Here is a 115,343-nt window from a genome sequence, read left to right on the forward strand (position 1 = left end):
TGTGCCGCACGTCTCGCTGACTGTCTGTCTTCAAATAAGCCAAATACGGTCGGACCACTTCCGCTCATCATAGCGTTCATGGCTCCGCCTTCTTTCATGACATTTTTGATCTGTTCAATGACCGGATAGACAGGAATCGTCACCTGCTCCAGTACATTTCCCATACACTCTGCCACCTTATGGATATTCTTTCTCGCAAGTCCGTTTAAAATACCATCGATATCCGGGTGTTCTGTAATTTCCAATGCATCCAGTTTTTCATAGACCATCTTCGTCGATACACTGATCGGTGGTTTTGCCAGCAGCACAAAACACTTTGGACAGGCCAAAAGAGGTGTCAGCTTCTCGCCGATTCCCTCTGCCAGAACTGTCCCACGCATCAGACAGTATGGTACATCTGCGCCAAGCTTTACCCCCCGTTCTTCAAGCTCAGTCATGCTAAGTCCCAGTCCGAACATCTTATTGATTCCAAAAAGAACTGCTGCCGCATCTGCGCTTCCGCCGGCCATACCTGCTGATACCGGAATTTTCTTGTCCATGGAAATGTGCACTCCTTCGGTAATGTTAAACTCATCGATCAGCATCTTTGCTGCCCGGCATGCAAGATTATTCTCATCTACCGGAAGATAAAAAAGATTCGTCTCTGCCTTTACTCCCGGCTGCTTTGTCTTCGTTATCACGATCTGATCATACAGATATACTGTCTGCATAACCATACGAACATCGTGATATCCGTTCTCCCTGCGACCAAGCACATCCAATCCAAGATTGATCTTTCCAAGTGCCTTTAATTCCATTTTATCCATAACTTTTTCTCCTCGTATCCAGCCCCGTCTTGTATACAATATACCTACAGTATACTGGCATTTTCCTTAAAAATCAATAGTTTGTCGCCACATTTCAACTGTTCCGACTCCATATGATTGATGTCCATGATCCCTTCCTTTGTCGTGCCGTAGTATTTCGCCAGATTCCACAGTTCATCGCCTTCTTTTACGATATATCCAATGATTCCCGGTCTTTGTTCCAACACTTTATAATCTATCTCTTTCTCTTCTACTGAATCTATGTTACGAAATGTCACTTTCCCACGAAGGAAACTCCGAAATGCCAGCACCGCCTTTACTTCTATCTCTCCATTTCCAAGGAGACTGATGCCAAGCTGTTCCAGAGACGGCATCATATCCAATGTCATATCCGCTTGGACTTCATTGCTTTCCAACAGCCAGGAAAATGGTATCATCCCCTGCCACAGAGCAAATGGTATCTGATCGTCCGGTCTGACATACATAAAACGGATATGGAGTACTCCTTCTATCTGAATACCTGTGTCTTGAACCGTCATCTGCTCGACTTGAATTCTCGCATCACTATAGCAGATCTGTAAAATGTCATCTTTAATCTCAGGCAGTGACAACCGCTCTGCGATTTTACATTTGGAATGATTCTGCATCAGAACATTTTCCACCTTGCACTGCGTATACGCTGGAACACAACATGTTTTCAGTGAATATAAATCGTCTAATATCTGTATCTTTTCCTCCGTGCACAAAAAGAACCGCATAGAAAGGGTTGCCTCAATGCCAAGCAGACGCATTTCTCCGTCCTCGTCCATAGCTGGCTCTAAAAGTGCATCTGTAAGAATCGGATAAATCTGATGGTACATACCTTCCTCTGCACCAAAGCACTCTACCTGTCCCTCATACGGAACATTTTCACAGATCCAGTCTGTCTTTCCATCCACTGATTCATAAAGACAAAACACAAGAAGTTCTCCCTGAAGTTTTAATGTATCTGCCTCCAGCCTTGTGTCCAGACGGCGGCTGAGTACTTCTTTCCACAAAATGTTTCCGATACTTTCTTTTGTTCCGGAGATTGTCAGCTGCTCTTTGATGCGGTATGTATCTTTTTTCACAGTGTGAAGAGTCAGGATCTGCTTCTCCTGGTATTTTGTATAAATCTGCTCCCCACTCTCAATCCCGGTCGTCACTTCTTCACTTACCTGACTGTCCGAACTCATGGTTACTTCCGCCATCGCTTTCACATTGATTTTCCGGGAATGGATCAGATTGACAGTCAGCTCTGTCTGCGCTGCTTTCAAAAATAACGTTTCTTCCAAAGTCTCGTCTACATAATACATTTCCTCAAAGGGAATTTTCCCTTCCAGAGAAGATAAGGTATTGTCACTGTTATCTGCAACATATAAAACTTGAAAAGCAAGCCGCCCGGTGATCCGGATATAATTCTCCACAAGCTTCAGGTCGATTTCCTCCATAACCGCATCGCTCTCTATAATCTCCCGGATATCAGCTTTCGTGTCTGGCACATTATAATCCTCATCTACATAGAACTGGTCCGTAAAAGTTTTCCCCTGTCGGTAAATATTCAGCATCTTTTTTTCACAATTCACACACATGTCCCCCTTATTGTTTGTTTTATTATAATGTTGTATCAAAAACCCCAACTATGGCTGGCACATTACTTTTACTCAAATATCACATCTTTCTCTCTATATTCTGTTTTCATCACCACATACGGATATGTCTTCTTTTCTTTTGTCTTCTCGCCCTTTGCCGGACCGAGAAGTGTTGTCTGGATTCTGATAGCATCTGATGTTTCGTAGCATGCGTTGACCTCTACACTGTACCCTGTTTTTTCTTTTTCTCCATACCCTCGCGCCATGTAAAGATACCCCTGATCTGCATAAGTCAGACGAAATGGGGTATCCCGCGCCTTTTCGATATCTTCTTTCAGTTCCTCTGGTACGTCTTCTGGTGCTACTACCGTAAATTCAATATCCTGTATCTTTTTTGTATCTTCCTTTTTAATACTGCACCCAGCCAGTGCCAGAATAAAAATCCCTGCAATTATGTAGAAATGTTTTCGATTCATGATGCTCTCTTTCTTCTTGAAAAACCTTTTATAACATCATACACACCAAGTCTAGGAAAAATTCCAAAATTGTTGTATACTTAATAAAATACCATGTCCAAGAATGCCTCGGCTTGACTTTGTATAAGCAGGCATTAAGTTTAAAAGTTCCTACTTTAACATGGTTTTAAAAGGAGATTACAAAAATATGATAAATAACGAACGCTTATCCGGCATTTTGCTTCACCCGACTTCTCTGCCTTCCCCTTACGGGATTGGGGATCTTGGAGATGAAGCATATGCCTTTATCGATTTTCTGGCACGGGCAGGTCAACATCTCTGGCAGGTACTGCCACTGACCCACACAGGTTTCGGAGACTCTCCGTACCAGAGTTTTTCTGCTTTTGCAGGTCAGCCTCTTCTCATTGATCCAAGACATTTGATCCGTCTTGGACTGATCGGTGGCTGGGAACTTACCGATTGCCCGATTGCAGACCCAAGTCACGTAGATTATGGACAGGTCATTCCGTGGAAGGAGAAAGTTCTGGCCCTTGCCTACAGCCGTTTTCCACAGAAACGCCATGAAATCCCAGGCATGGACCAGTCTTTCCAGGAATTTTATGAAAGCAACCGCTACTGGCTGGATGACTATGCTTTGTTTATGGCATGTAAGAAATTACACCATGGCGCTGACTGGCTCCACTGGCCGGATGAATACCGGTGTCCGACTTTGGAATTCAAAGCCGGCCTTTTTAAATCCATGCACGAAGATATAGAATACTATCGTTTCATTCAATTCTTATTCTTTGACGAGTGGAAACGAATCAAAAAATATGCAAATGACCACGGTATCCGCATCATCGGTGATATCCCGATTTTTGTATCTATGGACAGCGCCGATGTGTGGGCGAACCAGCATCTGTTCCAACTGGACTCCAAAGGGTATCCGACTCGCGTAGCCGGAGTACCGCCGGATTATTTTTCAGCCACCGGACAGTTATGGGGTAATCCATTGTACAACTGGGAAGCTCATGAGGCGGAACATTTTTCCTGGTGGATATCCCGTATCCGTGCACAGCTCCACAACCTGGATATTCTGCGTGTAGATCACTTCCGCGGATTTGAAGCTTTCTGGTCCATTCCTTACGGCGAACCGACCGCTGTGAATGGCGAATGGGTAAAGGCTCCGGGCCATGCATTATTTTCCGCAGTCCGTGATGCTTTTGAGGGAGACCTTCCAATTATTGCAGAAGATCTGGGCGTTATCACCCCGGAAGTGGAAGCTCTGCGAGATGAATTTGGATTCCCGGGCATGAAGGTTCTGCAGTTTGCATTTGACTCTCTGGATGAAGGAAGCTACCTGCCACACCGCTACACTTCTCCAGTATGCGTATGTTATACCGGAACTCATGATAACGACACGACTCGCAGCTGGTATCAGACACTGCGCCCGGAATGCCGCGACAAAGTACGCCGCTACACACACTGCAGCAATGATACACATTTCCCATTGGATCTTATTAGAACCGCACTTGCAAGTGTTGCTGCATATGCAATCTTTCCTCTTCAGGATGTTCTGTGTGTCGGTGCAGAAGGGCGCATGAACACACCAGGTATCGGCGCCGGGAACTGGAGCTGGCGATATCAGCAGTCCGCGCTCAAAGGCGAACTTGCCGATGAACTTCGTGGCATGACTATTTTATATGGAAGATATTAGTTGGAGGAACTTGACATATGTTACGATTTATACTCGTTGCAATATTTTTATTGTTATATTTTCTGCTCGGGATTCCTGTACTCGGAATTCTCTGGCTTATTGGCAAAGTGAATAAACGCTCAGCCGATCTCGCAGCACTACGTATCGTTCAATGGGGATTTAAAGTGATCCTGAAAATTTCCGGTGTCGAAGTGACCGTCATCGGAGAAGACCGTGTTCCTGATGAACCGGTTCTCTACGTGGGCAACCACAGAAGTTATTTTGACATTTTGCTGACTTATTCCCGCTGCAGGGATCTGACCGGATTCGTTGCCAAAAAGGAAATGTTAAATTACCCGTTCCTTCGCACCTGGATGAAACGGGTATACTGCCTGTTTTTGGATCGCGACAATATAAGAGAAGGTCTTAAAACCATCCTAACTGCGATCGATCAGGTGAAAAATGGAATTTCTGTTTTTATTTTCCCAGAAGGGACACGCAACAAAGGAGAAGAATTAAGTCTTCTTCCATTCCATGCCGGTTCCTTTAAAATTGCAGAAAAGAGCGGATGTCCGATCGTACCTGTTGCACTGAATAACACCATTAATATTTTTGAGGGACATTTGCCATATATCAGAAAAACACACGTTGTTTTGGAGTACTGCTCCCCTATATATATGAATGAAATGGAAAAAGAAGACCGCAAGAAAATCGATGTTCACTGCCAGAAGATCATAAAGGACACGATTGAGAAAAATCATACCCTTGTATAAAGGTACCATTATGATATATAATACACAAGATATCATGAAATGTACGATACGAAGCAATCCGTGGTATCATCAATTATGAAAACAAAGCTTACGATTCAGTCATGAAAGGAGCTCACTATGAACAAACAAGATTTAACACTGCTGACTGATTTATATGAACTGACAATGATGCAGGGTTATTATAAAAAAGGTCAACATGAGACGGTTGTATTCGATGTGTTTTACCGTCACAATCCCTGCGGCAATGGTTATTCCGTCTGCGCGGGACTTGACCAGGTCATTGACTATATTAAGAACCTGAATTTCACCTACGAAGATGTGGACTACTTACGAAGTCTTCACATTTTTGATGATGATTTTCTTCAGTATTTAAGTGGTTTTCACTTTACAGGAGATATCTATGCAATTCCGGAAGGAAGCGTAGTATTCCCAAAAGAACCACTGCTTAAGGTCATTGCTCCGATCATGGAAGCTCAGCTTGTCGAGACAACTATCCTGAATCTGATCAATCACCAGTCTCTCATCGCTACTAAGACTTCCCGTGTTGTCTATGCCGCCGACGGAGACGGAATCATGGAGTTCGGACTGCGCCGTGCACAGGGACCGGATGCCGGACTTTACGGAGCACGTGCCGCTATGATCGGCGGATGTGTCGGTACGTCAAATGTACTGGCAGGTCAGCTTTTTGATGTCCCTGTTATGGGAACTCACGCACATAGCTGGATCATGACATTCCCGGACGAATACACTGCATTTAAATATTATGCAGAGCTATATCCGGACAACTGTACACTTCTGGTAGACACTTATGACACATTAAAATCTGGCGTCCCAAATGCCATCCGTGTCTTCCAGGAATTTAAAGACGCAGGAAAACCATTAAAAAAATACGGAATCCGTCTGGACAGCGGAGACCTTGCATATCTTTCCAAAAAAGCACGTAAAATGTTAGATGAAGCCGGATTCCCGGACGCTTCCATCTGCGCTTCCAATGATCTTGACGAATATCTGCTCCATGATCTGAAGGCACAGGGTGCAGCAATCAACTCCTGGGGTGTTGGTACTCATCTGATCACGTCCAAAGACTGCCCGTCATTTGGCGGTGTATACAAATTGTCTGCAATCAAGAATGAAAACGGAGAATTTATCCCGAAGATCAAGATTTCTGAAAACACAGAAAAGATCACCAATCCAGGAAATAAGACAATCTACCGTATCTATGAAAAAGAGACCGGCAAGATCAAAGCTGATCTGATCTGCTTCGCTGATGAAACATTTGACGAAAGTCAGGATCTTCTTCTCTTTGACCCGCTGGAGACATGGAAGAAAACAAAGCTTACAGGCGGCACTTATGCCATGCGTGAAATGCTTGTTCCGATCTTCAAAAACGGAGAATGTATTTACACTTCCCCTTCTGTCACGGAGATTGCAGAATATTGTAAACAGGAAAAAGACTCCCTGTGGGACGAGACAAAACGTCTCTTCTATCCACACCGGGTTTATGTAGATTTATCCCAGAGATTATATGATGTAAAGAAAGCCTTACTCGATCAGGCACACAAACCAGAATAAAAGGAGAGCATTCATTATGAAAATTATAGTATTAGCAGGCGGCTTAAGTCCGGAGCGTGACGTCTCACTGACTTCCGGTGCCGGCATCTGCAAAACACTGTTGGAAAACGGACACCAGGCTTATCTTCTTGACCTGTACTTCGGTCTTGAAAATGCGCCTGCGAATCTGGAAGATGTATTTACTCTTCCGGGCGCAGGTCTTGAGATTGCAAAAAATATCAGCACAAAAGAACCTGACCTTGAAGCCCTTAAGAAATCTCGCCCGGATCAGTCCGACTGCATGTTTGGACCAAACGTCATTGAACTGTGCCGTATGGCAGACATTACATTTGTCGCTCTGCACGGCTCTGTCGGAGAAAACGGTAAACTTCAGGCTGCCTTTGATCTTCTTGGAATCAAATATACAGGCTGCAACTCTTTTGGCTGTGCCCTGTCTATGAACAAACTAGTAACAAAACAGATTTATAAAATGAGTGGTGTACCGACTCCTCGTGGAACACATCTGACAAAATACACAAAGGATCTTCCTTTATCTGAACTTGGATATTATCTCCCACTGGTCGTAAAACCATGTGAAAATGGTTCCAGTATCGGAGTTTACATCTGTCATACAGAAGAAGAATATAACAATGCAGTTCGTGAATCATTTGAAAAGAACCCGGATGAAGAACTGGTCATTGAGCCTTACATCAAAGGCCGTGAGTTTGCCAGTGCTGTCATTGCCGGAAAAGCACTCCCATTAGTTGAGATCATTCCGAAAGATGGTGTCTTCAACTATGAGAATAAATATCAGGCTGGCGGAGCACAGGAAATCTGTCCACCGGTATCTATTGATGAAGAAACTCAGCAGCGCATGATGCGTGCCGGAGAAGAAGCATTTGCCGCACTCCGTATGGATGTGTATGCACGTGCTGACTTTATCATTGATGACGAAGACGGCGAATTCTACAGTTTGGAAATGAATGCACTTCCAGGAATGACTGCCGCAAGTCTGCTTCCGAAGGCTGCAAAAGCCGCAGGCATCGAGTACAACGAATTATGCGAACGCATCATTGAAGAATCTATGAATGCGCGTTACAGATAAGAGGAAATCCATCATGAAAAACCTTACTTTAAGAAATATTACTAAGGCCTGCCACGGAGAGTACCGGGGGCCTGAAAATCTTTTGGACAAAGAAGTTGCCGGTGTTACAATTGACAGCCGGAAAGTTGAAAAAGACTATCTGTTCATTGCCATTGACGGTGAACGCGTCAACGCTCACAAATTCATTCCAGATACCATTAAAAAAGGCGCAATGTGCGTGATTTCCCATGAAGATCTTGGCGAGACAGATTTTCCATATATCCTGGTAGAGTCTACTGGCCAGGCACTTCTTGATACTGCAAAGCTTTATCGTGATTCTTTCGATATTAAGGTTGTCGGAATCACAGGAAGTGTCGGAAAGACAAGCACAAAGGAAATGATTGCTTCTGTACTGTCTCAGAAATACTGTGTACATAAAACACTTGGAAACTTCAACAATGAATGGGGGCTTCCAATTACAATTTTTGAAATGAATGAAAAGCATCAGGTCGCTGTTCTGGAAATGGGTGTCAACCACTTTGGTGAGATGCGTCGTCTTTCCAGCGTAGCAAGCCCGGATATCTGTGTGATCACGAATATCGGTATCGCACATTTGGAATTTTTCAAGACAAGAGAAGGGATTCTTCAGGAAAAATCTCAGATGATCCAGGATATGAAGACCGGTGGTTCTATTCTTCTGAACGGAGACGATGATCTGCTCCGTGATATGGGACCGGTCAAAGGCGTAGATCCTGAATTTTTCGGTCTTGGAAAGAACTGCCAGTTCTATGCAACTGACGTAGAATCACTTGGACTTCGCGGTTCTTCCTGTACGATTCATCTTCCGTCCGGCGAAAGCTTTGACTGCATCGTTCCACTTCCTGGTGCTCACATGGTACAAAACGCTCTTGCCGGAACTGCTGTCGGCTATCAACTTGGACTTACACCAGCAGAAATCAAAGCCGGAATTGAAGGACTGCCTTCAATCCCTGGAAGAAATAATATCATTCAAACAGATAAAATCATCATCTTAGATGACTGCTATAATGCAAATCCAATTTCCATGCAGGCTTCCTTAGATGTTCTGAATATGGCAATCGGACGAAAAGTCGCTGTTCTTGGCGACATGGGCGAACTGGGCGAGACCGGAAAAGAACTCCACTACGAAACCGGTGCACATGCAGGTGATATAGGCATCGACCTTGTATGCGGAATTGGCGAGCTTTCCAAAGAGCTTGTAGCCGGAGCTTCTGAACATGGCTGCGAGGCAAAATGGTTCCCTGCAAAAGCAGACTTTCTTGCAGAGATGAAACATCTGATTCAACCAGGTGACAATATCCTTGTGAAAGCTTCACATGGTATGCAGTTCCCTGAAATCGTAGATGAATTACAAAAATTTTAGGAGTATAAAACTATGAACTACCAGCTTCTGGCACTGGATCTGGATGGGACACTGACCAATTCCAGAAAAGAGATCACACCATCGACCAGAGATGCTCTGATCGACATTCAGAAAAACGGAAAAAAAGTTGTATTAGCCAGTGGACGTCCTTCTCAGGGCGTCCTTCCTCTGGCAGAGGAACTTCACCTTGGAGACTATGGAAGTTATATTCTCTCCTACAACGGTGGTCGTATCACAGACTGCCGATCCGGTGAGATCATTTACAGCAAATATCTTCCAAATGATGTTGCGGCTCCGCTTCTTGAAATCGTGAAAAAATATCCGGGGATTGACATTCTTGCCTACACCGATACCGAGCTGATTTCAGGTGGAGATACGAATGAATACAGCGAAAAAGAATCTTTCATCAATCATATGCCGATTACAAAAGTGGATGATTTCGTCTCTTACGTCACTAAAAATAATAACAATAAATTTCTGATTACCGGAGAACCGGAACTGATTCAGGAAGTAAAAGCTGAAGCTGAAAAACAATTTCACTCTTATCTGTCTATTTACTGCTCAGATCCGTTCTTTCTCGAAATTATGCCCCAGGGTATTGACAAAGCTCACTCCCTTACAAAGCTGCTCACCAGCATCGGACTTTCTACCGATGCCATGATCTGTTGTGGGGACGGATACAATGATATGACTATGATTGAGACTGCCGGACTTGGAGTTGCCATGGCAAATGCTCAGCCACTGGTGAAAGAATCTGCAGATTACATCACAAAATCCAACGATGAAGACGGTGTGTTACACGTAATCAATGAATTTATGAGATAGGAAAAGAGGTCACAAATGAGAGGTACTAATAAGTCTTGGTTTGCCAAGGGTATGCGGGACGCAATTCCCATTGCCCTTGGCTATCTTGCAGTTTCATTTACCCTTGGTATTGCTGCGAAAAATGCCGGGTTCACACCCTTTCAGGCATTTCTCGTAAGTTTTACTAATAATGCATCAGCCGGTGAATTTGCCGGATTTACGCTGATTGCCGCAGGTGGCGGCTATCTGGAGGTCGCGATTCTGATATTGATCACAAATGCCCGTTATCTTCTGATGTCTTGCGCATTAAGTCAGAAACTTCCACCAGACACACCGATGATCCAGCGTCTGCTTCTAAGTTATGATGTCACTGATGAGTTATTTGGAATCTCCGTGGCCGTACCGGGTAAATTGAATCCATACTATTCTTTTGGTGCATATACTGTAGCACTTCCCGGCTGGGCTTTCGGAACACTTTTTGGAACTTTGATGGGATCCATTCTACCGGCTAATATCGTCAGTGCATTAAGTGTCGGTCTTTACGGCATGTTCCTGGCAATCATTATCCCGCCTGCAAGAAAAAATAAGATTCTTGCGGGCGTTGTCTTGATTTCCATGGGAGCAAGCTTTGCATTTACAAAACTTCCAGTCGTCCACACACTTTCTACCGGAACAAGAACGATTCTGCTTACGATTCTCATTGCCGGAGGTGCTGCAATCCTGTTCCCAATCAATGAGGAGGAAGACGATACAAAAAGCACTGAATCTAGTGTATTAAATAACAATGAAAGGCAGGCAAGTCATGAGTCATAATATTTATATCTATATCCTGGTCATGGCCGGAGTATCTTATCTGATCCGTATGCTGCCTCTGACCTTGATTCGAAAAGAAATTAAAAATAAAACGATTCGGTCATTTCTATACTATGTACCATACGTCACACTGGCAGTGATGACCTTCCCGGCAATCCTGTCCGCGACCGGAAGTGTCTGGTCTGCATGGGCAGCTCTGATTGTTGCCACAGCACTTGCATGGTTTGGGAAAAGCCTGCTGCAAGTATCCGTATGCGCATGCATGGTGGTGTTCCTGTTAGAATTGTTTTTGTAAAATGGAAAAATTATATAAAATTAAAGCAGAAAAAATCCTGTCCTATGACACGGGTAAAATTCTATGTCTGCTGCGCCGCTTATCTATGTCTTTCTATGTAAACTCGCCTTACGGCTCAGACAGTACATAGAAAGACATGCTATGCTCGCAGACATGTCGAATTTTATCCTATCGTCATAGGACAAGACTTTTTCTGTTTTATTTTGCGATAAGTCTTTTATATTTTTCTCATATTTTTATTTTACATCTTGCACATACGTGTTTTGTTCGGAACGTTTTTCTGTATGTCTGTTGTCTATCTCTGGCTGGAATGCTTTGATGTCCTGTGCTACTTCTTTACTAAGTATGAGCATGCAGATCAGGTTCGGGATTGCCATGAGCGCATTTGCTATATCTGAAAAGCTCCATACAAGATTAAGTGTCTGTGTGAAGCCAAGTTCAAGAATGCTTTTTCTCCATGATATTCCCATCCGAGGATTGTAGAAAATGCAAATAATGTAATCCCGATTGTTACAAGCCAGCACTGTGATCACAATTCCAGTGATCCATGTCGGGATATGAAATGTTGCATGCAGTGCACCTGAAATAGAATTTCCCTGTGTCTTATTTCCAATACCAAATGAAGCAATCACTGCAAAGAGTGCAAACAACCATGCAAGAGCAGAACCTAATGTCTTATTCTTTATACAGCGTATATTGCATCATCTTGTGATTCTTCGCTCTTCCAATCATCGTCAATCCATATTCCTGTGCCAGTTTTACAGCTTCTGCCGTCGGAGTCTTTTTACTTGCCACAAGTGGAATTCCTGCCCGGATTACTTTTGTAATCATGTCAATCGGGAGCCGTCCGGTCGTAAATACTGCACATTCATGAAAATCATAATCCTGCATAAGTGCATAGCCAATCGCTTTGTCCAGTGCATTATGGCGTCCGATATCCTCACAGGAATACACAATCTTTCCCTTATATGCAAGAAAGCAACTGTGTGTTGACCATGTCGCCTCATGCAATGGCATATCCTGATGAAAGGCTTCGTCGAATGCATACATAAGTTCCAGACTAACTTCTACCGGCTCCAGATGCTGCAATTCTTTTTCCACTGCAAATCTACTATATATGGTCTTATTATCCGTACAACAAGTCGGCGTATCCATAACCTCTGCGCTCAGATTATCATTAACCAATCCACAATGTTCTGAACCAAGCTGTACTCTCGCCCTGGTTCCATGCTCACAGATATAAAGGTATTCCACTTCCTCTGATGAATGAATCATGCCTTCGCTGACCATTCGTCCCAGTACCAGCCCCGGCAAATCCTTCGGTGTACACACTAATTTCATCGTCAGCACATCATTAATATACACGTCCATACGATGCTCCGATAAAAGCATCTCTGACTTTTCTACAGCATTCCCGTCCGGATCAATATATAATCCTGTAACTGGATAAATCGCTTCTGCTTCCTCATATTGATTATTTATCTTCATACCACTTCGTCCTTTTCATACAACATATATTTGACACACACACATATCAGTGTTAATATACTTATATAAAAGGTACTGCCAATGGCGATTTACCTGATCATTGTAAATAAAAAATAACCGTATTAGTTTCTCAGGCTAACAGGCGGTTATTTTTTTGTGGTCTTATTGTTACATCCCATTGCATATCCAAGACCAAATGAGGTTAAGCAGAGACTAAGTACTGCAATCAAGTCAGCCATTGTTAGCATAAGTATGTTCTCCTTTCCATAATAGTTCATCGTCCGAATCATCTATGTAATCAGAGCTATAGACTCCCTGTAAAAAATAAACCGCCAGACACACCAGTGCTGACAGCACCTTACATTTATTGTATCAATTCTATGCTTTTCATGCAATACTTTTGTATATTTTTAAGATATATTATTTGTCTAAAAATAAACGAATCATTTTTTATATCTTTTCCAACGCCGCCATCGGTGTCTCTAGCTGTTCAAACTTCTCTTTTCGGATATCCAGTTCCGGCACCTCTTTGATGTACCACCGTGCCTGAAGCGCAGTCATTCCCATAATATCTGCCGCTTCCAGTTCATGGCTCCCGCCATCTCCGATGTACAAACATTCTCCGGCTCTCACTCCAAGCCCTTCCATACACTTTAGGAATATTTCCGGATCTGGCTTTTTCATTCCCAGTTCATAAGACAAACATGTCTCATCAAAATATGGAAATAACTGGCTTTCCCGGATCAATACCGCTTCCTCAGAATAACAGTTACTAATCAGTCCGATTTTAATCTTTTTTTCTTTTAATGCCTGAAGCATCGGAATAATTTCCGGGTGAAGATGACAAAAACAGTCTGCTTTTGCTACCTTTCTTCCAGAAATAATAGTCTGGAATGTCTCCTCGCTGTATTTTCCGGTCTGTCTCAATATCTGCTCAATTGTCTCTTCCAATGTCTGCTTTCCAATGGTCCGGTCATTCTCACTCGGAATCCAAAGTGCATCAAATAACACCGGATCTATACCGGCATCTGCTGCCATCTGCGCCCGGAAATATACCGGTCCGCCATACTGTGTAATCAAGGTCTCATACATATCAAAAATAACTGCTTTTATCATAAATATCTCCTTTTTAGTTAAATTACTCTCTCTTACCACCACCTTGCGAAGTAAGAAAATATAAAACCCGCCGGATACCAATTTTGTACTAATTGTAGCATTTTAGGATATTTTACAAGTCTAGCGACATAAAAATCCAACTGTTTGAGCTCTGCGAGTTTTTGGATTTTTATGTCAATAGGCGATGCAGTAAAATGTTCTAAAATCTACATAGTAAAAAATTGGTATCCAGCGGGTTCCATTATATTTCCTTACCCCGCAAGATGCAACATCTCAATAAGGAAAATCCAGCTCAGTCCATAGTAAGTCACAACTGCTACCAGGTCATTGATGGTCGTGATCAATGGTCCGGATGCTACAGCCGGATCAACATTAATTTTCTTAAAGAACAGCGGAATACATGTTCCGACTGCCCCGGAAATGACCATCGCAACTACAAGTGCTATTCCGATGCAGCCTGAAACTGCATAAGCGAACATAAAAGTCTTTCCTTTAAAGAGTGCAATATAAAGTCCGATTACAATAAATGACAATGTTCCCAGAATCAGACCGTTCGAAAATCCGATTGTCATTTCCTTCCATACTAATTCTGCCTTCTGTTTTCCGGTCAGGGACTCGTCCATCAGAACACGGATTGTTACGGCCAGTGACTGTGTTCCCACATTTCCTGCCATATCCAGGATCAGTGACTGGAAACACATAATAATCGTAAGCTGACTTACAACTGTCTCAAATACACCAACTACTGATGAAACAACCATGCCAAGTCCTAACAATACCAGCAGCCACGGAAGTCTCTTTTTCAGGCTCTCACGCAGAGGCTCTTTCAAATCTTCCTCCGCTGTCAGACCGGCAAACATTGCGTAGTCCTCTCCCATCTCGTCATCGACCAATTCTACGATGCTCTGAGATGTGATAACTCCAAGCAATTTGTTATCATTATCCAGTACCGGAATGGAATTCTCGGAATAATCTTTCAGCTTTTCAATACAATCATCTATCAGTTCATTTCCATATACATATGGGTATGATGTCACAATCAGATCTTCCAGACATGCATCCTGTCTTGCAATAATCAAATCTTTCAAATCTAATGCTCCGTAAAATGTGGAATCTTCTGTCACCATAAATATAGTAGAAATGTTATCGTTCTTTGCTGCCTGACCGATTAAGCTGCTCATTGCCTGCTTTACAGTCAGATTCTCACGGATCATGATGCAGTTAGTTGTCATCTTACTTCCGATTTCTTCCTCGTCAAATGAAGCAATGATTGCCATATCTTTTCTCGCCTCATCATCCATCAGCTCGATCAAAAGTACTTTTTTCTCCTTCGGTGTCATACGGAGAACATCTACAACGGCATCTGTCTCCATTCCTGAAAGAATACCCGCTGCCTTACGCACATCCATCTCATCCAGATACTCTGCTGCCTGTTTCTCATCAATATACTCGAAAATGTCTGAAAGCATATCCAGGTTCAGAATTCTGCAGACTTTCCGTCTCTCTGCTGCTGTCAGCTCGGAAAATACATCTGCCAGGTCATTTTCATGATAATCCTCCAGTTTGTTACGCATAACTCCCGGTGAAGTATTACCTCTGATGATAGCCAAGATTTCTGACTGATAATCCTGTGTTTTGTTTTCCATCTTGGGAAACCTCCTTATCCTGTTTTCTAATTTCCGCAAGAAGCACAAAAATTAAAACATCAAGAGACACTTTAGCTGTTGACATTAAAATCTTTATCCTTCTTGCATCTGTTTTTCACAGATCAGATAGCTGCATTTTTATGCATATGTTCGCTCATTGGAAAATAGGATAAGAAATGAATTGATAAATTCTATTTAGAAAAAACAGAACAGACTGTTACTCATATCTGATCCTATGTTCTTAGTTCGCCCATGACTATCGCAACTGTCCATTCTGTTCACCTGCCTTTTTTCTTAGAAATTTTGCTAATCATCCATTCCAGGCTCCATTTTGATTTCTGCCTGAAAATGAATCATTGTAGGAGTTCCTGATTACTCCTTCACACATTATAGTATTATCCCCCTGACATTTCAACCACCTTTTATTATTTTACAAGAATTTATCACTGCACAACGAAGTTATTTTCTCATACTGCTCTTCTGTAATTTTTTCTTAATTTTTGTCTGCAGTTTACTCTGCAATTTTTTCTTAATTATCCTCTTAGTTTTTCTCTTGACATTCTATTATATTGTCCATATAATGTTAAAAGTTAGGAAGCTAACAATTATTTTTTTGAGAATTGAGGTGAATTATGCAAGATACAAACAACAAAAATGCTCCTCTGGAACTGGGACGTCTGATCCACATTCTTTCCTGTAAGATGAAATGTCAAAATGACTGCTATACTATTTTAGAAGATAGTGATCTGACACCTGTCCAGCAACAGCTTTTAAAATTTATCTTATTAGAATCTGCTCACAAACCAATATTCCAGCGGGATATTGAGGAAGCATTCCAGATCCGGCGGTCTACTGTCACCGGTATTATTAAACTGATTGAGCAAAAGGGCTATATTACACGAACCAGTGTTGAAAGCGATGCAAGACTGAAGCAACTGGTTCCGACAGAAAAAGCTGAGGCTTTGCGTCCACATATTATAGAACATATCAAAAAGTGTGAGGCCGCTCTGTCCGCCGGTATTCCTGATGACAAGCTCCATGTTTGCCGGGAAGTTCTCTGTCAGATGCTTGATAATCTTGCAGCTTCAAAATGTAATTGTACTGACAATAAAAAGGAGGCATAATATGAATAAAACACTGTTAAGATCAGTACGGGAATATAAAAAGCAGTCTATTCTTGCTCCGCTTCTCGTTATTCTCGAAGTGCTGATGGAAGTTCTGATTCCACTCGAGATGGCAAAAATCATCGATGTAGGAATCGCAAATGGAGATATGTCCTACATTTTACAGCGCGGTCTGATTCTTGTAGTCATGGCTATGCTTGCCCTGTTCTTTGGTGTTCAGGCTGGTAACATGGCAGCAATCGCAGGTGCCGGATACGCCAGAAACCTGCGCCACGACATCTTTTATAAGGTACAGGATTTCTCTTTCAAAAACATTGACCATTTTTCTACTTCAGGACTAGTTACACGTATGACAACAGATATCACAAATATCCAGATGGCATACATGATGAGTATCCGTCTTCTTGCAAGAGCTCCATTTATGATTATCTTATCATGGATCATGACACTGCTCCTCAATAAGACAATTTCACTCTTATTCCTGATTGTAATCCCGCTTCTTGGAGGAACACTGATCTACATTGCCAAAAAAGCGCACCCACATTTTATCAAAGTATTCGACGAATACGATGTACTGAACAACTCTGTCCAGGAAAATGTGAATGCTTCCCGTGTAGTAAAAGCATTTGTCCGAGAGGATTATGAAATTGACAAGTTCCACGACATTTCCAAATATGTATACAACCTTTTCACAAAGGCTGAGAAAATTGTTGCCTGGAACTCACCGGTCATGCAGTTTACCATGTACTCAGTCGTTCTGATCATGGTTCTGATCGGAGGCAAGAGCATCATTGCCGGCACTATGGAGACAGGCGAACTTACAAGTGTCATCGTTTACGCACTACAGATTATCGGATCTCTGATGATGGTTACATTTGTATTCGTTATGATCATGATTGCAGAGGCATCTTCTGACCGTATCACTGAAGTCATGAATGAGATTCCGGAAATGCAAGATCAGCCTGATGCAGTGACAGAAGTTCCAAACGGAGACATTGTATTCGACCATGTAGACTTCAGCTACGCAGGCGAAGGCGGAAATTTATCTCTGAAAGACGTTAATCTTCATATTGAATCCGGACAGACTATCGGTATCATCGGTGGAACCGGAAGTGCAAAATCTTCCCTTGTCCAGCTCATCCCAAGACTTTACGATGTCACAAAAGGACATGTCAAAGTCGGCGGCATTGATGTTCGTGATTATAGCCTGGAATCCCTGCGCGACCAGGTATCCATGGTTCTTCAGAAAAATGTACTGTTCTCTGGAACCATTTATGAAAACATCCGCTGGGGTGATGAAACTGCAAGCGATGAAGAAGTCAAACGTGTATGTAAGCTTGCGCAGGCTGACGGATTCGTTCAGGAGTTCCCGAACGGTTACAATACAAAAATCGTCCAGGGAGGTAACAATGTATCCGGTGGGCAGAAGCAGCGTCTGTGTATCGCAAGGGCGCTCCTTAAGAAACCAAAGATCCTGATTCTGGATGACTCTACCAGTGCAGTAGATACAAAGACGGATGCCCTGATCCGGAAAGCATTCCGTGAGGAAATTCCGAACACCACCAAGATCATCATTGCGCAGCGCGTTTCTTCTATCGAAGATGCTGACCAGATCATCGTTCTGGATGGTGGACAGATCATGGGAATCGGAACATCTGAAGAATTATTAAAGACAAATGAAATTTACCGGGAAGTATATGAATCACAGGTAAAAGGAGGTGGCGACCATGAATAAGACAACAAAAAAACCAGGTAAAAGGCTAAGTGCTGAAAATATTGCTACTGGAAAACGTCTCCTCAAATATATTATGGACCTGTACAAGTACCGTTTTATCATGGTATTCATCTGCATCCTTTTAAGTGCTGTTGCATCCATTTCTGTATCTCTGTCCTTAAAATATTTGCTTGATGATTATATTATTCCACTAATTGGGCAAAAATCTCCGAATTATACAGAGCTTTATCGGGCACTGACCGTTTTGGGATGCATTTTCCTCGTAGGTGTGATTGCAACATTTACCTATACAAGAATGATGGTATACATTGGACAGGGCGTGTTAAAAAAAGTGCGCGACGATATGTTTGAGCACATGCAGACACTGCCAATCCGCTACTTTGACCAGAACACGAACGGATCTATCATGAGCCTTTACACGAACGATACTGATACATTAAGACAGATGATCAGCCAGGCTATCCCACAGGCACTGATGTCATTTTTCACTATCGTCGTAACATTTATCTCCATGCTCGTGCTAAGCCCGCTTCTTACCGTTCTTGCAGTGCTCATCATCGGGGTTCTGATCTCTGCAACAAAGGCTATCGGCGCAAACAGTGGAAAATATTTCATCCGTCAGCAGATGGCGCTGGCAGATGTGACTGGATTTATTGAAGAGCGTATGAACGGGCAGCGTGTCATCAAAGTCTTCAATCACGAAGAAATTTCAGAAAAAGAGTTCGACGAACTAAATGACGCATTGTTCGAGTGCGCTGCAAATGCAAACAAATATGCAAATATGATGGGACCGGTCATCGGAAACATCGGAAACCTCCAGTTCGTACTGACTGCAGTTCTCGGTGGACTTCTTTCAGTCACTGGTGTGGGCGGTATTACCATCGGTGTCATCGCTTCTTACCTGCAGTTTACAAAGAGCTTTACCCAGCCATTCATGCAGGTTGCACAGCAGTTCAATTCCATCGTCATGGCACTTGCAGGAGCAGAACGTATCTTTAAGCTCATTGACGAAGAACCGGAACAGGATACCGGTTCTGTCACACTGGTCAATGCAAAAAAAGATGAGAATGGAACGATTACTGAATGCACAGAACGTACCGGTATGTGGGCATGGAAAAAGCCTGCTGACGAAAATGGTACTGTGACTTATACTGAACTGACCGGAGATGTAAGATTCAAAGATGTGACATTTGGATACGATGAAGACAAAATTATTCTTCATGATATCAGCCTCTTTGCCAAACCTGGCCAGAAGCTGGCATTCGTAGGATCTACAGGCGCCGGCAAGACAACGATCACCAACCTGATCAATCGTTTCTACGACATTCAAAGCGGTGAGATCCTTTATGACGGCATCGACATTACAAAAATCAGAAAAGATGACTTGCGCCGTTCCCTCGGAATCGTTCTTCAGGATACACATTTGTTCACCGGAACGATCAAAGACAATATCCGTTACGGTAAACTGAATGCCACTGACGAAGAAATCTACAATGCTGCAAAACTTGCTCACGCGGACCAGTTCATCCAGATGCTGCCAAATGGTTACGATACATTACTAAGCGGTGACGGCGAGGAATTGTCCCAGGGACAAAGACAGCTTCTGTCTATTGCAAGAGCCGCTGTTGCCGATCCACCGGTACTGATTCTGGACGAGGCAACATCAAGTATTGATACCCGTACCGAGAGTATCGTACAGAAAGGTATGGACAATCTGATGAAGGGGCGTACCGTATTTGTTATCGCACACAGACTGTCCACAATTCGCAACAGTAACGCAATTATCGTCCTGGATCACGGTCGGATCATCGAACGCGGTGATCACGATGACCTGATTCAGCAAAAAGGAACCTATTATCAGCTTTATACCGGAAAATTGGAACTTTCCTAGGAAAAAATTGGTAATTTTGCACCGGAGGAATTTGTTAAAAATTTATTGATTTTGGAAATTAATAATGTATAATTAAATATGAATGGGGGAAATGTTCCAGCTATCGACCATTTCCCTTATTACATTTAAGAAAAGAGGTTTGGTTTAAGATGGCAGAAATCAATTTAAGCAAGTATGGTATTACTGGAACTACAGAAATCGTGTATAACCCTTCCTACGAGTTATTATTTGAGGAGGAGACAAAACCTGAACTTGAAGGTTACGAAAAAGGACAGGTCAGTGAGCTCGGTGCAGTAAATGTAATGACAGGCATCTATACAGGACGTTCTCCTAAAGACAAATTTATTGTTATGGACGAGAATTCAAAAGACACAGTATGGTGGACATCTGATGAGTACAAGAATGACAATCATCCAGCTTCTGAAGAGACATGGAACGCTGTAAAGGATCTTGCAATCAAAGAACTCTCCAACAAAAAGCTTTATGTTGTAGATGCATTCTGCGGTGCTAACAAAGATACCCGTATGGCAATTCGTTTTATCGTAGAAGTAGCTTGGCAGGCTCATTTCGTTACAAATATGTTCATTCAGCCAACTGAGGAGGAACTTAAAGATTTCGAGCCAGATTTCGTTGTATATAATGCTTCTAAAGCTAAAGTTGAAAACTACAAAGAGTTAGGCTTAAATTCAGAGACAGCTGTATTATTCAACATCACAAGCAAAGAGCAGGTTATCGTAAACACATGGTATGGCGGAGAGATGAAAAAAGGACTGTTCTCTATGATGAATTACTTCCTTCCACTGAAGGGCATCGCTGCTATGCACTGCTCAGCTAACACAGATAAGAATGGTGAGAACACAGCAATCTTCTTCGGACTTTCCGGAACAGGTAAGACAACACTTTCCACAGACCCGAAACGTCTTCTGATCGGTGACGATGAGCACGGTTGGGATGACAACGGAGTATTCAACTTCGAGGGTGGATGCTACGCTAAGGTTATCAACCTTGATAAAGAGTCTGAGCCAGATATCTACAATGCAATTAAGCGCAATGCTCTTCTTGAGAACGTAACACTTGACGCTGAAGGAAAGATTGATTTTGCTGATAAGAGCGTAACAGAGAACACTCGTGTTTCTTACCCGATTCAGCATATCGAGAACATTGTACGCCCGATTTCTTCTGCACCTGCAGCTAAGAACGTCATCTTCCTGTCAGCAGACGCATTCGGAGTACTTCCTCCAGTATCTGTACTGACACCAGAGCAGACACAGTACTACTTCCTGTCAGGATTTACAGCAAAACTTGCAGGAACAGAGCGTGGAATCACAGAGCCTACACCTACATTCTCAGCTTGCTTCGGACAGGCATTCTTAGAGCTGCATCCTACAAAATATGCAGAAGAGCTTGTTAAGAAGATGGAGAAGAGTGGAGCAAAGGCTTACCTTGTAAATACAGGATGGAATGGAACAGGAAAACGTATCTCCATCAAAGATACTCGTGGTATCATCGATGCAATCCTGAATGGAGATATCAAGAACGTTCCAACAAAGAAGATTCCTTACTTCAACTTTGAGGTTCCTACAGAGCTTACAGGTGTTGACACAGGAATCCTTGATCCTCGTGATACTTACGCTGACGCTTCCGAGTGGGAAGAGAAAGCAAAAGATCTTGCCGGAAGATTCATCAAGAACTTCGCAAAATACGAAGGAAACGAAGCTGGAAAAGCACTCGTATCCGCTGGACCACAGTTATAAAAATTATAAAGACAAACGTGCGCCACAAGGCGCACATACAAAGCTCCCGGGTTTTTACATCAACCCGGGAGCTTTTTCATTGTAAAATCTATTACTTAGTCTGTTTCAGTTTTGCAATTGACTTCTTCACGCACCACAGGCAGGTCGGAACACTGTAACAGCATGCTGCAATCCATGCTGCCTAATCCGCAAAACAGATTGCTGTGTAGCCAAATGTTCCTACAAATCCAAGGCTGACAACTGCTCTTGCGACCATCTCCGCAGCACCTGAAAAAAACGGTTCTTCCGGAATATCCAAGACCTTGTGCCACCATTCTTGTAACCGTCAGGATTCCAAGGCTCCAATAAAAAATTCCCATACAACTCAAATATTTTGCAGAAGCATCAAGCGCTCCAACAGCTTCAGCGGACTTTCCTTTACCATAGATGTCGTCATGGCCCTTTACCTCTGTCTGATATTTATTAGAGTATTATAGCACCATTTTTACACGTTTTCTATGTTCCATGTTTTATTCTCAATCATTATTCTCTTTCTTCTTTTCCTCTAACATATATTCGACCATCACTTCTCGAATATCGGAAGAACATCATGTCCCTTTTGGGCTTAATTCTTTGCATCTGTGCAAGGTGCAGGCTCCGGTCATTTTTCTGATATCATTTAACGTCTTTGCCCCTTGCTCCATTGCCTTTATAATCTGACCTTTTGTAACATTTGAACAGTAACAAATAATCTCTTCATTTTTCATATTCTATTCCTCTATGGCAAAATATTAATTTTTATTAATATTTTACCATAGAGAATTTTTAGTTTCAACTTATATCTGATGTTTTCCTACGTATTTTCTGGAATTCCAAAATCCTGCCCTGGCTTAGGAACTTAGTCCGTACAACTCTTATGCAAAAATCCTTGCAACATCTTCCACAATCTGCTCTTTTGTAAGATGGTTGTCTTTTAATACTTCTGTCACATCGTATCGATCCAGGAACTCTTTTTTCAGTCCGAAATTTAAAACTTTCATATGACTGTCACCATAGAATCTGGCAATCTTCTCACCAAAACCACCGTCCAGAATTCCGTCTTCCAATGTAATTACAACACTATGATCTTTCTTAAGATCTTCAAGCATTTCTTCATCCAGACCTGTAATGTAATACGGATTGATAACGGTTGCGTCTATTCCTGCTTTCTCTTTCATCAGATCCGCCACATCATTTCCTAATCCGTAAAATGTTCCAAGTCCGAGAATTGCAACCTTACTTCCTTTTCTCGTCATCTCATACTTGTTTAGAATACCGAAATCTTTTGTGACTTCTTTTCCGTCTGAAATCACCTCTCCACCGGGAAGCTTGATTGCAACCGGATGTTCTTTCTGCTCTATGCTCCAGTCCAGCATTGCCAGATATTCTTCTTTTGTTGTCGGCGCAAGATAGACAAGATTCGGAATATTTGCCATCATCGGGATATCCTGCAGTCCAAGATGTGTCACATCGCTCATTCCATAGACAGAACCACTGAACGTAACAATCGTTGCCGGGCTATTATCGATACATACATCCTGTGCAATCTGATCAAAGGTTCTCTGTACAAATGTGCTATACACACCATAGACCGGCTTTCCGCCATTTGCTGCGATTCCTGCTGCCAGTGCAACCGCTGTCTCCTCTGCAATTCCAACATCGACAAACTGCTGTCCTGCTTCTTTTCGCTTATCCTCTGTAAATCCCAGAACTGTCGGAGTTCCGGAAGTAATGGCAACAACTGCCGGATCTTCTTTCATCTTCTTCATGAGATAATTGCACGTCACATCTGAGTAGTCTTCTTCTTCCATCTCATACAGAGGCTTTCCAGTCTCGATATGAAATGGTCCGTTGAAATGCCACTGCTCTTTGTGTTGTTCTGCCGGCGCATAACCTTTTCCTTTTAATGTATTGATATGCACAACGACTGCTTTTTTACTGTCCTTCACACTCTCAAATGCCTGAATCAGCTCAGCCACATCATTTCCATGGTCCACATAGATATAATCTAAGCCCATGGCACAGAACAGATTACACTCGGCCTGTCCATTCGTCTCACGAAGCAGCTTCAGATTCTGATAGATACCTCCGTGGTTCTCAGCAATCGACATATCATTGTCATTGACTACAATAATCAGATTGCCGCCAAGCTCTGCCGCGTAATCCAGTCCTTCTAACGCCTCACCGCCGCTTAAAGAACCATCTCCGATTACCGCGATTACATTGCCATCTTCCCCATTGAGATCACGGGCTTTTGCAAGACCGCACGCCAGGCTCACAGATGTAGATGTATGTCCGACAGTAAAGAAATCATGCTCACTTTCATGCGGATTTGTATAACCGGACACATCGTCGTAATGCTCTTCATAGAGATATGCGTCTTTTCTTCCTGTCAGCATCTTATGTGGATAGCTCTGGTGTGACACATCAAATACAATTTTATCTTTCGGCGAATCAAACACATAATGAAGCGCGATTGTTGCCTCCACCATACCGAAATTCGGTCCGAAATGTCCGCCATGTTTACTTGCACGAATCAAAAGTGCATGGCGCATTTCCTCTGCAAGCTTTGGAAGTTCTGATACTTCTATCTTCTTCACATCCTCTGGTCCATTTATCTTTTCAATATACATCTTTACTTACACTCCTTTTCTTCCCAGGTTAAAACCCCTGTCTTCACAGCCTCTTCATACCTGGACACTTTATATTTCAAGCGTTCCATCGTTGCCTCAATCTGCTGTTTCTGTTCCTCTAAAATGTCATACTGTTCCTTTAGAAGCTGTCTTCTCGCCTCAAATGTAGAGTCTCCTATCTGGAATAATTTTACATATTCAATCAATGCTTCAATTGGAACTCCTGCACTTCGCATACAAACAGCATGCTCTACCCAGCCAAGATCCGATTCCTGATAGTTACGAATCCCACTTGCCGTTCTCGAAACTGGCGGGATTAAACCAATACGCTCATAATATCTAAGCGTATCTTGAGAAATCTTAAATTTCTCACTGACTTCTTTAATTGTCATACACAAAACACCTGCCTTCTACATGACATACTATAGCATCTGGAGTGAACTCCAAGTCAAGAAAAATATGCAAATTCAAGAATGCCTCGGTGTTCTAGATTTTTCTTAGAAAAAAGAATGTGCCAGGGCACATTCTTACGCTAAGTGCATTGCATAACGCCAATGACGCTGCGCAACGACTAAATTAAATAATATTCCAAAAACTCTTTTTCTTCTCTTCTATTGGCACAGGTTTCTTCTTACTGCGTACAATCTGCGCCCGCATACCTATGTTGGTAAACTCCTGGCAAAGTTTTACCGCCTGCTCTTTGTTAAGACCATCTTTTGCCGCAAATGGTGTCTGGGATAATTGGATTTTTCTACTAAAATCGTATTTTTTTGCAAGCTGCACAAAGTCACTGCGCTGTCCAAAATATTCCATCACTCGTCCCAGTACGATTATCTGTCTTGATGGGAACTTTGGAATGTCGCATTCTTCCGGCATCGACAGTATCTTATATTCTGCCTGATAATAATCCAGTGCTTCTTCAAAATATCCCGCACATTCCTCGTCCAGATTATCATAAAGTACCACCGGGACATTCGATACTATCCTGTCTGCATCCTCTTTTTCAATTCTTGTAAGAATCTGCAGATATCTTGATATTTCAATATTATGGTTATTGCAATTTATCAGTTGAAACTGATATGTTTTCATATGTGTCTCCTTAAAAAGCATAACTCATCTCATGCCATTCTTCATCGCCCCATACAGAAGCAGAGATACCTTCGTCTTTGTAGCCCATTTTTTTATACATTTCCACTTTCTGTTCAAGGCATGTCAGTTTCAGCATCTTACGTCCGTTTGCCTGCTCACGCTTTACGTACTGGTTCATGATTTCTCTCGCAAGACCCTGCCTGCGGTATTCTGGCCGGACATCCAGCCCCAGAAGGAAAATATTCTTTCCTTTCGGATTATGTACTGTTATATCTGTGAAAAACTCATCACGAAATGCTTCTTCATCCGTTGCCAGTCCATTTAAAAATCCTGCGATCGTCCCAGTCTCTTTGTCCACTGCAACAAGAAAAAGTTCCGGTGCATGTTCCACCCTTTCAAACATATCTTTTTTAGAACATACCTCATGTGGTGGAAAACAAATCTTCTCAATCTCTGCTACTTCCTCTGCTTCATTTGCCCTGACAGATCGAAATTCGAATCTGTCTAATACATTTGCCGCCATCTTTCTTTCCTCCCTATACTTTAATTACTGACACTATATGATGCGAAGGTAAAACCCCCAATTATAATAGCCGCTTCATCTTTCGTTAAAAATGCAGACCTTGTATCGTACCTGCTATGATCATCATACCTCCGGTCACAGCCAAAGCCAGGGCAAGTGCCAGCCAGATGAACTGTTGTTTGCGTTTTTCTTTTGGAAATAATTCTTTTGGATAACCTTCCCGCCCAAGATGTAACACATGATTGCCCAGATACAAAATTGCCAGTCCCACGCTGCCATCTATCATATAAATTCCCATAAACGCCGGTGAAAGCTGAGAAACCTGGCTGGTTGCTGTATCCATTACAAAGTTCCACATTCCACTTCCATTCATTCCAAGTGCTCTTGCCATCAGCTGCATCAAAAACTGCATCCCATAAAGCACCAGTACCGGAATGATATTATTGATTGCATGAAACATCACATTATAAAACATGTTGTTCGTCTCATAGACAAGATATCCGAGTACAATTCCAAGGAGAAATGTTGGGAAAAATCGTATGATACTTCCATGAAACAGACCAAACACTGCCGCTGTAACTAAAATTGGAATCCATTTTCCGTGTGTCTGATTCCAAATAGAATTAAAAAATACACCACGAAACACTGCTTCTTCACAGATTGCTGGTGCAATTCCAACAACTATAATTGCTACTATCATGGAGGAACTTGTGAACATACTGCTTAATCCGATTGATGTTTCAGTAACCATCTCCGGGGCAATATACATTTCAATCATGGTCACAACAGAAATTGCCTGACTCGCACCAAGGTAAATCAGTATCGTCCCCATGACCTCTGTAAGCTTTGGCTTATGAATCGGAAACACCGACCGGAATTTTCCACCAAACACTGCCACTGCTCCAACTGCTGTGCCCAGTAAAATCAATTCTCCGATCAAAGACCGTCCCATTCCTAACCATCGTGGCAGAAAGTCACTGAACACAAATACTTCCAGACCTGCCAGGATGATTACCAGTAATCCCTGCCAAAGTCTTAACTGCTTTTTCTCATTTTCCATATATTTCACCTTACCATCCAAGTCTGCTGTATTCTAGTCCTTCAACATGTCCGCATCAAATTTCTTTGGAAACGTTTGAATTTCTTCATGAATTCCAATGCTCTTCTCCATCCATATCATATTGTACCAGCGATGGAACTTGTATCCACATTTTTCAAATTCTCCTATCATACGATAGCCAAGATGTTCATGAAACTGTGCACTGTTCTTTGTCAGATACTCATCGTCTTCCTCGGGATATCCAATACATGCTTCCATATTTAAAATTCCCATTTCTTTCAGACAATGTTCCAATGCACTATGAAGTTTTTTTCCTATTCCCATACGTTTACAATTCTGATCTACATATATGGAGGTTTCCACCGCCCAGGCATAAGCTGCGCGCTCCTTAAATGGACTGACATATGCATACCCCACGATTTTTCCATCATGTTCTGCCACCAGATATGGATATTTTTCAAGTGTATGTGCAATTCTTTCACGAAATTCCTCTGGGGAGGGAACTTCATATTCAAATGTAATTGCAGTTTCCCTGACATATGGTGCATAAATCTCCAACAATTCTTCTGCATCCTCTAATGCCGCAACACGAATCACGATTTCTTTTTTTAATGTACTCATACTGTAATCTGACTCAATACCTCCCCGATCGGTGCGGCAATCGTAAGTTCTGCACGAACTGATTTTGCCGTATCGCTCTTATTGATCACGACAAGATGTTTTCCTCTAAAATAATCTACAAATCCAGCTGCCGGATAAACGACCAGAGATGTTCCCCCTATGATCAGTGTGTCTGCCTGGCTGATCGCACGGATACTCTTGTCAATCATATTTTCATCCAGACTTTCCTCATAAAGTACGACATCCGGCTTGATCACTCCTCCACACTCACAATGTGGAACTCCTTTGCTGTTCTTTACATATGCTGCATCGTAGAAATTTCCGCATTTTTGGCAGTAATTGCGATGAATGCTTCCATGGATCTCATATACATTCTTGCTTCCTGCTGCCTGATGAAGTCCGTCAATATTCTGTGTAATGATTGCTTTAAGTTTTCCTGCCTGCTCAAGTTCTGCCAGCTTTTTGTGCGCGGCATTCGGCTTCGCATCTAAAAACATCATCTTTTCTTTGTAAAATTCATAAAATCCTTCTGTATTGCGCATAAAGAAGGTATGACTGACGATCTGTTCCGGTGAATACTTATATTTCTGCTGATACAGGCCGTCCGCACTTCGAAAATCCGGAATATTGCTCTCTGTAGATACTCCTGCTCCTCCGAAAAAGACAATATTTTCACTGTCATCAATGATTTCCTGCAACTTTTCGATTTCTTTATTCACAAAATCATCTCCCTATTTTACATTTTCCATCCACTCAATGATCTGACCCAGATCCTCCAGACTGGCTGATGCATGTTCCAGTACCTCTTCCGGCACATCTACCATATCATGAATATAAATCGTTTCTCCACCGGCTGCGATTCCTGCCATGACTCCCGGTATACTATCTTCAACTACCAGACACTCCTTCGGATCACGTCCGATCTCTTTTGCTGCATTCCAGAAAATATCCGGTTTTGGTTTACTTGCTTTTTGCGTGTCTCCATAGATAAATGCTGCAAAATATTCCGCTATTCCTGACATTTGAAGAACTTTTTCTCCACGCGATTGTCTTGTAGAAGTTGCAACTGCTGCCGGAATCTTCTTTTCTTCCAAATAGGAAATGAGCTCCATAAGCCCCTTCTTTTTAGGAACTCCGTCCCGCGCAAGCATCTCCATAAAAATCTCATCTTTTCGCTGTCTTGCTTCTTCATAACGAAATTCTTTGCCAAATGTATCTTCAAATATTCCCCTGATAATCGCTGCCGTCTTTCCCCGGCATTGATTCAGAAGTTCTGTCGTAATGGAATACCCCATTTCTTCTCCGACTTGCTTCCACGCAATCGTATACAGCCTCTCTGTATCAAACAAAGTGCCATCCATGTCAAATATCACGCCTCGGATCATATTGTACGCCTCACTCTTCTATACGTTCTCTCATCGTCAGTCATTTTTTGTCTATTCTTTATCCATGCTGTCCGACGATTTTTCTTTGCTTTCTCTTGTATAATCGGTAAAGAATCCAGTCAGTGCGTCCAGCGTCTTTAACAGTACCGGGATCTCGCTCTCATCTAACTTGTCCACAATGGCCTGTGTCATCTGCTTATGATAATCTTCGTGATGATGATATGCATTTTCCCCTTTTTCCAGAAGACGCACATATACGACCCGTCGATCCTCTTTGCTGCGGAACCGGTCAACATACCCCTTTTTCACAAGACTATTCACAGCAGTTGTAAGTGATCCTACTGTAATATTCAGCTTCTTTGCAATGGTAGACATATTATTGCCCTCTCCAAGTCCGATTGCCTCTATGACGTGCATATCATTGTTGGTAATATCTTTAAATTCATCCGTAATAATTGCCTTACCTTCTACCTCCCAGATCTCATTAATCAGATTCACCAGGACATAGTTAATTGTTGCATATACATCACTCATTCGCACTGCTCCTTCATCCTTTACTTGCTTTTCATTATAGACGTTTTTTGTCAAAGAAGTCAACCTGCTCCTGCATTCCTTCTGAATTCTCTGACACTTGCATTTTACAGACAACTTTGCACTTATATATTTCAGATCCTGCTTACATCCGACGGAAGCGTTCATATCGGGAATCCACTAATTCTTGGATGTCTTTGTTTGTATATTCCTCCAGATACCCTTCGATATTTTTCTCCAGTTCATCTGCAATATTGCTCATCGTTTCTGCTGTAAAATGTTCTGGTTCTGCAAACACCTTCTCTACAATCCCCATTTCTTTTAAATCTGCTGCTGTCAGACGCATAACTTTTGCAGCCTGCGCAGCTTTCGTACTGTCCTTCCATAAAATGCTTGCAAAGCCTTCTGGTGAAAGAATGGAATAAATGGAATTCTCCAGCATCCATACCTGGTCTGAAACCGCCATTGCAAGTGCGCCGCCGCTTCCACCTTCTCCGATAACAATACTAAGTATCGGGGTCTTCAGCGCTGACATCTCATACAGATTTCTTGCAATCGCCTCTCCCTGGCCGCGCTCTTCTGCGGAAATTCCGCAAAATGCTCCCGGCGTATCTACGAAGCAAATGACCGGGCGGTGGAATTTTTCTGCCTGCTTCATAAGACGCAATGCCTTCCGGTAGCCTTCTGGTGACGGCATACCAAAATTGTGTCCGATATTCTCTTTTGTATTCTGTCCCTTCGCCTGGGCAATGACTGTCACTGCTCTTCCGTGAAAGGTTGCGATTCCTCCAACAATTGCCGGATCATCGGCAAAATACCGATCTCCATGCAGTTCTACAAAATCCTGGAACAAAGCTTGTATATAGTGACCTGCAACCGGGCGGTCATTTCTTCTGGAAATCTGTACACGATCCCAGGCTTCCAGAGTTTTTGATCTGGTTTTTCTATTTTGAAATTCTTTTGTTGCTTTTTCGACTTTTTCATTTCCAGTCTGATGCATTTTCAGGATTTTTCCCAGCGTCTGCCGCATCTTCTGGCGTTCTACAATCTGGTCTACAAATCCATGTTCTTTTAAGAACTCGGATCTTTGGAATCCTTTCGGAAGTTTCTGACCGATCGTCTGCTCAATGACACGAGGACCTGCAAATCCAATCAGTGCTCCCGGCTCTGCCAGTATGATATCTCCAAGCATAGCAAAACTTGCCGTCACGCCACCGGTTGTTGGATCTGTCAGCACCGTAATATAAAGAAGTCCAGCGTCGCTGTGACGTTTCAGTGCAGCGGATGTCTTTGCCATCTGCATCAAAGACACGATTCCTTCCTGCATTCTTGCTCCGCCAGAGCATGTAAAGATGATAACCGGAAGCTTTTCTTCTGTCGCACGTTCTACCATTCTTGTAATTTTCTCACCTACGACTTCTCCCATGCTCGCCATTAAAAAACGTCCGTCACAGACTCCAAGCGCTGTCTCAATTCCATGAATTGCAGCTTTTCCAGTCACCACTGCCTCATCTAATCCAGTTGTTTGTTTTAATGCTTCCACCTTTTCCGGATACCCTTTGTATCCAATCGGGTTCGTATTTTCAATTCCTCTGTCCCACTCTTCGAACGTATCCTCATCTGCAATTGACCGAATCCGCTCCGGTGCCGGCATGCGAAAATACCCATGACATTTCGGGCAAATATATCCGCCTGTTATAACGTCCTCTGTAATAATTGCTTTCTGACATTTGTTACATTTACACAGAAGTCCCTCCGGAACTTCCGGGCTTTGGTGTTTCCCACCGATATGCCCTTTTTTTCCGGAAGGACGTCTTGTTTTCTTAAACATATTATCTAACTTCATATGTCCACTCCTTATACTCTTTCACTCCACGGTTGTTGTATGCCTTAATGCTTTATAGTATCTATGAAATTCACATTAAATTCTCCGGATTGATATACCGGGTTATTTAATAATTCATAGAGATAATCCACATTCGTGTCGATGCCCTCAATAATAACCTCTCCAAGTGCGCTCTGCATTTTCTGGATTGCTTCATCCCGGTTCTTCGCCCAGACGATGAGCTTTGCAACCATGGAATCATAATATGGAGAAATGCTGCATCCACTGTAAATTGCGGAATCTACACGGATTCCTTTTCCTCCCGGCAAATGAAGATCTGTAATGGTTCCAGGTGACGGCCGGAATCCTTTTTCCGGATTTTCCGCATTGATCCGGCACTCAATGGCATGCCCATTGATTTCAATATCCTGTTGAGTAAATGACAGCTTCTGTCCATCTGCAATACGGATCTGTTCTTTGATCAAGTCAATTCCAGTCACCCACTCAGTCACCGGATGCTCCACCTGAATTCGGGTATTCATCTCCATAAAGTAAAAGGCATCATTGTTCTCTAAAAGAAATTCAATGGTTCCGGCATTGACATAGCCTGCGGCTTTCGCAGCTTTTACTGCTGCCTCTCCCATCTTCTTTCGAAGCTTTGAAGACAACGCCGCTGACGGAGCCTCCTCAATCATTTTCTGATGATTTCTCTGAATAGAGCAGTCACGTTCTCCGAGATGCACTACATTTCCATAGGAATCTGCCAGAATCTGAAATTCGATATGTCTCGGCTCCTCCATAAAATGTTCAATATACATGGTATCATCGCCAAACGCCATCTGGCTTTCCTTCTGTGCGGTCTGAAAGCTTTGCGTGAATTCTTCTTCGGAATATGCCACACGCATGCCTTTTCCACCTCCGCCGAGGGCAGCTTTTATAATAACCGGGTAACCGATTTCCCGTGCAAGCAAAAGTCCGGTATGCACCTCACAGACTGGCTCCTTACTTCCTGGAATGACCGGAACACCTGCTGCTTCCATCGTATTTCTTGCTTCCTGTTTATTGCCAAGCTTTGCAATGACATTTGCCGGCGGTCCGATAAAGGTAATTCCGCACTGCTCACACAGTTCTGCAAATTTACTGTTCTCTGACAAAAAGCCAAAACCCGGGTGAATGGCGTCTGCCCCACTCACCACCGTTGCACTGATAATATTCTCCATACTTAAATAACTCTGAGATGACGGTGCCGGTCCGATACAGACCGCTTCATCTGCAAGCTTTGTATGAAGGGCTTCTGCGTCTGCCTCTGAATATACTGCAACCGTCTCAATTCCCATTTCCCGGCACGCACGGATAATCCGAACTGCAATCTCACCACGGTTCGCAATCAAAATCTTCTTAATCACACAGATCACCTACCCTACTGCAAATGTCAGTACCGCGCTGACTACTTTTTTACCGTCCACTGTAGCGACAGCCTCTCCGACACCAATCGGTCCTTTTTTCCGGATAATTCTTGTTTCCAGACGAAGCTTGTCCCCCGGCACGACCTTTCCTTTGAATTTGCATTTATCAATTCCGCCAAAATATGCGACTTTTCCCTGATTCTCCGGCTCACTTAAAATCGCTACCGCACCTGCCTGTGCCAGCGCTTCCACGATCAGCACACCCGGCATGACCGGCTCCTGTGGAAAATGTCCGGCAAAGAACTCTTCCCGGTAGGAAACACATTTGTACGCCACTGCATACTCACCCGGCTCGTAATCTTCTACATAATCCAATAACAGAAACGGATGTCTGTGAGGTATGATTTCCTGAATCTGTTTAATATCCAAATGTTTCATGATAACCTCCTACGCAATTCTGAATAATGGCTGGCCGTACTCTACTGCCTGGCCATTCTTTACAAGAATCTCCGTGACTGTTCCATCAAAATCACTCTCGATTTCATTCATCAGCTTCATGGCCTCAATAATTGCAACCGACTGACCTTTTTTCACGGAATCGCCAACCTGAATAAATGGCTCTGCATCCTCTGCCGGAGCCGCGTAAAATGTTCCCACAAGCGGAGCTTTGACTACATTTCCAACAGGAGCCGCCTCAGATGTCCCAGTCTGTTTCTGTACGCCTTCTTCTAAATCTGTGGCTGCTTTAGAAGAAGCACCTGTAACTTTCACAGCTTCCGGTGTAACAGCCTGCACTGCCGCAGTCGTTCCCATCACCAGGTTCTCTTTCTTATTCAGCTGCAATTTTATACCATTTTCTTCATATTTAAATCCAGTCAGGTCTGACTCAGAGACTTTATCAATCAGTTTCATCAACTGTTCTACATCCATTTCCAGGTTCCCCCTTACGCTTCATACTTCTGAATTAAAATTGTTGCATTGTGTCCGCCAAATCCAAGTGAATTGCTCATGGCTGCCTTGATTTCTTTCTCTACCGGACTTCCAATTGCATAATTTAAGTCACATTCTTCATCGGCCTCTTTTGTTCCGACCGTCTGATGGATAAATCCATCTTCCATGCTTTTGACACAAGTAATAAATTCTACTCCGCCTGCTGCTCCAAGCAAGTGACCGATCATGGATTTCGTAGAGTTGATCACCACGTCTTTCGCTGCCTCGCCAAATGCTTTCTTAATGGCGCGTGTCTCGAACAGGTCATTGTGATGGGTACTTGTTCCATGGGCATTGATGTAATCTACCTGTGCCGGTGTAATCTGGGCCTCTTCCATGGCAAGCTCCATTGCCTTCGCTGCACCGCTTCCGTCTTCTGCCGGAGAAGTAATATGATAAGCATCCCCTGTACATCCGTAACCGGTCACTTCTGCGTAAATTTTTGCCCCACGCGCTTTTGCATGCTCCAGCTCTTCCAGCATTACAACTCCCGCACCTTCACCAAGTACGAATCCATCCCGGTCTTTATCAAATGGAATGGAGGCACGAAGTGGATCGGTAGAAGCAGAAAGTGCTGTCAGTGCTGTAAATCCGGCAATACCAAGTGGGCATACACAGCCTTCGGTTCCTCCTGCAAGCATCATATCTGCGTCACCATACTGGATTGTACGGAATGCATCACCAATACAGTTCGTTCCTGTGGCGCAGGCAGTTACGACATTGCTGCATTTTCCACGGAATCCTAACTGAATTGATACATTTCCCGCTGCCATATTGGAAATCATCAAAGGCACCATAAGCGGATTCACTCTTGCCGGTCCCTTGGTCAGAATTTTTTCATAGCTCTGCTCTGCTACCTGAAGACTTCCAATTCCGGAACCAATCATCACACCAGCGCGAAATGGGTCTTCTTTTTCAATCTCCAGTCCAGAATCTTCATAAGCTTCTCTGGCTGCTGCAACCGCATATTGAGAAAATGCTTCCATACGTCTGGCTGCTTTTTTATCCATATGATCTCCCGGCACAAAGTCTTTGACTTCTGCTGCCAGTTTTACTTTATAATCTGTAGTGTCGAACTTTGTGATCTCACCAATTCCAACCTTACCTTTGCGGATTCCGTCCCAAAATTCAGCTACACTATTTCCAATTGGAGTAATTGCACCAAGTCCGGTCACGACCACTCTTCTTTTTAAGACTTTATTATTTGCCATCTTTTTTGTACTCCTTCCCCTGCATCACTTTCTACATTACCATGCCGCCGTCTACATGCAGCACTTGTCCGGTAATATAAGAAGCATCTTCCGATGCGAGAAATGCAACTGCTTTTGCCACCTGCTCAGGCTCTCCAAATTTTCCAAGAGGAATCTGGGCAAGCGTAGCCTCTACAACCTTTTCCGGCAGGCTCTGCGTCATATCAGTATCAATAAATCCAGGAGCTACTGCATTCACAGTAATTCCTCTGGAGCCAAGCTCTTTTGCCACAGCTTTTGTAAGTCCGATGATTCCGGCCTTAGAAGCTGCATAATTGGCCTGTCCTGCATTCCCAGACACACCAACTACAGATGAAATATTCACGATGCGCCCGCTTCTTTGCTTTAACATCTGTCTGGATACTGCCTGGATCGTATGAAATGCACCTTTTAAATTCGTATCTAACACAGCGTCAAAATCTTCTTCTGACATCCGCATCAACAGACCATCTCTTGTAATACCTGCATTATTCACCAGCACATCCAGATGTCCGTATTCTGCGATCACATTTCCAATAAATTCTTTACATGCCACGTTGTCAGAAACATCACATTTATATATAGAAGCTTCTCCTCCATTTTGCTCAATTTCTGTCTTTAATTCCTGTGCTTTTTCCTCGCTGCCACAGTAATTGATCACAACATACATGCCCGCTACTGCCAGCTCTCTTGCGATTGCCGCACCAATTCCACGGGAAGCTCCTGTCACAACTGCTACCTTTTTTTCCATTTTATTTATAACTCCTGTCATTTTCGCCTTGTTTCTATATGATCTTTTCCAGATCTTCCCATGTTGTTACATTGCAGACCTTGACGCTTCGGTCGATCTTTTTCATAAATCCTGCCAAAGTCTTGCCCGGCCCGATTTCGATAAATGTATCAACTCCGTCTGCGATCATTTTCTCCATGCTCTGTTGCCAGCGAACGGACGATGTAAGCTGTGTCACAAGTAATCCCGGACTCTTACGAACATCCGTAACTGCTTCTGCCGTCACATTTGTAATATAAGGGATCATAAGCTCATGAAATTCTGTCTTATCTAGCTCCATTTCCAGTTCCTTTGCCGCCGAGAGTAAGAGCGTAGAATGAAACGGACCACTAACATTTAACATTACGGTACGTTTTGCACCCGCCTCTTTCAAATGTTCTGCCGCTTTTTCAACTGCTTTTGTTTTTCCTGTAATAACAATCTGACCCGGACAGTTATAGTTCGCTACAGACACACCTTCAATCTCTGCTGTCACTGCTTCGATTTTCTCTGCATCTAATCCAAGAATCGCGCACATAGCGCCTTCTCCTGCCGGAACTGTATGCTGCATCAAAATTCCACGTTTTCTCACAAGGCGGATCGCATCGATCGGCTCCAGCCCGCCGGCCACAGAGATGGCTGCGTATTCGCCAAGGCTCAGTCCCGCTGTAATATCTGGTTTTACTCCACGTTCCATCAGAACTTCTGTCATGGCAAGGCATGTTGTTACCATAGCCGCCTGTGTATATTCTGTCTGGTCTAAGAGATCATTTTCCTCAAAACACAATGCTTTCATATCCAGCCCCAGCTGTTCGCCTGCTTCATCAAAGAGCTTTCTGACACTGGCGCTGTTTTCGTAAAAATCTGCACCCATGCCACATTTCTGCGCCCCTTGTCCCGGATAGATAAATGCAATCTTACTCATATATTTCTTATCCTCCAATTACTACACTTCGGTTTCATACAGATTCAGAGTGCCTATCAAAGCGTCTGTTTCTCTGACCAGTTTTTGGATCAATGCCTGACAGCTCATCTGCTCATTTACCAGTCCCGCGATCTGGCCTGACATGACACTTCCAGTCTTCACATCACCGTCTACGACAGCTTTTCTAAGACCTCCAAGAGTCATAAGTTCCAGTTCTTCAAATGGAGCACCTTCCTGTTCCATCTTCAAGTATTTTTTTGTCATCTCATTGCGAAGTGCCCGTACCGGGTGTCCTGTTGTACGTCCTGTGACTCTTGTATCAATGTCACTTGCCTTTAAAATCTTATCCTTGTAATTCTGGTGCACCTGTGCCTCTTCTGTGACAACAAATGCAGTTCCCATCTGTACAGCCTTTGCTCCCAGCATAAATGCTGCTGCAATTCCTCTTCCGTCTCCGATTCCACCTGCGGCAATAACCGGAATATCGACTGCATCAACGACCTGTGGTACAAGTGTCATAGTCGTGCTCTCTCCGACATGTCCGCCAGACTCGCAGCCTTCTGCAACAATTGCATCTGCTCCTGCCCGCTCCATACGTTTCGCAAGAGCCACAGAAGCAACAACAGGAATTACTTTCACTCCTGCTTCCTTCCACATTTCCATATATTTTCCCGGACTTCCGGCTCCAGTCGTCACGACCTGGACATCTTCTTCCACAATTACTTTCGCAACATCAGCCGCATAAGGGCTCATAAGCATAATATTCACTCCAAATGGTTTGTCCGTCAGCTTGCGTGCTGCCCGTATCTGCTCGCGCACCCACTCTGCCGGAGCACTGGCGGCACCAATAAGTCCAAGACCACCTGCTTCTGAAACAGCAGCCGCCAGATGATGCTCAGCTACCCATGCCATACCACCTTGGATGATCGGGTATTTTATTCCGAGAAGTCTTGTTATTTCTGTCTGCATAATTTGTTTCCTTTCTTGCATTCACACTTCTAAAAGAGTCTGCAATTTGTCGAAGGCTATATCTTTATTCTTTATGTGCTTCCACGTATTTCACTACGTCGCCGACTGTTTTGAGTGTTGGAAGGTCTTCTTCCGGAATTTCGATCTCATATTCATCTTCTAATGCTGTTACCATCTCGAAGAGGTCTAAGGAATCTGCGTCTAAATCCTCTTTGAAATCTGCACTCTCTGTAACCTTCTCCACATCAATTGCTAAATTCTCTGCGATAATCTCTCTAATCTGCTCTAACATAATTTTTTTCTCCTTTTACCATTCAATAATTGTTGCGCCCCAGGTCAGGCCTGCCCCGAATCCTGCCAGCACGATTTTCTGTCCTCGTTTTAATCTTCCGTCTCTATTCATTTCATCTAACAGAATCGGAATACTTGCGGAAGATGTATTTCCATACTCTTCCATGTTCATTGGGAATTTTTCGACCGGTTCGCCCATTCGTTTTGCTACGGCTTCCAGAATTCTCCGGTTCGCCTGATGTAAAATGTACCAATCGATTTCTTCTGGTTTTACTTCATTTTTTTCCAGCACTTCCTGAATGACTTCCGGTACCTGCTTAATTGCAAACCGGAATACTCCCTGACCGTCCATCTGCATGAGATAGTCTTCACTGTTCAAATGTTTCCCGCCAATCTCATCATTTTTCTGAAAAGGAAGTCCATTCTCCTCTCGCTTACTGTAACACAAAAGCGCCTCTCCTCGAGTCCCGTCAGAATGTGCCGCCGGAATATAACTGGCTCTTTCATCTTTTTTTATTACTGCTGCACCGGCGCCGTCTCCGAAAAGAATACACGTCCCACGGTCCTTCCAGTTCGTCAGCCTGGACAGCGATTCACTTCCTACGATCAGAACTGTCTGATAAATCCCACTTTCTATGTATGCCAATGCTGTATTGTATGCCAGTACAAACCCGGTACATGCTCCATTTAAATCAAAACAGACTGCTTTGTCTGCACCAATGGCCTTTTGCACTTCGCATGCGCCACATGGAATAATGACATCCGAAGAAATCGTGGACATCAGAATCAGATCCAGTTCTTCTGGCAAAACTCCTGCATTATCAAGAGCTCGTTTTGCAGCTTCATTCGCCATGGACACGGTCGTCTCTTTCACTGCAATATGGCGTCTCGCAATTCCGGTCCGTTCTCTGATCCATGAATCACTTGTCTCTACAAGCTCTGCAACCCCATCATTATCCATAACATAATCCGGGACACAGGAGCCTGTTCCACAAAATCTTGCACTCATATCTTTCCTTTCTGAAGTTTTTCTTTGAGCTTCAATTTATTTGAGTTTCAATTATTTTGACCTTCAAAGTATACATAACAAAAAAAGCTTTGTCAAGAACATTTTTCTTAAATCAGACTTTTCTCCTCTTCCAAAACCCATTGATTTTCCCCCGAAAACTCTCTATACTATCTTTTATGGTAACTATATCGTAAGGGAGTGTATCTGATTTATGAATAAAAAAGAAGTTTTGGAGATCCGCAAGCAGTTTACCCCGGAAAACTGCACAATTACCCGTATCTGCGGCTGTTATGTGGATCATGAAAAAGAGAAAAAAATGGAGATGAAAAAAGCTTTTCTTTCCATGCCGGAGGAAGAAGCTTTCAAGTATTTTGACATTTTCAAGCATACATTATCCGGAACTGTTGGCAAGAACCTGATGACTATGGAATTCCCGCTGGACCAGGAGCTGGAAGGCGGCGCGCAGGAGCTCCTTTTAAGGCTGCGCGATACGAAACTTACTGATGATCTGCTTTTGGAAGAATTCTACGACAAGGTTATTGAGAACTACGAATTCGCGGAAAACTACTATATTATATTGATTCATGCTGCATACGATGTGCCGGGGAAATCTTCCGATAATATGGAAATGTTTGACGCTTCCGATACCGTATATGAACATATCATGTGCAGTATCTGCCCGGTAAAATTGACGAAAGCCGGACTTACATATAACGCCGAAAAGAACAATATTGAAGACCGTATCCGTGACTGGTTCGTGGAGATGCCTGCGACCGGTTTTCTCTTCCCGGCTTTCCAGGATCGTGCAAGTGACGTTCATCACGTCCTGTACTACTCCAAGAAACCAGAAGATCTCCAGCCTGACTTTATTGCAAATGTACTTGGCAATATTACACCGCTTACTGCAAAGGATCAAAAGACAACGTTCCAGTCTCTTGTCAGTGATACACTCGGTGAGGATTGTGACTATGACACCGTCCGCAATATCCACGACAATCTGAATGAACTTATGGAAGAAGCCAAGGAATCTCCTGACCCACTGGAGCTGTCCCGTCCAGACGTGAAACACCTGTTAGAGCGAAGTGGAGTCCCGGAAGAAAAAATGGAACATTTCGATAAGAATTTTGAGGAAGCTGTCGGTGAGAAAAATACTCTCCTTGCTTCCAACATTGCCAGTGTCAAAACTTTCCAGATTGAGACACCTGATATTGTAGTAAAAGTTAATCCGGAAAGATCCGACCTCGTAGAGACCCGTGAAATCGATGGAAGACGTTGTCTTGTCATCGCGATTGACGACCATCTTGAGGTAAATGGCATCGAAGTCCGTTAAAATGTAGTTAAAAACAGAAAGTTTTTCTAAACTTTCTGTTTTTTATTTGCGTATTCCCCCGAGTTTCTGTATAATTGTATACTATACAAAATGATTTATCGAAAGGAAGAGTAGTTATGGAGAAAAACACAAACAAAAAAAGTGCCAGTGCTCTCATTGGCGCAGCATTTCTTATGGCAACCTCTGCAATTGGTCCTGGATTCCTTACACAGACAGGACAGTTCACAGGAAACCTCAAAGGAAGCTTTGGCTTCGTAATCTTAGTATCAGTTATTTTAGCAGCAATCGTTCAGCTTAACGTATGGAGAGTCTTATGCGTATCCGGTATGCGTGGCCAGGATGTTGCTAACAAAGTTCTGCCAGGTCTTGGATATGTGATCGCCTTCCTCGTTGTAGCCGGCGGACTTGTATTCAACATTGGTAACGTTGGCGGCGGTGCCCTCGGATTCAACAGCTTGCTTGGCATCCCGACTACATATGGCTGCTTCCTCGCAGGAGCAATCGCAATCTGTGTATTCCTTTACAAAAATGCATTAGATGCAATGGACACACTGACAAAAATTCTTGGTGGTATCATGATCGTCGTTATTTTTGTTGTCATCCTGATTGTAAAACCACCAGTAGGAATGGCTGTAAAGGAAACATTTGTACCAACTGCTCCTATGGACAGTATCTTCCCTGCAATTCTGACACTTCTTGGCGGAACTGTTGGCGGATACATCACATTTGCCGGTGCACATCGTCTGATCGATGCCGGTATTACAAAAGAAGAGAATTTAAAAGAGATCAACAAGAGTTCTGTTATGGGAATCGGAATTGCAACGATTGTTCGTATCTTGCTGTTCCTTGCAATCTTAGGCGTTGTTGTTGAGACTGCAACTTCCCCGGCTACAACTCTTGATGCAAGCAACCCGGCTGCCGACGCATTTTTACAGGGTGCAGGTCAGATCGGATACCGTTTCTTCGGACTGGTACTTTTGTGTGCGGCTGTTACATCTATCATCGGATGCGCCTACACATCTGTATCTTTCCTGAAAACTTTCAGCAAGACAATTGCCAACAATGAAAAATGGTTCATCGTTGGATTTATCGCTCTTAGCACCGTTGTTATGGCTCTCATCGGACAGCCTGCAACTCTGCTCGTATTAGCAGGTGCCCTCAACGGACTGATCCTTCCTATTACATTGGGAGTATGTCTGATCGCATCTCAGAAGAAGTCTATCATGGGCGAGAACTACAAACACCCAATCGTGCTTCTGATCCTTGGAATTATTGTAGTTGTAATCTCTGCATACCTTGGAATCACTTCCCTTGGAAAGCTGAGCGCACTGTTCGGATAAGGAGATGTTTTTTATGGAAGAAATTAAAATCCACACAGCCGGTGACTCTTCTGTCCTGATTGAATTCGGACAGGAGATCTCCCCGGAGATCAATGCAAAAATTACGGCCTTCGTCCATCTGATGAAGGCCCAGCATGTTGAAGGAGTCAAAGATATGATTCCTGCATTTACAAGTCTTCTGATCAACTACGATCCAAGAGTTGTAAATTACGGCGCATTAAAAGAGCGTCTGGAAAAGCTGTTAAAACTTGAGGTCAGCCAGGAAACTGCTCCATCACGGATCTTTGATATTCCGGTCTGCTACGGTGGCGAATATGGACCTGACCTGGAAAATATCGCAATGCATGCCAATCTTTCTACTCAGGAAGTAATTGATATCCACAGCAGTGAAGACTATCTGATCTACATGCTCGGATTCCTTCCTGGATTTTCTTATCTTGGAGGACTGGACAAACGGATCCACACACCAAGACTTGCAAATCCGCGTATTAAGATTCCGGCAGGAAGCGTCGGCATCGGCGGTTCCCAGACGGGAATCTATCCGCTCGACTCCCCTGGAGGCTGGCAGCTTCTGGGGCTGACTCCGGTAAAGACTTATGATCCGAACCGCGAGATTCCAATCCTTTTCGAAGCCGGTGATTATATTCATTTTGTACCGGTCACAGAAAAAGATTTTCTTGAGATTAAAGAACAGGTGAATCAGGGAACTTACGAGTGTGTGATTCGCCAGAAAGGAGTGTAATATGGGAATTCGCATTTTAAAAGGCGGAATGCTTACAACTGTACAGGACAGTGGGCGCCCGGGCTATCAGAGCCAGGGGTTCGGCGTATCTGGTGTTATGGACCGCCGCTCCTTCAAAATTGCCAATCTTCTTCTGGATAATCCGGAAAATGAAGCAGTTCTCGAATTCACTCTTCTTGGACCAACACTGGAATTTACTTCCGAGACGATCATCGCTATCACGGGAGGTGATTTTCAGCCACAGGTCAACGGAAAGCCTGTGAAAATGTATACGGCGCTCTATATGCACCGTGGAGATATCCTCTCATTTCGTGGCTGCCGTACCGGAAGCCGCGGCTACATCGCATTTTCCAGTTATCTGGAAATCCCGGTCGTTATGGGAAGCCGCTCTACCAACATCAAATGTGGACTTGGAGGATTTAAGGGACGCCGCCTCTTAGACGGTGACTATATCAGCTTCCGTGCCAAAAGAAGATACTTGCCTTATTTCCTGTCTAGAAGCCTGGATCTCAACGAGTTTGATCAGGACAACATTACACTGCGCGTGATTATGGGACCACAGGACGATGCATTTACCGCGGCAGGAAAAGAGACATTTCTATCTTCCGAATATGTTGTAACGAGTGAGTTCGACCGCATGGGCTGCCGTCTGGAAGGACCATTTATTGCATCAAAGTCAACAACAGACATTATCTCTGATGGAATCGCATTCGGTTCTGTTCAGGTACCTAGCCATGGAAAACCAATCATTCTGCTGGCAGACAGACAGACTACCGGCGGATATGCGAAGATTGCTACGGTCATCTCTGTAGATATTCCAAAACTGGTTCAGAGAAAGACAGATCATAAAGTGAAGTTCCAGGCAGTTACTGTAGAAGAAGCTCAGGAACTCCTTGCACTGGAAGCAAAAGAAATGAACGAATTCAGACATCAGATCTACCAGCCTTGTAAAGAGGTTCTGGACTGCCGTCTGGTCGCAAAACGAATCAGCAAATTATTCCAGTAAAAAGAAAGGAAGGACATCATGAATTTAGATAAAATTGAAAAGCTTGTAAAGATTATCGAAGAGTCTTCCCTGCAGGAATTTTCCATTCAGGAAGGCGATATTAAAATAAAAATGAGTAAACGCGCAGGCGAAACCGTTGCCGTCCCATTTGCACCAGGTATGGGAATGCCGGTTGCAGGAACTGCTGCACCGGAAGCTGCTACTGCAGATGAGACTTCTGGAGAAGTGGAAGAAGAAACATACATTACTTCCCCGATTGTCGGAACATTTTACTCCGCACCTTCACCAGAAGCTAAAGCTTTCGTAAAAGTCGGTGACCGCGTAAAAGCCGGCGAGACTGTATGTATTCTGGAAGCTATGAAACTGATGAATGAGATTGAAAGTGATTTTGACTGCGAGATCGAGGCCGTTCTTGTCAGCAACGAACAGAGAGTTGAATATGGTCAGCCACTCTTTAAAGTAAAGAAGCTTGACGACTAAGGAGGAGTTCCATGTTTCATAAAATATTGATTGCAAACCGCGGAGAGATTGCTGTTCGTATTATCCGCGCCTGCCGTAATATGGGTATCCGCAGCGTAGCAGTCTATTCCAAAGAAGATAAAGACAGTCTTCACGTACAGCTCGCCGACCAGCGTATCTGTATCGGTGAAGGCCCTGCCAGAAACAATTACCTGAATATGCAGCAAATTGTCACAGCTGCCCTGAACATCGGAGCCGATGCGATCCACCCTGGATTTGGTTTCCTCTCTGAGAATTCAGACTTTGTACGTCTGTGCGAAGAACACGGTATTACATTTATCGGACCAAGTGCAGATGTTATCGACAGCATGGGAAATAAATCCCACGCCAGAAAGACAATGATGGAGGCCGGAGTTCCGGTCGTTCCAGGTACGAAAGATCCAGTCTACGACGTAGAGACCGGCGAAAAGCTTGCAGACGAAATCGGTTATCCGGTTATGATCAAAGCCTCCTCCGGCGGAGGTGGAAAAGGTATGCGTGTCTCCCGCTCTAAAGATGATTTTGAATTCAACTTCAACATGGCTCAAAGAGAGTCTGCCAACGCATTTGGCGATGACACCATGTACATTGAAAAATATATTGAAAACCCACGCCATGTAGAGATCCAGATCATGGCTGACACTCATGGAAATGTAGTGGCTCTCGGCGAACGTGACTGTTCTGTACAGCGCAACCACCAGAAGTTGATTGAAGAATCTCCTTCTCCGGCTATCACAGCCAATACCCGCGCTTCCATGAACCACGATGCCGTTCTTGCCGCAAAAGCTGTTGGTTACACAAATGCCGGAACGATCGAGTTCATTCTTGACCAAAGCGGAACTTACTATTTCATGGAAATGAATACCCGTATTCAAGTCGAGCACGGTGTCACAGAAATGGTTACAGGCACAGACCTGATCATTGAACAGATCCGTGTTGCCATGGGCGAGCCGCTTAGCTTCACTCAGGAAGAGGTCACACCACGCGGACATGCCATTGAGTGCCGTATCAACGCTGAAATTCCGGAGAAAAACTTTATGCCAAGTCCTGGTGTGGTAAAACATTTGCACCTTCCTTCTGGAAATGGTGTGCGTGTTGATACCGGTCTTTACACTGGCTACCGCATTCCTTCCGAGTACGACTCCATGATCGCGAAAGTTATCGTTCATGCACCGGACAGAGATGCTGCAATCCAGAAAATGCGGTCTGCGCTGGACGAGATGGTGATTCTGGGCGTTGAGACAAATCTGGACTTCCAGTACCGGATCATGAAAAATCCTGAATTCTGTGAAGGAAATGCAGATACTGGATTTATTGAGCGGTTGTTAAAAATTGATTAATTATCTTGCTGAAATAATTTTCAAACAATAACACTAAGAGCAGAAGCATTACCCCAGCCTCCGTTATGCAAAACATTCCGATGAGACTTATGCTTCTTGCTCTTTTTTTCGTGTTGAAAATCCATGTTTTACATATCTCATATGCAATTTTTATGTTATTATATATGTAATTAGTCAATGTTTTGAATATTTATAATTTGTGTAGAAGTCATGTATGTGGAAAGGTAGATATATATCTACAGAACCTTCTGATTTTCTATATAAATTATTGAATTTTATAAAAGAAGGGCAGGTTATGTTATTATGTACAAAGTTGATTTAAATAGTGATTTAGGTGAGAGTTTTGGCCGTTATACGATTGGAAATGATGACAAGATTATTCCACTGATTTCTTCTGCGAATATTGCATGTGGTTTTCATGCATCTGATCCGGTTGTGATGACGACCGCGATCGAGCAAACGAAGGAGGCCGGGATTCAGATTGGTGCGCACCCGGGATTTCCGGATCTGATGGGATTTGGACGTAGAAATCTGGCCGTTTCTCCGGCAGAAGCAAAAGCGTATACTCTGTATCAGATCAGCGCTCTTGGAGGTATGTGCAAAGCCCATAATATGCGCCTGCAGCACGTAAAACCACATGGAGCCCTCTATAATATGGCTGCAAAAGATTATGAGCTTTCTAAGGCTATCTGTGAGGCTATTAAGTCCTATGATCCGGAAATCATCGTAATGGGACTCTCTGGCAGTGAAATGATCCGTGCAGCAAAAGATCTGGGGCTTAAAGCAGCCAGCGAAGTATTTGCAGACCGCGCTTATGAAGAAGACGGAACACTTGTGAACCGCCGCAAAGAAGGTGCAGTCATCAAAGACGAGAACGAAGCAATTGCCCGCGTGATCCGCATGGTAAAAGAGCAGAAAGTTACAACAATCACCGGAAAAGATATTTCCATTCAGGCTGATTCCGTATGCGTTCACGGTGATGGCGAAAAAGCTCTTCTTTTCGTTGAGAAAATCCGAAAAGCTATGGCAGAAGAAGGTATTACGATCAGCCCATTAAAAGACATTTGTAATTAACTTTCCTTCCACCGAAAGAACAACAACAATTTTTCAAAAAAATTCAAAAAAGTGTTTGCATTTTCCGTCAACCTATGATATCATATCTTTTGTCGAGCGGAGATGGCGGAATGGCAGACGCGCTAGATTCAGGTTCTAGTGGGAGCAATCCTGTGAGGGTTCAAGTCCCTTTCTCCGCATTGGACATAAGATGCAAGACACCGTAAACTCGAGGGTTTATGGTGTTTTTCTTTGCTCAAAAATAGAAAAGGGGGCAAAAAAGGGACACCCCTAATCAACGATGAGGACGTAGCACTTTAACAAAGTACTACGTCCTCAGTTATTTTTTAACATTTTTTAGTTCAGGAAGTTTTCGATTATGACTCCTTCTGCTTCTTCTTCTGTCATTCCCAGTGTACGGAGTTTTACAAGTTGCTCGTCGTTGATCCTTCCGATAGCCGCCTCATGGATAATTGCTGCGTCTACATGTTTTGCGTTAATCTCCGGAATAGAGCTGACTTCTGCGTGATCCATGATAATAGAGTCGCATTGTACATGAGCATGGCAGAGATTTTTACCGACTGCTCTTGGGTGAAATATCTGCCTGGAGCTGCCTTTTGCAACGGATCTGGATACGATCTGTGCAGAACTTCCTTCACCATTCATTTCTACCATCATATTGGAAGTTGCTTCCTGGTTTCCATGTGTCATCAGCTTCTCTATAACGTACAGTTTTGAGTTTGCTTCCAGATATACATTATTCTCACGTACAGTGGAATCTACACCTTTTATCTGTGCGGTATCAAGTGTAAATACGGAATTCTCGCCAAGATAAACTTCTGTGACCGGGTTGAGGACTCTTGTTCCTGTTCCTTCGCCTTCTCCATAATGTTTCTCCACATAACGTACGTTGCAGTTTTTTTCTACGTGAAATGTGTGGATTCCATCATGGCGGCTTTCATTGCAACCGCTGTTGTGAATTCCACAGCCTGCAACAATCGTTACATTTGCTCCTTCTTCTATATAAAAATCATTATAAACCACATCGGTCATTCCTGTGGCATCTACAACGACCGGAATATGTACTTCTTCTCCATCTGTCTTACCATCGATATAAATGTCGATGCCCGGCTTATCCTGCTTTTTCTTAATTTTGATATGCTCGCTGTCACCGTGGCAGAGGGCAATTCCATTGTGTCGTAAATTAAATGCACCTGACTGTTTAAATCCACTTGCATCGATCTGTTCCAGTACTTTTTTTGTAATTTCATCTAACGTCATCATATTGCTTTCCTCCCTCCTTATCTGCATGTCAGACAGCTATAAGAATCTGCTGTCTTTCCTAATAGTTGTGGAAGGATCTCGTCAGTTGCTCCAATGGACGCGATCTTACCGTCTTCGATGACCATGATCCGGTCTGCCATCTGAATGATTCTCTCCTGATGTGAAATGAGAACCAGACTTTCCTTCTTTTCTTTGTGGATTTTCTCGAACTGTTCGATCAGCATGGAAAAACTCCAAAGGTCTATTCCTGCCTCCGGCTCATCAAAAATACATAATTTGTGCGATTTTGCAAGTACGGTTGCAATCTCCAGACGTTTCATTTCACCGCCTGATAGTGTGCCGTCCACTTCTCTTTCAATGTACTCATTTGCGCAAAGACCGACCGTACTTAAAAGCTTACAACACTCTTCTCTTTTTAATTCTTTACCTGCTGAGAGTGACAACAGCTTCATAACAGTCATTCCTTTAAATCTCGGTGGCTGCTGAAATGCATAACCGATTCCTGCATCTGCTCTGTGATTGATATCATAATTGCTGATATCCTCTCCATCTAAAATAATCTGCCCGGCGCTTGCTTTTTCAATTCCCATTAAAACTTTCGCAAGTGTGGACTTTCCTCCACCATTTGGTCCGGTAATGACAAGCATCTCGCCATCCGCAACATCGAAACTGATGTTTTCAACAATGCTTCTCTCTACTCCATTCTCCTGAACCTGGAATGTAAGATTCTTTACCTCCAGCATAACATAATCTCCCTTCTGACCCATATCAGATTTCAAAATGTCCTGGCAAAAGCCCCAGACACCTTTCTATTATAAATCATGTGAAAAATGTTGTCACCTTTTATTCCAAGTGATTTAGTATATTTTACATTTTTTTCTTCCTGATACTCCATGCCTCCAGCCGCGTCACCTCTATTTTATTTCCTGCCTCTAATCGCGTCACCTCTATTTATCAAATTCAGAATGTGGAAAATTTTTCCATAAGAATTTTCCCCTTTCTTTTTCCTCTCCATGTTGAACTCATATTTGACGAATGTTATAATAGTAATTGGCGTAAAATGAATTGATAATTTTGATAACAGGAGGACTTCTTTATGCCTAATTACCCGGACTCAATCCAGGATCTAGAACCGCTTAGCGGTCTATATATAAGAAAAAGATTTTTAAATGAAGTGCGTACTTTTTTGGACCAGAAGCATCCGCAAGGCTGGTGTATTGTAGCCATCGATATTGAGAATTTTAAATTATTCAATGACTGGTACGGGCAGGACAGCGGTGATTATCTGCTTCTGGAAATTGCTGCCTATCTTCGAAACCTTCACCAGGAAGATAACTACATCACCGGACACTTTAGTGCCGATGACTTTTTTATCTGCATGCCAGATGACGGTCACAAACTCCGCCACATTTATGCAACAATTTATCATTACATTGATAAACTGGAACAAGATGATAGTTTCCTTCCATCCATCGGCGTCTATCGGATTGAAGACGAATCTCTGAATGTCAGCACGATGTGCAACAATGCGCAGATTGCGGCTTCCAGTGTTGATGGAAAGATTGGAAACAGAATCTGCTATTTCGAATCCGGCATGGCTAAAAAAATAGAATTAAAGCAGCGTATTCTCCGGGATGCTCGTCATGGACTGGAAAATCACGAATTTATCTTCTATCTTCAGCCCAAATGTAACATGGCGACCGGTGAACTGGTCAGCATGGAGGCGCTTGCCAGATGGCAGAAATCTGACGGAACTTTTGTCTCACCTGAAGAATTTATCCCACTGTTCGAAAGCAGTGGATTTATTACCCGCTTTGACATGTACATCTGGAAATCTGTCTGCAAGACTTTAGCCGCCTGGCAGGATAAAGGCTGCAAACTTGTTCCGATTTCCATCAATGTCTCTATGATAGACATTACGAATATTGACGTGCCTCAATATTTGTCAATGCTTACAGAGCAGTACCACATTTCCCCAGAATATCTGCCTGTGGAAATTACAGAATCTGTCTTTGCAGAGAGCAACACCATTGTAAAAAATACTATTACCCGTTTCCACAAAAAGGGTTTTTACGTGCTCATGGACGATTTTGGCAGTGGATATTCTTCTTTAAATGTGTTAAAAGACGCGAATGTAGATTATCTGAAACTAGATATGAAGTTCATGCAGATTGATGCAAAGAATAAAGGAAAAGGAATTCAGATTCTGAAATCTATCGTAGATATGGCTTACCGGCTTGGTCTTGTAATCATCGCAGAAGGTGTTGAGACAAAGGAACAGTCCGAGATTCTGAAATCCATGAACTGTAACTATGGTCAAGGATTTTATTTTCACAGACCTATGTCGGTAGAAGCTGCTGAGGAACTCATTCAGACGATTCCAATCGAGAACTTCCGGGCCGCCCATGAACAGGTCAGCCGGATTCGTAATGTCTGCGAAGCGCTCCCTGATTCTCCGGAAATGTGGAAGTTAGGTGACAATATTTTCCGGATTCTTCTGGATCATATGCTTCTGCTCTCCAGATTTAATCTGATTACCGGAGGTATGGAAACGATCAAAAGAGATTCGTCTCTTGCAGGTTTTGGAATTGAATATGAAACCGATTATCAGACCTACATGTCCCGCCTACTGGACGAACAGTTAGTCCATCCGGACGATGCAGATGAATTTCGCTCTATCATGACTCTCGACCAGCTTCGTTTGCGTATGTTCCATGAAAAAGGATCTGTCATCTATCGCTTCCGCAGAAAATTCAAAGCCGGATATTTCTGGACATCACTGGAACTTTTCCCGGATACTGAATGTTCCAAAGAAAATCCTTGGGTCGTTATGGTTATTCATGAATCTCCGTCAGTGAATCCAGATCTTTAAGCTCTGACGCTGGCATTTCAAACATCTGGACATCGTCCAGGTGTTTTTTTAATACACATTTTCCCCCCACATCACCTTCAAGTTTTTTTAGTTCCTCGTAATATTTGTATGCAAAAATCACAGGATTCCCCATTCTTCCAGCATTTTCACTAACCAAGATACCTTTCTTTGAGACTTCCCATGTTTCCACCATGTTTTCAAGTGATTCTCTTGTCAGATATGGCTGGTCTGCCACTGCAAACATACAGCCTTCCCTCTTTCGGCTGCCTGTTTTTCCACATTTTTCTTCCAATTCTATGAGCTTTTCCACTCCAAGACGGATAGAGCCGGATATTCCGGCTTCCGGATGTGGATTATTCACGGTTTTCATGTACGGAAAATGTGCTTCTATGTCATAGATGATCTCTTCATACTGCGTCACAATCACTATGGTATCTAAAAGCCCTTTCTGCCACAATGCAGCTACAACTTCCAGTCCGTAGCGGTACATACATTTTCCATTCAACCTATATAACAACTTGTTCGAGCCAAACCGGGTGCTGTTGCCCGCTGCCAGAAAAATCAAATTCATTCGTTTTTCTCCATTCTTCTACTGTATAGCTTCCAGTGCCTGATTTGATCCAATCAAAATCAGAACATTCCCTTCCTTCAGCTGTTCTTTTGGATCTGGATTGACTTCTACTTTGTCTCCCATCTTGATTCCCACAACAATAACGTCATAACTTTTTCTTACATCTAACTCTAAAAGCGTCCTGCCAACCCATTTTTCCGGCACTTCTGTTTCGACCAAGCTATAATCCGGTGAGAGCGCGATCCAGTCCGTAAAGTTTGCAGACATCAGATTCCTTGCCACACGCATTCCCATCTCTTTTTCCGGAAAAATAACAGAATCTGCTTCGATTTTCTCAAGCACTGTTGCATGAAGTTCATTTTTTGCCTTTGCCATAACATATGGAACACCAATTTCCTTGCACACAAGTGTTGCCATGATACTCGCTTCCATATTGTCTGATGCCGCTACTACAACTCCATCCAGATTCCTCGTTCCAAGCGAACGGATAAAATCTGCATCTTCAATGTCTGCTTTCATAGCATAGGACACCTGATTCGCAATTGCCTCCACACGCTCCATATTTGCATCGATTGCAACCACTTCACAACCTAATTTTTGAAGCTCAATGGCAACACTTTCTCCAAAACTACCTAACCCAAATACCGCATACTGCTTCTTCACTGTATCTCCTCCATATCACATTTTCTTTCATTTTTCTTACTTTATCCTACCAGTATATTATTCGTCGGAAGTGTGCGCACCCTGTCTTTTTGATTCTTTTTTCCTGCAAACAAAAGTGCAATTGTCATAGGTCCGACTCTTCCAATATACATTAGTGCAATAATTACCGCCTGACTTTCCCTGCACAGATGGGAAGTCAGGTCTGCAGTCAGACCGACGGTTCCAAGCGCAGAAGCCGTCTCATACATAATGTTCAGAAAGGATAACCTGTCTGCTTCAAATACTGCAATCAATGTTGTTCCAGTTAAGTAACAGATCAGTGCAAGCACGACTGTCACAAATCCCATTCTGACATTTTGTGCGGATATTCTTCTTCCAAAACATTCCGTATCCTGTCCCCCACGGACAAATGCAATGCATGTAAGCATGAGCATTGCTATAGTAGTAGTCTTCACACCTCCTGCCGTTCCTCCAGGTGATCCTCCGATAAACATCAAAAGGATATTCAGAAATCTTGTCTCTTCATGCATACCTGCCTGTGAAAATGTAGAATATCCCGCTGTTCTGGTCGTCACTGACTGAAAGGCAGATGCCATCCATTTCTCTCCAAAACTTAAGTGTCCAATTGTATCCGGATTATGATATTCCAGTAAAAATGTCAGCAATGTTCCCACTGCCAGCAATATCAAGGTTGTTACGATTGCAAGCTTTGAATGCAACCGTAGCCTTGTAAACCACCATTTTCCAGGAATTTCTTTCTTTCGGATTTTTTTAATATTCCCCAGCACATCATACCAGACACTAAATCCAATACCACTTAAGATGATTAGAAGCATTGTCGTAATATTAATGAGTGGATTACAGATATATTTTGCCAGACTGTCTGAACCTAGTATATCAATTCCTGCATTGCAGAACGCAGATACCGAATGAAAGATGCTATACCCAATTCCACGCAGCAATCCATATTCCGGCACGAACTGCACTGCATAGAATAAAGCTCCCACGCCCTCAACCGTAAATGTTCCGATCAGAATTCTTCTGACCATTCCTACAATACCACCAATAGAATCTGCGTTATACGTCTCCTGGATAACCATACGCTCCCTGACAGTAATCTGTCTGCGTAAGAGAAAAAAGAATGCCGTTACACAGGCAATGATTCCAAGTCCGCCAATCTGTATCAATATCAACAAAATTACTTTTCCAAATAATGTGAATTGAGTTTGCGGAATGATTGTGACCAGCCCTGTCACACACACTGCAGATGCCGATGTAAATAACGCATCAAAGAATTCAATCGGCTTCTGGTTGCTGACCGGAAGCCATAAAAGAACTGCTCCGGTCACAATTACAAGCAAAAATCCGGTTACCAGAATCTTCATCGTATTCCAGCGGATATTTTTCTTTCTATTATATCTTTTCATATGTTTTCTTCCTTTGATTTTTCAATAACCACATTATGCTCTTTTTCTTTTCTTTTGTCTACTTTTTTATATATTCTATATAAGTCTATACTTTTTATTTCTTGCGAAACTTCTTTCCAGGTACTATACTAAATTTAGTTTCAGTTTTAGTTTTATATATTTGTTTTCTACGAGGAGATTGGATTATGATTACAACTACTGATTTCGGAACTTTATGTGACGGCAGAACAGTCAGATTATATACATTAAAAAATGACGCCATCGAACTTTCTGTCACAGATTACGGCAGCACTCTCGTACGCCTGCTCGTCCCGGATAAGAATGGCAAGCCAACGGATGTTGTCCTTGGCTATGATGATCTTGCAGGCTATGTGGCCGATGACACCTGCTTTGGAAATAATGTCGGCAGAAGTGCCAATCGTATCGGAGGTGCTTCATTTACACTGAATGGTACAGAATATAAACTGGCTGCCAACGATGGTGAAAATAATCTTCACAGCGGTCCGGACTCTTACTCGAAACGGATCTGGAACGTAGCCGCTAAAACAGACACCTCCATTACATTTTCTCTGGAAAGTCCTCATATGGATCAGGGATTCCCAGGAGCACTGACCATGTCTGTCACCTACGAGATTTCCGGCCAGAACGAAGAGCCTGCTTTCTCGATTACATACGAAGCAGTTCCGGATCAGGATACATTGATCAGCATGACGCACCACAGTTACTACAATCTGAACGGAGAAGGTTCCGGTGATATTCTGAATCATAAGGTTACGCTGGCAGCAGACTTCTATACTCCAACTGATGCTGCTTCTGTTCCAACCGGAGAAATTACTTCTGTCACCGGAACGGTTATGGATTTTCGTGACGGACGTTATCTTGGCACTGATATTGAAGATTCTACGTTACAGACTGCCCGCGGCTACGATCACAACTGGGTAATTGGAACCGGATATGGCGTTCCTCACAAAGTGTTGACCGCAACAGGTGACCAGAGCGGCATCTCCATGGACTTATCGACAGATTATCCTGGAATCCAGCTTTACACTGCCAACTATCTGGAGCATGTTGCCGGAAAGCAAGGGCATGTATACGAAGCAAGAGATGCTGTGTGCTTCGAGCCACAATATTTTCCAGATGCTATTCATCATCCGAATTTTCCAAGCCCCGTGGTAAAAGCCGGTGAAACTTATAAAAAACAAATTATTTATCATTTTTATACAGACTAACTGCAGTAAAATGATAAAAATCCCAAGATGGACAGCTCTTCTATAAGCTCTTCATCTTGGGATTTTTATGAAATTCTAACAACCTAATATCCTGTCTCCGTTGTATACTGCGATGCCATCGTATCCCAGCTCGTAAATTTCTCATCGCCTCTGTGATCCGGCAGCATATAATGCTCCTGCAAATACATGGTCATGTAATCTGTAACTTTATGTGCTCCTGACAGGTTCAAATGATCGCCTTTATCCAGGGTGTCATTTTTCCAGTCGATTCCCAGTTCCTTAAGCTTCTGATTAAAATCAATATAAGGAATTCCATACTTCCCGGCGTATTTTAGCACTGCATTGTATCTCTTGTAATTATGATTCACCGGAGAAGCCGATGTGTAAAGCAAGAGCTGAATTTTGTTTTTCTCACACAGTTTCCGGATTTTATCCAAATACCAGAGATTTATTTGGGGTATTTCTTTTTCCTTTTTCGTCTTCTTCATGTAACTGCCTTTGCTGTATGCTGCCACTCCCGACCGGATTGCAAAGCCTTTGTAAGACTGCCATCCTTCTGGTATCTGGTCATTCACAATATTTTTCCACAAATTATGATATTGTAACACCGGAAAATAATACATAGCTGTATCGCTGATAGAACTGCGCAGACTATCCGGTGTATTCGTATAGCGAAACAACATATTAGTTTCCAATAGTACGACCTGTGGTGACTGATAATCTAAAGCATGCTTTAACATATAATATGATTCCGAAATACGCTGACCAGATTGTCCACATATATAACTTGTAATTCCGGTACTTTTCCACAATTCCATCGGAGATATCGACGTCATGCTCTCGCTGTCCCCAAGTACAAGCATATCTATAGAATCTTTTTGTTCTTTCTGAATACCGACATAGCTGTTATATCTTCCCGGCAGCCCTGCAAGTCTGCCGATATAGATACGTTCTATCCAGTCAGATAACATCACCGTACTGCATATCACTATAAATATAAATATTCCTATCTTTTTCTTCATGCCTATATCCTCTAAAATCCTGCATAAATCAAATCAATCATCTGATAACCTTCTCCATATGCCCCAAAGATCAGAATTGCCATAACAAGACCATAACAAATGACCCATTTTCCAGGAACAAATGCTTTTTCAACCGTGCAGATCCACTGTTTTTGACACATTTTTGTTTCTTTCGGCCAATACTCCTTTATCAGATCTGCGAAAAATACTATCATACAGCCAATTATTATAATTCTGAAATCATTCTGATCCAAACCTAATGTAAGCAAGGTGCCATCCTTAAACGTCTCTGTCTTGAATCCCTGAAAGATACTTTTAAACATATGAAATCCCTGACGGAAGCCATCTCCTCGGAAAAACATTTCACCCGTGAATATGATGATCAGCATCTTCACTGTCTGAAATGCTTTATAGAACATACACTCTGGATTAATATGAAGTACTGCAAGAATTCTGTCTCTTACCGGTTCCAATGCAAGTCCCATAAAAATCAATCCAAAGTAATATAATCCGTAAAAAATGTAATTCCATTTCGGACCATGCCACAGACCATTACTGATCCATACCGGGAAAAGTGCCATTGCTGCAATTCCCATTCTCGCCACATATTTTCCAAAATCCCCTTTGAAATGTTTTCTCGTAAATTTATTCCACTTTCTGGCCGTCTTGGAAATGGATACTGGATAAAAGATATAGTTTTTGAACCAGACACCAAGCGTAATGTGCCATCGTTTCCAGAAATCTGTACATGTCTTTGCAAAAAACGGCTGACTGAAATTCTCCGGCAGGCGAATTCCAAAAAGTCCGGCACTTCCGATGACCATATCCATACAGCCCGAAAATTCCATATACAACTGTATCGTATAAGAAATCGCCGCTACCACGATCACGGCACCACTGTAGCTCTCGTATCCGACATACACCTTGTCGACCAGCACTGCAAGCCTGTCCGCAATAATCATCTTTTTAAACAATCCCCAGATGATCCGATAACAGCCCTTAAAAACATTCTCTGCTTTTACAGATTCATTTTTAAACAACGTATCTTCCACATCTTCCCATCTGCAGATCGGACCTTCTACGATTACCGGGAAGAATCCAAGAAACAATGCGGTTTTCACCAGACTGTACTCTGCCTTTACCTTTCCCCAGTACACATCTGCCATATATCCGATTGCAGATAGTGTATAAAAAGAAATTCCAATTGGCAAAAAGATCAGTTGATCTTGATAGCTCCAGTCTATATGAAGCACCATTGCCAGCTTCGAAACATTTCCAAAGAAAAAATTTCGATACTTCAGACACAAAATCGTTCCCAAAAGCAAAAGAATTCCTAACTGAAATACTCTCTTTTTTCTCTTGTCGCGCTTGTCCATCGTATCCATCCAGATACAGATATGGTGTGTCAGAAATGTTGTCCCGATCAGATAAATAATTAATTTTTCACTAAAGCTCCAGAAAAACAAATAACTAAATATGAGCAATGTATAACTTCTCCATTTTGCCGGAGTGATCTGATAGAAAAGAAGTGCTGCCGGCAAAAAAAGGAGTAAGTATGGTGTTGTGTGATAAGCCATAATAACCCTCTCTTTCACACTCCACTATACACTCCTTTTCTTAAGATTTTCTGTAGTTTTACTGAATTATTCCTATTTATTTTTTTCTTTTTCTGCTTCTGCAAAATTTCTGTGCAGAAGTTCATGTGTTTTACCTTTCAAAAGTCCTTCATACAAAGACTGTACCATCGGATTTTCATCTGATTTCTTAATCTGGGTATTGACATCTGCCTTATACAGTCCCTGCATACGTGCTTCTCTCGTATGTGCACCTGCATCCAGTGGCTGTCCGCCACCCATGACACATCCGCGTCTGCATGCCATAACTTCTACAAAATCATAATGAATCTCTCCGCTCTTAATCTTCTTCAGCAGCTGGTCTGCATTTGCAAGGCCGCTTACGATTGCAGCTTTGATCTCTTTGCCATTATAATCATAGACAATCTCTTTGATTCCATCATCACCGCGCACTCCGCTGGACTTCAATTCTTCCATATCTGCACGCTTGTGTCCCTGTGTAATCTTACGAAGAACAGCTTCTGTGACTCCTCCGGTCACTCCAAAGATCACTCCGGCTCCGGAACCAATTCCAAATGGTACATCTGCAGATTCGATTTCAACCTGGTCAAACATAATTCCTGCCCGCTTAATCATAGAAATCAATTCGGTTGTTGTCAGAACATAATCTATGTCCTGTCTGCCATTCGTTTTCGATTCTGGACGAAGAATTTCTTCTTTCTTTGCCGTACATGGCATAATTGATACAGATACTAATTTTTTACCGGCATTATTTTCCGGATTCTTATAGTATTCTCTTACGACTGCTCCAAACATCTGCTGTGGTGAACGGCAGCTAGACAGATGTGGAACAAATTCCGGATAACGGTTCTCGCAGAATTTCACCCACGCCGGACAGCATGAGGTAAATAACGGAAGATTTTCTCCTGCGTTGAATCTCTCCATAAATTCTTTCGACTCTTCCATAACTGTCAAATCAGCTCCATATGCTGTGTCATAGACCTCATCAAAGCCAAGTCTGTGAAGAACTCCGACCAGTTTCCCCATCACATTCTCACCCTTTGGAATTCCGAATTCCTCACCTGCTGCCACACGTACAGCCGGTGCAATCTGGGCAATTACAATGGTATCTTTATCAGCAAGCGCATCCCAGACAACATCAATATTCGTCTTGATACTGATTGCTCCGGTCGGACAGACAACACGGCACTGTCCACAGTTTACACAGTCTGTCTGGGCAATTGGCTTATTAAATGCAGGAGATACAATTGCTTCTGTTCCACGATAGGCAAAATCAATGGCATTTACTCCCTGTACATTGTCGCACATACGCACACAGTCACCACAGAGAATACATTTATTTGGATCACGTACAATTGCTGGTGAACTGTCATCAATCGGATGTGGCTCTTTTGTATTCTCAAATCGGACATCGTGCACTCCCAGCCTGTGTGCAAGATCCTGGAGATGACATTCCCCACTCTTGATACAGGTTGTACAATCTCTGCAGTGCGATGCTAAAAGCAATTCTATAATCTGCTTTCTGTATTTTATCAGTCTTGGTGTATTCGTATAAATGACCATTCCGTCCTTCGGTTTTTCTGAACAGGAAGCAAACGTCTTTCCCCATTCATTTTCTACAGTACAAAGACGGCATGCACCGTAAATGGATAATTCAGAATGGTAGCATAATGTTGGTATATCTATTCCGGCTTTGCGGATAACGGCCAGAACGTTTGGTTCATCCGTGAATTCCACACGCCGTCCATCAATCATCATTGATCCCATATTCTTTCCTCCTCGGTTATTCTGTATAGACTGCACCAAAGGAACAATTCTCTAAACATGCTCCACATTTGATACATTTTGCGCTGTCGATCACATACGGTGATTTAATCTTGCCTGTAATGGCACCAACCGGACAATTTCTTGCACACTTGGAGCATCCCTTACATTTTTCCGGATTGATCTTATAATTCCGGAGATTTGCACAGATACCGGCACGGCATTTCTTATCACGGATATGCTCTTCATATTCTTCCCGGAATGCCTGAATCGTGCTGATTACCGGTTTTGGCGCACTCTTTCCAAGACCGCAGAGAGCTGTGTTTTCAATCATATCAGCTAACTCTTCCAGCTCTTCGATGTCCCCTTCTCTTCCTTCTCCGGCAACGATACGCTCCAGAATCTCCAGCATACGCTTCGTTCCCTCACGGCATGGTACACATTTTCCACAACTTTCACGCTGCGTAAAATTCATAAAGAATCTTGCAACTTCAACCATACAGGTATTCTCATCCATAACAACCAGTCCGCCAGAACCGATCATGGCACCAATCTTCGTCAGTGAATCAAAGTCCATCTTACTGTCCAGCTGTGATTCTGTCAGACATCCTCCTGATGGTCCTCCGATCTGAACAGCTTTAAATTTCTTGCCATCACGGATTCCGCCGCCAATATCAAAGATGATCTCTCTTAACGTAATACCCATCGGCACCTCGATCAGACCAGTATTATTTACATTTCCCGTCAGGGCAAATGCTTTCGTTCCCGGACTTTCCGGTGTTCCGATTCCTGTATACCAGTCAGCTCCATGCTTCACGATCATCGGTACATTCGCATAAGTCTCAACATTATTCAGAACCGTCGGTTTTCCAAACAATCCCTTTTCAACGGTTCTAGGCGGTTTTACACGCGGCATTCCACGCTTACCTTCAATGGATGCTGTCAGGGCTGAGCCCTCACCACATACGAAAGCTCCTGCTCCACGGTTGATATGTAAATGGAAGCTAAATCCTGTTCCCAAAATATTGTCTCCCAGAATTCCAAGCTCTTCTGCCTGTCTGATTGCAATGCGAAGTCTGCTGACTGCCAGCGGATATTCCGCACGGACATAAATATATCCTTCCTGTGCCTGTACCGCATAGGCTGCAATCATCATACCTTCGATCATGCGGTGCGGATCTCCTTCCATGATGCTTCTGTCCATGAATGCTCCCGGATCTCCTTCATCACCATTGCAGACGACATAACGGATCTTTTCTTTCTGTCCGGCAACCTGGGACCATTTTCTTCCAGTCTGGAAACCAGCGCCTCCACGTCCACGCAGATTTGACTGGGTAATCGTCTTGATTACGGCCTCCGGCGTCATCTCAAATACAGCTTTTTCAAATGCTTCATATGCACCTACTGCCAGTGCATCCTCAATATGTTCTGCATCAATGTGGCCGCAGTTTTTCAGAACAAGTCTTGTCTGTTTTGCATAGAATGGAATTTCTTCCTGAGTCTGATAGACCTCATTATCCTGCTTGTACATCAGACGTGTGACTGGCTCTCCATGGAGGACTGACTTTTCAAAGATTTCTTCACAGTCTTCCAGCTTTACTTTTAAGTAGAGATAATTATAAGGTTCAATTCTGACAAGCGGACCCATCTCGCAAAAGCCATGACATCCACTTTTCTTTACGCCGACATGTTCTCCATGTGCAATCTCTGCTCCGATTCTGACCTCAACATGATCCATACCCGCTGTCAGTTCACTGAATCTGTCAAAGATTTTGTCAGAACCACCTGCAAGACATCCGGTCCCTCCACAGACCAGTATCTTACATGTTTCTTTATTTCTCTTCTCCTGGCATTGTTCACGCAGGAGTGTAAGTTGTGTTCTGTTTTCCAGTTTCATCTGTTATTCCTCCCGCAGTTTTTTGATTAATTCACTCATTTTTTCCGGTGTCATCTTACCATACACCTCGTCATTGATCATGACTGCCGGTGCAAGTCCGCATGCGCCAAGACAGGAAACGGTCTCTACTGTAAATAACTGATCATCTGTTGTGTGTTTATCTTTATTAAGCCCCAGCTCTTTATATAATCCTTCCAGTATCGGAATTGATTTACGCACATGACAGGCCGTACCATCACAGACTTTAATAACATATTTGCCCTTTGCTTCAAACGAGAAGTTCTCATAAAAACTTGCAACGCTGAAAGCCTTTGCTTCTGAAATGCCAATTTTTCCGGCCACATAACTTAATAATTCCGGTGGAAGATAGCGGTATTCCTCCTGAATATCCTGGATAATCGGAATCAGCGACCGCTCTTCACGCGTGTGACAGGCAATAATCTCATCTGTCTTCTCGTAATAAGATGCGTCTAACATAAAAAACCTCCTCATGAATCAAATTTATTCTATTTCTATTTTATCTCAATTTTTATTGCCATGAAAATATCAATAAAGCATGAGTGATATATACTTTTACATATATTTATTAGTTTCAAGTAACTTTAAAGGTCAAAAAAAGAAGCCTCGCTATTTTGAGACTTCTATTGCTTCTTTCTTCAGCTGCCGGATAAACTCCCGTTCATCTTCACCCAGAAACTTTCTGCCCGGATATACCATAACATCTTTCATCCGCCGCTGCTGCCATTCTATCTTACGCTGTGCCAGTCCATTTCTTCGGAGAAGTTCTTCCGGAATCGGTGACACCCACATATAGGTTCCCGGTATATCTTTCAGAAGCATAAACTGATTGCCTCGCTCATATACATGAATCCGTCTGTGTGCATTCTGATTCTCCGGCGTTTCCTTAATGTCCAGATACTCCCCGTTCGGCAGTCTGGAATCTCCGTGTATCAGCTCGATATAAGGTTCCAGATCTTCATATCCATTCAGTTTTTTCGTTGCCAGCGGATCATTCTCATTAACAACAAGACGATACTGGAAATCCATGATTTTTTCATATTCCAGACCTCTTAAATGAATAATGGAATAGTAATATTCTTCATATTTGTCTTCCATCCGGATCAGCGCAAGATTGTAATGCTTCTTTGTAAGATTGTCCAGCGCTTGGACAGAATTGCACTCCCGGATATGCAGTCTCAGCTCTTCTGCATCTCTCACCTGCTCTACATACTTTCCAAATGCATAAGATGCATAGCTGGCTCTTGGTATAGAAATTTTCATCTCTACATCAGTCCCTTTTTTATTTCCCGGGAATTTACGGTTCAACCCTTCAATTTCCTGAATGACCTGTCTCGCCTGCGCAATAAACTGCTGCCCTTCCCTGGTAGGAACCATTCCCCTCGCTGTCCGCACGAAGAGCTGGATCTGATATTCCTCTTCCAGATTCCGGATTGCCTTACTGATGTTCGGCTGTGCAACATACAAACGCTTGGATGCCGCGCTCACCGAACCACACTGTGCAATTTCAATGATATATCTTAACTCTGTTATATTCATTTTTATCACTCACTCTCAAACATTAATAAAAAGCTGAGTCCCAGAAGAATACAGGAAATCCAGATCATATGGATTCCAAAATGTTCTGTCAAGTTGCCGCCAAGTCCTGCTCCGATTGCAAATAAAAAGATAATTCCAAAATAATAAGCGGCCTGCTTTAACTGCTCTGTTTTTTTATCCTGCAGATAATGAGAAAATGCTGCTGTTCCACTTCTTAAGTTGCCGATACACATGGTACTTGCATAGGAATAACCACCCATCTTCCGGAATGTCTGCACCTGCATTGCACAGGCAAAGGACACAAAAATCGTCGCTGTCATATTCAGACTGTGCGGAATAAATCCTACGACAAATAATATGACGATCTCTGCAAGCAGAATCCCCTGCCTCCAGTGAAGCCGTCTGGCATATTTATACCGCATCTGAATCTGATCTGCCACGAAAACTCCAAGAACAAATGCTATAAGAGGCAGCAAATATCGTACTCCGGCTTTCCAGTCTCCGGTCATAAAATGCTGACTCATCAATACTACATTTCCTGTCTGCGCGTTAGAAAAAACTTCATTTCTCGTATTATATGTATAAGCGTCCTGAAAACCTCCTGATAACGCCAGAAATGCACTGTTTATAAATGCCTCTGACATCTGCTTTCCCGAAAAATTCTTACCGACCATGTGTAACACCTCTACTCATCCTTTGTATTTTCAGTTTCCTATTATATAGATGCACATGTCAAAAGTCAATTTCACCGTTTTGCCGGTATATAAATTTTATATCAAGAATGCCTCGGCATTCTTCCAGCTGATATATTTTCGCAGAGCCTGAATATAAAATTCACTCATCCGGCTCCCACGAATTCTGTGGTGCGTCAGAATTCCAATCTCCATATCTCCTTCTTCTTTTAAAGGTACTGCCACAATATTAGCTCCGTTCAGTTCCTCATCAATGACTCCACTACACACCGTATATCCATTCAGTCCAATCAGTAAATTAAAAAGTGTCGCGCGGTCACGTACACGGATATTCTTCGCACGCTCTGTAGTACTGAATATTTCCTCTGAAAAGTAAAAAGAGTTGTGTTCTCCCTGTTCAAAAGACAGATATGGGTATGTCTTTAAATCTTCCATCGTTACAGATTCTTTTCCTGCCAACGGATTTGAAGTACTGACGAAAATGTGTGGTTTGGCCGTAAATAAAATCTCAAATTCCAGATCATTTGCCTTGATGATCTTCTTTAATACGGTCCGGTTAAAATCGTTCAGATACAAAATTCCAATCTCACTTCTCATCTTCGCCACATCATCGATGATCTCATATGTCTGTGTCTCTCGAAGAGAAAAATCATAATTGTCCCCGCCAAATTCTTTGATTAGGTCAACAAATGCATTGACTGCGAAAGAATAATGTTGTGTAGAGACACTAAATTCTTTCTTGCCTCCTGCCTGAAGCTTATAGCGCTCTTCCAAAAGTGATGCCTGCTCCAGCACCTGCCTTGCATATCCTAAAAATATCGCTCCATCCTTTGACACTTCGATTCCCTTATTCGTCCTGTCAAAAATGATAATTCCCATCTCTTGTTCCAGTTCTCTAATTGCTTTTGTGAGTCCTGGCTGAGAAACAAAAAGACGACGGGCTGCTTCGCTCATAGTGCCTGTCTCCGCAACGGTCGTCACATACCTTAACTGCTGTAATGTCATCACATGCCCTCCTGTCGTTGGTTTCTCAAAAATTTACTTTAAAATTGCCTAACTATTGTAACATTTTACCTTATAAATATCAACGAAGTTCATTTTTTCATTGACTTTTAGTTCCGGATACCATAAGATATTACTAAGCATTCTGATGACTGACGGATAATTGTGGAGTACCACAGAGGAATCAGAAGTCGTATTAAGCCGACCGTCTGGGCAACATTTATCCTAACGATAGATGTTGTCCTTTTTTATTAATGCCAGGGGGATAAGCCATAGACCCTGCATGTGTTTACGCATGCAAGGTCATCTGCCTGGCATGTACTTATCTAGCGACGTGAGGCTTGCATTAAACCAGGGAGGGAAATGAAGATGAAAACTGATATCGAGATCGCACAGGAGTGTACAATGGAACCAATCACTGCCATTGCAGACAAAGCCGGAATCCCGGACGAATACTTAGAGCAATATGGCAAATACAAAGCAAAGATTGACTACAATTTCTTAAAGAAATCCCAGAACAAAGATGGCAAATTAATTCTTGTCACAGCAATCAACCCGACACCTGCCGGAGAAGGAAAGACAACCACAACTGTCGGACTTGCTGATGCAATGCAACGTCTGAATAAAAAGGTTATGGTCGCACTTCGCGAGCCTTCTCTTGGACCTGTATTCGGAATCAAAGGCGGTGCTGCCGGTGGCGGATATGCGCAGGTTGTACCAATGGAGGATATCAACCTTCACTTCACCGGTGACTTTCACGCAATTGGAGCTGCCAACAACTTATTAGCAGCCCTCATCGACAACCATATTTACCAGGGAAATGAATTAAATATCGACCCACGTAAAATTGTATGGAAACGCTGTGTTGACATGAATGACCGCCAGCTTCGTTTTGTAACAGACGGACTTGGTGGAAGAATCAATGGCGTACCAAGAGAGGACGGATATGACATCACTGTTGCTTCCGAAATCATGGCTGTTCTGTGTCTGTCTAAAGACATTACAGATTTGAAAGAAAGACTTGGCCGCATCATTGTTGGTTATACATATGGAAAGATTTCTGAGCAAAAACCAGTAACCGCTCACGACCTTCACGCAGAAGGAGCTATGTGCGCACTGTTAAAAGATGCTTTGAAGCCGAACCTTGTTCAGACACTGGAGCACACTCCGGCGATTATTCACGGTGGACCATTTGCAAATATCGCACACGGCTGTAACTCTGTAACAGCTACAAAGATGGCTCTGAACCTCGCTGATTACGCCATCACAGAAGCCGGATTTGGTGCCGACCTCGGTGCTGAGAAATTCCTGGATATCAAGTGCCGCATGGCTGGTTTGAAGCCAAACGCAGTTGTTATCGTAGCAACAGTACGCGCTCTGAAATACAACGGCGGTGTTGCAAAAGCGGATCTGAACCAAGAGAACTTAGAGGCTCTGGAAAAAGGTATCCCGAACCTGATGAAACATGTAAATAATATTAAAAATGTATACGGACTTCCTTGTGTTGTTGCAATCAATGCATTCCCAACAGACACAAAGGCTGAGCTTGATCTTGTAGAAGCAAAATGTAAAGAAGTTGGCGTCAACGTTGCTCTCTCTGAGGTATGGGCAAAAGGCGGCGAAGGTGGTCTTAAGCTGGCAGAAGAAGTGATCCGCTTATGTGATGAGCCAAATGACTTCCACTACTGCTATGAGGAAGATACAACGATCCAGGAGAAATTAGACCAAATCGTACAGAAAGTTTACGGTGGAAGAAAAGCTGTCCTGACACCTGCTGCCCAGAAACAGGCAAAACAGCTCTCTGACCTTGGATTTGAAAATGCTCCGATCTGTATGGCAAAGACTCAATACAGTTTAACAGATGATGCCACTAAACTCGGTGCACCGACAGATTTCGACGTTACTGTAAGAAACTTAAAGATTTCTGCAGGAGCCGGATTCATCGTAGCATTGACCGGAGATATCATGACTATGCCAGGACTTCCAAAAGTACCGGCTGCTGAAAGAATTGATGTCGACGCAGAAGGAAAGATTACAGGATTGTTCTAAAATTTCTGCATTCTTGCTACGCCATTAATTAAAGAGGACATATGCAAACTCACCTAAAAAACGGTTCAGACAGTGCATATGTCCTCTTAATTATGCTCGTAAAATTGCAAAAAATTGACTATCGTTCGATACAGCCAGCCATATCTCTTATAATTTACGGCGACTTCAAGACTTCTCACTATATTTATCAATACAAATTTTTATATTCTGTTCTTATATGTTATATCCGTTGAATCTAATATTTTCTTTAGAAGAATTTTGCGATTTCTTCTAATTCTTTTCTTTTTGGCATATTGGCTTCTTTTGCTTTGTAACCAACCGCGATGACTGCCACTACATTTTCTGTCTCAGGAATATTAAGCATCTCACGAATAGCTTCGCCGTCCCGGATTCCCATGACTAATGTGTCAAGCCCAAGCTCTGTTGCCTTGAGAAGCAGATTCTCATTCTGCAGTCCAAGATCATAGTATCCCCAGCCGTCTCCAGCTTCATTTACCGGATTTCCATCATTATCAAATCCAACGAGTCCTTTTACAAATGTTGTAACGATTAACGCGCCGGCACCTGCTGAATTTTTCTGATTGAATTCCGGCAGACATTTTTGACTGAATTCTGCAACCTTGTCCTCGGATAATACACAGTAATATCTGGAAGTCTGTGTATTTTTCCATGACGGTGCAAGACTTGCTGCCTTGATCAAAGTCTCCACCTGCTCTTTCGTTACTTTCTTCTCAGCATCATAATGCCTGATGCTCCGTCTCGTTTCAAATGCTGTCTGTAATTCCATAAAAAGTACCTCGCTTTCTAAATATCTGTTTCATAACAACATTGTCATATAAAGTGGAATATAAGTAATCCCATCTTGATATTTCAAGTCCTTAATCCAAAACTGTGTGCCCCTTCAGAAGATATTCCACTTCTGACTGACCACACAGTTCAAGTTTTTTGTTATCTTCGATCGTCTTGTCTAGTTAAAATAAATTGCGCGCTCCTCTACAGTCAGATCCTTAATGACCTCTCCGGCAATGATTAATCCAACGACTGATGGTACAAATGCCACACTTCCTGGAATGTCACGCCTCTCTGTGCATTTGTGTTTTGCACCCGGAGGGCAGATGCAGTGATTTCTGCAGCTGATAGCCATATCCTCCAGTGGTCTCGTTGGCTTCTCCTCGGAATATACCACTTTCAATTTCTTCACGCCACGCTGTTTTAACTCACGGCGCATAACCTTCGCAAGTGGACACATCTTTGTCTTGTAAATATCTGCCACACGAAATGCACTTGGATCAAGTTTATTACCAGCTCCCATACTACTGATAATCGGCACTTTCATCTCTTTTGCTTTCATAACAAGTTCAATTTTGGCAGTCACCGTATCTACCGCATCAACCACGTAATCATACTGAGCAAACGGAAACTCCTCTGCATTCTCCGGAAGGAAAAAACATTTGTGAACATTTACTTCAATATCTGGATTGATGTCCAACATTCTCTCCTTCATCACATCTGTTTTATACTGTCCAACAGTCTTTCTCGTAGCAATAATCTGACGGTTCAAATTCGTCAGGCACACCTTATCATCATCAATCAAATCAAAATGACCGACTCCGCTTCTTACAAGAGCCTCACACACATATCCACCGACTCCGCCAATACCAAACACTGCGACTCTGGAATTCTTTAATTTATCCATTGCTTCTTTTCCTAGCAATAACTGTGTTCTTGAAAACTGATTTAACATCTGTTGCAGTCCCCTTTTCTTACCATTTCAATAGGTTATCATTATATAAGAAATAAATGTCATTGTCAATTTTTCCAAAAGTTATTCGGCAAAATCAGTTTTTATCCACTTATGAAACTTTCTTCTGAGGAATTATAAAAATAAATATCAGCGAACTGACTAACAATAATCCCGGATAGAACAACTTCGGTATTACATCAAATGCTGAAAGTTCATGCCCCATCTCGTGAATTGCAGACAATGCCACCAACATCTGCGCACCATAAGGAATGACTCCCTGTGAAATACAGGAAAATGTATCCAACAGTGATGCTGCTTTGCTGTGTGTAATTCCATATTCTTCAGACATCTCCACTGCAATTGGATTTGCCATGACAATAGCCACCGTGTTATTCGCCGTTGCGATATCCATTGCAGCTACTAAAAGCCCCATGCCAAACTGACCGCCCTTTCGTCCACGAAATATCCTGCGTATCACAGACAGCAGCGCCTCAAAGCCGCCATACTCGCGAATCAACGCACACAATGCTGCTACCAGTACCGCTACCATACAAGTCTCAAACATTCCGGAAATTCCAGATCCCATGCTGCTGATCAAATCCACAAAACTTGTCTGTCCTGTCGCAAGCATAATTACAATTCCAGAGAAAATACCAATCAAAAGTACGAGAAATACATTGATTCCGATAATACCGCCAATCAGTACTAAAATATATGGAACCATCTGAATCAGATGATACTCATGGTTCACTGCCCCGCCAAGATCCGTGCGCAATGACAATACAAGTATCAGACCTAACGTTACCAATGCTGCAGGAAATGCAATCCAGAAATTCTCCCGGAATTTATCCTTCATCGGACAGCCCTGTCCGTTGCACGCCGCAATCGTCGTGTCTGATATAAAAGAAAGATTGTCCCCAAACATAGCACCACCCATGACCGAACCGATGCAGAGCGCCAGATCAAATCCTGAAGCATCAGAAACTGCCGCTGCGATCGGGGCAATCAATGTAATTGTTCCGACTGAAGTTCCCATAGCTGTTGATACAAAACACGCAACTACAAATAACACCGCCACGGAAAACTTGGCCGGAATCAGTGAAAGCATGAAATATGCCACACTCTCTGCACTGCTTCTTCCCACAACTCCAACAAAGCTCCCCGCCACAAGGAATATCAACAACATTGTAATAATATTCTTATCTGCCAGTCCCTGCGCCATGATGGACAATTTATCATCAAAACTGACTTCCCTGTTTTGAAAACAGGCCACTAAAATTGCCACCATAAATGCAAGTACAATTGGAATGTTGTAAAATCCCATCGGTATCTTCATCACGTATTCAAAAACAATTCCAAGCCCCAGATACAAAACCAAAAATACACCAATTGGCATAAGTGCCTTTGGATTACTCTTTTTCATAATTTCCCCAGTCCTCTCATCTTTTCTTTTTCATTATCATAGTCTATTCCATGCCTCCCAGTCAAGTTATTTTAATAGTTTTTAACCGTTTACGGTTATTTTTTAATTTTCGGATATTCATCATTGACTTTCACCCGTTTTATAGATATACTAATTTTAACAAAATATTTCAAGGAGGCGCTGTTATGAAGTCATTAGGGGAAGAATTCAAAGAAAGAAAAAACGAACTTGGTATTACAACAGAACAGCTTTCCAGACTGTCCGGCATACCGACAGGTACCATCAACAAGATTCTGAATGGCGAGACAAAATCTCCACGCTATGCAACATTGAAGGCACTGAATGATGTCCTTTTTAGAGATATCGATTCCGGTATCGATGGAATCAGAGAGACCGCTGCAGCCTATACTGTTTCTTCCGATAAGAAACAGGGCGAATACACTCTGGACGACTACTATGCCCTCCCGGACGACGTTCGAGCCGAACTCATCGACGGGCATCTGATTTTTCTGGAAGCGCCCCGCTCTGTACATCAGGAACTTATCAGCGAACTATTAATGGACATCGGTTTTTATATTCGCAAAAATAAAGGCCCATGTAAAGTCCTTCCAGCGCCACTTGATGTCCAGCTCGACTGCGATAACCGCACGATGATCCAGCCGGATATTTCCGTAATCTGCCAGCTCGACCGGCTCGTGGAGAAAGGAGTCTACGGCGCACCGGACTTCTGTATTGAGATTGTGTCTCCTTCCAGCCGCAGCCGTGATTACATAAAGAAAGTTTCCAAATACCAGAACGCCGGTGTCCGGGAATACTGGATTGTAGATCCGAAGCGTGAAACTGTACTGTGCTACTACTTTGAAGGCGACGATTATCCTCATATGTATACATTTGATGATATTATCCCTGTTATGATTTATGATGGAAAACTGGAGATTAATTTTGCTGATATAAAAGACAGATTGATCTAAGCATACAGCAGCGTACGCCACAGCGACAATTTAAAGTACCAAAAAATGTGTTTGAAATATCTCTGAAATGTGTTCAAAATATGAAATCATATAATTTTCTCATATAGTAATACCATAATCGGCATCGTCACAATCGCAAGTAACGTTGTCATAACATTAATTGCACTACTATATTTTGAATTCCCGCCGTATACCTGGCACATCTGTGTAATAGTTGATGCTGACGGCGTAATAACAGCAAGGAATATAACAAGCAGAATTTTCTCACCTTGTGGATGCCATGTAACCAGACCACTGATTTTCAGAATAATCAGTGCCAGCACCGGCACAAGCAACAATCTTAGAAATGTAACTGCGTATACTCTTCGATTTGTAAATATATCCCGAAGGTTCATACCAGCAATCAACATACCGGTTACAATCATACTTACCGGCCCAATCGTGCTTCCCACTGCACGAAGTGTATCATCTACAATCACCGGCAAATGAATCTTCAGCAAAAACAAAACCGCTCCTATGAAAATTGCAATCATATTGATGTTAAGCACAATCTTTTTCCAGTCAATCCTATCCCCTGAACTGATAATATATTTTCCATGTGTCCACATAAAAATCAACTGCACAGCCATGAATACACACCCGTATACGACCCACTCGTCCCCCAGTACATAAGCCACAATCGGTACAATCAGATTTCCGGAATTAGAGTAGTATATAGAAGCGACCTCCACTTCATCCAGATAAAATATTTTTCCCATAATCCATACTGCTATCAATAATAAGACTTGCAAAACTATCGAAGTAACCAGCGCAAGAAACATACCTTGTACTTTATCCGGCGTATAATCTATCTGAAATGCATTGATCATAACACACGGAATCACAATATATAAGACAATTTTCGACAAAATTTTGCTGTCATCGTCCGTTACAAGTCCCAGCTTCACTATCACATATCCCATGAGAATCATGAGAAATAATTCGGCAATCTGTTCTGCAAGCAATACACTAATCTGCATAATCGAATTCAAGTCCTTTCTTATCAAGTCTATGCTTTAACCAAAAATAATTCATACTTATTATAAACTCTTGTGTATGATTCCAAGTACCGTTCTTAATTCTTCCACATCAATCTGTCCCGGTGCAGATACTTTTCCCGCCGCACCAAATGTAAGTGCTGAGCCAAAGACTTCCCCACACATGCGGCTTACTACCCCAGTTCCTGCCATAGACATTGTAATAACCGGGCGGTCTGCATAGCATCGTCTCATTTCTTCCGTAGCAGACAAAAGTGTCAGAACATCTTCTGTGCTCTGCGGCATCACCGCAATCTTTGAAATATCAGCTCCAAGTTCCTGCATTTTTCGCATACGTGAAATTAATTCTGCTTTCGGAGGTGTCTTCCTAAAATCATGATTAGAAGCAATTACCTTTACTCCACATTCATGCGACGTTTTTACAACTTTTTCCACATATGTATCCCCGATAAATGCTTCTACATCCACAAGGTCCACATACCCGCTTTTCGCAATTTTTTCATTCAGCTCTACATATTCATCTGGTTCTATCGCGCGCTCGCCACCTTCCTTCGCGGTGCGAAATGTAAAAAGAATCGGTGTCTCTCCAAGAATATCTCTCAACTGCTTCGCAGCATTTTCCACACTTTCGTAATTATTCACTTCCTCGAACCAGTCCACACGCCACTCCACTACATCTGCTCCTATCTCACAGATATGCTTCGCCTGATTCAAAATCTCATCTATCATCTTACCAACAATCGGTACACAGATTTTCGGAATAGCCTCACCAATTGCAACATTTCTTACTACTACAGGTTTCATAATCTAGTCCTTCCAGCTAATATTTGCCTCCAGTATATCACAAATATAAAAAAAGGGACACCGTTAATCACTAATGGGGACGTAGTACTTTGACGTTTCAATGTCATTAAGTTAAGGATAAAATTGTAATTATTGAGGCTTTGACACTTCTTTTTATGGATTGTCAAGGCTTCTTGTTTTTCAAGGATACTACAAGTAAGCAGCGAAAAATCCCTGCTTTCTCATGGTTCCTATTTTCATTTTTACAATCTTATGCTATCCTACTGTTGAATGCTATTGCTGACTTTTTAACCGTATCTCGTGGAAAAGTCCGGTTATCCCTTATGGGGACAAGATAGTTCAGCAACATTTTTTCAACCTCTGGTGCTGCTAAAGTCTGGGAGCACCAGAATTCTCTACAAATACACATTGCCATTTTTATATTCAATTTATATTCATATTTCCAGTATTCCTGCTGTTTTACCGCAATTCCACCAACTATAGTTTTACAAAAATTGAACATAATTAGCTTTCCATACAATTCTTGTATGATTAATTCTGAGTTCTTAGAATGAACAGATGCAGCGCCAAGCGCATATTTTAACTGGTCAAATGCAGTTTCAATTCCCCAGCGCATATGATATAACCGTTTTAAATCATCTGCCGAAAATTTCTCTTTAGAAAGATTTGTAAACAGTACTTCAGTTGTGGTTTCAGAGAGTTTTATTTTTACAATTCTAAGATTTAATCGATATTCCTCACAATCGTCTGTGAAAAAATCAAATGTTGCATCACTGCGAATTCGTTTATATTTTCGTGGGTTTGTTTTTACTTTTTTGCTATGTTTTTTACAGATATAAAGTTCTTTTTCGATATCGTATTCTTCTGTATCAGGAAGATTCAGACCAGAACAGATACCTGTACCTGATTCTCTTCCCCGAACCACGTATTTATCCCCTTTTTGTTCTATATGGGCGAAAGTATTATAACTTTCGTATCCCCGATCAGCCATAAAAATAGCAGGAAACGCAGAAGACCGGCGGTCTACCATTTGAGCCAGGGCTTTATGCTCATTACATTCACAGATTGGCTGAAAAACGACATCTTCAAAAATACCACTCTGAAGATGGTACATAGCATTTAAATGTATCACATTTCTTCCCTTTGAGATATTGGGTATCTTACGCCAGCATAGTGGTTCTTTTAGATTTTCCGGGACAGAAAACTGGGAACCATCTATTGCCAGAAGTTGGTAACCCTGGAAAAGCGCACCTTTTTTACAAGTCTCTGTAAACGAATGGAACAAGGCCGGCATTGCAGAATCTGAAAGTTTTTGCCGAGCCTGAATCATAGCGGAACTATGCGGAATACCCGAATAGTCTGTTGAAAAGAAGAGTGGTTTCTTTGAAAAGTGACGGAATAATTCCTGATCCATACATTGTCCTTGCAGAGGGAGAAGGAATCGAATCACCTCTTCAAATGGAAGTTTACGATTCCTAGAAAAGTCTTTTCCCGGACGCTTTACGTGTGATGAAAAATCTCTGCATAATATTTTTATAGCAGACTCCAGTTTTTGCTTTACAATAAAAGAAATATTTGCCATTTGAACCTCCTAAAAAAGAATATATTCAAATGGCTTCGCCACACTTTTGTGAAGTTTTGTCAAGCTTTTAGGCAAAAAAAGTAGTGCAAAAAGTAAAAAACTACTTTTCACACTACTAAAATCCTTAACTTAATGACATTGCTTTGACGTTTTGCTACGTCCCCTGTTTATTTTTTAACACTTGCAATTTTTCATTTTTTTTGCTATACTCCATAACTGTACGAAATTTTATATAGAACTATGGTATAATTGGAAACGACACAAGTGTATGCTTGATAACGAACAACACAAGTGTCTTTTTTGTACTCTTTTTTAACTAATCACAAAATATTTCAAAGAAAAAGGAGCACCAATTATGCCAAAAAATTTATTTCAAAATATTATTTTTACACTGATGATGTCATTCCTTATGGTCTATGTAATGATTTGCTACAACATTTCCCTCAATATTGGTGGAATGAGTAACAAAGTCTTCCTTATGGCTTTTGGCGAAATGAAGATCATGTGGCCAGTCGCATTTTTACTGGAATTCTTTATCGTAGATAAGCTTGCCCATGCACTTGCATTTCGCATGGTCACACCAAATGACAGACCGATTGTTATTACACTTGCTATTTCAGCTATGATCATCTGCATTATGTGTCCAGTCATGAGTCTGATTGCAACTGTACTTTTCAAAAATGCTGGTTCAAACATTATTTCGACATGGTTCCAGACCACGTTTTTCAATTTTCCTGTTGCATTTTTCTGGCAGATGTTCTACTGCGGACCATGTATCCGTTTTATCTTTGGAAAAATGTTTTCAAATAAAGAGAATGCAGTAGAAAAAAATGTCATAACTGAATAATTTTTACTAAGTAATCTTTTATCGTATGCTCGGCAGCTAGAAAAGGTCAGTCTACTGAATCTTTTTATCATATGCCTGGCATCAAAAAAGCGGGTAGTTGGTTAATCATGTTATAATTAACCTCTACTCGCTTTTATTTTCTCTCACCGTTGCTTTTCTTTAACTGTTTTTATCAATTTCCTCTTTCACCAGCAATGTCGTATAGTACGTCGCCTTCTCCGGCATTTCATCTACACTGTGATAGATTTTTTCTTCTTCCATGCCACAATTTTCAATCATCCATGCCTTCTGCCCCTGTTCTTTCAGAACTTTCTTCACATCCGACAATTTTGAAGCTGCCTTCATAAGAATCTTATTTCCCGGAAGCTTCAACGCCTCTTTGATATCATAGTTAGATGGAATAATATGAAGCTGCTCGGATCGGTCTGCAAGGCTGTCTCCCAGTTTGGCTGCAACTGCACAAAATGATGGAACTCCATTAATAATCTCTGCATCATATCCACACTTTTTTACAATACGCTGGATATAAATATAAGTGGAATAAACCGTTGGATCTCCAAGTGTCAAGTATGCCACATTTTTACCTTCATCCAGTTTCTTTATGATTTCTTCTGATACTTTTTGATAATTCTTTTCTAAAATTTTCCGGTCTTTCGTCATCGGTGAAGACAGTCCCAGACATTCTTTCTGATCCATATCCTTCACAATTCCAGATGCAATTTTATAACTGATTGCATGTTCTTTTCCATCAGCAGGCACTGCGATTACCGGACAATTCTTAATCGTCTCCACTGCCAAATACGTCATTAACTTAGGATCTCCCGGACCAACACCGACACCATATAATTTCCCACTCATTTTTTATAATTCCTCATTCATATTTTTATTCCCACATAATTCTGTATCCAATCAGGGACACCCTGATTCACAAAAAGGGACGCTGCAAAATGCAATTTGGGACGTAGCATTTTAACATTTTACTACGTCCCCACCCCATTAATTTTTAACTTAATATTCCATCCATGAATGCGATAATTCCTGCTTCGACTTCATTTTTTATCTCTGCGTAATTATGGATTTCGTGACGATATCCGGAATATAGTTTTGTTGTTACTGTATGACCGGTCTGTATCAGCCAGTTACTTACCTGATAGACGCCGACTCCGTATTCGCCGACTGGGTCCTGATCTCCCGCAATGTTGTAAATTGGCAGGTCGATTGGAACTTTTTCCGCCCACTTGGTTCCTTCGATCTGTTCCATCATCTGTATGAAATCATAGATTGAGCGGTTACTTGTCGGTCTTGTAAATGCGTCAAATGGGTCTTCTGCATGGTCGCGTTGTACATAAGGGTCTGCGCAGATCCATTCATTTCCGATACTGATCTCGCCGCACCGCTCGCACATCCAGCCCATCAGTTCCCCTGCAAATTCTGGATTGAATTCCTCGCCATGTCCGGCATCAATTACTTCTTTCAGCTTTTCTCCCACTTCTTTTGCTCCGCGGAAGATTCCGGTTGTACCGCAAATAGTTGCCCCTGTTAGTTCTTCACCATATTTGGAGATGAAATCTCTTGTGATAAAAGAGCCCATGCTGTGACCAAATAAGAAATATGGCAAGTCTGGATATTTTTCACACACAATTCCTTTTAATGTGTGCTCATCTTCCATCATGGTATGCGGCCCTTTGTCTCCCCAATCGCCCCATACCTCATTGACCATCGCAGTTTTTCCATGTCCGACATGATCGTCTGCTGCCACAATATACCCTGCATCTAAAAATGCAGAAATCATATGTAGATAACGTCTGGAATGTTCGCCGAATCCATGAATCACCTGAACGATTCCCTTCGGCTTACAAGCCGGAACATAAATCCACCCTTGAACCTGATCGCGTCCGTTAAAAGACGCAAATGATACTTCATGCAACATAATGACATACCTCCTTTTATCTGATCCGCACATACATTTTTTATTTTCCGTGCAGTCATACCCCAAGATTTCAGGACTTGCTCATAAGTCCCGTGGAAGCAATCCGAGTCTGTCTGGCATGTCAAATCCATCTGACAGACTTAGATTTATTGTTGTTCCCATATAGCATATATCAGATGAAAGTTTCCTTCCACCTGATATACATTCTCATTCTAATGGTTTTTATTTCATAATTGGCTTTAACGCCTCAGATAATTTATCTTTTTCAGCCTGCGCCTCCGCAAGATCCTTACCAAGCGTTGTGTAATAAATCTTAATCTTCGGCTCCGTTCCGGAAGGACGAACGATAACTGTCTCGTTGTTCTCCAGCTTATAAATAAGTACATTTGCAGCCGGAAGACCTGTCTCTTCTGGTTTCTTGTAATCTGTAACTTTTACAACTTTGTAGCCTGCAATCTTCTCAAGCGGCTTGTCTCTTAATCCCTGCATGATCTCAGACATACGATCCATACCACTAAGTCCCGGGAATTCAAAGCTGTCGATCTTATTCAAATAACGTCCATACTCGGAATAGATTTCTTCCATTCTCTGCTTCAGAGAACTTCCGATGCTTCTATAATAAGCAGCCATCTCGCAAATCAACATAGATCCGATAATAGCATCTTTATCACGTACATATGGACCAGCCAGATATCCATAGCTCTCCTCAAATCCGAAAATGAAACGGTCAACTTCGCCTGCTGCCTCAAGACCTGCAATCTGATCTCCAATCCATTTAAATCCTGTCAGTACACTTCGAAGCTCTACTCCATAATGCTCTGCAACTGCATCTGCAAGTGGTGTTGATACGATAGATTTCACTGCTACCGGATTCTTTGGCATCGTACCTTTCTCTATACGTCCTGCACAAATGTAGTCAAGAAGCAGAACTCCGACTTCATTTCCACTGACGAGTTCGTAAGAACCATCCGGACACTTCATTGCAATACCAACACGGTCTGCATCCGGGTCAGTTGCAAGCATCAAGTCTGCGCCAGTCTCCTTTGCAAGGTTCAGTCCCTTCTCAAGTGCCTCGAAAATCTCCGGGTTCGGATAACTACATGTTGTGAAATATCCATTTGGATACTCCTGCTCAGGAACAATTGTGATGTCTGTAATTCCAATGTCTTTCAATACCTGTGTGACAGGAACAAGTCCTGAACCATTGAGCGGACTATATACAAGCTTCAATCCTGCTGTCTTGCAAAGTCCTGGGCGAACCTGTCTGTCCTCGATTGCATCATAAAGAGCTCTCTTACAATCATCGCCCACAAAACGAATCAGTCCCTCTTCAACGCCCTGTGCAAATGGCATGTATTTTGCACCAGTCAGAACATCCGTTTTCTGAATCTCTTCATAAACAATTGCTGCCGCATCATCTGTCATCTGACATCCATCCGGACCATATGCTTTATATCCATTATATTTCGCTGGATTATGAGATGCTGTTACCATAACACCTGCATTACAATTATAATAACGTGTTGCAAATGAAAGAGCCGGTACAGGCATCAATGCATCATAGATCCGAACCTTGATTCCATTCGCTGCCAATACACTTGCCGCATTTTTCGCAAATATATCACTTTTAATACGGCTGTCATAGCTGATTGCTACTGTCTGCGTTCCACCCTGTGTCTTTACCCAGTTCGCCAGCCCTTGCGTAGCCTGACGTACAACATAGATATTCATCCGGTTCGTACCTGCTCCAAGAACACCTCGAAGTCCTGCAGTTCCAAACTTAAGCGCAACTGCAAAACGCTCCTTGATCTCCTCGTCATTTTCTTCGATTCTCGCCAGTTCCGGCTTCAGATCCGCATCCTCCAGATCAGCCTCCATCCAACGTTTGTAATCATCCTGATACATATTCTACCACTCCTGACTCATATTCTTTTTTGCTTCTTTTCATATGTAAGATGCCTACGGCATCAGATAAGTTAAATATACCATATTTCCAGAAAGACATCAATTAAAGACGCTCATTTAGGGACATAGTTTTTAGCAAACTATCCGGGTAATTTTCACTTTTGATTAATGTCCGTAAAGACTTTGACCGTCCATTGGTTGCCTTTACCTCACTATTTTTCCATTCTTCAAATAATCATCTATTTTCCGTCTCAAATACATACAATTCACCCTCATATACTAAGATTACATATTTCGCTGTTTATTCAACGCATTAACAATTTCATAAGCGAATCACATGCATCACAACCCACGCCACATCCCCTCATAAAAAACAATAAATCAAGACAATAAAAATTGCACAGACCTATGGAATATTTTTCGTCATGGTTGCGAGCATAGCTTGATTTTCGCAGCTTTGTCTGAGCCTGTCCTTTAGGCGAGTTTGCGCAGAAAATCAATAATATGCGGCGCAGCAACCATAGAAAAATAATCCAGGTCTGTGCAGTTTTTATTGTTTTATATAGTATTTTTTATCCTAGATGTATCCCATCAATTTCGGCAGCCACAGGCTTAAGTTCGGAATATATGTTACGAGCATCAGTACTATAAAGATTGCCGCAAAGTATACGAGCAACTGTCTGAATACTGTCTCAATCTGTACTTTACCTACTTTAACACCAACAAACAGTGTTGTTCCAACCGGTGGTGTGATTGTTCCGATACACAGGTTGAAGATCATCATGATACCGAAATGGATTGTTGTCATTCCAAGTGCAGTACATACCGGCAGGAAGATCGGTGTGAAGATCAGGCAGGCCGGTGTCATATCCATAAATGTTCCGACGATCAGAAGAATAATATTGATCAGGAACAAGATAACAAACTTGTTGCTGCTTACGGAAAGCAGTGCTGTAGATACCAGTTCCGGAATATTGGTAAATGCCATAACCCATGACATGATGCTGGATACACCGATCAGGAAAATGATGATACCTGTCATTTCAGCACTGTCCAGAAGAATCTTTGGCAGTTCTTTGATCTTGATTGATTTGTATACAAATAATGACAGAAGCAGGCTGTATACTACGGCCACTACGGAACCTTCTGTTGCAGTGAAGATACCAAAGATGATTCCACCGATTACGATTACAATCAGAAGCAGACAAGGCAGAGCCTGAAGGATGATCTTTCCAGCTTCAGATGCTGTAAAACGTTTTTTTGCACGGTAGCCTTTTTTCTTGGCAATCACATATACTACTAGCATACAAGCAAGTCCCCAGAGGATTCCCGGAATGTAACCAGCCATGAAAAGTGCTGCTACGGAAGTTCCTCCGCTGACCAGTGAGTATGTGATCATTACGTTACTTGGCGGGATCAGAAGTCCTGTCGGTGCAGTTGCAATGTTAACTGCTGCTGAGAAGTTCGGGTCATATCCCTCTTCTTTCTCGATTGGTCCGATGATAGATCCCATAGCAGAAGCCGCTGCTGTACCAGATCCGGAAATAGAACCGAATAACATATTTGCAAGGATGTTTGTCTGAGCAAGTGCTCCAGGAGCGCGTCCTGTAATTAATTTTGCAAAGTTAATCAGTCTTACGGCGATACCACCTTTATTCATAATATTTCCTGCAAGAATAAAGAACGGGATAGCAAGCAGGCTGAATACAGAGATACCGGAGAAGATTCTCTGGCATCCGGTCAGTACGGCTACATTCAAATCCATGATTGGAAGAATTGCACATACGGAAGATACACCAAGTGCTACTGCGATCGGCACACCGGCAATCAGCATGATAATCAAGAGAACTAAAATAATCAGTCCGGATACAAGTGCAGTGTTCATAATTATTTCTCCCCCTCTTCTTTTCTTTCGTAACCTTTACACAGATCAACTACATTTAAAATTCCATAAATCGCAATCAGGATTCCGGAAATCGGAACGACTGCATATACCTGTCCCATCATAACTCCAAGGGAAGCTGTCTTCTGAGTCATAGTCAGTCCCATAATGTTAAATCCGCCATAGATCAGTACGATGGCTGCAAATGCAACGACAAGGACTTCCAGCACGATTTCCAACACTTTTCTCTGTGCAGGTGCCAGCTTGTCTACGACAAATGTCATTCTCATGTGGTCACGTTTTCCGAATACATAAGCTGTTGCAAACATGGCCATCCATGCAAATGAATATGTCAGAAGCTCTTCGGAAATGGTACTCGGGTTATTAAATATGAATCTTGTGATAATCTGATAGCTTCCTACAACTACCATTAATGCAAAGAGGAATATACAAATGGTTCCAACAATTTTATCTAACCATTTTCTGATTGTATGTAATGTTTCCATTTATTTTCCCTCCCCTTCGTATTGTTTGTTATATTTCTGAATATGCTCATACAGATCCTTGATATTCGGATTGTCTTCCAGCATTTCTTTCTGTACGTTCTTTACTTTATCTTTGAAAAGACTGATGTCCGGATAAAGAAATTGAACGCCCATATCTTCTTCTGCTGTCTTCTTAGCGGCCTCTACATCTGTCTCCCAATCTTTGAGCTCTGTCTCTGTAGAAAGTCTTGCAGCTTCCTCAAATACTTCTCTGTCTTCCTCGCTCATGTCATTGAGGAGCTTGTAGTTTGCAATCAGAACATCCGGAATCATCTGATGCATCGTGTAGCTGTAATATTTTGCAACCTCACCGTGCTTATTATCTGTCAGAGCAAGCTCATTGTTCTCTGCTCCGTCAATAACTCCCTGCTGAATTGCTGTATATACCTCTCCAAATGACATCGGAGATGCAGCTGCGCCAAATGCATTACACATCTTGATACTTGCCGGGCTCTGCTGTACACGCATCTTCAGACCTTTCAGGTCATCTGGTGTATTGATTGCTTTCTTTGCATAGAAGTTTCTTGTACCTACGTTGTACCATGTTACAACCTGAAGTCCTGTATCCTCTGTAGATGCATAAATTTTATTCATGTAATCTGTATCATTCATAGCTGCAAAATAAGCGTCCTCAGATGTAAACAGATACGGCATACTGAATACTTCATATACATCGGCAAATATTTCAAGGTTCGGTGTTCCGGCAATCGTAAAGTCAATCGCACCAGTCTGAGTCAGCTCAATTGCTTTTGTCTGTCCACCAAGAAGCTCATTTGGATAAAGCTGAACTTCATACTTGTCACCGAGTTTCTCCTCGACATACTTTTTAAATGTCTCCATACCCTTGTACTCAGGGTGTTCCTCAGACTGTGAAAGAGCCACACGGATAATACGCTTCTTTGAAGAGGAATCCGATTTGCTTCCACATCCCGTTATCAGCATTCCTGCCATGCATACACAGACAGCTGCACTGACAATTCGTTTCCATTTCATCATCTTTGGAGTCTCCTTTCGATACCATGCTTTTCTGGTTAACTGTTATATTTTTTCAGCCTCTCACCCCTTCATTGTGTAAGGGCTTACATTCTGTTATCAAGTATATGTCAAAATCTTGACGAAATCAAGGGCGTTTTTATTGACTTTTCCGACAAATTATTGTATCGATTTTTGTACAATATCCACAAGTTCTTGGCTGTTTTCATTTTCCTTTATAGTTTTAGAAGTTTTAATTTTTATTTGTGTAAGCGTTTACATCTTTTCGTAACATATAAACTGAATTTTCAAACTTTTAGTACAGATTTCAAACTAAAAAAGGTCCACCGGACCTTTTTGTCGTATGCTTGGCAACAAAAGGCAGTTTCGGTAAGTCTGCCCTATTTGGCTGACTTTTACGAAACTGCCTTTCATACTTAGAACTTTGTAAATATGTGAAATTATCAAAGTACTATATCATTCTCTATTTTTATGTCTTTTTATTCTTACAACTTACATACGTTGACCGGCTTGCCGTCAAGATAAGCAGTCACGTTATCGAATACAATCTTTGCTCTTCTTACCATAGACTCCTCGGAGATAAATGCCTGATGAGGTGTCAATAATGTATTCTTAGCCTGAAGCAATGGATAATCTGCCGGAATCGGCGGCTCCATATCAAATACGTCAACGCATGCATATCCAAGCTTGCCATCATTCAGCGCTTTCGCAAGTGCCTCGTTGTCTACGATCGGTCCTCTTGCACAGTTGATGAAGATTGTGTTCTCATTCATAAGTGCAATCTTATCTGCTGACAGGAATCCTCTCGTCTCTGCATTCAGTGGAAGGTTCAGTGATACGATATCACTTGTTGATAATACTTCCTCTAATGATTTATACTCGATTCCAAGTGCTTTTGCTTCCTCAGACTCACTTCTGTTGTAAGCGATAACTTTAGCGCCAAATGCCTGGAATAATTTTGCTGCCATGAGTCCGATCTGTCCAAGTCCGATAATTCCGACCGTTCTTCCGCAGATTTCTTTTCCGCCAAGGCCTGCACTTGTTCCACCATTTCTTACAAGTCCGTCAGCTTTTACTACATGTCTTAATGCGTCAATCGCCATACCAATGATAAGCTCGGCAACTGTCTGGTTTGAGTACCCTGCTGCATTACAGATCATAATATTTTTCTCTTTACACTTGTCTGTTCCGATGTGGTCAATTCCTGTAAATGCTACAGATAACATCTTCAGTGCGTCCGCTTTCTCTACAACCTCTGTCGGATACGGATTGTTAGCAATCATAACAATGTCGCAGCCTTCACTTCTCTTGGCAAGTTCTGCCGGATCTGTTGTTTTGGTATCATAATATACGAATTCATGTCCCTTTTCTGTAATCGGTGCTGATAACTCATCAATAACTTCTTTTGATACTCCAATTGGTTCTAATAATGCGATTTTCATTTTTTTCACGCTCCCTTTCTGTCTGTATTTTATAAATATTATAACCTCATGTCAATACATGGATATACTAAAACTTAAATACATTTTTATCTAATTTTTTCAGGCTTTCTGTAAATCCACTCATAACGAAGCATAATTTTTACTTTCCGGTTCTTGCCATCTCTCAACACTTCAGCTTCAATTTGAAATAATTATGTCCGATTGCCGTAAGCCAGTCTGCTATGTGGCTCATAAATCTCTCCTCTCACACCGGTATCTGTGCCGGTGTTATTCCTGTTCTTTTACATTAAAGCCCTGTTTTTTTATACTTGTAAAGTACCTGAAGTAATTTTTCACCATCTACAGGTTTTGTCAGATGTTCATTCATACCTGCTTCTTTTGTCTTTCTCATGTCTTCTACAAATGCATTTGCTGTCATGGCAATGATTGGGATACTTTTTGCATCAGCACGGTCAAGACTTCGAATCGTCTTTGTTGCCTCAATTCCATCCATATTCGGCATCATAATATCCATAAGGATTACTTCGAGTTCGCCCTCCCGGCTGTTTTTAAATGCTTCTACTGCCTGAAGTCCATCTCTTGCGACCTCTACGACTGCCTTATCTTCCTCCAGCATAAACTGGGCGATCTCCAGATTCAGGTCATTATCCTCTACGACCAGGATCTTCATTCCACTAATGTCTGGTTTCTGTTCCTCTATGGTCTTTGGCACATTTTCACTGCGATTAATCGCAAATGGCAATGTTACAGTAAATGTGGTTCCTTCTCCTTCTTTACTCTCGACATCAATAGAGCCTGTCATTTCCCGGACAATTCTCTGGACAATGGACATTCCAAGTCCGGTTCCCTGATACTTTGTTCTGGCTTCTCCCGTTCCTTGTACGAACGGCTGGAATAATTTATCTTCTATGAAAGATTCACTCATACCGATTCCATTGTCTGCGACCTTGAACTCAAACATAGCAGTCTTATCGTTCTGCATAATTTCGTTTACAGTCAGATGTATCTCTCCACCCTTTTTATTATATTTGACCGCATTACTGAGCAGGTTCAGAAGTATTCTTCTCATATGTAACGGGCTTCCGATCAGCTCATTATGGCATATTCCCGTCATATCCCAAAAAACCGTCAATCCTTTTTCTTCTGCCTGAGTCTCCATAATGGTCTGAAGTTCTTTCATCTCCTTTTCCAGTTCAAATGGAATCTGTTCTAACTGAATCTTACCACTCTCCAGTTTGCTCATATCCAGCACATCATTAAGGAGGTCCAACAGGTGTCCGGAGGCTTTTTGAATTTTATCCAGGCATTCATCTACCTTATTCTGGTCGGAACAATTCTTTTTGATAACCTCGGCCATTCCCATTATGCCATTGATCGGCGTCCGTATATCGTGGGTCATATGTGACAGAAAGTCGCTCTTCGCCTGATTTGCCCGCATGACTTCCTGGCTGGATTTTTCTAATTCTGACTGATATTCCAGAAGCGTCGCAATGTAATGCTGCTTCCTAGAATAGTCTGCTTTTAGTATGCTCAGAAGAAACATAACAAATAACCATGTGATCAGATATGCTACATAAAAGACTTTATTCTGCTCTATAACATAACTAAGGGAACGATTTCTTGAATAGTTCACGATCCATTTATTTTCCAGTCTTGCAAGCGTTCCCTGATTCGCATAATACTTAAGGATCGTATTCATCTGGTCTCTTAATTCTTCTTTGTCTTCCCACACGCCAAATGTCAGGAAGCTGTTCATGATCGTAAGGCTTGGTACAACACTCAGATTTTCTTTCTCGATAATCTTCTCTGCAACAGCCTCATGGCAGATTCCATAATCCACCTCACCATTTTCGACTGCTTTCAAAATCTCTGAATTCGTGTTGTACTCCACATACTCGCACTGCAGATCAAACATTGTCATAATTACAGATCTTGCCATCACTGCAACTTTCTTGTTCGCAAGAGCACCGATACTCTCAATCTTATTCTTTCCATATATATTAAGCTGGTCTGTTGTCACCGGAACTGTCTTTAATACATGCTGCATATTTGAAAATGTCTCCAGACCGAGAATTGCATCTGCTTTTCCCTCCTCCAGATTCTGCCGGCACGTCATCCAGTCACCACACTCGAATTCCAGCCGCATTCCAAGCTGATTAGCAACCATCGTGATCAACTCCACGTTAAGACCAGATAAATTCCCGTCCGCATCATAAAATGACATTGGGCAAAACCCATCATCAACCGCCACGCGGAGTACCGGAGCACTCTCATCTGTCACTTCCTGCCTGGCTTCTACGACTGGCTCTTTCGCAAATACGCCGATCTGAATCGCGGTAAAGAAAAGCGGAATACAGATTCCAACAATAATTGCAATCATTATCAGCATATTCATCTGTCTGTTCCTTATCATTTTCCCCTCTGTCATAGTTATATCCTCACACCCTATAATTATCTCGAATTATCTCTAATCTATCATTACCACCATTGCTGCGATATGGATTGCAGAAATATGCAGAAAAATATGTTATAATATCATATATAGTATATCACTTTTTAGCATAACTGTCAGCTCCAAGTTAATCAATAGTGAAAAATCTATCCCAAAAGTGAATATAAATAATTCAAGAATATCATCAGTATTTCTTACAACATTTAATTTCATCAAATTTTTAAATAACAGGTGCATTTTCTCCGAAAATATGGTTCAATAAAATAACACATTTTTTTATTATTGCCAGGAGAAAACTGGCATTTGGAGGTTTTCATGACAAAAGAAGATATTAAATATCAGGCATATATCCAGATATTAAAAGAAGAATTAATACCGGCTATGGGGTGTACCGAGCCAATTGCTCTGGCTTACGCTGCTGCCAAAGCCCGTGAAGTGCTGGGCTGCATACCGGAGCGCGTACATATCGGAGCAAGCGGAAGCATTATTAAAAATGTAAAAAGTGTAATCGTTCCGAACACGAATCATTTAAAAGGAATCCCGGCCGCTGCTACAGCCGGAATCATTGCCGGAGATGCTTCTAAAGAACTGGAAGTTATCTCTGATGTAACAGAAGCACAGACAAAAGAAATGGCAAAGTATCTCGAAGAAACTGAGATTACCGTCGAGCATATTGATAACGGCTGTATCTTCGACATCATCGTTGAAGTATTTGCCGGAAAGGATTCTGCTAAAGTCCGTATTGCCAACTATCATACAAACATTGTAAGAATTGAAAAAAATGGAAAAATCCTTCACTATGTACCAGTTGAAGGTGCAAGCGAAGAAGGACTGACTGACCGTACTCTTTTGGATGTAAAGTCTATCTGGGATTTTATTAATATGGCTGACATCGACGATATCCGTGAAGTCCTGTCCCGTCAGATTGAGTATAACAGCGCAATCGCCGATGAAGGACTCGCCGGAAATTACGGTGCAAATATTGGAACTGTACTTCTTAATACTTACGGCAACGACGTCCGCACACGCGCAAAAGCTCGCGCTGCTGCTGGATCTGATGCGCGAATGAATGGCTGTGAGCTTCCGGTCGTTATCAACTCCGGAAGTGGAAATCAGGGAATGACCTGTTCTCTCCCTGTTCTGGAATATGCAAAAGAGCTACATGTTAGCGAAGATAAGACTTACCGCGCACTGGCACTTTCCAATCTGATCGCAATCCACCAGAAAACCGGAATCGGGCGCCTCTCTGCTTACTGCGGAGCTGTCAGCGCCGGAGCCGCTGCCGGAGCCGGGATTGCATACTTGTGCGGCGGTGGATATGAAGAAGTGATCCATACTGTTGTCAACGCACTCGCGATCGTATCCGGTATGGTCTGCGACGGAGCAAAAGCTTCCTGTGCAGCCAAAATCGCAGCTTCCGTAGATGCTGGAATACTTGGTTACAATATGTACCTGCAGGGGCAGCAGTTCTACGCCGGTGATGGCATCATCACAAAAGGAATCGAGGGAACCATTGATAATGTAGGACGTCTCGGAAAAGACGGCATGAAAGAGACAAATGAAGAAATCATTCGGATTATGATCAATGATTAATAAATGGGATTCATCTCAGGTAAAGATTTCAATTGACGAATAGACATGGAAGTAATATCATCAAAAGCGCAGGAAAACTGTTTCATTTATATGAGCGGATATCCTGCGCTGTTTAGTTTTACACCAGGGAGAGATATTATGACACAGGATATGACGAAGGGTAAGATTATGCCCATGCTTATTAGATTTACAATTCCACTTGTACTGGGAAATCTGTTCCAGCTTACTTACAACGCCGTAGACAGCATTATTGTGGGACATTTTATCGGAAAAGAGGCACTGGCTGCGGTCGGTATCTGCAATCCGGTCACGACATTGGTCATTCTGTTTCTGAATGGTCTGTGCATGGGCGCGAGTATTCTGATCGGCACGTATTACGGGGCGAAAGATTACGATACTCTCTCACGCCAGATCAGTACGACTATGATTTCAGGATCTGTATTTTCTGTAATTCTAACCATTCTCAGTATTGGAATTGCGAAATCACTTCTCAGATTGCTACAGGTAGACGCATCTATTTTGGATATGACGACTTCTTACCTTCGCATCATATTTGTAGGACTTATGTTTACATTTTTATATAATTTTTTCTCCAGTACATTAAGAGCCCTCGGAGACAGTAATTCACCACTGTATTTTTTGATCATAAGTGCGATTCTTAATGTTTTCGGAGATTTGTTTTTTATCATTGTACTGAAAGCAGGAAGTAATGGCTGCGCTGTTTCCACTGTTATCAGTGAGGCACTGTGTTGTATTTTCTGTATGATCTATGTGCAGAAAAAAGTACCACTCCTTCAATTAGGAAAGAAATGGCTCATTTTCGATCGTTCCCTGTTAAAGCGTACAATTGCATACGGCTGGGCATCTGCAATGCAACAGGCAACTGTACAGCTCGGAAAAATCGGTGTTCAGGCAATTGTTAATACTATGGGTGTGTCTGTTGCCGCTGCATTTACCGCGGTCAACCGGATTGATGACTTTGCCTATACCCCGGAGCAGAATATAGCCCACGCCATGACAGCACTTATGGCGCAGAATAAGGGGGCGAAAAGAAATGACCGGATGCGTGAAGGCTTCCGATGTGGACTGGTACTGGAGACCATTTACGGCATCCTCATTTTTATTGTCTGTTTTGTTTTCGCAAGACATCTGATGATGCTCTTTGTGAAAGATGAGGAAGTTATCGGGCACGGTGTTACTTATCTGCACCTGATTTCCATAATGTATATCTTGCCGGCTATCACCAATGGACTTCAGGGATTCTTCCGTGGAATCGGTGATTTGAAGATTACCCTGATCAGCAGTTTTGTCAATATGGGACTTCGGGTTCTTGTTGCCGCACCGCTCGTTCTTGTATGTGGATTTGGAATTGAAGCACTGCCATTCTCCTACCTGGCAGGCTGGATTGGAATGCTGGTAGCAGAATTACCACTGTTGATACATACTTACAGAGAATCAAAAATCACCGGCTAATATTTTAGGCTATGCAAGCACTGCTTTCTCATTAGCAAATCAGGAAGGACTTCTAGTATAGAATATTTTTGCGACCGACATTCATGCCGGTCGCATTTTTATATTAGCAAATTTACATCTGCTGTATACTATTTTCTTTTCTTAGCAACTACTGTAATACCTGCCATTCCTGCACAGGAAACTACAAAGAGTGCAGCCCAGAGTAATACATTGTTTGTATCTCCTGTCTTAACTGTATTCACATTTGCTGCAGTCTTAGTTGCTGATGTAATCTTTCCATTATTTCCAGAATCACCACTATTACCTGTGTTACCATTGTTTCCGGAGTTACTATTATTGCCAGTATTTCCGTTGCCGGAACCGTTATTTCCGTTATCCCCGTTATCGCCATTATCGGAACCGTTATTTCCGTTATCCCCGTTATCGCCATTATCGGAACCATTATTTCCGTTATCTGTTGTTGTAAATTTCTCTAATGGAGGCAGTACATTAATTCCAGCTTTCCAGTACAAATCGGCTAACGGATCATTCTCAGCACCGCTGATCATTGTTCCGTCTTCAATATGAGTGCTTGAACTGATAACTTTTACATTTCCATCAATAGCTTTTCCAGCCTCTGCTTTTTTCGATGTATTAGCTGTTGCTCCCTGAAGGAATACATTTTTCGTTGCAATTGTTCCTTTTCCGGATACAGCATTTCCACCATTTCCCCAGAGAACATCTCCACCGATTGCAACTAACTTTCCATCTCCTGTAATCTGGCTGCCTTCTGTAATGTCAATGGCTGTTCCACCGTCTGTATAAAGCAAAGTCTTTCCGCTTCCGCCGTAAGCTACAAGTGTTGTGTCCTTATCTGCCAGAGTTAATGTTCCATTTACACGGAGTGCCGTCTGTCCGATATCGCTTCCGCCATCATCACCTAATATAGCTACCGTACCCTTTACGGTTACATTTCCATTTGCCACTGCAACCGGCTCAGAAGTTGTACGGTCTGTCAGATCTCCGTTTGCAAGATAATTTGCGTGAGAGTAAATTGCTGCATTTTCCAAAGCAGCACCGTCTGCAAGACGAAGTTGTCCACACAGAGACGCTCCTGTTGTAAATTCGTTGTTGAAAGAATCATAGTTCATAGAAAATGTTCCTCCGCTCTGTACATCGATAATTCCCTGTACAACAGAATCAGAAAGCGTCAGTTTACCACCATTTTCTACAATAATATGTACACTGCTGAGTACTTCCATATTTGTCAGTGTCAGATTGCAGCCACTCGGAATATAAAGTGTCTGAGGAATATTTCCAGCTACGACCTGCTTCCACGGAATGTCATACCCCAGATATCCGTAAGTTCCGCTCTCGTGGGAACCGAACCATGCTTCCAAATACGCTGGCACACGGACGCTCTCTTCCTCACCGTTTACATTACTTCCAAATTTACTGATTGCCCATGGTTCCATAATATCCCATGCATAGAGTCCATTTCCATAATCTTTAAAATTCTCTTTCTTCATCTGGTCTGCAAGCGTTTCCTCGCCGCTGTAAATTCTGAATGGCAGTGTGTTGCTGACTGCGCTACGTCCCTGCTGATCCTCAATAGACACGGAAACCAGATAACTTCCAGGATCTTTTGGCGTACCGCTAAGTGTCAGATCACTGCTGATCGTCATATATACGCCCTGCATACCGCTGTCACTGTCTGCAGATGTTCCTTTTTCTGTGTCCGGAACGATGCTAACACTGCATTTGCTTCCATTCAATTTAATCTTAGCCATATTATCCAGCTCTTCCCAATCCTTGTCAGCAACGTCTTTTCCTTTTTCTACCAGTGCGCCGTATACTTTCACTGCACTGTTCTTATTGCTTGAGGAACCGCCGACACTGGCGCTGGACACTCCATCATAATCTTTCTGTCCTACGATTGCCGCCTCAAATTCTCCTTCGATTTTTACATGAAGCTCGTATGGATCTCCCTTGCCATCATCTTCTACAAGAGAAGCGTTTCCATTTGTATCAATGACAAGCTTAAATGTCAGATCATCATATCCATTTGCAGAAATTGCAACTACATCTCCGCTCTTCAATGCTGGAATTTCAGGATTAGCGACAAAGTCTTTTGTTGCAAAGATAAGTTTATTGTTATCTGTATCTTTTTTGTATGCTCCACCTGCTGACAAGCTATAGGACCTCTCTTCCCATGCTGTAGTATTTACCTTCACATCTGTAATTTTTCCTACATAACCATCTGCATTTTTGAATTCAAGTTCCCAGTTATTCCCAAAGTAATCTGTTCCAATGCTGACCTGGCTTAATTCAATTACACCATTCTGTACCGGTGTTTTCTCCTTAAATGCCGCGGATACTGTGACATTTTCTGCCGGCATTGTAAATGTATAAGTTTCTCCAAAACCGGTCACGTCAACATTTTTATTGTTCTCAGTTGTTACTGTCACTGCATCAATCTCGTAGTTTTCAGCCGGTGTTGCTGTTACAGTCACTGTATCTCCTGCTTTCAGGTCTTTATCTTTATCCAGTGCTACTGTACCGTTAGAAGCTTTCTTTGCCATCGCTGTGTATGTAGCCTCTGTATTTCCGCCAGTTGTATCTTTCTTTACAGTTGCTGTGTACACATACGGATATGTTGAAGTATCTTTCGTCACTTCTAAGTTTAAGTCTTGATACCCCTCTGCTGTTATTTTAATGGTCGCTGGATAAGAAGGGTTGGTAAGTTTTAACGCGGTATAGCTTCCATATACTCCCATAGCACTTCCTACTTCCCATAGATTTCCACTGCTTCCCCAGCCAAGCGTACCTTTTGTATATTCTATCTCATTTACTGTGACGCTGCTGATCTTATTCATCCAGTCTGTATCTTCAAATTCCAAAGCCATATACTCTGGCATAAAGCCAGTTACCGTACATGATTTTACTTCCGTCGGTGCTGCTTTCCCCTCTGCTGCCATTACAGGAGTAACTGTCATGGACAGTAAAAGTAACACTGACAGAAACAGTGATGCAATTCTTTTCCAATTCTTTTTCATTTGTCTCTCCTTCATTATTTTCTGAATTTTGTTGATAATTTTTTTCGTTTTAATCACACAAAATATATTGCCGTAATCCTCCTTTCATGCTATATTAATCAAAGCTTTGTTAGTAGATTCTAACTACAATACAAAATGCTACCAATAATTCCCATAACTGTCAATTTTATATTTATTTATTGATAATTATTCTTAATTAAACATATATATTTCTTTGTTTATTTTATAATTTACATTGTAACAATATTATTTCGTTTTATTTTACTCTAAGGAGACGTGACATGAAAAAGTGCATACCTGTGTTACTTATGCTTACAATATTAATATGCGGATGTTCCAAGCAGGCTCAGGAATCAACATCTGAGCCGGTTTCAGATACATTTTTCGCCATGGATACGACTATGGATTTTCGTATTTACGGTGATAAAAGTCTTTTACAGGACGCGCAGAATGTTATCACAGATCTGGAAAAGAAAGTGTCTGTCACAGATTCTGACAGTGAGATTTATAAAATCAATGAAAATGGTTCCGGAATTCTAAGCGGTGAAGCTGACACTCTGATGAAAAATGCTCTTGAAATGTGCCGGCGTACCAACGGTGTTCTGGATATTTCCATCTACCCAATCGTAAAAGCATGGGGATTTACAACCGGAAGCTATCAGGTTCCTGACGAGGAGACAATTCAGACGCTTCTGACTAAAGTAGATTACACACAGATCCAATATGACGAAGCATCTGGAAATGTCACAATTTCGGAAGGTATGACCATTGATCTTGGCAGTATTGCCAAGGGCTATGCAGGTGAACTTGCAGCCCGGACATTGCGCGACAAAGGTGTCACTTCCGCGCTTCTGAACCTTGGCGGAAATGTACAGACGATCGGTTCTAAGCCGGACGGATCCGCCTGGATCATCGGCATCAAGGACCCGAAAAATCCAGACACTGCCATGATGGGACTGTCCGTCACCGACCAGGCCGTTGTGACCTCCGGCGGTTACGAGCGTTATTTTGAACAGGACGGGCATACTTACTGGCATATTATGAATCCTGCTACCGGACACCCTGCCAAGAGCGGGCTTCTGTCCGTCACAGTCGTAGGGGACAAAGGAGGAATTTGCGATGCCCTCTCCACTTCGCTATTTGTTATGGGTCTGGATAAAGCGTATGACCTCTGGGCAGAAAGTGATGACTTCGAAGCCGTGTTCGTGGCAACCGATGGAACTGTTTACATCACAGATGGATTAAAGGATATATTTTCATTGGCGCAAGGATATGAAGATACATCTGTAAAGATTCTGACACGTTAAAATTCAAGAATGCCTCGGCATTATCGTAAAACAACATATTTTCGAGCAAAATATCTCATGATTTTGTCATACCTGTTCCCTGTGAGCAGGTATTTTTTTGTATAATCTTACATTTTTTTATTCTTTCAATAAGATTAAATTGTAATTCCGGTTTTAACGTGACATAATAGAAAGGTAGTGTTAAGAAAATTTAAAAAGAAAGTTAAGTGTATGTAAATAACTGACGACAAAGGAGAAATTATGGGAATATTTTCTATGGTATTGTCATTGTTAAGCGGAGTTGCTTTATTCCTGTTCGGTATGTCTTTGATGGGGGATGGACTCAAACTGGTTGCCGGTAATAAACTGGAAGCATTTCTCTACAAAATGACCAATACGCCACTGAAGGGAGTCGCACTTGGTACAGCCGTTACAAGCGTTATCCAGTCTTCCGGAGCAACGACTGTCATGGTTATCGGTTTTGTTAACTCTGGTATGATGAAGCTTCGCCAGGCCATCGGTATCATCATGGGAGCCAACATCGGAACCAGTATTACCGGTTGGATCTTATGTCTTTCTTATATAGAAGGATCTAACGGAATTGCAAGTATCCTGTCATCTGCCACAATCGCTGCGGTTGTAGCAGTTATCGGTATTATTCTTAGAATGGCGAGCAAAAGAACCGTCCACCGGAATATCGGGAACATCATGCTTGGATTTGCGATCCTCATGACCGGTATGCAGACCATGAGCGGAGCCGTCGCACCGCTTCGAGAAAGCAAAGTATTTATGGATCTGTTAACAACATTTTCAAACCCAGTCATTGGTATCCTGGTAGGTATTGTATTTACCGCCATCCTGCAGAGTGCCTCAGCAACAGTCGGTGTATTGCAGGCTTTATCTGTAACAGGACTGCTTACATTTTCCAGTGCATTTCCGATTATCCTCGGTATCGGTGTCGGAGCTTCCTGCCCGGTTCTGATTTCCGCAATCGGAGCGAATAAAAATGGTAAAAGAACTGCTCTTGTATACTTGCTGAATGATACCTTTGGAATGTTGCTTTGGTCAATCGGATTCTATATCATCAATGCATTTGTACATTTTTCATTCCTGAATACGATTATGACGCCAGTGGCCATCGCACTTTTAAATACGGTTTTCCGTCTTGTAACAGTCTGTATTTTGTTTCCATTTATCCCAAAACTGGAGCAGCTTGTATGCTGGTTCGTTAAAGACAGTGCGGAAGAACTGGAAGATGAAGCAGACTTTGATCTTCTTGAGGAGCGTCTTCTTGACTACCCTGCACTTGCACTCGGACAGTGTCACCGTGCTATGAGCGGTATGGCAAGAAAACTTCGTAAAAATGTAAACCGCGCCATGAACCTTTTGAATGATTTCCAACTTGGCAAGTTCGATAAGGTACAGAGAAAAGAAGACCTGATCGACCGCTATGAATCCCGTCTGGGTGACTATCTGATTAAGCTTACCAAGCATCCGATGAATTCTGTTCAGACAAGACAGGTTTCTCTTTATCTACATATGATTAATGACTTCGAACAGATTGGAGACCATGCTGCATGCATCGCCCATATGTCTAATGAGATGAATGAGAACAAAACACAATTTTCCGAAGAAGCATGGGATGAACTGAATGTTGTTATGGAAGCTGTCCGCGAGGAGATTAATACAACTTGCAAAGCGTTTTTGGAAAATGATAAAGAACTCTCCCAGAGAGTTGCGCCACTTGGAATGGTCATTACAACTTTGTGCGATGAACTCAAGATCCGCCACGTTGAACGCATGAGCAACGGAGCCTGTGGCCTGGAAGAAGGGACGGTATATTCGGATATCCTGAACAGCTTCACACGTATCTCTGCCCACTGCGCAAGCGCAATGGTAGCACTGTCAAAGAACAGCGAAGAGCCTGTGGATATCCACATTCACAACTCAAGAGTATATCCTTCCGACACGAAAGAATATAAGACCTATCTGGCAGAATATAGTCAGAAATATGAACTCATAAAAATTGAGGAACATATTCGAAGCATGGAACCGGAAGAAGTTGAATAAATAATATCAAAAAAGTACGTGCAAAAGGAAGGTTCTTCTGCTATAGCAGAAGAAATCCTTCCTTTTTTAATATCCAATGTCAGGGATCAAGAGCTCCCTACTATGATACCCACGGATTGTTCGCAAGCGTACTCCCACAATCCTATAATCTCTCCATCAAGGCATCATAAATTTCCTTTGCAACCGCCAGCTTATAAGCAAGTCTTGTAGGCTGTGGCTGCAATTCAAAATAATAAGACATAACCTCTCCATTAAGTTCAATTGCAAAATATACCTGCCCCGGCACAGATGCTTCCAGATTCGCCGGATCTACATTCCCCATTGTTCCGGTCACACCGATTCCGATATTGGCCTTATACGCTTTTGTACAGGCCTTCGCCATTGCTTCTGCGGTCTCTTTCGAATATACCGTATACTTCTCCAGAATCTCGGCAGGAACGCCCTGCATGATTTTTGCTTCGTTGCAATAGGTGACAAAAGCTCCTTTTAACACTGCCGATGAGCCTTCGGTATCCGTAATCAGTGACGCAATCTGCCCTGAAGTCGCAGATTCCATTGTTGTAATCGTCATATCCCGCTCAATCAAGAGCTTCGTCAGTTTTTTGTAATCATTTCTAATGTCTGATTCTTTATATATTTTTTTCATTATATTCATTCTGACTTTTTATTCCTTCCTGATAATAGTTGCATTTATCTTGCTAGCATTAATTGTATATTCATTGATTTCATAACAAAGTTAGCCAACCTGCCACAGAAGTTCCGTCTGGTAGATGATCCGGTTATTCTTCGACATGGATTTTCCCTCATTTAAGAAATCTGTTTTTTGCAGGTTCCTTTTTTAGTACATTCCCTTATAAAAAGCCGCTCCTGCTATAACCAGTACAAACACGGCTCCAAGTCCAAACAACAATTATCTTAACATTCCCCAAATACACTCCAGTAATGTTAGTGCAAGGATAATGTTAATAACACGGAAATGCCGCAGATAAAACTTCTGAATCAGCACGCCTAAGCCAATCCAAGTACAGGTTGCGATTGTTCCAATCGTTGCAATAACCAACTCAAAAAACAGCAAAGCCGGAAAAGAGAACATATATCCTACAACATAACCCGTTAGTGCGGTAACTCCGAACATATAGATCTTCACATTGACAAATTGCAGCATGAAGCCTTGCAGAAACGATGCCGATTGCTCTGCGTTTTCTGTTGACGGCTTACTGAAAGCAATATGAATCGCAAGCCACAGGATATAGGCTGCTCCGATGTACTTCATCACTTCCATTACATTTGGAAGCAAAGAATTAACTCCATATACAAAAATTGCGCATAAGATTTGTACTACATAGTAGCCTGCAAAAATTCCAAAGAACAGTGGCTTTCCTTTTTTATATCCATAGTATGTTACGGTATTTAATGCCAGAATATTTCCCGGTCACGGAGTAAAGGCATTTATAACGCAATAAATCAGAAAATTGCTCAGTACCACCATAGGCATAATCATCAACCACCTTTCTGCTGTTATTATATCAGCAAACAGCGGTACATACATAACACCTATTTTATATGATTATCCATAGCCTATGACTATGGATTGGCTGGAGCATATTTCCGTAATTCTTCCAGATAGCTTTTTCCAAGTTCACTTAATTCCTGATTTTCATTCAACACATATCCAATATGCATTGTTTCATTTTCTGCAAGCGGAACGGAGATGATATTTTCTCCGTTCAAATATTTCGGGAAAATGCCACTTGAAATAGTATAGGCATTCAGTCCGAGCATGAAGTTGACAATAGCCCCTCTGTCATTGACCCGAATTTCCTTATCCACCGGGATGGAGCTGAATAGTTCCTCTGAAAAATAGACAGATTCATACTCTCCCTGTACAAAGTTTAGCCGCGGATAAGGTGCAAGGTCATGGACGGAAACTACTTTTTTCGATGCCAATGGGTGATCTTTTTGCAAAAAAACATGAGGCTTTGCTGAAAATAACTCGGTAAACATCAGATGGTTTTCCTCTATCACTTTCCGCATGACGACTTCGTTTTCATGCGATAAATAAAGGATGCCTAAATCACAGACACGATTTTTCACATCATCCAATATCTGATGTGTTCCGGTTTCATTATAATAAAAAGCGTATCGTTCTTGTCCAAAACGCTTAACTAACTCCACAAAAGCGTTTTCCGTAAAAGTATAGTGCTGAGAAGATACTCCAAATGTCACTTTTCCCGGAAGATTTGTAACATACCGATCCTCCAGCAGTTCCATCTGCTGTATCACTTGACGGGCATAACCGAGAAATTCAGCACCATCTTTTGTCAGAGTAATTCCGGTCCTGCTACGAAGAAAGATGGTGATTCCAGCTTCTGTTTCCGTTTCTTTGATGGAATTGGAGAGACTTGGCTGTGATATAAAAAGTAGTTTCGCAGCTTCGGTAATAGAGCCAACTTCTGCTACCTTCAAAATATATTTTAATTGTTGAACCGTCATTTCTTTATCCTTTCTATTCTTACAAATTAACGATTTGTATTTCTGTTTGTTTTAAAAATGGGCAATCCCTATTTTTCGTCCTTCCACGATTTTCTTCTGTTCCCTACGCAATCCGAAATGTCTCCAGATCAATCACATTGATGTTCAAAATGCCGTTATCATCATACCAACGCTTCCCCATATCTTTTCTTACCACAATTTTAGGGAAACCTTTTCTATTATCTTAACATGAGAATCGAGCATTATCCAGACCTGAACGGACGGCAATAATCCATTTAGACAAAAATAAAGTTCCAGACTTATTATCTGAAACTTTATTATAAATCCAGCATCATTGCATTACTTCACACAACGGAAATATACCATAGAACCGTCAACATGGATATCCGTTTCTTTATATAGTTTTTGAAGGATATCTCTCAGTTCTTTCTCCGTCTGAAACGGTGGCGAAAACCACCCTTTCTTTGCAAGAATATTTTTTACCAGCCAATCTGTCCGTTTCGATTTTCCCCTGATATAAAAACAGGCAATGAAATCGCCGCCTGGTTTCAAAACACGCCATATTTCATGAAATGCTTTTTGCTTGTCAGGAAATGCATGAAAACCATTCATACTGACAACGGTATCTAAAAGCTTAAAACTATCGTTCTCTAATCTTCCTAATATTACGATTCATGAGGTGTCTTCCAATATGTCTATAAGCAAATGCTTTAAAGGCTGAAATTTCTTGATGATGTTCCTTCAACAGTTCATCTGGACAATCATAAACACCAAAATCCTGATTGATTCCCTCGCTCTGAATATAAGTATTGTTCCTATCAAACTCAATAATGAGATTTCTGAAATCCTTGACTGCTACTCCATAACCGCAAAATGCACCTGTACATTCCGAATTTTGTTCCTGTAACTTCTTTATGTATGTTTTATCCAAAATGAAAGCTTCCAGTTCGTACCACTGATTTTCGAAATTAATTTCTACCCAGCTATGGAAAATACTTTTTGGAGCATTACGGTAAACAAACCCGGTCATAGCCCCTTTCTGCAATCTTTTATCAATCGAAAAACCATGTACTCTGCATGGAATATTGCAGGCACGTAAAAGTGCCATAAATAAAGTTCCTTTTGTATTACATTGTCCATAACCATCTGCAAGTACTTTTGAAGCTGAAATTCCGTCATCAATATTATATCCAAATAAAACATCATCTCTTACATAGTTGTAGATTGCCTTAATCCTTTCAAATTCACCCATTTCCTTCCATTTCATATTTTGAATAAGTTTTTGAATTGCCGGATTAGAAAAATCAACCATTCGTGTTTCCCTAAGATACTTATCTTTCATTTCCTATCGCCTTTCCCATAGGTTTTCTCACAACACAATGCATTCGCATACCTTTACGAATTTCAAATTTTTCTACTTTTAATCCTGCTTTTTTGCAACATTTTATGACCACATCTCTTGTTGGCACTTGGACATCTCCATGTCCGCATATATTTGCCAACGGCATTTCCAATGTATTCATTAGCCATACCAATACTTTATTGTCACTGGTCACATCTCTCAGTATCAATCTTCCATTTGGGCGAAGACATCTTTTCACACTGTCAAAAAAAGCCTGTGGATCCGGATAATGATGGAAGCTCATAGAACAAATAATTGCATCAAATGAATCCTTTTCAAAAGGAAAGTTCTCACAGTCTCCTACAACAAATGTTGCATTTGGAATATTTTTCTTTTTTGCCTGTTCAATCATTGCCGGAGTCAAATCCAGTCCTGTATAATGCCGGTCTGGATATTTTTCTGCTAATAAAGAAATCATCGGAGCAGGTCCGCAGCCTGCATCTAATAAATCTCTAAATGGCTCCTTCTCTAATTCTTCCAGAATATCCGGATAATCTTTCTTGCACATTTCGTAAATGCCAGCATGGTTACTTTCATATCTTCCTGCTGCTTTTGTAAACTCTTTAATTGACAATTTTTTATATTCTTCATTTTTCATGCTTTTTTCTCCAATCACTGTACCTTTTTCGCCTTGCATCCGCATTTCTTCATTTTTTTCATATAAGCATAAAACTGCTTATGCAATTCCCTCATTTCATCTGGTGCCTTCATAGCATGTTGATACATAAATTTATCTCCAAAACTGCTTCCAAATGTAACTACCAGCATATTCGCTAAAATTGGCAAGGGTAAAAAGCGAAAAATATTCATTTTCCATGGTGACAGTTTACCCTTTTGTTTTCGCAAAAAATTAAAATTTCTTTTCAGCCTTTCTGCTGTTTTCCTCATGATTTTCCATTCTTTTTCTACTTTCTCCGGATCGTCTGATTCATAATACGCATCCGCAATCGGTACCACCATAGCAAGATGACAAAGCTGCCATAGATGCATATCCGTTACTTTCTGGTACGGTATATGAGCATGCCTCAATATCTCTGAAAACTGCTTAGTTCTTTCGGATTTATTTCCTGATATTTCTGCAAATGTTGTCGGCTGAATCAACCTTGGAGTAAGTGCTGCATCAAGGATACCATCATCATTTATACTTCCGCCTGCTCCTGGAAAAGCCGGTAATATTCTTCCTTTTCCGACAATGTCTTCCCATTTATTGTAACTGTCCAGTGAATTTATCATTGTAACAATCGTATTACTTTTATTATTTTTCAATTCAGTAAGTGCTTCATACAGCTGGTTTTCCCGGACAGTAAGCAAGACAAAATCATAAATATCATTGTTTGGTAGTTCTCCAAGAATCCTAATCTCTGCCTTTATTACTTCCTGATTTTTCTTATATTGCAATCCATTATTTCTTAAAGCCTCAAGTCTTTTACCTCTGGCATAAATATTTGTATCATAACCGGCTTCTGCAAATAAAGCCGCATACAAGGATCCAATCACACCAGCACCATAAATCAATATTCTCATAAGAATCATTCCTCTCCTCTTACCCCAGTGCCACATCCAAGATCATCATCAAACTAAATCCAAGTGCAAAGAAAAGCGTACCGATATTCGAGTGCTGTCCCTGAGACATTTCCGGAATTAGTTCTTCAACCACGACTATAACATAACTCCTGCTGCAAAGCTGAGTAAATATGGTAATACCGGGATTACCAGCTGTGCGACAAGAATCGTCATTACTGCTCCAATCGGTTCAACGACTCCTGAAAGTACACCTCCCAGAAATGCCTTTCTCTTACTTTCACCCTCTGCCCTAAGCGGCATGGATATAATCGCTCCTTCTGGAAAATTCTGGATAGCAATTCCAAGTGATAAAGCAAGTGCACGTTGCAGTAACTTGCTAAGTGTTTTTCTCATAAAAACACGCATGCTGCACCTAGCGTTGTTCCAACAAATGGAATCAGTATACCTTCAAAAACATTCATTAGCATTATGTATTCCTTTCTGTATAGTCAAAAGTACTTTCACATCGTTCTCTTATTAGTTTTAACTAACCGTCATGTATAAAAGAAACCGTGCAAAAAGCAAACTGTAATTTCACACGGTTTTCCTTATGTTTAAGTATATCACTTACGAAATCATATAACAATATAATTCTTTTAACAATTTACAAAACCTAAAATGAATTTCTAAATTCCATCGTTCCATTGGACGGTGGAATTTACTCTCGCACAGTAGATATTTACTCTTTCATACAATCATGTTATAGTTAGTACTCCTTCTGACAGCAGTAGAAGGAGAAGCATTATGAGTAATTATATACCAGGGAACCAGAAACATCTTACTTTAAATGATCGGCTCTATATTGAAAATGAACTGGCAAAAGGGACTCCCTTTAAAGACATTGCAGCATTTCTATGTAAAGATCCAACAACTATATCTAAAGAAGTTCGTGCTCACCGGATTTCAGATTGGTATCACAAGGGTACTTTTTATAACGTAAAGAACTTTTGTATTCATCGTTACCATTGCAAAAAGACCAACGCCTGTGGGAGCATCCCACTTTTAATGACTTCTATTCTTTTCCGAATCGTGTTTGCCTAGATATCAAAGCTTTTACTGTAACTATTCGCAATCTCGAATAACTTTGCAACCTCTTCTTTAATTGAAGTCACATAAGAATAGATAACATCCAGTTTATCGCTAAATTCATCCGTGTCCGTCACTTCAAGTACATCTAACATTTCATTGTTCTCATCATATTTTTTATTTACTATCTCTAAAAAATCACGTAACTCAAAAACACCTTTTATGATCTCTTCTAGTTTGTCTTCCTCATCCAAATCATGAAAGCTCTCTAACAAATTCTTATAAGCATTTCCTTTTTCACACGCTCTCTCAATCTTTTCCTTTTCATCCGTTCCTGAAATCCACTGCCTCACCATCTCTCTTGTAATACTTCCTTTTTTCAATCCCTTACAAGTAAACTCAACTACAATATCTCTTATTACATAATCAAATATTTCAAAAATTTTATCCTTCTCTTCTTTCGATGAAATACAATCCAGCCAGCCAACTAATAATTTTAAATAATCCGGAAACGCTTTTCCAATTACATATTTTTCAAATGACACATTTTCCATTCCAACTTTTTGGACTTCTCCAAGCATTTCAAAAAGAGAGACAAATATCTGCACTACAGTATAATCATCATCACACAATTCAATAATTCTTGGGAAATCCTTATCAAACGCCTGAATCAAAGCCTCTTTCATCTTTTCATTATCAACTTTTTCAATACATTTTTCATATTCTTTCTTCTTAACAGCCTGCCTCCTTATCTCACACCACAACTATTCCTTACTATTCAAGAATGTCTTGGTATTCTTGTTACGAGGTACGCGTCATGCAAATGCATGACATAAAAGTTAATCTTCTAATCTCTCCATCAGTGAATCATAAATTTCTTTCGCAACCGCCAGCTTATAAGCCAGCCTTGTAGGCTGCGGCTGCAATTCAATATAATAAGACTTCGCTTCTCCATTTAAGGTAATTGCAAAATATACCTGCCCTGGCACAGATGCCTCCGGATTCGCAGGATCCACATTTCCCATCGTTCCGGTCACTCCGATTCCAATATTTGCCTCGTACACTTTCGCACAGGCTTTCGCCATTGCCTCTGCCGTCTCTTTTGAGTATACCGTATACTTCTCCAGAATCTCAGCCGGCACACCCTGCATAATCTTCGCCTCATTACAGTATGTAACAAATGCCCCCTTTAACACTGCCGAAGAGCCTTCTGTGTCTGTAATCAGCGATGCAATCTGCCCAGAAGTCGCAGATTCCATAGTCGAAATTGTCATTCCCCGCTCAATCAAAAGTTTTGTCAGCCTTCTGTAGTCATTTCTAATATCCGATTCATTATATTTTTTTCTCATAGTATAAACCCTCCGCTATCATAATTGAAAATTCACTTAACGTTGAAAAACTACTTTTTATTATACTCTATATTTTCATAACATTCAGCCTTTCTTATTTTAACTTACTTCTTACTTCCATCAGTGCCTTTCCCAAAAGATTTTTTCCTTCTGTTTCTTTACAACGTTCACACTCACAATTTCCCCAAACATTATCATGCCATGCAGTTGTGTTCTCAATAAGTTCTTCCTCTCCTGTCGCTTGCAATATACTTTTCAATTCCTTATTCTGAGAAAATTTTGCATAACACACATTGACCATAAGCTGATATTTTACTTCTTCCCAGTCCGAACGAAGCTCAACCCGTCTTCCCATTTTCTTGGCACCAGCCGCCTTATATGTTGCAAATTTCTTTCTCTTCTCCATATCCAATGTTTTAAGTGATTGCCATGCACATTCTGAATTAGGATATACAATACCTCCATACTCTACAGAACATGGATAAAAATTACTAAAACAACCATATTTTTCATTACTTCTTGAAAATTTAATCATTTTAATACCTCCATCAATTTCTTCAAATAATAAAGCTGTAATAAATGCATCATATTTATTACAGCTTTATTATATAAAAATAAGCAATTTTATTTTGTTCAAAATTCTGAAAAAAATCTCTATTTTATCTTCATATTCTGTCTTCTGATTTCTGCGCCAAGTATGCCTGCTCCTATACTGATAAACAATCCAATCGCACAGATAATTCCAATTGCAAGCATGTCATTTCGGCTCACTCCACCCAGACTATCTTGTACAGCGAAATCCATCCCCATAATCACAGCAAAAACAATTCCTCCACGGAAGCCTTCCAGCCAAATATTAGAATTTCTGAATTCTTTTCCCGGAATTTTGTGATTCAGATATACCATGCTCACGAAAACGATAACTGACACAGCAATGATCATATAAATTCCCATATTCAGTCTGTTTTTTAATATGAAAACAGGCACGTAAATTAATAGCATTACTGCCAATAGCAACCCATAAAGAGCGATCTGATATCCATACATTTGCGCTTTACTGATGGAGGAAACTAATATTTTTTCTGTCTCTTCCTGGTAATGCTCTGCCTCAATTTTTTTCCCCGCCAGCAGTTCACTCACACTAATTCCAAGTTCCTGACAAAGGTCTTCCAGAATTGCCACATCCGGAAATGATCTACCGGTCTCCCACTTCGATACTGCCCGGTCTGTTACATTCAGCTTTTCCCCGAGAGCCTTCTGTGTAAGCCCTTTTTCTTTCCTACACTCTGCAATAAATGTTCCGGTCGCTTTTGAGTTCGCCATATCACAACCTCCTTCGTTATCCTGTAAATAAATTCTAGCAGACAGGCTCTAAAAAAGCACCCTACCAGTGGTAGAGTGCCCTGTAATCCCTGTAAAATGAGCTTTTATATAAAAATTCTTTACACAGATACATGAAATTTTTTATTAGTCATCGATTCCAACCATTACAGATGTTGCTTCAATAACTGCGTAAGCTGCCTTTCCAACTTCAAACCCAAGCTCTTTGATAGAATTCATGGAAATTGTGGAGCTGATAATATTCTCCCAACTGTATTTTTTAACGTATATCACGTTTCTTTATTATACTTGCCGGGGAGCCAGAAAAGCAACCGTTTCTAACAGATTTTTAGTCGAAAAAAGATTGTGTATCGCTCTCAAATGAGCTATTCTAAAGCCAAAATAGAGGATTTATGTGTCGCAGAGTGCAACACTCTGCGACACAATATTGTTATTAATCAAATTCTGCCACCTGTATCTCAAAGTCTATCTGCGTGCTACAATTTCAACTCCTTTAACAACCGCCCCTGATAATCAGAATCCTCGACGGCTCGTTTTAAATCATCTATTCTTCCAAGTTCTATCAACCGCTTATGCAATTCATTAATCTGTTTTGCACCTTCTTCCCTGCCAATTCGCTCGCCTTCTTCTCTTCCAATCCTGGTCGCATAATGGAGCTGCGCATACTTATCCCGTTTATACTTCAATCTCGTCTCATACTCCAGACGCTTCTTCTCGTCCGCACTGAGTCTGTCCAGTTCTTCATACGCTTCTCCAAAATACTCGTCCTGCTTTGCCATCTCTTTTAACTCCTTCCGGCTCTTTGCATTAAGGAATCGCATCCACCTTATGATCCCTTCTTCATTTTGATCTTCCGGTGGTAATTTTCCCAATTCCAACACATGAATCTCCATAACATCTGTATAAACTTCTCCCGTCTTGGTATCACAAAATGTAATCTTCCGATAGCACCTGCTATCCTCCGGGAAATGTACAAAATCCAGGATACTGACATGGATGCATTTCTGAATTTTGTCATAATCATCGCCTTTATGAATCTGATCTGTGACCATCTTGCTCAGATAAAACACAATGCGCTTTTTCCAGAAATCAAATTCTGCCACCTGCATCTCAAAGTCTATCTGTGTACCATCATGCATTTCAACACGCACATCCAAAACCCCATATTTATCATCTTCATACTCTTTTCTGAGTACGGTCGGCAATAATCTTGTCTCCTTGATTTCTTCCGGTCTTACTCCCAACAACGCTGCAATAATTCCTTTTCGTACCTTTTCATTTCTCATCAGTTCTTTGAAACAAAAATCCACGGTTGGAAGCATGATAAACTCGTCATCTGTGCGGTTCTTTTGTACCTTAGTTCCTGTTCTTTTTGACATATACTCTCCTCTCCGACAACTTCCTATAGTCTGAGAAAAGATTATCTAAAGATATTTTACCATATATTAATAGTATATTCCAGTTGGATATGCTATTCTTCAAATAACATTCTGTGTCGCACCAGGTTTCTTCCCAGCCTATATTCACTTGTCACACGTTCATCACTTTGGAATAACGCCCGATACTCTAAGCCTCCGAAATGAATGAAATTAAATAGATACCTTTGGCAGATAACAAGAATCGTCATCCGCGTGACGTTAGAATAACACATATAGTATAGCTTTGCAATAAAATTTTTCATATATGTCAGGTAATCTCATCTTTCTGCTTTGGTAGCTCTACAACAAATCTGCATCCACCATATTCGCGGTTTTCTGGTTTTTACATCTTCCTCTTGGTCTGTAGACACTTCTTCTCCTTCTGCACAAGTCTACAGTTCTTTCAGGAATTCTCCGATATCTTAATTCATGCAGACAGACTTTCTCGTTATTTCTGCAGATGCATATGCTTCACCCTGGTTCCATCCGTCATGGACGATATTTCCACAGGCAATACAAGACCATTTTCCGAAGCTATTGCTGATATCAGGAGCCGCCACAGCCGAATCATCTGTTACAGTCTCTGGTTCAGCCTTTACCTTTAAATTCTTTTTCGGCTATAAATCTCTCCTCCTTCCCAAAAAGGTACAAAAAAAGACCCTCTACGGTTTTACAGTAAATGATCTTTTTATTGCCAAGATTCAATTTATATTATTCTGTTTTCATAATCTTGTAACTCATGGAAAATATCATCCACATATACAACATCATTTTCTATTCTGTACAACATAAAATATCTGTGCTGTTGAAAATTTATTCGACGATATCCAAAACTCTGTAAATGTGGATTGTCACATATTTTCAAACTACTCGCTACATACTTTAACCTTTTTACAGTATCCTCAAAATCATCAAGCACATTTCTTGCTGCCTGTTTATTTTTCTTGGCGAAAAGCAGATACTGTATAAACTGATTCAAGTCTTCTTCTGCTTCATCTGTTACAACTACTTTATAATCCATATTTTCCTCTCATATCTGAAATCACATCTTCCGCATTTCGGTAATTTCCCTTTTTTGAAGATTCTCTGGATTGTTCCAGTCTTTGAAGCATCTCTTCTTCTGTCATAGATGTATAAGGATTATGCACAGTTCGTTTTATTTCAAATGGAAATCCATTATATGCAACCGCCTGCGTTAAAAACATCCTTATTGCTGATGTCGTATCAGTTCCAAGATCTTTAAAAAGCTGATCTGATTTATTTTTTAAGTCATCGTCTACCCTGATCTGAATTGTACTTGCCACTTTAGATACCTCCTTTTTTCTTCATTATAATGCCATTTTATTGCTAATTCAATACAATTGTATTGATATTTCACTTATTTCGATGCACTTATCTAAGATAGTGGGTATGGAATCTTGGATTACAATTGAGGCAAGTACAATAAAAATACAATCAGCACAGCTTTTTCTTTCTGTACTCATTTAGTTCCTGACGTCCAATGATTGGGATACCAGGATAACCATCTGCCTGTGTCCTGATTGCCGGAGAGCTTGCCTGAATATGAAATACCCAGTTCAATTCGCTCGAATCTCTCGGCCAGAATCCATTGATCAGCATAGCTTCCTTGAACTGGTTATTGTACAGATGAATCTGGGTACGTTTACTCCGCCTTTCTGGTTTGTAATGGATATCACTTTACACATATGTTGTTTCTCCTGTTCTTTCATCAAAATTCTTCATCACGGAATGCTTCCAGATATTCATCAAGAAGATCCAGATTAACTAATACAATTCGTTTGACATTCTTCACTTATCCGGCTTCGTACGGTGCTTGGTAGTTTAGCAAATAAATTGCTTATCTCTGCTTACTCGATTAGAAATCGTTTCGATATTTACTTGTAATCTTCATCGCCTGCAATTCCTGCAGTATCCGTTCCTACGGATTCTTCAGAAGTAAGCGAGATTTAAGATGTGGACATTCTTGCATTTCTGACACTTCACACTCAAATATCCGGTTGCGTCTGAAAAAACTCTCTGTATCCTGAACCCGCAAGTCGGGCAGAGAATATCACGCTCTTTCAGGCTTTCTGCTTCTAGTCTTGACAGAAGCAATCTCTTTTGTATTTCAGGTGCTACCTAAGTCTGTATATGAAGTTTTGGATTTATCTTGTAGTTTGCGAATATCCGTACAAATAGAAAAAGCCCTTTGAGAAAAGGATTTTTCCTCTCTCAAAGGGCAAGTTGACAAAGCTCTGCTTGCAGCTCCTTTCGCATTTCCTGCAAAGCTCGTTGTATTTCTTCCTGCCACGCTCATCAAGAAAGAACGCCCATTCTCTCTTGAGGTATTTCGGCATACGGGGCATAGCGGGCACCTCCTTTTCGCTGCCTAATTGCCGATTTGCTCCCGAAACGCAGAAACGCCCAAAACCTGACCCCGCTGTATGGTTTCGGGGCGATTTTGGGCGTTTTCTTTCGATATGAGCGGCTTTGTTTTAGCGGCGATATCCTTTACCGCCAACCATTCAAAAGCCGCTGTTTGTCACTTCCCGGTAACAAAAAAGCGCCGTATTGCTACGACGCTTTTGTCTTGCTCGTAAGATGGAGCAAGGGAACGCTATTCAATTATCTGTTGTACTTTTTCTTCCTGCTTACAACCGTTGTGCCAATGGCTGCACAGCCGCTGATGAACAACAGGGCAATCCACAGTGCAAGGTTGCTTGTATCGCCGGTCTGGGGACTCTTATCGGATGTTCCCGGTTTGGTACTGGCAGGCTTTTTTTCAAGGGCCGAAATCGCATCTTCGATAGCCTTCGCCATCTTATCCACTTCGGATTGCTCCGTAATGTTCTTGCCTCGGACAACAGCCTTGATAGCGGCTTCCACACCAGAGAAATCCTTGTAGTCATTCTTGTTCAGGGCATTTGCTTTGGCAATGGCTGCATCAACCTTAGTGTAGTCAGCACCCTTGTATTGCAGGGCAGCAATGGCATCTTCAATAGCCTTCGCCATTGCGTCAACTTCGCTCTGTTCAGTGATGTTCTTGTCACGGACAACAGCTTTGACGGCAGCTTCCACGGCGGTGAAGTCCTTGTAGTTGTCCTTGTTCAGTGTATTTGCCTTGGCAATGGCTTCGTCGACCTTAGTGTAGTCGGCAGGTAAATAAGTCATTGCAACCGTCTGCGTATGCGTTGCCACATCGGCGGTAATCGTTATATTGCCGGTGTATGCTTTGCAGTTATCGGCTGTTACTTCAACAGGGTAAGTTCCTGCTTCCAAACTGACAGAGCCGGTAACCTCCTGACCATTCACTTTAACAACAACATTGGTCAGACCGTCTGGCGTTACAACGAAAGAAACCGGATAGACAGCCTTTGTGATAAAATGAACATTTTTATAAAGCGCAAAGTACTGAGTACCGCTGGAAAGCAGGTCAATTTCTGTTCCTTCCGAGTCTACAGCTTTTGCATAGTTCAGATGATAGCCATCGGCTATCACAGGCACACATTCATCGAAAATTGCAGGGATATTATTCTCATTCGTATTCTTTGCATCAATCTCTGCTTCTTCTACGGTAAAAGTACCGTTACCGCCCATCGGGAATTTACCGTCAGTGGTTACTTTGGCGCCTCCTTTGAGCAGAATATTGCCTTTTGCCCATATTGCACCGTCCGCAGTAGAGGTACAGTTTACCTCGCCTCCGTTAACCGTCAGATCACCTGCAGCATACAGACCGGGATAATAGCTTGTTGCTTTAACTTTAGATGCAGCAAGTTCAATATCGCCGCCGTTCCCTTCTTGATCTTTCCAGATATATGCTCCGTTGCGTCCGTCCTGGGTTGCCTTAAGCGTAACATCGGCGTCGTTTACAATCTTCAGCCTATGGGCATCGATTCCGGCATACAAGCCGATGGAATCCACTTTTGCCCCGTCAATTTCGACCGATCTTCCGACTATGCCCAATCCGCCTTCAGCGTTTATTACGACCTTTGCTTTATCGGAAATCTTGACGTCAGCCCCTGCGCTAATTCCATCGTAGGTACTTCCGTTAACATTGATTACCAGTGTTCCATCACCGGTAATCTCGACAGAATTGCCGGAATTGGGGGCTATTGCTATTCCTCCGCCGGAATAGGTTCGGGTAATACTATTTGTCCCGGTCAACCGTATCTTCAACGTACTGGGGATAGTCGTTTTAATACCGTAGTCTGACATGGTGTCGCTGTCAAGGGTAGCATTGTTCAAAGACAAGGTGTGAGTGGTCGGGTCATAGCTTACTGTTCCGCTGCAAAGATTATCCTTATTCTCAGACGTGACCTGTACGCCGTCTACCCAGATGTCGTAGACTGTGGGTTCCGCTGCCAGTGCTGTGGCAGGCAGGAGTCCAGCTACCATTACAATGCTGAATAGGATTGCAAATAGTTTTTTCTTCATAACAGTTCCTCCATTTTTTAATTGTCCGCTATTTACTTCCTCCGACAGCGGACACACCGGAGATGACAGAAGGTTTAACCGGAAAAGATTGATTTGCCGGTCGTGGTTAGGACTTCAATATCAAACCACCATCCTTCCGACAAACGCAAAAAGGATATAAATCCCCCACCCCATAAATATACAGCAGTATTATATCAGATTTTTTCCGAAATCTCAAGCGGTTTTCAGAATATTGCTCTCGTCTTCCTTAAAATAACAAAAAAAGATACAGATACTGTCATTTTCTCAGTACCTGTATCCTCTTAACTTTATGATAGTAAAGTATAATTACACATTATTATATCAAGAACAGCCTCCTTAGATAAGAATATAAATGATATCTTTACTGCTGTTAATGGGAATGCCTTTTACAATATTCATTACTCTTTTATACTTTTATACTTCTTCCAAAGAAGGAATCCTACATATACTATTACAGCAAACGTAGTAGTAATGTCTATCAAAAGGCTTTTACATATTAGATAAAAGCATGTAAAATTTCTTTTACATAGCTTAATTGCGGTCTATTTAGCTTGTTTCTTGACTACTCAGGAAAAATATTTCTACCCTCGCCCCACCTGTATTTTCAGAATTTGAAAGTTTAATACCTCCACCATATTTTTCAGCCACAGTTTTTGCAAAAAATAGTCCCATCCCATAATGGGCTTCGCCATTTCTACTTGTGTCATCCATAAAAAACTGCTCTGTGCCATGCAATAATGCTTCTTTTGTAAATCCTGATCCGCTATCCTCCACAATGAATGTCAGCCGGCCATCCTGCTCCTTTGCGTCAATATAAATGATTCCATTTTCTTTTGTATGCTCCACTGCATTCTGAATCATATTCATTACGGCCCGGAACATTGGATCATAAGCAATCGTTACCTTTTTATCACTTTGTCCCGCCTTCCAATCTATTTTCTGGTGATAGATTTCTACCAGTCCGAGTGCCTGTTCCTTTATATCTGCGAAAAAATCTTCTAACCTCACCGTTGTATAGGTAACATCACTGCAATTCCATGATTTTGTGACATCTATCAACTGTTTTACATAACTTTGTATCTGTGTTGTGCCGTTCAAAACATAAGTGATATTATTCTTCTGTTCTGTGGTCAGTTCAGTCTCTGAAAGTAGTTCTGCATTTCCCCGTACAATCGTAAGAGGTGTTTTAATATCATGCGCCAAAGCAGACATCTGTTGTTTCTTTTCCTGCTCTGTTTTCCACTGCTTTTCTAAAGATTCTCGCAATGCATCTCGCATATCATCGATTGCCGATAAACAGTCATCAAACTCTTTGATACCGGAACAGGATGTCTCATATTCCAGATTTTGATCCTTTATTTGTCTGATTGCGTCTAATACAGGCTGCATCTGCTTTTTGATTCTTTTTCCAAAACGTATGGACGGAATGATGATAATCGCTACCGCTCCAATCACTGACATAATACTCATCACATTCTGTGGTCCTATAAAATGCTCCCTCAAAAAAGCTGAATGATATTGAGGTGTCAGGCGATATTGCAATACAACATATTCATTTTCCCTTACAATTACTTTATAAAAATATTTCCCGGATGCGTTTCCGTACTTTGCAACATTCCATGCTATCTGTTCGTATTGTTCTGACAGATCTCCACCTATTTTCTCTCCATTCTCTGAAAAGATTACATAATCACAAAGTGCAGGAATCATCTCAGCAGTTACTTTATCCGCACGTAAAATCGTATCATATGCTTCATTAATCTTTTGCTCTGCATAATTCGCCGGATAGATACAGCCCACACTAATCAAAAGGTACAGCAGCAGCCAAGCAACAATCACCAAACCTACTAATGATCCAAGCATGACCAGTACATATCTCATAAAAATCCAGCTGAGTGCATTGCTTCTCTTTACTCTTCCCATTTATATCCAATCCCCCAGACTGTTTTTATCGGTGTATAATCATAATCCGCAAATTTTGCTCTTATATTTTTGATATGCGTGATAATGGTACTGTCATTACTCTCACTGTCAAAACCAAAGACCTCTTCTAAAATCTGTTCTTTCGAGAAAACCTGTCCCCTGTTTTTAGCCAGAAATTCACAGATTTCGTACTCTGCTTTCGTAAACGGAAGTTCTTTATCATCCATCAACAGTTTCTTTTGAGACATCTGAATGCAGACTCTCCCTAAAACCATCCGGACAGAATGTTCCCTGTGCTCTCTTCTAAGATGTGCATTGATCCTTGCCCGAAGTTCCATCACTCCAAATGGCTTTGAAATATAATCATCTGCTCCTAAAGAAAGTCCGTTTACCAGACTGTTTTCCTCCGTTTTTGCCGTAAGAAACAAAATCGGACAATCCACAAGTGCCCTGATTCTTTTGCATAATTCAAAGCCGTCCATTCCAGGCATCATAATGTCAAGTAAAATCAGGTCATAACGATGTAATTCTTCCATATTAAGTTTCAGCGGATTACTTACTTTGGTAACCAGATGTCCATCCTTATTCAAAATGCTTTCTATCATTTCCAGAATTGCCGGTTCATCATCAACTGCCAGTATTTTTGCCATAGTTTCCCTCGATTCTATTCCGATATTCTGTTTCCTTCCCAGTGGTTTACCCACCAAAAATAGTATACCATACTAATCCCTGTAAATATTAAACAACCTGGTATGAATGACAACCATTCACCTACACTAGTTTCTCCCAATACAGATTGCAGATAAGTATATGGTACTCTACCCGTCCAGCAGACAAATACATATTTCCACACATAATCTCCAAGTCCGGTAAGCATCAATGCACTAATTAGTCCTGATATAATCCCTGCTCCAATGGATACCCCTTTTCCAAACTGAAAAGCCAGAATCAGCTGCCACAGATAAAGTGGAACACTGCTTCCCCACAGCAGCAATGCTGCAAATATACATCCTTTCATGATTTCGATATCGCTTGATGCGATTCTTCCAAATCCAATTCCGAATATGATTGCTGTCAATAGGATAGAGCACAGACACAAAACCAGTAGCATCAACAGTTTCGATAAAAATGCTGCAGGTTTATCCGGTAAAGACAACAGATTTTGAAAATCACCTGCATTTTGTTCCTGTTCCATCACACTTGCTGTAAAAATTCCAATAAGTACCGGAAGTCCTGCTCCTATTGCCTGATAAAATGCAATCACTTTCATATTTTCATTCCATGGTGAAAAAAAGTAATATATTAAAAATATAACGCTAGTTATAATCGGAATCAGTAAGTGTGCCAGAATCACAGATGTTCCTTTCATCTTTCGCAAGTCTGCATTAAGAGATCTTCCAATCATCTTATTTCACCTCTCTTCTCTCAAACCATTTCAAAAACAGAACCGTTACAAAAACAAACCAGATGATTGAGAGACACATTCCCGGAACAATGACTCCCGTATCCAAAAGAAGATTCCCTGCTTCTGCGGCAAGTCCATTTGGTAAAACATGAAGCAACGGGCACATCATTCGCATAGGGATTGCAGAAACAAGTACATACCAGATTCTGGTTTGTGATATTACCACACCGCTGACGGTAATAAATAGGCAGACGAACAGGTTTACAATCATTCCAAATCGTTCACTTAAAAATAAAGCTACCGGAATCTCCCATAACTCAGAAACCGTCAGAAACAATACTGCAATCAACGCTCCTCCAACTGGAACATGTGTCGTTAGAAGAAAGCCTCCAAGCGTTGCTCCTGCAAACACAATCACATTAGAAAACAAAATCATGTACCCAATATAAATAATTTTCCCCAGCAACAATTTTCTTCTGTCTGTGGGAATAGTCATTAAATGATAGTATTTTATCTTTTTCTCCTGCGCCACAGAAAGATAACAAAATAGAGCAATCATCCCCGGCAGCAAAAGTGTATACCACCAGTTCCAAACACTTTCTGCATAAGCATTTGTCATCCCAAGAGTAAATATAAATGCCATGACAAATGTAAGAAGAGGAAATCCCCAGATAAACTTTTTTCGCATGGTTCTTTTGGCTTTTTGATGTTCTGCTTTTATAATATTAACCATGGATTTCACCTGCTTTCTGGTTTTTTCTTACCACATTCATAAACAAATCTTCAAGATTATCTCCCTGCTTTAATGCTCCTTCGTATCCTAAGATTCCACCTGAAATAATCCCGACTTTATCTGCAAGTAACTGTACCTCTGAGAGAATATGACTGGAGAGAATTACAGTGATTCCCTGTTCTGGAAAAGACCGGATCAGCTCTCGTAATTCCTCGATGCCTATTGGATCTAATCCATTCGTAGGTTCATCCAATATCAAAAGTTCCGGTTCTCCAAGCAATGCCATTGCAATGCCTAGCCTTTGCTTCATCCCCAAAGAAAACTGTCCTGCTTTCTTCTTTCCGGTGTTTGTAAGTGATACAATCTGCAAGACCTCATCAATTCTGTTTTCATCTGTACCAATCAATAATTGTCTTACCTTCAAATTCTCTCTGGCGGAAAGATTTTCATAAATAGGCGGATTTTCAATTAACGCTCCTATTTTTGATAAATCTTTCCTATCCAAAAGTTTTCCATCAAAGTAAATCTTTCCTGCAGTTGGTTTCATCATACCGGTCAGCATTTTCAATGTGGTAGATTTACCAGCGCCATTCGGTCCAAGCAGTCCATAAATCTGTCCCTTTTCGATATTAAGTGAAACATTATTTACCGCTTTCTGTTTTCTAAAATATTTACATAGATTTTGTGTCTGTAACATCATTTCCATCTTTACTATCCTTCCTTCTATATTTCATTTCTTACTGAAATATAACCTAACAGAAAAAAATAAAGATTTGATGAAGATTTATTCCCGTATGGAATAAACCATCAATTGAATATCATTATCAGAACTCGGCTTTCCACTGAAATCAGCAAAGCTGTTACAAATACGAAGTCCTAATTTACAGAATATCTCCGTGATTTCATCCAAACTATATAACCTTATAGGATTTCCTTCTTTCATTTCAGGCTTATAAAGTGCTTCTCCATACA

107 protein-coding genes, 1 tRNA gene, 2 pseudogenes and 1 riboswitch (2 of these 111 only partly in view) are annotated in these 115,343 nt (G+C 41.7%); of the genes and pseudogenes, 30 read left to right on the forward strand and 80 right to left on the reverse strand.

Annotated elements, in window-relative coordinates; all coding sequences use genetic code 11:
- The 3 genes from ispE to NQ560_RS13345 form a co-directional block, all read right to left on the reverse strand.
- Positions 1-806 carry the 5' portion of a 4-(cytidine 5'-diphospho)-2-C-methyl-D-erythritol kinase gene (gene ispE / locus NQ560_RS13335; RefSeq protein WP_005333263.1) on the reverse strand. The gene continues 70 nt to the left of window position 1, outside the view, so 806 of the gene's 876 nt are visible here — the first part of the coding sequence; it begins with the start codon at positions 804-806; the stop codon falls past the left edge of the window.
- 44 nt (positions 807-850) lie between these two features.
- On the reverse strand, positions 851-2,410 hold the full coding sequence (locus tag NQ560_RS13340; protein ID WP_173821254.1) for a DUF3794 and LysM peptidoglycan-binding domain-containing protein: 1,560 nt from the start codon (positions 2,408-2,410) through the stop codon (positions 851-853).
- Positions 2,411-2,484: 74 nt separating this feature from the next.
- A complete protein-coding gene (locus NQ560_RS13345) occupies positions 2,485-2,892 on the reverse strand; it encodes a protease complex subunit PrcB family protein (protein WP_005333261.1) in 408 nt (135 codons plus the stop codon).
- 187 nt (positions 2,893-3,079) lie between these two features.
- Between NQ560_RS13345 and malQ the strand changes: the two genes are divergently transcribed.
- The 8 genes from malQ to NQ560_RS13385 all read left to right on the forward strand — a co-directional run bounded on the left by malQ (position 3,080) and on the right by NQ560_RS13385 (position 11,289).
- Entirely contained in the window at positions 3,080-4,588 is a 1,509-nt protein-coding gene (gene malQ, locus NQ560_RS13350) for a 4-alpha-glucanotransferase (protein WP_040015498.1), read from the forward strand.
- 17 nt (positions 4,589-4,605) lie between these two features.
- Positions 4,606-5,340 (forward strand): lysophospholipid acyltransferase family protein, encoded by a 735-nt coding sequence (locus NQ560_RS13355; protein ID WP_005333259.1) that lies wholly within the window; start codon positions 4,606-4,608, stop codon positions 5,338-5,340.
- A 117-nt stretch (positions 5,341-5,457) separates the two neighbouring features.
- Positions 5,458-6,912 carry a nicotinate phosphoribosyltransferase gene (locus NQ560_RS13360; protein ID WP_005333258.1) on the forward strand — a complete coding sequence of 485 codons (1,455 nt, stop codon included), beginning with the start codon at positions 5,458-5,460 and terminating at the stop codon, positions 6,910-6,912.
- 16 nt (positions 6,913-6,928) lie between these two features.
- Complete coding sequence (locus NQ560_RS13365; protein WP_005333257.1) at positions 6,929-7,996, forward strand: D-alanine--D-alanine ligase family protein; 1,068 nt, start codon at positions 6,929-6,931, stop codon at positions 7,994-7,996.
- A 13-nt stretch (positions 7,997-8,009) separates the two neighbouring features.
- Entirely contained in the window at positions 8,010-9,377 is a 1,368-nt protein-coding gene (locus NQ560_RS13370) for a UDP-N-acetylmuramoyl-tripeptide--D-alanyl-D-alanine ligase (RefSeq protein ID WP_040015497.1), read from the forward strand.
- A 12-nt stretch (positions 9,378-9,389) separates the two neighbouring features.
- Positions 9,390-10,202, forward strand: a complete 813-nt coding sequence (locus NQ560_RS13375; RefSeq protein ID WP_005333255.1) for a Cof-type HAD-IIB family hydrolase — start codon at positions 9,390-9,392, stop codon at positions 10,200-10,202.
- 15 nt (positions 10,203-10,217) lie between these two features.
- The gene (locus NQ560_RS13380) at positions 10,218-10,994 is read left to right on the forward strand and encodes an AzlC family ABC transporter permease (protein WP_005333254.1); all 777 of its coding nucleotides are present in this window, start codon (positions 10,218-10,220) and stop codon (positions 10,992-10,994) included.
- On the forward strand, positions 10,984-11,289 hold the full coding sequence (locus NQ560_RS13385; protein ID WP_005333240.1) for an AzlD domain-containing protein: 306 nt from the start codon (positions 10,984-10,986) through the stop codon (positions 11,287-11,289). The genes NQ560_RS13380 and NQ560_RS13385 overlap by 11 nt, the downstream gene beginning before the upstream one ends.
- Before the next feature lie 236 nt (positions 11,290-11,525).
- On the opposite strand, the gene NQ560_RS13390 is transcribed toward NQ560_RS13385, so the two are convergent.
- The 4 genes from NQ560_RS13390 to mgtE form a co-directional block, all read right to left on the reverse strand.
- On the reverse strand, positions 11,526-11,921 hold the full coding sequence (locus NQ560_RS13390; RefSeq protein WP_259816068.1) for an alanine:cation symporter family protein: 396 nt from the start codon (positions 11,919-11,921) through the stop codon (positions 11,526-11,528).
- A gap of 43 nt (positions 11,922-11,964) precedes the next feature.
- Entirely contained in the window at positions 11,965-12,777 is an 813-nt protein-coding gene (gene fdhD / locus NQ560_RS13395) for a formate dehydrogenase accessory sulfurtransferase FdhD (protein WP_005333237.1), read from the reverse strand.
- A 450-nt stretch (positions 12,778-13,227) separates the two neighbouring features.
- Positions 13,228-13,893 carry an HAD family hydrolase gene (locus NQ560_RS13400; protein WP_040015496.1) on the reverse strand — a complete coding sequence of 222 codons (666 nt, stop codon included), beginning with the start codon at positions 13,891-13,893 and terminating at the stop codon, positions 13,228-13,230.
- 251 nt (positions 13,894-14,144) lie between these two features.
- Positions 14,145-15,539 carry a magnesium transporter gene (gene mgtE, locus NQ560_RS13405; protein WP_005333234.1) on the reverse strand — a complete coding sequence of 465 codons (1,395 nt, stop codon included), beginning with the start codon at positions 15,537-15,539 and terminating at the stop codon, positions 14,145-14,147.
- Between the two features lie 632 nt (positions 15,540-16,171).
- On the opposite strand from mgtE, the gene NQ560_RS13410 reads away from it, so the two are divergent.
- The 4 genes from NQ560_RS13410 (at position 16,172) to pckA (ending at position 22,043) form a co-directional block, all read left to right on the forward strand.
- Positions 16,172-16,663, forward strand: coding sequence for a MarR family winged helix-turn-helix transcriptional regulator (locus NQ560_RS13410; RefSeq protein WP_005333232.1), 492 nt, complete (start codon positions 16,172-16,174; stop codon positions 16,661-16,663).
- Between the two features lies 1 nt (position 16,664).
- Entirely contained in the window at positions 16,665-18,398 is a 1,734-nt protein-coding gene (locus NQ560_RS13415) for an ABC transporter ATP-binding protein (RefSeq protein WP_005333230.1), read from the forward strand.
- On the forward strand, positions 18,391-20,289 hold the full coding sequence (locus NQ560_RS13420; RefSeq protein ID WP_005333228.1) for an ABC transporter ATP-binding protein: 1,899 nt from the start codon (positions 18,391-18,393) through the stop codon (positions 20,287-20,289). The genes NQ560_RS13415 and NQ560_RS13420 overlap by 8 nt, the downstream gene beginning before the upstream one ends.
- Before the next feature lie 149 nt (positions 20,290-20,438).
- A complete protein-coding gene (gene pckA / locus NQ560_RS13425) occupies positions 20,439-22,043 on the forward strand; it encodes a phosphoenolpyruvate carboxykinase (ATP) (RefSeq protein ID WP_005333226.1) in 1,605 nt (534 codons plus the stop codon).
- Between the two features lie 515 nt (positions 22,044-22,558).
- Here the strand turns inward: pckA and NQ560_RS13430 are convergent.
- The 20 genes from NQ560_RS13430 to NQ560_RS13525 form a co-directional block, all read right to left on the reverse strand.
- Entirely contained in the window at positions 22,559-22,789 is a 231-nt protein-coding gene (locus NQ560_RS13430) for a (2Fe-2S)-binding protein (protein WP_240162630.1), read from the reverse strand.
- Positions 22,790-22,936: 147 nt separating this feature from the next.
- Positions 22,937-24,694 carry a 1-deoxy-D-xylulose-5-phosphate synthase gene (locus NQ560_RS13435; protein ID WP_005333222.1) on the reverse strand — a complete coding sequence of 586 codons (1,758 nt, stop codon included), beginning with the start codon at positions 24,692-24,694 and terminating at the stop codon, positions 22,937-22,939.
- Positions 24,695-24,696: 2 nt separating this feature from the next.
- Positions 24,697-25,086 (reverse strand): MerR family transcriptional regulator, encoded by a 390-nt coding sequence (locus tag NQ560_RS13440; RefSeq protein WP_005333221.1) that lies wholly within the window; start codon positions 25,084-25,086, stop codon positions 24,697-24,699.
- Between the two features lie 184 nt (positions 25,087-25,270).
- A complete protein-coding gene (locus tag NQ560_RS13445) occupies positions 25,271-25,783 on the reverse strand; it encodes a hypothetical protein (protein WP_040015525.1) in 513 nt (170 codons plus the stop codon).
- Between the two features lie 10 nt (positions 25,784-25,793).
- On the reverse strand, positions 25,794-26,306 hold the full coding sequence (locus tag NQ560_RS13450) for a GNAT family N-acetyltransferase (protein WP_005333217.1): 513 nt from the start codon (positions 26,304-26,306) through the stop codon (positions 25,794-25,796).
- 85 nt (positions 26,307-26,391) lie between these two features.
- The gene (locus NQ560_RS13455; protein WP_005333215.1) at positions 26,392-27,366 is read right to left on the reverse strand and encodes a type II CAAX endopeptidase family protein; all 975 of its coding nucleotides are present in this window, start codon (positions 27,364-27,366) and stop codon (positions 26,392-26,394) included.
- A 33-nt stretch (positions 27,367-27,399) separates the two neighbouring features.
- On the reverse strand, positions 27,400-27,987 hold the full coding sequence (locus tag NQ560_RS13460; protein WP_005333213.1) for a GNAT family N-acetyltransferase: 588 nt from the start codon (positions 27,985-27,987) through the stop codon (positions 27,400-27,402).
- Positions 27,984-28,706: an NAD-dependent protein deacylase gene (locus NQ560_RS13465; protein WP_005333211.1), complete on the reverse strand. Its 723-nt coding sequence runs from the start codon at positions 28,704-28,706 to the stop codon at positions 27,984-27,986. Before NQ560_RS13465 ends, NQ560_RS13460 begins: the two co-directional genes overlap by 4 nt.
- Before the next feature lie 12 nt (positions 28,707-28,718).
- The gene (locus NQ560_RS13470) at positions 28,719-29,372 is read right to left on the reverse strand and encodes an HAD family hydrolase (RefSeq protein WP_005333209.1); all 654 of its coding nucleotides are present in this window, start codon (positions 29,370-29,372) and stop codon (positions 28,719-28,721) included.
- 51 nt (positions 29,373-29,423) lie between these two features.
- Positions 29,424-29,906, reverse strand: a complete 483-nt coding sequence (locus NQ560_RS13475; protein ID WP_040015524.1) for a MarR family winged helix-turn-helix transcriptional regulator — start codon at positions 29,904-29,906, stop codon at positions 29,424-29,426.
- A 142-nt stretch (positions 29,907-30,048) separates the two neighbouring features.
- A complete protein-coding gene (locus NQ560_RS13480; RefSeq protein WP_005333206.1) occupies positions 30,049-31,749 on the reverse strand; it encodes an acetyl-CoA carboxylase carboxyl transferase subunit in 1,701 nt (566 codons plus the stop codon).
- Positions 31,750-31,793: 44 nt separating this feature from the next.
- Positions 31,794-33,134 carry an acetyl-CoA carboxylase biotin carboxylase subunit gene (locus NQ560_RS13485; protein WP_040015523.1) on the reverse strand — a complete coding sequence of 447 codons (1,341 nt, stop codon included), beginning with the start codon at positions 33,132-33,134 and terminating at the stop codon, positions 31,794-31,796.
- 9 nt (positions 33,135-33,143) lie between these two features.
- Positions 33,144-33,572: a 3-hydroxyacyl-ACP dehydratase FabZ gene (gene fabZ / locus NQ560_RS13490; RefSeq protein WP_005333191.1), complete on the reverse strand. Its 429-nt coding sequence runs from the start codon at positions 33,570-33,572 to the stop codon at positions 33,144-33,146.
- Positions 33,573-33,581: 9 nt separating this feature from the next.
- Positions 33,582-34,064 (reverse strand): acetyl-CoA carboxylase biotin carboxyl carrier protein, encoded by a 483-nt coding sequence (gene accB / locus NQ560_RS13495; RefSeq protein ID WP_005333190.1) that lies wholly within the window; start codon positions 34,062-34,064, stop codon positions 33,582-33,584.
- A gap of 14 nt (positions 34,065-34,078) precedes the next feature.
- The gene (gene fabF, locus NQ560_RS13500; RefSeq protein WP_005333189.1) at positions 34,079-35,335 is read right to left on the reverse strand and encodes a beta-ketoacyl-ACP synthase II; all 1,257 of its coding nucleotides are present in this window, start codon (positions 35,333-35,335) and stop codon (positions 34,079-34,081) included.
- A 31-nt stretch (positions 35,336-35,366) separates the two neighbouring features.
- Complete coding sequence (gene fabG, locus NQ560_RS13505; protein WP_081445667.1) at positions 35,367-36,104, reverse strand: 3-oxoacyl-[acyl-carrier-protein] reductase; 738 nt, start codon at positions 36,102-36,104, stop codon at positions 35,367-35,369.
- A 34-nt stretch (positions 36,105-36,138) separates the two neighbouring features.
- The gene (fabD, locus tag NQ560_RS13510) at positions 36,139-37,047 is read right to left on the reverse strand and encodes an ACP S-malonyltransferase (protein ID WP_005333186.1); all 909 of its coding nucleotides are present in this window, start codon (positions 37,045-37,047) and stop codon (positions 36,139-36,141) included.
- Between the two features lie 21 nt (positions 37,048-37,068).
- Positions 37,069-38,016: an enoyl-[acyl-carrier-protein] reductase FabK gene (fabK, locus tag NQ560_RS13515; RefSeq protein WP_040015495.1), complete on the reverse strand. Its 948-nt coding sequence runs from the start codon at positions 38,014-38,016 to the stop codon at positions 37,069-37,071.
- Positions 38,017-38,080: 64 nt separating this feature from the next.
- Positions 38,081-38,308: an acyl carrier protein gene (acpP, locus tag NQ560_RS13520; RefSeq protein WP_005333177.1), complete on the reverse strand. Its 228-nt coding sequence runs from the start codon at positions 38,306-38,308 to the stop codon at positions 38,081-38,083.
- A gap of 15 nt (positions 38,309-38,323) precedes the next feature.
- On the reverse strand, positions 38,324-39,316 hold the full coding sequence (locus NQ560_RS13525; RefSeq protein ID WP_040015494.1) for a beta-ketoacyl-ACP synthase III: 993 nt from the start codon (positions 39,314-39,316) through the stop codon (positions 38,324-38,326).
- Positions 39,317-39,527: 211 nt separating this feature from the next.
- Between NQ560_RS13525 and NQ560_RS13530 the strand changes: the two genes are divergently transcribed.
- The 8 genes from NQ560_RS13530 (at position 39,528) to NQ560_RS13565 (ending at position 46,825) form a co-directional block, all read left to right on the forward strand.
- Positions 39,528-40,646 carry a DUF4317 domain-containing protein gene (locus NQ560_RS13530; protein ID WP_040015493.1) on the forward strand — a complete coding sequence of 373 codons (1,119 nt, stop codon included), beginning with the start codon at positions 39,528-39,530 and terminating at the stop codon, positions 40,644-40,646.
- 116 nt (positions 40,647-40,762) lie between these two features.
- Positions 40,763-41,986 (forward strand): NRAMP family divalent metal transporter, encoded by a 1,224-nt coding sequence (locus NQ560_RS13535; protein WP_005333169.1) that lies wholly within the window; start codon positions 40,763-40,765, stop codon positions 41,984-41,986.
- Positions 41,987-41,999: 13 nt separating this feature from the next.
- Positions 42,000-42,728: a 5-oxoprolinase subunit PxpB gene (pxpB, locus tag NQ560_RS13540; protein WP_040015492.1), complete on the forward strand. Its 729-nt coding sequence runs from the start codon at positions 42,000-42,002 to the stop codon at positions 42,726-42,728.
- Between the two features lies 1 nt (position 42,729).
- Positions 42,730-43,734, forward strand: coding sequence for a 5-oxoprolinase subunit C family protein (locus NQ560_RS13545; protein WP_005333165.1), 1,005 nt, complete (start codon positions 42,730-42,732; stop codon positions 43,732-43,734).
- An 18-nt stretch (positions 43,735-43,752) separates the two neighbouring features.
- Positions 43,753-44,214: an acetyl-CoA carboxylase biotin carboxyl carrier protein gene (accB, locus tag NQ560_RS13550; RefSeq protein WP_005333164.1), complete on the forward strand. Its 462-nt coding sequence runs from the start codon at positions 43,753-43,755 to the stop codon at positions 44,212-44,214.
- An 11-nt stretch (positions 44,215-44,225) separates the two neighbouring features.
- Positions 44,226-45,572 carry an acetyl-CoA carboxylase biotin carboxylase subunit gene (gene accC, locus NQ560_RS13555; protein WP_005333162.1) on the forward strand — a complete coding sequence of 449 codons (1,347 nt, stop codon included), beginning with the start codon at positions 44,226-44,228 and terminating at the stop codon, positions 45,570-45,572.
- A gap of 303 nt (positions 45,573-45,875) precedes the next feature.
- Positions 45,876-46,646: a LamB/YcsF family protein gene (locus NQ560_RS13560; protein WP_005333160.1), complete on the forward strand. Its 771-nt coding sequence runs from the start codon at positions 45,876-45,878 to the stop codon at positions 46,644-46,646.
- A gap of 96 nt (positions 46,647-46,742) precedes the next feature.
- A tRNA-Leu gene (locus NQ560_RS13565) sits at positions 46,743-46,825 on the forward strand.
- Positions 46,826-46,982: 157 nt separating this feature from the next.
- Here NQ560_RS13565 and NQ560_RS13570 read toward each other — a convergent pair.
- Both NQ560_RS13570 and NQ560_RS13575 read right to left on the reverse strand, forming a co-directional pair.
- On the reverse strand, positions 46,983-47,909 hold the full coding sequence (locus NQ560_RS13570; RefSeq protein ID WP_005339494.1) for a SufB/SufD family protein: 927 nt from the start codon (positions 47,907-47,909) through the stop codon (positions 46,983-46,985).
- 17 nt (positions 47,910-47,926) lie between these two features.
- Entirely contained in the window at positions 47,927-48,652 is a 726-nt protein-coding gene (locus NQ560_RS13575) for an ABC transporter ATP-binding protein (protein WP_005339492.1), read from the reverse strand.
- Between the two features lie 353 nt (positions 48,653-49,005).
- On the opposite strand from NQ560_RS13575, the gene NQ560_RS13580 reads away from it, so the two are divergent.
- Complete coding sequence (locus tag NQ560_RS13580; protein ID WP_005333150.1) at positions 49,006-50,781, forward strand: putative bifunctional diguanylate cyclase/phosphodiesterase; 1,776 nt, start codon at positions 49,006-49,008, stop codon at positions 50,779-50,781.
- Here the strand turns inward: NQ560_RS13580 and NQ560_RS13585 are convergent.
- Genes NQ560_RS13585 through NQ560_RS13595 form a run of 3 tightly spaced genes read right to left on the reverse strand, consistent with a single transcriptional unit; the run spans position 50,744 to position 53,442 of the window.
- Positions 50,744-51,352 carry a nucleotidyltransferase family protein gene (locus tag NQ560_RS13585; RefSeq protein ID WP_005333149.1) on the reverse strand — a complete coding sequence of 203 codons (609 nt, stop codon included), beginning with the start codon at positions 51,350-51,352 and terminating at the stop codon, positions 50,744-50,746. The genes NQ560_RS13580 and NQ560_RS13585 overlap by 38 nt on opposite strands.
- A gap of 18 nt (positions 51,353-51,370) precedes the next feature.
- On the reverse strand, positions 51,371-52,015 hold the full coding sequence (locus NQ560_RS13590; protein ID WP_005333148.1) for a potassium channel family protein: 645 nt from the start codon (positions 52,013-52,015) through the stop codon (positions 51,371-51,373).
- Positions 52,016-52,056: 41 nt separating this feature from the next.
- On the reverse strand, positions 52,057-53,442 hold the full coding sequence (locus NQ560_RS13595) for a TrkH family potassium uptake protein (protein WP_005333147.1): 1,386 nt from the start codon (positions 53,440-53,442) through the stop codon (positions 52,057-52,059).
- Positions 53,443-53,627: 185 nt separating this feature from the next.
- On the opposite strand from NQ560_RS13595, the gene NQ560_RS13600 reads away from it, so the two are divergent.
- Positions 53,628-54,671, forward strand: a complete 1,044-nt coding sequence (locus NQ560_RS13600; protein ID WP_005333146.1) for an aldose epimerase family protein — start codon at positions 53,628-53,630, stop codon at positions 54,669-54,671.
- A gap of 83 nt (positions 54,672-54,754) precedes the next feature.
- On the opposite strand, the gene NQ560_RS13605 is transcribed toward NQ560_RS13600, so the two are convergent.
- The 8 genes from NQ560_RS13605 to NQ560_RS13640 form a co-directional block, all read right to left on the reverse strand.
- Positions 54,755-55,693 carry an SGNH/GDSL hydrolase family protein gene (locus tag NQ560_RS13605; protein WP_005333145.1) on the reverse strand — a complete coding sequence of 313 codons (939 nt, stop codon included), beginning with the start codon at positions 55,691-55,693 and terminating at the stop codon, positions 54,755-54,757.
- 11 nt (positions 55,694-55,704) lie between these two features.
- Positions 55,705-57,270: an MBOAT family O-acyltransferase gene (locus NQ560_RS13610; RefSeq protein ID WP_005333144.1), complete on the reverse strand. Its 1,566-nt coding sequence runs from the start codon at positions 57,268-57,270 to the stop codon at positions 55,705-55,707.
- Positions 57,271-57,342: 72 nt separating this feature from the next.
- Positions 57,343-59,055, reverse strand: a complete 1,713-nt coding sequence (locus NQ560_RS13615; RefSeq protein WP_040015491.1) for a [FeFe] hydrogenase, group A — start codon at positions 59,053-59,055, stop codon at positions 57,343-57,345.
- A 16-nt stretch (positions 59,056-59,071) separates the two neighbouring features.
- Positions 59,072-60,949 carry an NADH-quinone oxidoreductase subunit NuoF gene (gene nuoF / locus NQ560_RS13620; RefSeq protein WP_005333141.1) on the reverse strand — a complete coding sequence of 626 codons (1,878 nt, stop codon included), beginning with the start codon at positions 60,947-60,949 and terminating at the stop codon, positions 59,072-59,074.
- Positions 60,950-60,952: 3 nt separating this feature from the next.
- Positions 60,953-61,426: a complex I 24 kDa subunit family protein gene (locus NQ560_RS13625; protein WP_005339454.1), complete on the reverse strand. Its 474-nt coding sequence runs from the start codon at positions 61,424-61,426 to the stop codon at positions 60,953-60,955.
- Between the two features lie 150 nt (positions 61,427-61,576).
- Positions 61,577-62,506, reverse strand: coding sequence for a LysR family transcriptional regulator (locus NQ560_RS13630; protein WP_040015490.1), 930 nt, complete (start codon positions 62,504-62,506; stop codon positions 61,577-61,579).
- Positions 62,507-62,511: 5 nt separating this feature from the next.
- Positions 62,512-63,180, reverse strand: coding sequence for a YoaK family protein (locus NQ560_RS13635; protein ID WP_005333135.1), 669 nt, complete (start codon positions 63,178-63,180; stop codon positions 62,512-62,514).
- Between the two features lie 96 nt (positions 63,181-63,276).
- Positions 63,277-64,203: a LysR family transcriptional regulator gene (locus NQ560_RS13640; protein ID WP_005333133.1), complete on the reverse strand. Its 927-nt coding sequence runs from the start codon at positions 64,201-64,203 to the stop codon at positions 63,277-63,279.
- 135 nt (positions 64,204-64,338) lie between these two features.
- Positions 64,339-64,422, forward strand: a riboswitch (ZMP/ZTP riboswitch).
- Positions 64,423-64,563: 141 nt separating this feature from the next.
- Here NQ560_RS13640 and NQ560_RS13645 point away from each other — a divergent pair.
- A complete protein-coding gene (locus NQ560_RS13645) occupies positions 64,564-66,249 on the forward strand; it encodes a formate--tetrahydrofolate ligase (RefSeq protein WP_005333131.1) in 1,686 nt (561 codons plus the stop codon).
- 247 nt (positions 66,250-66,496) lie between these two features.
- On the opposite strand, the gene NQ560_RS13650 is transcribed toward NQ560_RS13645, so the two are convergent.
- From NQ560_RS13650 to NQ560_RS13660, 3 genes are all read right to left on the reverse strand, one after another.
- Positions 66,497-67,036, reverse strand: a complete 540-nt coding sequence (locus NQ560_RS13650) for a nitroreductase family protein (protein WP_005333130.1) — start codon at positions 67,034-67,036, stop codon at positions 66,497-66,499.
- Positions 67,037-67,216: 180 nt separating this feature from the next.
- Positions 67,217-67,993 (reverse strand): tRNA threonylcarbamoyladenosine dehydratase, encoded by a 777-nt coding sequence (locus NQ560_RS13655; RefSeq protein WP_005333123.1) that lies wholly within the window; start codon positions 67,991-67,993, stop codon positions 67,217-67,219.
- Between the two features lie 109 nt (positions 67,994-68,102).
- The gene (locus NQ560_RS13660) at positions 68,103-69,416 is read right to left on the reverse strand and encodes a Na+/H+ antiporter NhaC family protein (protein WP_005333117.1); all 1,314 of its coding nucleotides are present in this window, start codon (positions 69,414-69,416) and stop codon (positions 68,103-68,105) included.
- Positions 69,417-69,601: 185 nt separating this feature from the next.
- Here NQ560_RS13660 and NQ560_RS13665 point away from each other — a divergent pair, with 185 nt between their 5' ends.
- A complete protein-coding gene (locus NQ560_RS13665; protein ID WP_040015489.1) occupies positions 69,602-70,387 on the forward strand; it encodes a Uma2 family endonuclease in 786 nt (261 codons plus the stop codon).
- A gap of 86 nt (positions 70,388-70,473) precedes the next feature.
- Here the strand turns inward: NQ560_RS13665 and NQ560_RS13670 are convergent, their stop codons facing one another.
- The 3 genes from NQ560_RS13670 to NQ560_RS13680 all read right to left on the reverse strand — a co-directional run bounded on the left by NQ560_RS13670 (position 70,474) and on the right by NQ560_RS13680 (position 73,810).
- Positions 70,474-71,406 (reverse strand): AEC family transporter, encoded by a 933-nt coding sequence (locus NQ560_RS13670; RefSeq protein WP_005333114.1) that lies wholly within the window; start codon positions 71,404-71,406, stop codon positions 70,474-70,476.
- Positions 71,407-71,466: 60 nt separating this feature from the next.
- Entirely contained in the window at positions 71,467-72,228 is a 762-nt protein-coding gene (gene aroD / locus NQ560_RS13675) for a type I 3-dehydroquinate dehydratase (RefSeq protein WP_005333113.1), read from the reverse strand.
- Positions 72,229-72,478: 250 nt separating this feature from the next.
- Positions 72,479-73,810, reverse strand: coding sequence for an IS4 family transposase (locus NQ560_RS13680; protein WP_005331271.1), 1,332 nt, complete (start codon positions 73,808-73,810; stop codon positions 72,479-72,481).
- A gap of 355 nt (positions 73,811-74,165) precedes the next feature.
- Here NQ560_RS13680 and NQ560_RS13685 point away from each other — a divergent pair, with 355 nt between their 5' ends.
- Positions 74,166-74,657 (forward strand): DUF2798 domain-containing protein, encoded by a 492-nt coding sequence (locus NQ560_RS13685; RefSeq protein ID WP_005330889.1) that lies wholly within the window; start codon positions 74,166-74,168, stop codon positions 74,655-74,657.
- 159 nt (positions 74,658-74,816) lie between these two features.
- Here NQ560_RS13685 and cobI read toward each other — a convergent pair whose 3' ends face one another.
- The 8 genes from cobI to NQ560_RS13725 all read right to left on the reverse strand — a co-directional run bounded on the left by cobI (position 74,817) and on the right by NQ560_RS13725 (position 85,782).
- A complete protein-coding gene (gene cobI / locus NQ560_RS13690; protein ID WP_005330888.1) occupies positions 74,817-75,515 on the reverse strand; it encodes a precorrin-2 C(20)-methyltransferase in 699 nt (232 codons plus the stop codon).
- A 145-nt stretch (positions 75,516-75,660) separates the two neighbouring features.
- The gene (locus NQ560_RS13695; RefSeq protein WP_005330886.1) at positions 75,661-76,587 is read right to left on the reverse strand and encodes an alpha/beta fold hydrolase; all 927 of its coding nucleotides are present in this window, start codon (positions 76,585-76,587) and stop codon (positions 75,661-75,663) included.
- A gap of 222 nt (positions 76,588-76,809) precedes the next feature.
- On the reverse strand, positions 76,810-78,492 hold the full coding sequence (locus NQ560_RS13700; protein ID WP_005330885.1) for a phospho-sugar mutase: 1,683 nt from the start codon (positions 78,490-78,492) through the stop codon (positions 76,810-76,812).
- A gap of 577 nt (positions 78,493-79,069) precedes the next feature.
- Positions 79,070-80,377: a TRAP transporter large permease gene (locus tag NQ560_RS13705; RefSeq protein WP_005330884.1), complete on the reverse strand. Its 1,308-nt coding sequence runs from the start codon at positions 80,375-80,377 to the stop codon at positions 79,070-79,072.
- Between the two features lie 2 nt (positions 80,378-80,379).
- Positions 80,380-80,880: a TRAP transporter small permease gene (locus NQ560_RS13710; protein WP_005330883.1), complete on the reverse strand. Its 501-nt coding sequence runs from the start codon at positions 80,878-80,880 to the stop codon at positions 80,380-80,382.
- The gene (locus NQ560_RS13715; protein ID WP_005330882.1) at positions 80,881-81,915 is read right to left on the reverse strand and encodes a TRAP transporter substrate-binding protein; all 1,035 of its coding nucleotides are present in this window, start codon (positions 81,913-81,915) and stop codon (positions 80,881-80,883) included.
- Positions 81,916-82,397: 482 nt separating this feature from the next.
- Positions 82,398-83,354 carry a 2-hydroxyacid dehydrogenase gene (locus NQ560_RS13720; protein ID WP_005330881.1) on the reverse strand — a complete coding sequence of 319 codons (957 nt, stop codon included), beginning with the start codon at positions 83,352-83,354 and terminating at the stop codon, positions 82,398-82,400.
- 286 nt (positions 83,355-83,640) lie between these two features.
- A complete protein-coding gene (locus NQ560_RS13725) occupies positions 83,641-85,782 on the reverse strand; it encodes an ATP-binding protein (RefSeq protein ID WP_005330880.1) in 2,142 nt (713 codons plus the stop codon).
- A gap of 339 nt (positions 85,783-86,121) precedes the next feature.
- Between NQ560_RS13725 and NQ560_RS13730 the strand changes: the two genes are divergently transcribed.
- Together NQ560_RS13730 and NQ560_RS13735 are read left to right on the forward strand one after the other, a co-directional pair.
- Positions 86,122-87,399 carry an L-cysteine desulfidase family protein gene (locus tag NQ560_RS13730; RefSeq protein WP_005330877.1) on the forward strand — a complete coding sequence of 426 codons (1,278 nt, stop codon included), beginning with the start codon at positions 86,122-86,124 and terminating at the stop codon, positions 87,397-87,399.
- A 138-nt stretch (positions 87,400-87,537) separates the two neighbouring features.
- Entirely contained in the window at positions 87,538-88,872 is a 1,335-nt protein-coding gene (locus NQ560_RS13735; protein WP_040015256.1) for an MATE family efflux transporter, read from the forward strand.
- A gap of 128 nt (positions 88,873-89,000) precedes the next feature.
- Here the strand turns inward: NQ560_RS13735 and NQ560_RS13740 are convergent, their stop codons facing one another.
- Entirely contained in the window at positions 89,001-91,907 is a 2,907-nt protein-coding gene (locus tag NQ560_RS13740; RefSeq protein ID WP_040015269.1) for an InlB B-repeat-containing protein, read from the reverse strand.
- Positions 91,908-92,188: 281 nt separating this feature from the next.
- Here NQ560_RS13740 and NQ560_RS13745 point away from each other — a divergent pair, with 281 nt between their 5' ends.
- The gene (locus NQ560_RS13745) at positions 92,189-93,214 is read left to right on the forward strand and encodes an FAD:protein FMN transferase (RefSeq protein WP_005330874.1); all 1,026 of its coding nucleotides are present in this window, start codon (positions 92,189-92,191) and stop codon (positions 93,212-93,214) included.
- 240 nt (positions 93,215-93,454) lie between these two features.
- Positions 93,455-95,263 (forward strand): Na/Pi cotransporter family protein, encoded by a 1,809-nt coding sequence (locus NQ560_RS13750; RefSeq protein ID WP_005330873.1) that lies wholly within the window; start codon positions 93,455-93,457, stop codon positions 95,261-95,263.
- A gap of 142 nt (positions 95,264-95,405) precedes the next feature.
- Here NQ560_RS13750 and NQ560_RS13755 read toward each other — a convergent pair whose 3' ends face one another.
- From NQ560_RS13755 to NQ560_RS15800, 8 genes and pseudogenes are all read right to left on the reverse strand, one after another.
- On the reverse strand, positions 95,406-95,909 hold the full coding sequence (locus NQ560_RS13755; RefSeq protein WP_227087322.1) for a CinA family protein: 504 nt from the start codon (positions 95,907-95,909) through the stop codon (positions 95,406-95,408).
- A 264-nt stretch (positions 95,910-96,173) separates the two neighbouring features.
- A complete protein-coding gene (locus NQ560_RS13760; RefSeq protein WP_330575343.1) occupies positions 96,174-96,686 on the reverse strand; it encodes a LysE family transporter in 513 nt (170 codons plus the stop codon).
- A 161-nt stretch (positions 96,687-96,847) separates the two neighbouring features.
- Positions 96,848-97,756 carry a LysR family transcriptional regulator gene (locus NQ560_RS13765; RefSeq protein ID WP_005330869.1) on the reverse strand — a complete coding sequence of 303 codons (909 nt, stop codon included), beginning with the start codon at positions 97,754-97,756 and terminating at the stop codon, positions 96,848-96,850.
- Positions 97,757-98,095: 339 nt separating this feature from the next.
- Positions 98,096-98,428: a class I SAM-dependent methyltransferase gene (locus NQ560_RS13770; RefSeq protein WP_330575345.1), complete on the reverse strand. Its 333-nt coding sequence runs from the start codon at positions 98,426-98,428 to the stop codon at positions 98,096-98,098.
- A complete protein-coding gene (locus NQ560_RS13775) occupies positions 98,397-99,098 on the reverse strand; it encodes a transglutaminase-like domain-containing protein (RefSeq protein WP_005330866.1) in 702 nt (233 codons plus the stop codon). The genes NQ560_RS13770 and NQ560_RS13775 overlap by 32 nt, the downstream gene beginning before the upstream one ends.
- The gene (locus NQ560_RS13780) at positions 99,088-99,756 is read right to left on the reverse strand and encodes a class I SAM-dependent methyltransferase (protein WP_040015267.1); all 669 of its coding nucleotides are present in this window, start codon (positions 99,754-99,756) and stop codon (positions 99,088-99,090) included. Before NQ560_RS13780 ends, NQ560_RS13775 begins: the two co-directional genes overlap by 11 nt.
- Positions 99,757-99,770: 14 nt before the next feature.
- A complete protein-coding gene (locus NQ560_RS13785; protein ID WP_040015266.1) occupies positions 99,771-100,682 on the reverse strand; it encodes a ketopantoate reductase family protein in 912 nt (303 codons plus the stop codon).
- Between the two features lie 19 nt (positions 100,683-100,701).
- Positions 100,702-101,042 (reverse strand): annotated as a pseudogene (locus NQ560_RS15800) (ZIP family metal transporter); the annotation flags it as partial.
- Positions 101,043-101,465: 423 nt separating this feature from the next.
- Here NQ560_RS15800 and NQ560_RS13795 point away from each other — a divergent pair.
- Positions 101,466-101,723, forward strand: a pseudogene (locus NQ560_RS13795) (helix-turn-helix domain-containing protein); the annotation flags it as partial.
- Between the two features lie 35 nt (positions 101,724-101,758).
- Here the strand turns inward: NQ560_RS13795 and NQ560_RS13800 are convergent.
- From NQ560_RS13800 to NQ560_RS13880, 17 genes are all read right to left on the reverse strand, one after another.
- Positions 101,759-102,511, reverse strand: coding sequence for a hypothetical protein (locus tag NQ560_RS13800; protein WP_005330861.1), 753 nt, complete (start codon positions 102,509-102,511; stop codon positions 101,759-101,761).
- Between the two features lie 75 nt (positions 102,512-102,586).
- Entirely contained in the window at positions 102,587-103,096 is a 510-nt protein-coding gene (locus NQ560_RS13805) for a CinA family protein (RefSeq protein WP_005330860.1), read from the reverse strand.
- A gap of 94 nt (positions 103,097-103,190) precedes the next feature.
- Positions 103,191-103,631, reverse strand: a complete 441-nt coding sequence (locus NQ560_RS13810; protein WP_005330859.1) for an NADAR family protein — start codon at positions 103,629-103,631, stop codon at positions 103,191-103,193.
- A gap of 119 nt (positions 103,632-103,750) precedes the next feature.
- Positions 103,751-104,419, reverse strand: coding sequence for a helix-turn-helix domain-containing protein (locus NQ560_RS13815; RefSeq protein WP_005330858.1), 669 nt, complete (start codon positions 104,417-104,419; stop codon positions 103,751-103,753).
- A gap of 144 nt (positions 104,420-104,563) precedes the next feature.
- Positions 104,564-104,710 (reverse strand): hypothetical protein, encoded by a 147-nt coding sequence (locus NQ560_RS13820; RefSeq protein WP_227087309.1) that lies wholly within the window; start codon positions 104,708-104,710, stop codon positions 104,564-104,566.
- A 203-nt stretch (positions 104,711-104,913) separates the two neighbouring features.
- Positions 104,914-105,816: an Rpn family recombination-promoting nuclease/putative transposase gene (locus tag NQ560_RS13825; protein WP_005330857.1), complete on the reverse strand. Its 903-nt coding sequence runs from the start codon at positions 105,814-105,816 to the stop codon at positions 104,914-104,916.
- A 745-nt stretch (positions 105,817-106,561) separates the two neighbouring features.
- Entirely contained in the window at positions 106,562-106,876 is a 315-nt protein-coding gene (locus tag NQ560_RS13830; RefSeq protein WP_005330854.1) for a type II toxin-antitoxin system RelE/ParE family toxin, read from the reverse strand.
- Positions 106,866-107,159: a type II toxin-antitoxin system RelB/DinJ family antitoxin gene (locus tag NQ560_RS13835; RefSeq protein WP_005330852.1), complete on the reverse strand. Its 294-nt coding sequence runs from the start codon at positions 107,157-107,159 to the stop codon at positions 106,866-106,868. The genes NQ560_RS13830 and NQ560_RS13835 overlap by 11 nt, the downstream gene beginning before the upstream one ends.
- A 151-nt stretch (positions 107,160-107,310) precedes the next feature.
- Entirely contained in the window at positions 107,311-107,475 is a 165-nt protein-coding gene (locus tag NQ560_RS13840; protein WP_005330850.1) for a hypothetical protein, read from the reverse strand.
- A 545-nt stretch (positions 107,476-108,020) separates the two neighbouring features.
- Positions 108,021-108,221: a hypothetical protein gene (locus tag NQ560_RS15900; protein WP_005330848.1), complete on the reverse strand. Its 201-nt coding sequence runs from the start codon at positions 108,219-108,221 to the stop codon at positions 108,021-108,023.
- Between the two features lie 259 nt (positions 108,222-108,480).
- Complete coding sequence (locus tag NQ560_RS13850; RefSeq protein ID WP_040015255.1) at positions 108,481-110,289, reverse strand: hypothetical protein; 1,809 nt, start codon at positions 110,287-110,289, stop codon at positions 108,481-108,483.
- 567 nt (positions 110,290-110,856) lie between these two features.
- Positions 110,857-112,233: a sensor histidine kinase gene (locus tag NQ560_RS13855; RefSeq protein WP_005330846.1), complete on the reverse strand. Its 1,377-nt coding sequence runs from the start codon at positions 112,231-112,233 to the stop codon at positions 110,857-110,859.
- The gene (locus NQ560_RS13860) at positions 112,221-112,883 is read right to left on the reverse strand and encodes a response regulator transcription factor (RefSeq protein WP_005330845.1); all 663 of its coding nucleotides are present in this window, start codon (positions 112,881-112,883) and stop codon (positions 112,221-112,223) included. Before NQ560_RS13860 ends, NQ560_RS13855 begins: the two co-directional genes overlap by 13 nt.
- Positions 112,884-112,897: 14 nt before the next feature.
- Entirely contained in the window at positions 112,898-113,638 is a 741-nt protein-coding gene (locus tag NQ560_RS13865; protein WP_005330844.1) for a lantibiotic immunity ABC transporter MutG family permease subunit, read from the reverse strand.
- A gap of 1 nt (position 113,639) precedes the next feature.
- The gene (locus NQ560_RS13870; RefSeq protein WP_005330843.1) at positions 113,640-114,371 is read right to left on the reverse strand and encodes a lantibiotic immunity ABC transporter MutE/EpiE family permease subunit; all 732 of its coding nucleotides are present in this window, start codon (positions 114,369-114,371) and stop codon (positions 113,640-113,642) included.
- On the reverse strand, positions 114,364-115,077 hold the full coding sequence (locus NQ560_RS13875; protein ID WP_005330842.1) for a lantibiotic protection ABC transporter ATP-binding protein: 714 nt from the start codon (positions 115,075-115,077) through the stop codon (positions 114,364-114,366). Before NQ560_RS13875 ends, NQ560_RS13870 begins: the two co-directional genes overlap by 8 nt.
- A gap of 78 nt (positions 115,078-115,155) precedes the next feature.
- Positions 115,156-115,343, reverse strand: the 3' portion of a protein-coding gene (locus NQ560_RS13880) for a hypothetical protein (RefSeq protein ID WP_005330841.1). Its footprint extends 1 nt past the window's final position; only the last 188 of its 189 coding nucleotides appear in the window; only part of the start codon is in view: it crosses the right edge, with 2 bases visible at positions 115,342-115,343; it ends in the stop codon at positions 115,156-115,158.

This window comes from Dorea formicigenerans (assembly GCF_025150245.1).
Taxonomy (GTDB): domain Bacteria; phylum Bacillota; class Clostridia; order Lachnospirales; family Lachnospiraceae; genus Dorea; species Dorea formicigenerans.

What these genes read in the sequence shown, in the direction of transcription:
- NQ560_RS13345 (WP_005333261.1), bottom strand. Translation starts at nt 2,892, where the DNA reads ATGAATCGAAAACATTTCTACATAATTGCAGGGATTTTTATTCTGGCA.
- malQ (WP_040015498.1), top strand. Translation starts at nt 3,080, where the DNA reads ATGATAAATAACGAACGCTTATCCGGCATTTTGCTTCACCCGACTTCT.
- NQ560_RS13355 (WP_005333259.1), top strand. Translation starts at nt 4,606, where the DNA reads ATGTTACGATTTATACTCGTTGCAATATTTTTATTGTTATATTTTCTG.
- NQ560_RS13360 (WP_005333258.1), top strand. Translation starts at nt 5,458, where the DNA reads ATGAACAAACAAGATTTAACACTGCTGACTGATTTATATGAACTGACA.
- NQ560_RS13365 (WP_005333257.1), top strand. Translation starts at nt 6,929, where the DNA reads ATGAAAATTATAGTATTAGCAGGCGGCTTAAGTCCGGAGCGTGACGTC.
- NQ560_RS13370 (WP_040015497.1), top strand. Translation starts at nt 8,010, where the DNA reads ATGAAAAACCTTACTTTAAGAAATATTACTAAGGCCTGCCACGGAGAG.
- NQ560_RS13375 (WP_005333255.1), top strand. Translation starts at nt 9,390, where the DNA reads ATGAACTACCAGCTTCTGGCACTGGATCTGGATGGGACACTGACCAAT.
- NQ560_RS13380 (WP_005333254.1), top strand. Translation starts at nt 10,218, where the DNA reads ATGAGAGGTACTAATAAGTCTTGGTTTGCCAAGGGTATGCGGGACGCA.
- NQ560_RS13385 (WP_005333240.1), top strand. Translation starts at nt 10,984, where the DNA reads ATGAGTCATAATATTTATATCTATATCCTGGTCATGGCCGGAGTATCT.
- fdhD (WP_005333237.1), bottom strand. Translation starts at nt 12,777, where the DNA reads ATGAAGATAAATAATCAATATGAGGAAGCAGAAGCGATTTATCCAGTT.
- NQ560_RS13400 (WP_040015496.1), bottom strand. Translation starts at nt 13,893, where the DNA reads ATGATAAAAGCAGTTATTTTTGATATGTATGAGACCTTGATTACACAG.
- mgtE (WP_005333234.1), bottom strand. Translation starts at nt 15,539, where the DNA reads ATGGAAAACAAAACACAGGATTATCAGTCAGAAATCTTGGCTATCATC.
- NQ560_RS13410 (WP_005333232.1), top strand. Translation starts at nt 16,172, where the DNA reads ATGCAAGATACAAACAACAAAAATGCTCCTCTGGAACTGGGACGTCTG.
- NQ560_RS13415 (WP_005333230.1), top strand. Translation starts at nt 16,665, where the DNA reads ATGAATAAAACACTGTTAAGATCAGTACGGGAATATAAAAAGCAGTCT.
- NQ560_RS13420 (WP_005333228.1), top strand. Translation starts at nt 18,391, where the DNA reads ATGAATAAGACAACAAAAAAACCAGGTAAAAGGCTAAGTGCTGAAAAT.
- pckA (WP_005333226.1), top strand. Translation starts at nt 20,439, where the DNA reads ATGGCAGAAATCAATTTAAGCAAGTATGGTATTACTGGAACTACAGAA.
- NQ560_RS13435 (WP_005333222.1), bottom strand. Translation starts at nt 24,694, where the DNA reads ATGTATATTGAAAAGATAAATGGACCAGAGGATGTGAAGAAGATAGAA.
- NQ560_RS13440 (WP_005333221.1), bottom strand. Translation starts at nt 25,086, where the DNA reads ATGACAATTAAAGAAGTCAGTGAGAAATTTAAGATTTCTCAAGATACG.
- NQ560_RS13445 (WP_040015525.1), bottom strand. Translation starts at nt 25,783, where the DNA reads ATGAAAACATATCAGTTTCAACTGATAAATTGCAATAACCATAATATT.
- NQ560_RS13450 (WP_005333217.1), bottom strand. Translation starts at nt 26,306, where the DNA reads ATGGCGGCAAATGTATTAGACAGATTCGAATTTCGATCTGTCAGGGCA.
- NQ560_RS13455 (WP_005333215.1), bottom strand. Translation starts at nt 27,366, where the DNA reads ATGGAAAATGAGAAAAAGCAGTTAAGACTTTGGCAGGGATTACTGGTA.
- NQ560_RS13460 (WP_005333213.1), bottom strand. Translation starts at nt 27,987, where the DNA reads ATGAGTACATTAAAAAAAGAAATCGTGATTCGTGTTGCGGCATTAGAG.
- NQ560_RS13470 (WP_005333209.1), bottom strand. Translation starts at nt 29,372, where the DNA reads ATGATCCGAGGCGTGATATTTGACATGGATGGCACTTTGTTTGATACA.
- NQ560_RS13475 (WP_040015524.1), bottom strand. Translation starts at nt 29,906, where the DNA reads ATGAGTGATGTATATGCAACAATTAACTATGTCCTGGTGAATCTGATT.
- NQ560_RS13480 (WP_005333206.1), bottom strand. Translation starts at nt 31,749, where the DNA reads ATGAAGTTAGATAATATGTTTAAGAAAACAAGACGTCCTTCCGGAAAA.
- fabZ (WP_005333191.1), bottom strand. Translation starts at nt 33,572, where the DNA reads ATGAAACATTTGGATATTAAACAGATTCAGGAAATCATACCTCACAGA.
- accB (WP_005333190.1), bottom strand. Translation starts at nt 34,064, where the DNA reads ATGGATGTAGAACAGTTGATGAAACTGATTGATAAAGTCTCTGAGTCA.
- fabF (WP_005333189.1), bottom strand. Translation starts at nt 35,335, where the DNA reads ATGGCAAATAATAAAGTCTTAAAAAGAAGAGTGGTCGTGACCGGACTT.
- fabG (WP_081445667.1), bottom strand. Translation starts at nt 36,104, where the DNA reads ATGGAAAAAAAGGTAGCAGTTGTGACAGGAGCTTCCCGTGGAATTGGT.
- fabD (WP_005333186.1), bottom strand. Translation starts at nt 37,047, where the DNA reads ATGAGTAAGATTGCATTTATCTATCCGGGACAAGGGGCGCAGAAATGT.
- fabK (WP_040015495.1), bottom strand. Translation starts at nt 38,016, where the DNA reads ATGCAGACAGAAATAACAAGACTTCTCGGAATAAAATACCCGATCATC.
- acpP (WP_005333177.1), bottom strand. Translation starts at nt 38,308, where the DNA reads ATGTTAGAGCAGATTAGAGAGATTATCGCAGAGAATTTAGCAATTGAT.
- NQ560_RS13525 (WP_040015494.1), bottom strand. Translation starts at nt 39,316, where the DNA reads ATGAGTGCAAGATTTTGTGGAACAGGCTCCTGTGTCCCGGATTATGTT.
- NQ560_RS13530 (WP_040015493.1), top strand. Translation starts at nt 39,528, where the DNA reads ATGAATAAAAAAGAAGTTTTGGAGATCCGCAAGCAGTTTACCCCGGAA.
- NQ560_RS13535 (WP_005333169.1), top strand. Translation starts at nt 40,763, where the DNA reads ATGGAGAAAAACACAAACAAAAAAAGTGCCAGTGCTCTCATTGGCGCA.
- pxpB (WP_040015492.1), top strand. Translation starts at nt 42,000, where the DNA reads ATGGAAGAAATTAAAATCCACACAGCCGGTGACTCTTCTGTCCTGATT.
- NQ560_RS13545 (WP_005333165.1), top strand. Translation starts at nt 42,730, where the DNA reads ATGGGAATTCGCATTTTAAAAGGCGGAATGCTTACAACTGTACAGGAC.
- accB (WP_005333164.1), top strand. Translation starts at nt 43,753, where the DNA reads ATGAATTTAGATAAAATTGAAAAGCTTGTAAAGATTATCGAAGAGTCT.
- accC (WP_005333162.1), top strand. Translation starts at nt 44,226, where the DNA reads ATGTTTCATAAAATATTGATTGCAAACCGCGGAGAGATTGCTGTTCGT.
- NQ560_RS13560 (WP_005333160.1), top strand. Translation starts at nt 45,876, where the DNA reads ATGTACAAAGTTGATTTAAATAGTGATTTAGGTGAGAGTTTTGGCCGT.
- NQ560_RS13570 (WP_005339494.1), bottom strand. Translation starts at nt 47,909, where the DNA reads ATGATGACGTTAGATGAAATTACAAAAAAAGTACTGGAACAGATCGAT.
- NQ560_RS13575 (WP_005339492.1), bottom strand. Translation starts at nt 48,652, where the DNA reads ATGCTGGAGGTAAAGAATCTTACATTCCAGGTTCAGGAGAATGGAGTA.
- NQ560_RS13580 (WP_005333150.1), top strand. Translation starts at nt 49,006, where the DNA reads ATGCCTAATTACCCGGACTCAATCCAGGATCTAGAACCGCTTAGCGGT.
- NQ560_RS13585 (WP_005333149.1), bottom strand. Translation starts at nt 51,352, where the DNA reads ATGAATTTGATTTTTCTGGCAGCGGGCAACAGCACCCGGTTTGGCTCG.
- NQ560_RS13595 (WP_005333147.1), bottom strand. Translation starts at nt 53,442, where the DNA reads ATGAAAAGATATAATAGAAAGAAAAATATCCGCTGGAATACGATGAAG.
- NQ560_RS13600 (WP_005333146.1), top strand. Translation starts at nt 53,628, where the DNA reads ATGATTACAACTACTGATTTCGGAACTTTATGTGACGGCAGAACAGTC.
- NQ560_RS13605 (WP_005333145.1), bottom strand. Translation starts at nt 55,693, where the DNA reads ATGAAGAAAAAGATAGGAATATTTATATTTATAGTGATATGCAGTACG.
- NQ560_RS13610 (WP_005333144.1), bottom strand. Translation starts at nt 57,270, where the DNA reads ATGGCTTATCACACAACACCATACTTACTCCTTTTTTTGCCGGCAGCA.
- NQ560_RS13615 (WP_040015491.1), bottom strand. Translation starts at nt 59,055, where the DNA reads ATGGGATCAATGATGATTGATGGACGGCGTGTGGAATTCACGGATGAA.
- nuoF (WP_005333141.1), bottom strand. Translation starts at nt 60,949, where the DNA reads ATGAAACTGGAAAACAGAACACAACTTACACTCCTGCGTGAACAATGC.
- NQ560_RS13625 (WP_005339454.1), bottom strand. Translation starts at nt 61,426, where the DNA reads ATGTTAGACGCATCTTATTACGAGAAGACAGATGAGATTATTGCCTGT.
- NQ560_RS13630 (WP_040015490.1), bottom strand. Translation starts at nt 62,506, where the DNA reads ATGAATATAACAGAGTTAAGATATATCATTGAAATTGCACAGTGTGGT.
- NQ560_RS13635 (WP_005333135.1), bottom strand. Translation starts at nt 63,180, where the DNA reads ATGGTCGGTAAGAATTTTTCGGGAAAGCAGATGTCAGAGGCATTTATA.
- NQ560_RS13640 (WP_005333133.1), bottom strand. Translation starts at nt 64,203, where the DNA reads ATGACATTACAGCAGTTAAGGTATGTGACGACCGTTGCGGAGACAGGC.
- NQ560_RS13645 (WP_005333131.1), top strand. Translation starts at nt 64,564, where the DNA reads ATGAAGATGAAAACTGATATCGAGATCGCACAGGAGTGTACAATGGAA.
- NQ560_RS13650 (WP_005333130.1), bottom strand. Translation starts at nt 67,036, where the DNA reads ATGGAATTACAGACAGCATTTGAAACGAGACGGAGCATCAGGCATTAT.
- NQ560_RS13655 (WP_005333123.1), bottom strand. Translation starts at nt 67,993, where the DNA reads ATGTTAAATCAGTTTTCAAGAACACAGTTATTGCTAGGAAAAGAAGCA.
- NQ560_RS13660 (WP_005333117.1), bottom strand. Translation starts at nt 69,416, where the DNA reads ATGAAAAAGAGTAATCCAAAGGCACTTATGCCAATTGGTGTATTTTTG.
- NQ560_RS13665 (WP_040015489.1), top strand. Translation starts at nt 69,602, where the DNA reads ATGAAGTCATTAGGGGAAGAATTCAAAGAAAGAAAAAACGAACTTGGT.
- NQ560_RS13670 (WP_005333114.1), bottom strand. Translation starts at nt 71,406, where the DNA reads ATGCAGATTAGTGTATTGCTTGCAGAACAGATTGCCGAATTATTTCTC.
- aroD (WP_005333113.1), bottom strand. Translation starts at nt 72,228, where the DNA reads ATGAAACCTGTAGTAGTAAGAAATGTTGCAATTGGTGAGGCTATTCCG.
- NQ560_RS13680 (WP_005331271.1), bottom strand. Translation starts at nt 73,810, where the DNA reads ATGGCAAATATTTCTTTTATTGTAAAGCAAAAACTGGAGTCTGCTATA.
- NQ560_RS13685 (WP_005330889.1), top strand. Translation starts at nt 74,166, where the DNA reads ATGCCAAAAAATTTATTTCAAAATATTATTTTTACACTGATGATGTCA.
- cobI (WP_005330888.1), bottom strand. Translation starts at nt 75,515, where the DNA reads ATGAGTGGGAAATTATATGGTGTCGGTGTTGGTCCGGGAGATCCTAAG.
- NQ560_RS13695 (WP_005330886.1), bottom strand. Translation starts at nt 76,587, where the DNA reads ATGTTGCATGAAGTATCATTTGCGTCTTTTAACGGACGCGATCAGGTT.
- NQ560_RS13700 (WP_005330885.1), bottom strand. Translation starts at nt 78,492, where the DNA reads ATGTATCAGGATGATTACAAACGTTGGATGGAGGCTGATCTGGAGGAT.
- NQ560_RS13705 (WP_005330884.1), bottom strand. Translation starts at nt 80,377, where the DNA reads ATGAACACTGCACTTGTATCCGGACTGATTATTTTAGTTCTCTTGATT.
- NQ560_RS13710 (WP_005330883.1), bottom strand. Translation starts at nt 80,880, where the DNA reads ATGGAAACATTACATACAATCAGAAAATGGTTAGATAAAATTGTTGGA.
- NQ560_RS13715 (WP_005330882.1), bottom strand. Translation starts at nt 81,915, where the DNA reads ATGATGAAATGGAAACGAATTGTCAGTGCAGCTGTCTGTGTATGCATG.
- NQ560_RS13720 (WP_005330881.1), bottom strand. Translation starts at nt 83,354, where the DNA reads ATGAAAATCGCATTATTAGAACCAATTGGAGTATCAAAAGAAGTTATT.
- NQ560_RS13725 (WP_005330880.1), bottom strand. Translation starts at nt 85,782, where the DNA reads ATGACAGAGGGGAAAATGATAAGGAACAGACAGATGAATATGCTGATA.
- NQ560_RS13730 (WP_005330877.1), top strand. Translation starts at nt 86,122, where the DNA reads ATGACAAAAGAAGATATTAAATATCAGGCATATATCCAGATATTAAAA.
- NQ560_RS13735 (WP_040015256.1), top strand. Translation starts at nt 87,538, where the DNA reads ATGACACAGGATATGACGAAGGGTAAGATTATGCCCATGCTTATTAGA.
- NQ560_RS13740 (WP_040015269.1), bottom strand. Translation starts at nt 91,907, where the DNA reads ATGAAAAAGAATTGGAAAAGAATTGCATCACTGTTTCTGTCAGTGTTA.
- NQ560_RS13745 (WP_005330874.1), top strand. Translation starts at nt 92,189, where the DNA reads ATGAAAAAGTGCATACCTGTGTTACTTATGCTTACAATATTAATATGC.
- NQ560_RS13750 (WP_005330873.1), top strand. Translation starts at nt 93,455, where the DNA reads ATGGGAATATTTTCTATGGTATTGTCATTGTTAAGCGGAGTTGCTTTA.
- NQ560_RS13755 (WP_227087322.1), bottom strand. Translation starts at nt 95,909, where the DNA reads ATGAAAAAAATATATAAAGAATCAGACATTAGAAATGATTACAAAAAA.
- NQ560_RS13765 (WP_005330869.1), bottom strand. Translation starts at nt 97,756, where the DNA reads ATGACGGTTCAACAATTAAAATATATTTTGAAGGTAGCAGAAGTTGGC.
- NQ560_RS13775 (WP_005330866.1), bottom strand. Translation starts at nt 99,098, where the DNA reads ATGAAAGATAAGTATCTTAGGGAAACACGAATGGTTGATTTTTCTAAT.
- NQ560_RS13780 (WP_040015267.1), bottom strand. Translation starts at nt 99,756, where the DNA reads ATGAAAAATGAAGAATATAAAAAATTGTCAATTAAAGAGTTTACAAAA.
- NQ560_RS13785 (WP_040015266.1), bottom strand. Translation starts at nt 100,682, where the DNA reads ATGAGAATATTGATTTATGGTGCTGGTGTGATTGGATCCTTGTATGCG.
- NQ560_RS13805 (WP_005330860.1), bottom strand. Translation starts at nt 103,096, where the DNA reads ATGAGAAAAAAATATAATGAATCGGATATTAGAAATGACTACAGAAGG.
- NQ560_RS13810 (WP_005330859.1), bottom strand. Translation starts at nt 103,631, where the DNA reads ATGATTAAATTTTCAAGAAGTAATGAAAAATATGGTTGTTTTAGTAAT.
- NQ560_RS13815 (WP_005330858.1), bottom strand. Translation starts at nt 104,419, where the DNA reads ATGGCGAACTCAAAAGCGACCGGAACATTTATTGCAGAGTGTAGGAAA.
- NQ560_RS13825 (WP_005330857.1), bottom strand. Translation starts at nt 105,816, where the DNA reads ATGTCAAAAAGAACAGGAACTAAGGTACAAAAGAACCGCACAGATGAC.
- NQ560_RS13830 (WP_005330854.1), bottom strand. Translation starts at nt 106,876, where the DNA reads ATGGATTATAAAGTAGTTGTAACAGATGAAGCAGAAGAAGACTTGAAT.
- NQ560_RS13840 (WP_005330850.1), bottom strand. Translation starts at nt 107,475, where the DNA reads ATGCTGATCAATGGATTCTGGCCGAGAGATTCGAGCGAATTGAACTGG.
- NQ560_RS15900 (WP_005330848.1), bottom strand. Translation starts at nt 108,221, where the DNA reads ATGCCCCGTATGCCGAAATACCTCAAGAGAGAATGGGCGTTCTTTCTT.
- NQ560_RS13850 (WP_040015255.1), bottom strand. Translation starts at nt 110,289, where the DNA reads ATGAAGAAAAAACTATTTGCAATCCTATTCAGCATTGTAATGGTAGCT.
- NQ560_RS13855 (WP_005330846.1), bottom strand. Translation starts at nt 112,233, where the DNA reads ATGGGAAGAGTAAAGAGAAGCAATGCACTCAGCTGGATTTTTATGAGA.
- NQ560_RS13860 (WP_005330845.1), bottom strand. Translation starts at nt 112,883, where the DNA reads ATGGCAAAAATACTGGCAGTTGATGATGAACCGGCAATTCTGGAAATG.
- NQ560_RS13865 (WP_005330844.1), bottom strand. Translation starts at nt 113,638, where the DNA reads ATGATTGGAAGATCTCTTAATGCAGACTTGCGAAAGATGAAAGGAACA.
- NQ560_RS13870 (WP_005330843.1), bottom strand. Translation starts at nt 114,371, where the DNA reads ATGGTTAATATTATAAAAGCAGAACATCAAAAAGCCAAAAGAACCATG.
- NQ560_RS13875 (WP_005330842.1), bottom strand. Translation starts at nt 115,077, where the DNA reads ATGGAAATGATGTTACAGACACAAAATCTATGTAAATATTTTAGAAAA.